This is a genomic window from Flavobacterium granuli (assembly GCF_031456055.1).
GTDB lineage: Bacteria > Bacteroidota > Bacteroidia > Flavobacteriales > Flavobacteriaceae > Flavobacterium > Flavobacterium granuli_A.
The window spans coordinates 807398-922740 of the sequence record NZ_JAVDTX010000001.1 but is presented as its reverse complement, the minus strand read 5'-3'; the positions used below and the strand labels follow the sequence as shown (position 1 = coordinate 922740).

Below are 115343 nucleotides of genomic sequence, written 5' to 3'. Positions count from 1 at the left end.
AGGGAATATTTTCGCGTTGATTGGGAATAGTTTAAAAATCCTTCTCTTCAACTTGGTATTTATTTTCTAAAATTTCGCTTAAAACCTTTGAATTAGTGTTTGTATAGAAAATTGGAGTGTTGTTTTTGGCAGTTGAGAAACCAACAGTGTCTCTAAGTACGTTTTGGGTTTGTTTAGCAACAGCTTCTCCAGAATCAATGATCTGAATGTGCTCCGGAAGAATCTTTTTTATTTGCGGTATTAAATAAGGATAGTGGCTGCAGCCCAATACTAGATAGTCGATATTGGCATTAATCATTGGTGTGAGATAGGAATAAAGTAATTGAGTCATTTCAAGAGAATTGATTTGGCCGTCTTCAATCAATTGAACCAGTCCATGGCCAATTTGCTCGATGATTTTGATGTCTTGGTATTTCTCAGTAGTCTTGTTGAAAAGTTCACTGTTTAAAGTCCCTTTTGTGGCTAAGATTCCTATTGTTTGAGTTTTGGAATGTGTTGCTGCAGGTTTTATGGCAGGTTCTATACCAATAAACGGAATAGTATATTTGGCTCTTAATTCCTGAATGGCATTGGTTGTTGCAGTATTACAAGCTACCACAATTATTTTGCATCCCATTTCAATCAATAAATCGGTGTTTTTCATGCTCAAAGCAATGATCTCAGCTTTTGATTTTTGTCCATAAGGAGCATTCTTGCTGTCGGCTAGGTATATTGTTTGCTCATTTGGTAGTAAATCATGAATGGCTTTCCAGATGGAGGTTCCTCCAATTCCAGAGTCAAAAACACCAATTGGTCTATCGTTTGTCATGTTGCAAATTTAAAAGCTGTAATTTAAATATACTAAATTTTTTGTAAAAAAAAACTGCTCAACCAATATTTTGGAAGAGCAGTTTGTAATTGATTTATTTTAGATTAAAAACCTAAATCTTTTTTTACGTCAACAGTGATGTTTGTTCCATCAGCAAGTAAAAGTGTAGATCCGTCAAGTACATATTGGAAACCTTTAGCTTTACCAACTTTTTGGATAGAAGCTCTTACTTTTTCCATGATTGGTTTAACGATTTCTTCTTGTTTTGTTTGTAATTCTTTTTGAGCATTGTCTCTAAAGTCAACAATTCTTTTTTGCATATCTTGAACTTCTTTAGAACGTTCTTGGTTTACGGCTTCAGTTACTGTTGCAGATTCAGCTTCGTACTTTTTTAATTTTGCTTGATATTCTTCAACCATTTTTTTGTAGTCTGCATCATAAGTACCACTCAATTTCTCTAATTGTTTTTGAGCATCAAGCATTGCAGGTAATTTAGACATGATTTCGTTTACATCAACGTGAGCTACTTTAGTTTGAGCATTTGAAATTTGAGTTGCACCTAAAAATAGTATCGCAGCAATTAGTAAAGTTTTGAATTGTTTCATTGTTTTAAAATATTTAATAATTAGAATTTGTTTAGTTTTTATTTTACTTCATTAGCCTTTTTCAAAGCTTCTTTCTCTTGAATTTCTTTTAATCTTTTTTCTTCAGCTGCTTTTTTGGTAGCTTCTCTTTCTTCAAGTATTTTTTTTCTTTTTTCTTCTAGAGCTTTTTTACGCTCTTCTTGTATGCTCGGCTTAACTTCTTCGGTTGTTGGCTTTGCAGTAGTTGTGTTTTCTGTTGTATTTGGGGTGAAAGTGTTTGCTCCTTCAGTTTTAGCTGGTGCAACAACTGTGCCATTTTTTTTGGCTTCTCTTTCAGCTAACAATTTTTTTCTTTTTTCTTCGTATTGTTTTTTAGTTTCTTCTTGAGCCGCTTTTTTGTCGGCAACTAATTTTTCCCTAGCTGCTTTTTTATCTAATAATGCTTTTTCTCTTTCGGCTAGAACAGGATTTTCGTCTAATTCGTCTTCTCTGTTTTCTTTAGCCTCTTCTTCTTTTTGCTGTTTTTTGGTTAATTGTTCTCTTTTTTCTGTTCGATTTAATACCCGAATCACTTGATCACTAATATCAAATCTTTTTGCTGCAAAAAGAATAGTTAAATGTGAAGATTTGTCAAATATAAAGTCATACTTTTTGGCTTCAGCTATATCTTGAACAGCTGTGAAAACTTGATCTTGAATAGGCTTAACTAATCCAGCTTTTTGTATTATTAAATCGCCATTTGGACCAAATCTTTTTTGCTGGTAATCTAATTTTTCAGATTCAAGAAATTTTATCTCCGTTTCTCTTTCTTCAATTAATTCGGCTGTCAATAATGGCTTTTCTGCTTTTAAAGCTTCTGTCAGTTTGTTAATTTCTAATTTTTTGGTTTCAATTTCTTGTTTCCATTTCTGTGCTTTTTGTTCTAATTGAGCTTTAGCTTCAATATAGTCTGGTACATTTTGTAATATGTATTCCATATCAATGTACCCTACTTTATTTCCTTTAGTTTGAGCTTTTACTGTCGTTACAACAATAAGGGATAAAATTATAAATAAAAATTCTTTTCTCATAATTTTTAATTTTAGAAATTTTAACCTGATACTTTTAAAATTGCTGACCTATGATAAAATGCGTTTGCCATCCACTTGGTTGTATTGCTCCAGGAACAGCATCAAATCCATAACCAAAATCAATACCCAATAAACCAAATGCAGGCATAAATACTCTTAAACCAACACCAGCTGAACGAGCCAAATTAAACGGTTGATAATCTGATAATGATTCATACGATTGTCCCGCCTCCGCAAAAGTTAAAGCATAAATAGATGCTGATGATTTTAACGTAATTGGATAACGTAATTCTAATGAAAATTTATTGTAAACAGTAGCTCCATATGCATCTCCAGTAGAACTTGAAGGTGTTAGAGATCCATTTTCATATCCTCTTAACTGAATGTTTTGTCTTCCATCAATCGAACTTCCAGCCATTCCATCTCCTCCTAAATAATATCTTTCAAAAGGAATAACTCCTCTGTCTTGATTGTATGCTCCCAAAAATCCAAATTGCATTAAAGTACGTAATACTAATTTTTTATACAAAGTAGTAAACCAGTCTCCTGTAACTTGTACTTTATAATACTCTAACCATTTGTATTTTTCTTGATCCACTTTGCCGGGATCTGCAACTGCGTCTTGATAATTGTCCACTTTATTAGGGACAGTACTTGAAGATCCTGGTAATTGGTCTAAATAATCTCCAGCATTTACCACTCGGTCATTATTATCTACATAGGAACTTCCAGAGTAAATATATTTATATTTTTGTTGATCTCCTAATGTCGCATAATCTATTCCATTAAATAGGGAATAAGGAAGTGTAAATTCACCAGTTATTCCAAATTCAGCACCATAGGTTGGGAATATAGGGTTGAATCCTTTACTGTTTCTTGTCAAACCAACAGAATAGGATAGATTTTTAGATGTTCCATTTGCAAATGTAAATAATCCGTAAAGATAGTTATGCAAGTCATACTGTTGGTAACTAATAGATTGTGAAAGAGTGAAAAAGTCATCAGGCACAGTCAATCTTTTTGCCATTCCAACAGACAAAGAGGTGATGTTTATGTATTTTGATTTGTCAACCTTTTGCATTTGGTAGTTCGAGCTGTATTGCTGGCTAAATGCAAATGAAGTGCTAAATTGTATCGGTTTTTTTCCTCCAAACCAAGGTTCAGAAAAAGATAAACTATAAGTTTTGTAATATGAACTTGCTTGAAGACGTAAAGCTACTTTTTGTCCGTCTCCCATAGGAAGTGGATGATATGCATCTTTGTTGAATAAATTTCTTGCCGAAAAGTTATTGAAAGATAGTCCTAAAGTTCCTACGAAACCACCTCCACCATATCCTCCTTGAAGTTCAATTTGGCTAGCTCCTTTTTCTATTACATGGTATTCGATATCTACAGTTCCTGCGCCCGCATCAACATTTTTGAATTGAGGATCAATTTTTTCAGGGTCAAAAAAGCCTAATTGACCAATCTCTCTGATGGTTCTAACTAATTCTCCTTTGTTGTATTTTTCTCCTGGTTTTGTTCTTAATTCACGATAGATAACTTCATCGTTTGTTTTGTCATTTCCAACAACCGTAATTTTGTTGAAATAGGCAATTGGACCTTCTGTAACACGGATTTCAAAATCAATTACGTTATCGGCTGTTCTTGTTTCTACAGCATTTATAGTTGAAAACAGGTACCCATTATTTTGGTATAAATTGGTAATGTCTTCACCATCTGGCTTTGATTTGTCTGCAATCCTTTCCTGAAGAAGTACTCCATTATACACGTCTCCAGTGCGGATGCCCAACATGCTACGTAGACCTTCGTCAGAGTAAACAGTGTTTCCGATAAATTTAATATTTCCAAAATAATATTTAAGACCTTCCTCAACTTTGATTTTTATATAGAGGGCATTTTCTTCTTTATTATATGAAACAGAATCTCCTAAAATACGGGCATCGCGATATCCGATTTTTTTATAATCATTAACTATGCTTTCTAAATCTTCTTGGTATTTGTCTTCAATGTATTTTGATCTTTTCAAAACGTGAAAGAAATTTTTTTCTTTTGTGTTTTTCATCGAGCCAAGTAGTTTACTACTTGCAACATCTTTATTGCCTTCAAAATCAATTTTGTAAATTTTGATTTTCTCGCCTATGTCAACTTTTACAAGCATGTTTACTTGATTCGAAGTTAGAGCGGTGTCTTTTGATGTAGTTATGTAAACTTTAGCATTGAAAAAACCATCTTTTTTGTATTTTTTTTCAATGTAGTTTTTTGTGGTAGTGATTAAGTTTTCGGTAACAATTTTACCATTGGTTAACCCATTGTCTTTAATGAAAGATTCTGTTTTGCTTTTGGATACACCAACAAACTTTACTTCATTGATTTTTGGTAATTCTTTGATGTTCAAGTCTAGGTAGATGCTGTCATTTTCTATTCTATTTACATAAAATGAAATTTCATCAAAAAGTCCAAGCTTTCCTAATTTTTTTATTGAACTACTGATTTGTTCTCCCGGAACAGTAATTTCTTGTCCTTTTTCCAAACCAGCAAAAGTAACTACAGTTTGAGGATTGAAACTTATATCTCCAACTACTTTTACATCTGCTAATATGTATTTTTTACCTTGGTCAAATGGTACTCTGTCTTGGGCTTTAATTTGAGTAAAGGTTCCTAAAATTAAAAAGGTAAGGACTAGTTTTATGCTTTTATGTAACACTAAAAAATTATTTAATTTGTTCACTTGTTTTTCCAAATCGACGTTCTCTTTTTTGATAACTAATGATAGCCTCATGTAAATCTTGTTCTTTAAAATCGGGCCATAAAACATCAGTAAAATACAATTCTGCATAGGCTATTTGCCACAGCAAAAAATTACTTATTCTGTGTTCTCCACTAGTTCTTATTAATAAATCAACATCCGGTAAATTATGCGTGTAAAGATGCTCATTTATAATTGAATCGTCAATACTGTCTATTGAAATTATATTATTTTTAACTTTATCGCTTATTATTTTCACAACATTTACTAATTCTTCCCTAGATCCGTAGCTTAAGGCAAGAGTTAATGTCATTTTCGTATTGTCTTTTGTTTTGTCGAGGACCTCGAATAGTTGCTTTTGGGCTTTGCTTGGTAATTTTTCTAAATTACCGATGGCGTTCATCTTGATGTTGCCTTCTTGCATTGTTTTGAGTTCTTTCTTTAATGAATTGATTAAAACTCTCATTAAAGTGTCTACTTCAAGCTTGGGTCTGTTCCAATTTTCTGTTGAAAAAGCATATAGAGTTAGGTATTCTACCCCTAAATCTAAACATTCTTGGATGATTTTTTTTACAGATTTTGAACCGCTCTCATGTCCAAGCGTTCTGATGAAACCTTTTTGTTTTGCCCAACGACCATTTCCGTCCATGATAATGGCGAGGTGTTTAGGAATATTGTCTGTGTTTATTTTGTCTTTTAACATCTTATTTTTAATCTGCGCAGTAACACGGCTTATCTCCAAAAGTATACGTAAATGTTACTCCAGAGAATACATACCAATCTATATTATTTATATTGCCGAATTTGGGCAGATTACTGTTACTTGGATTACTGCCGTCAATATTGTCAGTAAAAGTATATCGAGCTCCAACTTCTAAACCTAAAACGAAATCTCTTAATAAATTTGCTTTTACACCAAGAGTTATTGGTATTGCAACACTGCTTTTTGTGTTGTTTTTATGAGTAACCCCCGAAATTACATATAAATCATCGTAAAGGAAATAACTTAATCCTGAAAATACATAAGGAGTCCATTTTGGTTTTTCCTCATGTAAATTAAAATCAAAAAAATTAAATTCTAATCCAGCTGATAGCTCTTTTATGTTGTTTGCAAATTTATATCCTCTATTATATCTACCAGATTCTTTTGAATCATGGTCATTTCCGGAAATTTGTGACTGAGTATAGGAAAATCTATAAGCATGTCTTGGGCTTTTATTCCATCTGTATAAAATACCGAATGCAGGTTCATTTGGAGCTATGTAAGTTGTTGATCCTACATCGCCTATGTAATTACTGCCTCCAAGAAAAACTCCTATTTCATTGATTTGAGCATGAATAGAAGAAAAGGTAAAAAAGCATAAAAATGAAATAAAAATTTTACTCATAAATTATAAAATTGCCGCAAATATAATAATTATCAATAGGATTCAATACGTATCTTAGGAATACTCTCTTTTTTTAGACGAGTACTCTTTTTTTATAGACAAAGGATGTAATATTAACGATAAAAAAGTAATAATTCGTATAGGAGGTTTTAATTCCTTCTGTCCTCGCCCCAAAGCAATTTTGTTCTTAGGGTTTTTAAAAAAGTTTCTTCCGGAATCTCCACCATATTTATTTCAAAATTTGTTTTCTTAATTGTCAAAATCGAATCATTTGCTACACTTGTTATCCTAGAATCCAAGGATACTAAATACTGCTCTTCTCTTCCGGATACTTTTAAACGTATTTCTGTTGCGTCTGGAACCACAAGAGGTCTTGCATTTAGATTATGTGGTGCAATAGGTGTAATGACTAAACTCTTTACATCAGGTGTCAAAATAGGACCGCCACAACTCAAAGAATATCCTGTAGTTCCGGTTGGCGTTGCTATAATTAAACCATCTGCCCAGTATGAATTTAAAAACTCATCGTTCAGATACGTATCTATGGTGATCATCGAAGTAGTTTCTTTTCGACTCACCGATATTTCATTCATGGCAAAATTAAGGCCTTCTATAGCTTTGTTTTCAGGCAAACAACTAAGGCTTAAAAGAGTTCTTTTTGAAATTTTATATTTTTTATCAATAACAAACTGCATGAATGCTGCTATGTTTTCTTTTTGTACCGTTGCCAAAAATCCCAACCTTCCTGCATTTATTCCCAAAATAGGCACTCCAGAATTGCGGACCAATGTTACTGCTCTTAGAATTGTTCCATCACCGCCTATGCTAATCAACATATCGTAGCTGGAGTCCAGTTCATCGTGAGAGGAAAAGGTGTTGTATTCGTTTTCAATGATTTTTTTTTCATACAGCATCTTTAAGAAATTAGATTCAATAACCATTTCTACATTATTATTGTTGAAAAACACAAAAATGTCTTTTATGATAGGTTCTGTGCTAACTAAATAATATTGGCCGTAAATAGCTACTTTCATTTCTTTTGGTTTTGAAATTTTTGTTATTCGTTATTTTGGATTTTTAATGACTTAATCCAAATAATTACATGTTCAAATATTTATCTAAATAATCAGAGCGTTCTTTTAAACTTTTGATGTAATTGTCTTCGTTATGTTCCGAAATGATGTCGTAGTTATATCTTCTGAAAGTTTGAATGATCTCATTTAATGAGCCAACGCTAATTTTGATAGTGACTTCGATGGTATTTACATCCGAATTTGAAATGAAAAGGCCTAAAAGTTTAGCATTGTTACTCTCTACAATTTGTACAATTTGACTCATCGAGTAATCAATATTGTTTTTACTAACTATAATGATGGCTCCCGGTTCTTTTAAGAAAGGAGTCTCATGGAAGAATTTAATGACATCTTCAATTTCATAATATCCTACATACTTATTATTTTCGTCCAAAATGGGAACTAAGTTCGTATGGTTTTTAGCAAAAACTTCCAAAACATCCAGCCAAATCATATCTGTTCTGGCAAAAAAATGTTCGAGTACATATTTATATTCATTGATTTTTTTATCACTGTCAAAAGTTTCAATGTCATCAGCAGCGATACTTCCAATGAAAATTTCTTCTTCAATGACTGGGAAGTGAGAAAAGGTCAAATCACCAAAAAAATCTTGAACTGATCCAATGGTTTCTTGAGCGTCAATTGCTTTGTAGTCGTTTGTAATGTAGTCTTTTAAATCTGTCATAAATCTATCCTCAATAATCGACGCAAAATAATCAAAAATATACAAAATCTGCTAGGTTTTACTTTGTATTTTTGTGTTTTAAATATAATAACATACCTATTAATGACTGTTTCTATGACAAAACTTAGCGTAAATATAAATAAGATTGCCACTTTGCGTAATGCTCGTGGAGGAAATGTGCCTAATTTATTAAAAGTAGCTACTGATATTCAGCAGTTTGGTGGTCAGGGGATAACGATTCATCCACGCCCAGATGAACGTCATATTCGCTACCAAGATGCCAGAGATTTAAAGGCAATTGTATATACAGAATATAATATTGAAGGAAATCCTCAACATAATTTTATCGATTTGGTTTTAGAATGTAAGCCAGATCAAGTTACCTTGGTTCCTGATGCTGTTGGTGCAATTACCTCTTCTGCGGGTTGGGATACTGTAAAAAACCAATCGTATTTGTCTGAAGTGATTCAGGAATTTCAAAGAAACGGAATTAGAACTTCCATTTTTGTTGATCCAATTCTTGAAATGATTGAAGGAGCCAAAAAAACAGGTACTGACAGAATTGAATTATACACTGAAGCTTTCGCTCATCAATACGATTTGGGAAATAAGAACGGAATTGATCCATACGTGAAATCTGCAGTTTTGGCTAACGAACTAGGTTTAGGAATTAATGCAGGCCATGATTTAAGCTTGGATAATATTCAGTTTTTTAAACAAAATATCCCGGGATTATTGGAAGTGTCAATTGGTCACGCCCTTATTTCTGAAGCGATTTATCTTGGATTGGATAATGTAGTGAATATGTATTTGCAAAAATTAAAATAGTTTAAATTGATTAAGGATTCTGGGATGTAGAGTTTAAATTCTGCGATCTAAAATCTAAAATCTGCAATCTGAATAATTATGCTCTACTCAAAAATAGAAGGTTCTGGAAAACCGTTGCTTATAATTCACGGTTTTCTTGGTATGTCCGACAACTGGAAAACACTGGCAACTCAATTTGTCACCGATGGTTTTCAAGTTCATCTGCTGGATTTGCGCAATCACGGACGCAGTTTTCATTCGGACGAATTTAGTTATGAAATCATGGTTCAAGATGTTATTGACTATTGTCAAGCAAATAATCTTAAATCGATTGATGTAATAGGCCATTCGATGGGTGGAAAAACGGCAATGCTTTTGGCTACTTCCTATCCTAATTTAGTTAATAAATTATTGGTAGCGGATATTGGACCTAAGTTTTATGCTCCGCATCATCAAGATATATTAGCGGGATTGAATGCCGTTGATTTTTCAGTAAAACCAAGTAGAAATGAGGTTGAAGAAATAATGAAAAATTTTATACCCGATTTTGGGACACGACAATTTTTGATGAAAAGTTTATATTGGCAAGAACCAGGTCAATTGGCTTTCCGATTTAATTTAGATGTTTTCAATAGAAAAATTGATGAAATCGGTAAGGCATTGGCTCCTGATTTGATTTTTGAAAAGCCAACTCTTTTTATGCGTGGGGGAAGTTCTAATTATATACTTGATGAAGATTTTGATGAAATTAAAAGACATTTTCCTGCTTCAAGCATAGCAACAATTCCAAATGTAGGTCATTGGCTTCATGCTGAAAATCCTGCAATGTTTTATGAATTAGCAAGTGCTTTTTTAAAATAGTATAGTAAACTATCGAAAATTTATTATATTTATTAAAATTTTAAAAGACGACACAATGAATTTAATAATTAGAATAATTGTTACTGCAGGATTGGTTTTTGGAATTGCTCATTTTTTGCCAGGTGTACATGTGGCTGGTCCTTTTACAGCTATGGTTGTAGCTGTTGTTTTGGGATTGCTTAATATTTTTATTAAGCCTATTATGGTACTGCTGACTTTGCCTTTTACAATTGTAACTTTAGGTTTGTTTTTGTTGGTGGTAAATGGTTTGATGATTCTTTTGTGTTCCAAAATTGTGGGTGGCTTTACTGTCGATTCGATCTGGGTGGCTATATTTTTTAGTATTATATTGTCCTTTTCTCAGTCTATTGCTTATTCTATTATAGGGAATGATAAATAATCTAAGAATCAATTAAATTATTAATAATGAAAACACTAATTATAGTATTAACTGCATTCTTTGCTCTTGGATCTGCCGTATCAGCGCAAACAACAGCAACTGCTCCTAAAAAAGAAGTTCAAAAAACTACATACTCTTGCCCAATGCATCCCAAAGAAATAAGTGATAAAAAAGGGAAATGCAGTAAATGCGGAATGGATTTGGTAGTAAACAAAGAAACCGTACACAGTACCACTCAAAAAGAAAGTCAAACCACTACTGTAGCAAAAAGCAAATATGTTTGCACAATGGATGGTGCCACAGCTGACAAACCAGGAAAATGCCCGAAATGCGGTATGGCTTTGACTGAAAGAAAGAGTGATAAAAAATAAGTAAATCGCTAGATTGATTTTCTAACAGCCTTTTGATAAGGCTGTTTTTTTATATAACGAAGTGTTAAAAGTTGATTACGATAAAATAAAAACTACTTGTAATTATTGTTATTTGTAGATTTGAAAAAAAATAATTGTTATGTTGGAACTTTCAGAAATCTGGGTTTATCCTGTAAAATCGTTAGGCGGAATTTCATTGCAGGAAGCTTTAGTTACGGATCGTGGTTTGGAATTGGATAGACGTTGGTTGTTGGTTGATGATAGTGGGCGATTTTTGTCGCAACGGGAGCATCCAGCATTGGCTCTTTTTAGCCAAGAAATTGTTAGTGATTTTTTGAGAATTACCCACAGGGTAGATTTGGAATCTATCGACATTCCGCTTCGTCCAGTTTTTTCTGATACAGTATCTAAAATCGAAGTGACGGTTTGGGATGATACCATTGAAGCTTTTGAAGTGAGTCAAAAGGCGACTGAGTGGTTTACAAAACTACTGGGATTCTCAGCTCGATTAGTGTATATGCCAGAAGATAGCGAACGAAAATTAGATCCCGATTACGCCATTACGGGCGATGAAATTAATTCTTTTTCGGACGCGTATCCCTTTTTGATTATTGGACAAGCTTCGTTGGATGATTTGAATGGGAGATTGGAAGTTAAGCTTCCGATGAATCGTTTTCGACCAAATTTTGTTTTTACCAATGGCGATGCTTTTGAGGAAGATGCTTGGCGAGAATTCAAAATTGGTGACGTTTCTTTTCTTGGGGTGAAACCTTGCGACCGATGTGTGATGACAACAGTTGATCAAGAAAAGGGAGTGATTTCTGGAAAAGATCCATTAAAAACATTGGCGAAATATAGAAATTTCGGTAATAAAGTGTTGTTTGGACAGAATTTAATTGGACTGGGATTGGGGACAGTGAAGGTTGGGGATTCCGTTAGGGTTTTGAATTTTAAAAAATAACTTCACTCCAGACGTCTTGTTTTTGGTTGAAATTCTCTTTTACTATTCCAGTTTAATTTCATCTATTTTCTTCATTATTTTTTTGGTTTCTGATAACGCGAGTATTACTTTTTGATGATAAGTGTTAAGGTTGTCGGCTTTTTGGTTTTCCAGCGAATGTATTTGTTTGATTTGGGAACCAATTTCAGAGAGTGTCCAAAAAATTTCTGCATTTTTTGGGTATATAAAATTCATTTTTAAGTATTCTTTATCTCTAGAATGGAAGCTTGATGAATGCAAAACAGCATACACATAATTTAGAATGTCAATCGGATCGAAAGTTTGCCTGAATTCTGGACGAACCTCTTTATTGTTTGCCATGCAAACGTTGCCTTCGGAATCTTTTACAAGAATAAAGTTTAAACCTGTTTTGTGAGCTATTTGATTGATTATTTCTTCGGTTAGCTTTAGAATATTCCCATTATATAATTCCGGTGCAATACCTTGTTGGTATGTTGCACTTATGCTTGAAAGGTATTGATCTAGAGTCATTGTGCTTTGAATTAAAGCTTTAATCACTACAAAGATAATTTTATTTGGGTTTCTTAGGATGTTTTTTTTGATGAAAAGGCCTGCAGACGGTACAGGTTAGTGTAATTTTTTAACATAATAAATCGAAATAATGAATCGTACAACTGTAAAGAATGCCACAAAGTATGTTACTCTTTGTTTTCTTTGCGATTGTCTAAATTGTAAAGCTTTTCTACTTTGCTGAATTTCTGGCATTTGCGAGTGAAAAGTCCAAATCAATACGTTAAAAAGACAATTGAAAACCATAACTTTGCACAATAAATGGAAATAGTATTTCCATTTATTGTAAATTTTCTTGAATGGATTTTATTCTGTTCATTGAATCTGAAGTTTTTCGAAGATTAGCACTTTTTTTAAGTGCTTATTATCGCTCAGAATGTTTGCAAAAAAAACAGTTCAATTTCACTGCAAAAAGGAATATTCCCCCACAAAAAAAAACGTTTTAAATGAATGTTTTATCGACTAAATAGGTTGATTAAAAGATATTTGTTTTTTACGACATTTTCAAAAAAATTAGTGTAGTAGTCAGTCAAGGCAACCATTAAATAAATAATTCATGCAAATGAAATCAATTTCCAATCAAATGTCCGAAAAGGAATCGATCTTAACTTCGATAAGTGATAACTTGGCAGACGGGATGATTTATCGCCTTGTTACCAATGATAAAGGCGAACGAAAGTTTACCTATTTAAGTGGTTCGTTCCAAAAAATATATGGGCATACGCCTGAAGAAGGTATGGCTGATCCATCACTTATATTTGGCCGTGTCCTAGAGGAGGATGTTCAGTCTTTATTAGATGCTGAGGCTGAGTCCAAAAGAAATTTATCGACATATAGATGTGAAGTTAGAATGAAGAATCCCGATGGGACTATTCGTTTTTCCAAGTTTGTCTCGACGCCAAAAGTTATGGAAGGTGGTTCTATATGTTGGGATGGAATTGAACTTGATATTACAGATCTAAAAAAAGCACAAACCGATTTGCAGCAAAGTCAGTTCTTGTTGGAAACTATAGCCAACGGAACGCCAGACGGTATTTTTGCCAAGGATCTTGACGGGCGTTATCTGTTTGTCAATTCTGTAATGGCAAAGCATGCTAATAAGAGTCCAGAAGAGTTTTTGGGTAAAGATAATAGCGCTTTTTTCCCTGCTGATCAAGTAAAAAAAGCATGGACAAGGGATCTTGAGGTTTTGAAGTCAGGGGAGATACAAACTTTCGAAGAACAATACATTACCTCTTCAGGGGATGATATTATCTTTTTGACTACCAAGGGCCCCATTAAAGATGTTCATGGCGAAACTATTGGTTTATTTGGAATTGCCGTTGACATTACTGAACTAAAAAAAACGCAGGCAGATTTGAAGAGAAGCCAATTCTTGATGCAAAGTATAACCGATGGATTACCGGACAGTATTTTTGCAAAGGATCTTAATGGGAACTTTACGTTTGTAAATTCTGCATTAACAAAGCGTTTTAATAAAAGTGCTGAGGAACTTTTGGGTAATGATATTAACAGTGTTTTTTCTCCTGATGTGTCAAATCTAAGAAAGGCAATGGATGTTAAAATTATAAAAGACGGAAAGACGCGGACTTTTGAAGAACAGGAGACTACACCATCAGGGAGCGTTGTTTATTTGGCAACCAAAGGGGCAATTAAAGACGAGCAGGGCAATACTATTGGTTTGTTTGGAATTGACCGTGATATTACAGCTCTAAAAAACACACAAGAAGAATTGCAACAAAATCAGTTTTTGTTGAAAAGTGTTGCGGATGGATTGCCGGACAGTATTTTTGCTAAGGATCTTGATGGGCGTTATCTGTTCGTTAATTCTGCTGGGGCTAAACGTTCCAATATGAGTCCTGAAGATCTTTTGGGTAAAGATAATAGCGTTATTTTTCCTAAAGATGAAGCAAATAAAACAAGGGACATGGATTTTCAAATTATGAAATCTGGAAGAACCAAGACTTTTGAAGAACAATTGACTACATCATCAGGGGATGTTATCTATTTAACGACTAAAGGCCCGATTAAAAATACAGAAGGGAAAACGGTTGGTTTGTTTGGAATTGCGCGAGACATAACGGAACGCAAGAAATCTGAAGAAGCATTGAGAGTTTCGCAAGAAAAATTTGAGTTTGCGTTCAATTCCAGCCCCAATGCAATTTTAATACAAGATATACGAACTGGAAAATATACAGAAGCCAATGCTTCAACTGAAAAAATATTTGGGTATAGTCAAGAGGAAGTTGTAGGGAAAACTTCACTAGAATTAAATTTATATAAAGACATAGCGGTTCGTAAAAGAGCAATAGAAGTTTTTAATGATCAGGGGTATATTCGAAATATGGAAGTTGTTGGTTTGCATGCTTCGGGAACAGATTTACATTTATTGTTAACTGTACAACTTCATTATGTTGACAATAAGCCTTTCATGTATATAGATTTGCAGGATGTTACGGAACAGAAGAGAAGTGAAGAAGTATTGAGAATTTCGCAGAAAAAATTTGAGTTTGCTTTTAATTCGAGTCCCAATGCAATTTTAATACAGAATGAGCTTACTCGAAAGATTTTAGAGGTCAATGAATCAAACACAAGAATATTTGGGCATAGCCGAGAGGAAGCTTTGGCAAAGACACCTTTTGAATTAAATCTATACAAAGACCCAAGTTCTCGAGAAAAACTCTTTGAAATTTTGAAAAAGCAGGGGTATGTACAAAATATGGAAATTGTTGGGCTTCATAAATCTGGAGCTGATTTGTATTTGTTGGTAACCATAGAGCGCTATTATGTGGATAATGATCCTTATTTATATGTTAATATTCAGGATGTAACTGAGCAAAAGAAAAAGGAAGAGGCATTGAGAATTTCGCAGAAAAAATTTGAGTTTGCCTTTAATTCGAGTCCCGATGCAATTTCAATACAGGATGAGCAGACAGGAAAATTTATGGAAGTTAACGTTTCAACCTCAAAAGTATTTGGGTACAGTAAAGAGGAATTTTTTTCAAAAACTCCTTTAGAATTAAATTTGTATAAAGACGCAGCTTTTCGTGGAAAAGTACATGAAATTTTGGAAGCGCAAGGGACTGTTCGAAATATGGAAGTTCTTTGCCTTAACAAATATGGGGAGGATGTACCCATATTATTAACTGTAGAACGTCATTTTGTTGATAGTAAACCTGTTTTGTTTATCAACGGGCACGATATTAGAGAACGTAAACAAGTGGAACTGGAGCTTCAAAAGCTAAATCTCGATAAAGATCGTTTCATATCTATTCTTGGTCACGATTTGAGAGGTCCGGTAAACAGTATCGTTGGTTTGCTAGATCTTATGCATGAAAATATAGTCGATATGGATATGGAGGAAATAAAAGAAATCACAGATTTAGTTTATCTATCGGCAAAAAATACTTCAAAATTATTGGATGACGTACTGCTGTGGGCTACGGCAAAGTCAGGTAAAATGAAGTTCAATCCTCAAATCATAAATTTTAAAGAAGAATGCCAAGGTGTTGTTGAGTTACTTCAATTTGCAGCCACTGCTAAAAATATTGCAATTGAGACACATTGTGAGCTTTGTGAGGATTCATTGGAGATTTACGCTGATAAAAACATGCTGAATACTATGTTAAGGAATTTGATTTCTAATGCCTTGAAGTTTACTTATGAAGATGGTAAAATTACTATAAAGGCAGAAAAGACGACTGAGAAAACAGTAGTTTCCATTGCTGACAATGGTGTAGGTATTGATTCTAAAGATGTCAACAAGATATTTGACAAAGCACAATTGTTTACTTTAATTGGGACAAATGAGGAAAAGGGGACAGGTTTTGGTTTGAAACTTTGTCAGGAATTCGTTGAAAAACATGGAGGAGAAATTTGGGTAGAAAGCGAAGTCGGAAAAGGGACTACTTTTTATTTTTCGCTTCCTAATGCTATTTGAAATTAAGCTGTATAAATGTAATGTTGTTGCATAACTCTAAATTTCTCGTTTTACGCTCGCGAGAGGGATAGTAGCAAGCTACCAAAGTAGCGCGAATAGCCCGACCGTATTTTTGGGAAGGGCCGCATAAGTGCAAAGTAGATTTGGCCCTTGCCAAAAATGGGGTCTCGCCCAGATAATTTTGCTTTTATTTATTTCTCCTGTTAAAAAGGTATTTCAACTCTTATTTTCATTAAATAATTGTCTAAAATTCAAAATCTTAAAATACTTGTTTGGGTTGCAAAAATTTCATAATTTTGCGACCCAATTTTATAATGTAAATTAAAGAAGAAGATGGATATCAAAAGAGTAGCAATAGACGCTGTGAATGAAACAATTGTAATGACAGTTGTTCACATGGATTACAAAGGACAGGTAGCAAAAAGAATAAACGAAAAAATGCCTTTGGCGACTGTAAAAGGTTTTAGAAAAGGTGCTGTGCCTAAAGACCTTGTTGAAAAACAATATGGTAAGGCTATCAAACAAGAAGAAGTTAAGAAAGTTGTTGATTTGGCTTTGGAGCGTTTTGTGCAATCTGAAAGATTAAATCTTTTGGGAACTCCACTTCCTAAAGTAAACGAAGACTTCAACTGGGATGCTGAAGAATTGGTTTTTGAATACGAAATTGGTTTAGTGCCAAGTTTTGAATTAGATCTTGAAGCTAAAAATGATATCGTAAAATATATTGTTACTGCCGATGATAAATTAATTGACGGTCAAGTAGCACGTATCCAAAAACAATTTGGTACTCCAATTCCTCAAGATGTTGTTGTAGCTGACTCTGATATTACTGGAACTTTCTCTAACGAGGCTGAAGGAATCAACAATGCAACTACAATTGCTTTGGCAATTTTTAAAGATAAAGTGACTGCTGACAAATTCATCGGTAAAAAAGTTGGTGACGTAGTTACTGTAAATACTAAAGGTTTATTTGAAGATGACCACCAATTGATGGATTATTTGAAAGTAGGTCACGATAACGTTCACGGTTTGGCTGTAGATGTTGACTTCACAATCGAAGCTATCAACGGAGCTGAATTAGCTGAATTGAATCAAGAATTATTCGACAAACTTTTTGGTGCTGGAACTGTAGCTTCATTGGAAGACTTGAAAGCAAAAATCAAAGAAGATGCTGAATCTCAATTTGCTCAACAAGCTGACCAAAAATTATTGGCTGATGTTCAAGAATTTTTGATTGAAAATACAAAATTTGATTTGCCATCTGAATTTTTAATCAAATGGTTGCAAACTGTAGGAGAAAAACAATTGACTCCAGAAGAAGCAATCGTAGAATATGCAAGATCTGAAAGAGGTTTGCGTTTCCAATTGATTGAAGGAAAAGCAATGGCTACAAGCAATATCCAAATTACTTTTGAAGATTTGAAAGCGTTTACAACAAATGCAATCAAAGGACAAATGGCTCAATTTGGACAAACAAATCCAACTGACGAAGAAGTTCAAGGAATTGTGGCTAGAGTATTGTCTAACCAAGAAGAAGTGAAAAGACTTTCTGACCAAGTTGTTGCTGCTAAATTACTTGAATTATTCAAAGAAAAAGCGAATCCAACTACTAAAGAAGTGACTTACGAAGAATTTATTGCCGCTTCTTACGGAGAATAATTTATAAAAAAATAAGTATATTTGAGCGTCAAACATATTTGTTTTGGCGCTCTTTTGTTTGAATAGGTACTGATATAATGAAAAACGAGACAGTTTGTCACAAAAAACAAAAAGGAACAACCTTTGCTTTACCATTTGGACAGAAAAACATTAGAAAATATACCTTATAAACATATAAACTTTTTAAAATGGACTACGGAAAAGAATTCAAAAAATTTGCTATTAAGGGTCAAGGGGTAAATGCAATGTACTATGATAAAATAGTATCTGCAATGAATCCAAAAAACATGACTCCTTATATTATAGAAGAGCGTCAATTGAATATTTCGCAATTGGATGTTTTTTCGAGATTAATGATGGACAGAATTATTTTCCTTGGCACAGGAATTGATGATCAGATTGCAAATATCGTTCAGGCACAGTTATTGTTCTTGGAAAGTGCTGATGCTTCCAAAGACATTCAGATTTATTTGAATTCACCTGGAGGAAGTGTTTATGCAGGTTTGGGAATTTATGATACGATGCAATACATCAAGCCAGATGTAGCTACAATTTGTACAGGAATGGCCGCTTCTATGGGAGCAGTTCTTTTGTGTGCAGGAGCAGCTGGAAAGCGTTCGGCTTTGCCTCATTCACGTGTTATGATTCACCAACCATCAGGAGGAGCACAAGGTGTTGCTACAGATATGGAAATCAACTTGCGTGAAATGTTGAAATTAAAAGATGAGTTATACCAAATTATTTCACATCATTCAGGACAAACTTTTGAAAGAGTACACAAAGACAGTGAGCGCGATTATTGGATGATTGCTGACGAAGCCAAAGAATACGGAATGATTGATGAAGTGTTGAGAAGAAGTTAAATTAGATAACAGATTTTAGATTTTAGATAGCAGTTTGTTGCAATCTAAAATCTAAAATCTGAAATCTGCAATCTAAAAAGATGGCAAAACAAGTATTACAATGTTCTTTCTGCGGAAGGAAAAAACCGGAAACGAATTTATTGATTGCTGGAATCGATGCTCACATTTGTGATAAATGTATCGAACAAGCGCATGGAATTGTTCTAGAAGAATTAAAAACAAACAGAGGTTCGAAACTGGTTGGTGATTTAATTTTAAAGAAACCAAAAGAAATTAGAGCTTTCCTTGATCAATATGTAATTGGACAGGAACAAACCAAAAAAGTGATGTCTGTTGCGGTTTACAATCACTACAAACGTTTGATGCAACAGCAATTGGACGATGAGGTAGAGATTGAAAAAAGCAATATCATAATGGTGGGGCAAACTGGTACAGGAAAAACATTGGTTGCCAAAACGATTGCCAAAATGTTGGACGTGCCGCTTGCAATTGTTGATGCAACAGTACTTACCGAAGCCGGTTATGTGGGAGAAGATGTTGAAAGTATTTTGACTCGTCTTTTACAAGCTGCCGATTATGATGTAACCAAAGCTGAAAGAGGAATTGTTTTTATTGATGAAATTGATAAAATTGCCCGTAAAAGCGACAACCCTTCAATCACTCGTGATGTTTCTGGGGAAGGAGTACAGCAAGCCTTGTTGAAATTATTGGAAGGAACTGTTGTTAATGTACCGCCAAAAGGTGGGCGTAAGCATCCTGATCAAAAATTCGTTGAGGTAAATACTCAGAACATTTTGTTCATCGCCGGAGGTGCTTTTGATGGAGTGGAGCGTATTATTTCAAAACGTTTGAACCGTCAGGCAGTAGGTTATTCTACATCTAAAAATGTGGATAATATTGACAAAGACAATTTGTTACAATACATTATTCCAAAAGACATCAAAGATTTTGGTTTAATTCCTGAAATTATTGGTCGTTTGCCTGTTTTGACACACATGGATCCTTTGGATAGAGAAACATTACGTGCAATCTTGACACAGCCTAAAAATGCTTTAATAAAGCAATATCAAAAACTGTTTTTGATGGATGAGGTGGATTTCACTATTACAGATGAAGCTCTTGATTTTATTGTAGAAAAAGCATTGGAATATAAATTGGGTGCTCGTGGATTGCGTTCGCTATGCGAAGCCATTCTAACCGATGCGATGTATGAATTACCAAGCTCTGATGATAAGAAATTGGAAATTGATATGGAATACGCCAAAGAAACTTTGAATAAAAATTTATTGAAACGTTTGGAGATAGCTTCTTAAGGTTCAGTAACTTAATACAAACCTGCTCTGTTATAGAGCAGGTTTTTTTATGCCTTAAAATGAATTTAATTTGAGAATATTTGTAATTTTATAAAAAAAAGAGAAATACAAATTCAGGAAAAAATAATAATATGATAACAGTACAATCGAATATCAATGCACCAATAAAAACCGTTTGGGAGTGTTGGACGAGTCCGGAACATATTACCAAATGGAACAATGCCTCAGACGATTGGCATACACCCTATGCCGAAAATGATTTGCGTACTGGAGGGAGATTTAAATCCACTATGGCTGCAAAAGACGGCTCGATGAGTTTTGATTTTGAAGGTGAATACACATTGGTAGAACATAATAAAGCCATTAAATATGTAATGGCCGACGGAAGAAAGGTTGATGTGTATTTTACAGAAACTCAGACCGGCATTGAGGTAATCGAAAGTTTTGACCCAGAAACAGTAAATCCAGAGGAAATGCAAAGAGGTGGATGGCAAGCTATTTTGGATAATTTTAAAAAATATGTTGAGGATTTTTATATTTAAAAAAAACAAGAATGACATCATTGGGACGTTTTGCAATGGATTTTAATAAAATATCAAAATTGAACCAATGACAACCCTTGAATTCAAACTTTATATAGTCTTCTAAAATCTTAGTAACTTAGTTTCTGAGAATCTTAATAACTAAAAAAAAATCAAAATATTATGGCAACAATCAATCCGTATTTAATTTTTAATGGAAACTGCGAAGAAGCTTTTTTGTTTTATCAATCGGTTTTTGGTGGAGAATTCCCTTATGTAGGAAAGTTTAATGACATGCCCGCTGATGCTACAGGTGTAGAGACAATAACGGAAGAGGATAAAAACAAAATCATGCATATTTCCTTGCCGATAGGTAAAGATTCTATCTTGATGGGAAGTGACAGTAATGAAGCTAGTGGTGCGGTTGCTATTGGTTCGAATGTTTCAATTTCGATTAATACCGAAAGTAAGCAGGAAGCTGATAAACTTTTCAATGGACTATCCGCGGGAGGAAATCCTTTTATGCCTATGAGTCAAACTTTTTGGGGTGCCTATTTTGGAATGTTTGTAGATAAATTTGGAATTCACTGGATGGTTAATTTTGATGAAACTCCAAATAATTAACCTGATATTTTATGAAAATATTAAAATTTATAGGTTTAGGAATAGTTAGTCTAATAGCTTTATTGCTAATCATCGCGCTCTTTATCCCAAATGATTATTCGGTTTCGGTTTCAACAACTATTAACAAGCCAAAGCAAGTGGTTTTTGATTATGTGAAATTGATTGAAAATCAGGAGAATTATAGTATTTGGGTCATGCAAGATCCAAATATAAATATGGATTATCAAGGCGTTGATGGAACTGTAGGGTTCAAAGCTTCTTGGGACAGTAAAGATGATAATGTTGGGGCTGGTTCGCAAATTATTACGGCTATTTCCGAAGACAGAATCGATGTCGATTTGCATTTTGAACGTCCGATGAAAGGTGATAATAAAGCAAGCACGTTATTAGAATCAATCTCAGAAAATGAAACAAAAGTTACAGCTGAGTTTTATGGTCATGCATCTTATCCAATGAATTTGATGAACTTTATAGGAGAAAAATTCATTACTGATGCTCAGACCCAAAATTTGGCCAATCTGAAAAAGATATTGGAAAAATAGTGATTATCGAATAAAAGCAAAAGTCATTCAAAAATCTAATTTGAATGACTTTTGTTTTTATATAGAAAGAGGAACTGGTTTCTAGGTGTCAAGACCTTTATTGATATTTGTTTTAGAAGTAGTTTTGATGCATGTTTTTCCGCCACTACCGCCACAAATATGACTGGAGGAGCTACAAGAAGTAATCATTATAACAGTTAATAGGAGTAATGTTTTTTTCATAACAGATTAGTTTTGCATCTTTTTCAATTGTTCGAGATAATCTCTTTTGTTGGATAATCTTGGGATTTTGTGTTGTCCTCCCAGTTTGTCGCTTTCTTTGAGCCAATCATAAAACAATCGTTCTCTTGCCACGTTAATCACCAGTGGATTAAGAGTCATGTTGTTGTAGCGTTTGGCTTCGTAATCTGAATTTAGGGATTGGAGAGTTTCATCCAATGCTTTTTGGAAAGCGGCAATGTCTTTTGGTTTTTTCTTGAATTCAATCATCCATTCGTGGCCTCCTTTTTCCTTGTCTTTCATGAAAATTGGGGCAACTGTATAATCGACTACTTCGGTTTCAGTGATTTGACAAGCTTTGGCAATGGCCTGATCGGTATTTTCGACCATTAATTCTTCGCCAAAAACATTAATATGATGTTTGGTTCGTCCAGTCACTCGGATACGGTACGGATTTAAGGAAGTAAAACGAACGGTATCACCTATTAAGTATCTCCATAAACCACCATTAGTAGTAATCACCATTGCATAATTCTTGAACAATTGCACATCCGCTAATCGAACGGCTTTTTGTTCAGGAGTGCCAAAAGTATCCATCGGGATAAATTCGTAAAAGATTCCGTAATCCAACATTAGCAATAAATCACTGGAATTATTCAAATCCTGAATGGCAAAAAAACCTTCGGAGGCGTTATAAATTTCGTAGTATTTAAATTGGTTATGTGGTAGTATTTTTTGGTATTGTTCTCTGTAAGGATCAAAACTTACACCTCCATGGAAATACACTTCCAAGTTTGGCCACACTTCCATCAAGTTTGTTTTTCCTGTTTCTTCGAGAATCTTGTTCAATAAGACCAACATCCAAGAAGGAACACCAGCAAAGCTAGTTACATTTTCATTTTTGGTTTCATTGATGATGGCACCTATTTTGGTCTCCCATTCGCTCATCAAAGAAATTTTGCTGCTCGGCGTACTACTGAATTCTGCCCAAATAGGCATGTTCTCAATCAAAATCGCCGATAAGTCCCCAAAAAAAGTATTGTTGTTTTCATAAATTTGTGAACTTCCTCCCAAACGAAGACTCTTGCCCACAAACATTTCCGATTCCTCATTGTTGTTCAAATACAGGCACAATAAATCCTTGCTTCCTTTGTAATGACAATCTTCAAGGGCTTCGTTACTTACCGGTATAAATTTACTTTTGGCATTGGTCGTTCCGCTTGATTTGGCAAACCATTTTATTGGGGTTTCCCAAAGCACATTTTGTTCACCTTTTCGGGTGCGTTCTATAAAAGGTTCTAAATCTTCGTAAGTCGAAATCGGAATTCTTTCGCTAAAGGTTTGGTATGATTTTATGGATGCATAATCGTATTGTTTACCAAAAACCGTTTCTTCAGAAGAACGGATTAAATTCATCAATAATTCTTCCTGAACCTCATTAGGATACTTCAAGAAAAGTTCAATCTGGTGAATTCTTTGTTTTAAAAACCAAGAAGCGATAGAGTTGATAATTGATAAAGGCATTGGGTTGTGGTTTTAGGTTATGATTGCCAATTTAAGATTTGAAAATAGATTCACAAATACTAACTTTGCAATAGTACCAAAAATAGTGTTTTTTTATAAAAAACGATTGAATTTGGTCAAATATTCTAACATGTATAGTCTTGCTTCCTGCAATCTATAATCTAAAATCTGCAATCTAAAATGACATACCAAGGCGTACTTTCTAAAATGCAAACCGAATTTGGAGATCCAATTCAATATTATTTGGTTTTCGAAAACAGTTTTTTGAACATGAATCAAGTATTAAACAAAGAATTGGAAATCAAATTTGAGGGATACCAATGTTTGAATTGCGGTAAAAAGAAAAAAATATACCGTCAAGGATTTTGTTATGATTGTTTTTATTCAAGCCCTGCTGTGGGCGATTGGATTATGAAACCTGAGTTGAGCACAGCACATCTTGGTATAGCAGATCGTGATTTAGCATACGAAGAGCAAGTGCAGCTGCAGCCGCATGTCGTTTATTTGGCTTTGTCTAGCGAAGTCAAAGTAGGGGTGACCCGAAAAACGCAAGTGCCAACACGATGGATTGATCAAGGCGCGAGCCAGGCTATTTCCATTGTAGAAGTGCCAAATCGTTACTTGGCAGGAATCACCGAGGTTGCCCTCAAAAGCCATTTTACCGACAAAACCAATTGGCGTAAAATGGTTCAAAATGACATAGTTGATATTGATTTAATAGCCGAGAAATTAAAACTCGAAAAACTAATCCCGGCCGAAGTGCAAGAATTTTATCATTTGGAGAAAAATGATGTTTACCAAATGCATTTTCCGGTATTGAATTACCCCAAAAAAGTAAACAGCTTAAACCTTGACAAAGAACCCAATTTCAAAGGGAAACTTGTAGGTATAAAAGGGCAGTACCTCATTTTTGAAGATGGTACCGTTTTCAATGTTCGAAGTTTTGAGGGCTATGTAGTGCGTTTGGAAATTTAAAACCATTTACTTCGTCAGTTCGCTAAAGCTCGTGCGGGCGTGCCACCATAAAGTAATGGGGTCTACTTATCATACCGGTGAGTCGGCCCCATTACTTTATGCTGTCGGGCTATCCGCGCTACTTCGGTAGCTTGCTTCTATCCCTCACGCGGCATTACGGTGTATAATGGGATTTTTCAATATTAATGGTAATATCTTTTATAGATAAAATCTAATAAAAGTGAATAATGGTTTGCTGCTTAAACTATACAAATTGTTATAAACTGCCGTTAAATTTCTAATTTAGGTAAATCAAAGTCTTTACTGGCTTGAATTCGTATTTTAATCAAGTCTTTCTTTTTAATCGTGGCCACTTGCTTTTTTTTGCGATAACACTTGCCATTTCTGAGGTCTAATTTTAGACCACTTCCTAATTCGTGAGCGTGTGGATTGGACGGAAATGGGTCAGCGTCATATTTGTGAATTAACCAAATCAAACCTTTAGATTTAATTTGGGCTTTGGTTTTCATTAACAAATCCTGAGGAATAATATCTTTTTCAGATTCGACCTTGTGGAAAATTGTTTTGAAGTCGAAATTAATTAAGGTATTTTTTGCCTCATCATAGCTAATATCCAAATCCCAAAAGTCAAGAGGGTGTTCCCAATCAAATTTAATATTTAGACAAAGGTATAAGGTATCAAAAATATCCTCTCGTGTAATTGTCTCTGATTTTAATTCTGAATAATATCTCGATAGATCGTTTAAAATTTTATCAAGATTTTCTATTTTATTTAGGGATTTAGTTACTTCTTTATCTGAATTCATTTATTTCTATGCGTTATGATTTTGAATTGCTTACAACTCCTAAATATGCACTACAAATCTTCGTATATATGCCCAGTATCCGGTAGATTGGCGAAAGTTCGTTTCTTTTCGTCTTTTCCAAATATAGAAAATAATAGTCACAATCCTGCTAAGCGTAATTTTTGCTTGTTTTCTTTTGGATAATGACGAAAATGCAAAATGCCTCCTTTTAGTCCCGATAGTAGTGAAAATCCTCCCGATTTTTCTTCGGGAGATTGCAACGGATAGCGGGACTGATATTGCTAAAAACAACAAATTTTTCTGCTCCAAAATCAATTAATTGTACTCAGGTTAATAAAAAAGCCGCCTCACAATACAAAATTGGAGGCGGCTTTTAGTTTTGATTTAAACAATTTATGGTGTTGCAGGTGTTGTAGGTTCTGCTGGTTTTTTCTTTTTGAACAAACCGTTGATTAAACTGCTGGCTTTCTGTTTTATGTCTTCTTTTTGGGCACTGGTTTTAGTGGTGTCAGTGCCAGGTTTTGTGTTGGTATTTATGTATTTATCCAATACGGAACTTCCTTTTTTAAGTAATTTATCAGATTGCTGTTTGGCCAATTGCATAGTTAAGTTAGTCACAGCCGCTTTCATGTCGGATGAGATTTTAGGATTGCTGAATGTTCCGGTCATTAATGCAGTTACAGGAATGTTCTCAAATTTAGCCGCATCAGCAGGTGACATTTTCGAGATATAAGCATTAGCTTCTTTGCCAAGGTATTTGGCAGGAACATTAAACTTGATGTTGTAATCCATATTTTGGTCAAAACCATGAGAACCACCCACAACCGCTTTGATGTCTTGGTATTTAATCTCAAAAGGTTTTACGTTTACTTTTCCATCTTTGAAAGTAAGCGCAGCTTTGATATCATTAAGGTTTATTTTACTTAAATCAACAAATTTTAAATTAGAAGTCAACGCTGTTAACAATGTCGAATTGTTGGAGTTTATGGTAGTTGAAAGTAATTGCCCAATCAAGTCACCTGAAATCGTTTTTAAATCAGGAGTCATTTCGGTAGCGTCTAGGTTTCCGTTTAATTTGATAGTTGTGTTTACTTTTCCATTTACGATTCCTGCAATTGGAGCAATTTTTTTCAACATATCCAATTGAGTGAAACTTTGTTGAATATCAACTTGGTTCAAGTTAAGATTCATGTCAAATACTGGCGTTTTCCCTTTTGTGGAAACCGATCCGCTAGCACCAATATTTCCTCCAAAAATGGATGTTTTTACATTTTCCAAAGTTACTTTCTCGTCTTTGATAATCATTTTCCCCGAAACATCTTTCAGAGTTAAGTTGTCATATAAAACCGTATTGGCTTTTGCGGTAAGTGTACAATTTAAGAAAGCTGGAATTTTCAATGGTTCTGCTTTTTTTGTCTTTGCAGTTGTAGCCTCAGTTTCAGTTGCACCGGTAGCTGCTGGAGCAGTGCTGGTTGTCATGAAATCACTAACGGCAAGTTGGTTTGAAGACAAGTTGAAATTTCCTTTCAATTCTTGTTTTCTAAACATAAAACCATAAAAATTATCCAAAACTCCCGTTACGCTAAGGTCGCTTTTTCCTGTTTTGGCATTGAATTGTTTCAAATGAACTTGGCTTGGGTTGAATTGTACTAAGGCATTGCTGATGGTCATATTCTTGCCATTGGCGTCAGCATAATTAAATCCTGTTAAACCGATAGTTCCAGCATTGTTTATGTTTTGGTACTGACTTTTCTCTACCGAAGCCATATCGAATTTGGTTGTCACATCCGCTTTCAAAATTCCAGTAAGCGGTTTGTCCAGTTTGATAGGATATGCTTTGGAAAGATTCGCTAAGTTGATTGTTCCTTTCAAAGCGGCATCAACCAAAGCATTGGTGCTGATGTTTTTGATATTTGCTTTGGCATTAAAAACATCTTGATCGATTCGGAAAGAAAGTTTGTCTAGATTAACGTAAGTGTCATTCATTATTCCCGTTTCGTTCACAATTTTGGTATCGATAACAATACTTTGAACTGATTTCGGTAAGCTCGGGTATTGAAAAGAACCGTTGTTGGAAGCAATGGCGATGTTGAATTTTGGAATGGTAGTGTCCGTTAGCATTCCTTTAGCAAAACCATTAACCGTAAAATCTCCGGTTGTTTTTACACCTTCTAAACTGGAAGAGTAAGCAGCTGGAATCAACCCCAAGAAATTCTTGAATGAGGAAGTGGGAGTTTTGAATTTTAAATCATAGACTTGTCCTGCATCGACCATTTGAATAAAACCATCAAATTCTAAAGGTAATTGGTTGATCAAAGCTTTGTTTTTCTTAAAAGTATATTTGCTTTTCTCTAAATCAATCCCAAGAACTGCATCCAATGACAAGGCAACATTTTTCATGTAATTGATTTTGCCCATATCGAATGATACTTTAGCAGTTGACTTGGTGTCTAAATCCAATTTTGTGTCACTAAAATCACCTGTTCCTTCGTGGTTTAAACTGTCAATGACCATTCTCATTTGAGAAGATTCATCAAAGTATTGGAACTTGAAATTTTCGATTTGATATTTCTGAATTTTCAACGACATAGGTTCGCTTTTACCTTCCTCTTTAGGTTTATCGTCTTTTAAAGCAATATCAAAATTCCCAATTCCGTCTTTGTTGAAGATGATGTTGATGAAACCGTTTTTGGAACTGATGCCTTCAATTTGCATAGCTTCTTCCTTGCCCTTGAATAATTCTTTGATGGACATTTTAAGGTTCAATTCACCCAATGAAACCAAAGTATCTCCTTCAAAAGGAGCTTTGTTGATAATTAATAATTTATCCAAAGTAACTGTTGCTTTCGGGAAATTTTTGAATAAGCTCAGATCGGCATCCGAAAAGGAAACTTTGGCATCTACTTTTTCGTTGATGGCCTCAGTAATTTTGGCTTTAATTTGATCTTTAAAGAAATACGGAATAGCAAATAGGGACGCGGCTAGCACGACTAATACGATTCCAACGATTTTTAAAATTTTCTTTAACATATAGGTAGATAGGTTGGGTTATTTTTTTTACAAAAATAAGGGTTTATTAATTAGTTGTTCTGTTAAAATTTATAAAAAAGAACCCCTTTCAGTTTTAAACGGAAAGGGGTTGGGTTTTATTATTTTAAAAAACTAATGGATTGAAATTTCAAAAGGCATTCGAGCTTGTATTCCTTTTTGCATTTGTATTTTTTTAATTTGTTGCAAAATAAAATAATTTTCTTCTCCTATTTCTCCTTTGATTAGTGCTTCTTTTGATTTGGCAAATGGGAAATTTTCAAATAATTCGCTAAAATCTTTTTCGTAAATCGGGAAGTTTTGTGTGGAATAATTTTTGATTTTTGCCAATGATGCGGCTTCTTTTAGGGCATCATCTAAATTTCCGATTTTATCAACCAATCCAATTTCCTTGGCTTGAGAACCAGTCCAAACACGACCTTGAGCAATCGAATCTATTTGTGCAAATGTCATTTTTCGCCCTTCGGCAACGTGACTAACAAATGTTTTATAGACTCTCTCAACACTTTCGAGAGTTACTGCTTTGAATTTTTCATTCAAAGGTACAAACGGACTGTAATTTGCATTTTCATTGGTCATTACTTGTTCTGTGTTGACTCCTATTTTTGTAGATAGTTGGCTAAGGTTAGGTAAAACTCCAAAAACTCCAATTGATCCTGTAATAGTATTTTTTTCTGCAAAAATGGTGTTTGCATTACAAGCAATATAATACCCTCCGGAAGCGGCATAATTACCCATTGATACAACAACGGGTTTCACTTTTTTGGTCAATTCAATTTCTCTCCAAATTAAATCGGAGGTCAAGGCACTTCCACCTGGGCTGTCTATTCTAAGAACAATCGCTTTTATGTCTTTGTTTTTTCTGGCTTCTTGAAGCGAACGGCGCATAGAACCTTCTCCTATTACGTTGACATCACCTTCACCACTTTCAATTTCGCCTTGCGCATAAATTACAGCAATTTGATCATCTGAGTCTGAAATTATGGATGTTGTTGCTACTTTTTGTGCATAATCGGTTATCGATACTTTGTTGTAATCTTCATCAGTTGCGACTTTCAATGCTTTTTTGATTGCATCGTGATAAACATCTTCGTAGGCAACAATGTCAATAAGTTTATTTGCCTTTGCCATTTCTGGGGTACGAGCCAATAAGCCAGTCGCAATTTCATTCAATCGCGCTGTGGATATATTACGACTTTCCGAAATATCGGCAACAACAGAACTCCATACAGAGTTTAATAAAGCAGTAGTTTGCTCTCTATTGGCATCGCTCATTTTGTTTTCCAGGAATGGTTCAACAGCGCTTTTGTATTTTCCGTGACGAATGACTTCCATTTTAACTCCGGATTTTTCCTGTAAGTCTTTAAAGAACATTATTTCTGTAGATAGTCCTTTAAAATCAAGGTCTCCGGCAGGATTCAGATAAATAATGTTGGCAACGGAATTTAAGTAATAATCTCTTTGTGTATAATTATTGGCGTAGGCCATAACAAACTTTCCTGATTTTTTGAAATCATTCAGAGCTTCTCTAAGTTCTTTGCTTTGCGCCAATCCTAGTTCAGAATCTTGATTCAAAATAGATATTCCTTTAATATCACTGTCTGTTTTTGCAGTAGCTATAGCATTAATGATATCAGTAAGTCCAATATTTTTTTTCTCAGAAAAGACATCCATCCATGGATCTTTGTATTTTCCGGCATAGTCGTTGGAAATGTCCTTCATGTTCAATTCAATGACTGAATTGTTTTTGACTTCAATTCCTTCTGATTCTTCACCAAATAGTGTTCCTATGAGTACTATCCCGAAGAAAAACAACATAAAAAAAATAAAAATACCAATAATGGTAGCCATTACATTTCCTAAAAATCTCATATATTATATTTTTCTAATAAGTTGCAAAAAGTGCAGATTTGTTACAGTTAATGCTGAAAATAAATTAAAACACTCTGGACAAATATACTGTTATTCTAAAATTCTTTTGCTTAATTTGTGCCTAATATGGAATTACAGCATCAGGTTATTTTATCTCTAGGGAGCAATCAAGGCAATCGTTTGAATAACATTGAATTGTGTCTTGAATTGATTCATCAGGAAATCGGTACTATTATAAAAGTTTCAAAATTATACGAAACTCCTTCTTGGGGTTTTGAAAGTGAAGCATTTTATAATTGTGCCTTAGTTTTGCATACATCTTTTTCTGCTCAGAAAATCTTGGAGTTAGTTTTACAAATAGAAAAAAAGTTGGGTCGTATTCGTAATGAAAATGCGGGTTATCAATCCAGAATTATTGATATTGATTTGATTGCTTTTGCTAATGAAATCCTTGATTTGGATCATCTTCAAATTCCGCATCCGCTAATGCAAAATCGAAAGTTTGTTTTGTTGCCTTTTCAGGATTTGAATATAGATTGGACACATCCAGTTTTGAAAAAAACAATTTCGGAGTTGATTCAGATTACGCCTGATAATAGTGAGTGCAAAGTTGTCCAAAAATTAAAAAGCCCTTTGGATACAATAATATTAAACCAATATAATTACATTGCTATAGAAGGTAATATTGGTGCGGGAAAATCAACTTTGGCACTAAAAATGGCTGAAGATTTTAATGCTAAAACCGTTTTGGAGCGTTTTGCAGATAATCCATTTTTGCCTAAATTTTATGAAGACCAAAGCCGTTACGCGTTTTCACTTGAAATGTCTTTTTTGGCCGACAGATACCAACAGTTATCAGATGATTTGTCACAGTTTGACCTTTTTAAGGATTTTATTATCGCTGATTATCATATTTTTAAATCCTTGTTGTTTTCCAAAATTACGCTAGAAGATGACGAGTTTAGATTGTATCGAACATTATTTGATATTATTTATAAAGAAATGCCAAAGCCTGATTTGTATATTTATCTCTATCAAAATACAAATCGATTATTGCAAAATATAAAAAACCGAGGCAGAAGCTACGAGCAAGATATCACGGCGGAGTATTTGGAAAAAATAAACAAAGGCTACTTGGAATTCATCAAGACTCAAACCGATTTGAATGTTTTAATCATCGATGTTTCCGATCGTGATTTTGTAAATAATCAGGAAGATTATCTTTTTATTTTAAATTCTATCCAAGAGAAAAACAATCTGTAGCATTATCTTTTTAAAGAGAAATGACCTTTCACTTCTGGACTATTTGGGTCTAATTTTAATACATACCAATAATCGGTTGCAGGTAAAATGTTTTTGTTGATACTGCCGTCCCAACCACGATTCGAATCATTAAGTTGGGTGATCATTTTTCCATAACGGTCAAAAATTGTTATCTCAGCTAATGGATAATTGACCAATCCTTTTACTTCCCAAACATCATTAAACCCGTCATTGTTTGGAGTGAAGTATTTGGGTGCAATTAGCACAATAAAATTTTTTGAAACTGGATTTTCGCATGAATTTGTTTCTCTTACGTATGCAGTTTGGTATCCGCTTGTAACATTTGTAAACACATTGGAACTTTGATAATTGATTCCGTCTATTGAGTATTCAAAATAATTTTGTGGATTTTTCAAACGAATAGTTACTTGTGATTCATCTGCTTCAATTGGGTCAATAATTTCAGGAATTGGATGCTGAAAAACCGTAATTGTTTTTGTAACGGTACAGCTTTCAGGTTCAGGAGTTTTTATTCCTACTTTAAAAATTCCAGGTGCAGTCGGAATTATCGTTTTTGTATTTTCACCTGTTGACCATAAATATGAGATTCCGTTTAAAGTCGCATCCAATGTTATTTTATTTTTTGTGCACCAAAGAATTTCTTCGTCTTCAACTTTTGGTAAGTCATATACAATTACATTGATTTTTATTCGACTGCCATTAGTGCAACCATTGCTGACAGCTTCAACATAATAACTAGTGTTTGTAGAAAAATTTCGGATGAAACTTGTCCCGATTCCAACAAGGCTGTTATTTTTAGGCCCTTCGTACCAATAGGTTTCTCCTTCACTTGAAAGTACTGATAAAGTTGCTTCACCTGGTCCGCATGTTATAAATGTGGTTTGTGGTGTTGTAATGATTGGAATTGTATTAATAGTTGCTGTTATTGGTGTGCGTTCAGAGGTTTTTGTACAGGAGTTATAAAAGGTTTCTATGTAATAGATGGTTGTGTTTGGTAATTTTGGAGTTACGAATTGATTGCCAGAAAAAATTGGGGATCCACCAGTTTCATTTTCATACCATTTAATTTCACCTAAATTAGTTGTAGCTTCTAAAGGTACTTCTCCTATATCACATCTAGAGGCAGGTTTGGTATTTGTGATTTGAGGTATGGTTAAAGTCGTGCTTGTCGCAATTTGAAGTTCAGATTCCGAAGGCATTCCTCCATACTCTACGATATAACCTTTCGATTTCATTGAGCCTGTTGTTGTTCCATAATAGCTTAAGTCAATCCAAGAACCTTTTATTCCAAGATTTGCATCGTGGTCCAGAATGTGAGCATAGTGTTCTTGGCCTGCATTGTTATCGGGTTCGTTATTGGTGCCATTTTTTCTATTCCAATAAGCAAAATTTGGAGTATAACCTTGCCCAAAAATATTTGAATACTTGACACCACCAGGGCCTGTTTCGAGATTACTCCAGAACATGGTTCCGTTTTCTGGACCTGTTAACCATCTCCATTCTCCTTCTACTTTAAAATCAGATCCGCCAACCCAACCATTTCCAGGTAATTGTTCTCCAATTATTTGCTGTTCTTCAGCAGATAAAATTGTTGCTAAATATCCTTTTAAACCAAAATAAGTTTTTGTTTCAGCCGCTGTTTTTGCATCTCCCCAAGTAATTCCAGGTGCTTCAAAGTATTCGTAAAAATGATGATTGTTTGGTAAATAATTTGCTTTGTCAATACTTATTGAAAAGGTTCTGTTTCCAGTTGGTTTTTTAGACGAATTGGTATAGACAACATCTTTTATGGCAGCTATAAATTCAGTGTATGGTGTCAAAATTCCATTTGTGGGAGCCGATAGTTTTAACTTACCTAAATTAGAATCCCATTTTGATACAATCGAAGGATGTGTTCCCGTAAGAATTAATAGGTCTTGTTCATCATTATATCCTACAGAAATTTGAATGTAAATAGATTGAGTACTAGTATCATCAGGATCGGTAATGTTTATGTCGGTTACAATAGGAATACTAGTTTGTGGACAATAAATTTGATTTCCAGTAGCTTTTAGAATCGGAAGGATGTTGTCTAATATTGATTTTTTACTGGTATTGAAAGGGCTGTGTATGTTTTCTTTTTTTATAATACTGTCATTTTTTCTTGGACATATATTATTCGCATAGCTTGGTTTTGAAAAAACTATAAGCAATGATATTAGTATGAAAAAAGTATTTGTCCTTGTCATTTTATAAAAGTATTCATTTTTTTTAAAATAAATGAAAACTTGTTAAAAATGAATGATTGTCATTGATATAAAGTTAATTTTTATCTTTTTAAAGAAAAATGACCTTTCAATTCTGGACTATTCGGATCTAATTTTAGTATGTACCAATAATCAGATGCAGGTAAAGGATTTTTGTTAACAGTGCCATCCCAACTACGATTGGAATGATTGAGTCGTGTGATTAATTTTCCATAACGGTCGAAAAGAGTAACTTCTCCCAAAGGGTATTCTGCTAATCCTTTTACTTCCCAAATATCATTGAAACTGTCATTGTTTGGTGTGAAAAATTTAGGAACAATGATAACTATGAAAGGTTCGTTGTCAGTGCTACATTTATTGATGTCACGTACATAAGCAGATTGTAGTCCGCTGGGAGCATTGTTAAAAACATTGGAATTTTGGTAGTTAATTCCGTCGATTGAGAATTCAAAATAATCCTCGCTTTTTACAAGTTCTATAGCGACAGTTGCTTCATTAACTGCTACATTTTTTATTTCGGGTTTATTATCTTCTGATACTGTAATTGTTTTCCTGTTGGTACAACTTTCGGGTGCTTGACTAGTAACATCCACAGTATAAATTCCAGTTGTTGAAACGTCAATTGTTTGAGTAGTTTCATTTGTTGACCATAAATAACTGATATTAGGAATTGCTGCATCCAATGTAATTGTACTAGAGCTGCATTTTTTTACAGTTTCATTAATAACTACTGGTAGTGGGTAGACGCGTATATCAACTGGAACTTTGATGCTGTTTGTGCAGCCGTTGTTTGTGGCTTCGGCATAATAAGTTGTATTTGCACTAATGTGAGTTGTGATATATGATAATCCAGAACCTATTGCGCTTCCTCCAACTTGCGAGTACCAATTTACAGTACCAACAGAGGAGGTTGTTGCTGTCAAAGTAAATAATCCTGGGCCACAATTTGTCGCTGGCGAGTTTGTATTGATGATTGTAGGAATTATGTTTATTTTGGCTTCTATGGCAACTCTGCCACTAGCACAATTAGTAGTTGTGGTTTCTGCATAATAAGTGGTGTTTGTACTTAAAAAAGGTATGGTTAAACTTGAGCCAGTGCCTATATGATTGCCATCAGTTAATTCATTATACCAATTAATAGTTCCTGATGTTGCAGTAGCTTGTAGTGTAACAGTTCCTGGATCGCATCTGGATGCTGGTGTGGTACTGCTTATGGAAGCTATAGTTAAGGTTGTGAATGCCGAAAGTTGTAAAGCTGGATCTCCAGGCGCTCCATATTCTACAATGTATCCTTTGGATTGGTAATCGCCACTAGGATTTCCGGCAACCTGTAAATCATTCCAAGAACCAGGAATTCCAACACCTGGTTTAGTGATGTGGGCATAATTTTCTACTCCTGCTTGATTGGGTTCGTTGTTATTCCAAAAGGCAAAATTGGGAGTTGATCCATTTGAAAGCCCATTCCAAAAAACAGTACCCGCTTCTGGACCAGTTACCCATTTCCAGACACCTTCAGTTTCGGCGTCGCTACCACCAATCCATCCTGCTCCAGGCGCTTGTTCTCCTGCTAACTGCGCTTCGTCTGCAGCAGTAAGAGTTGCTAGATAGCCTTTTAATCCATAATAGGTTCTGATTTCTGCTGCATCTCTAGCGCTAGTCCAAGAAATTCCAGTGAAGGGCACATATTCGTAATAATGTCCATTTCTAGGTAAATAATTGGCTTGGCCTATGCTAATAGAAAAATTTCTAGTTCCATTAGGTGTTGTTGAGGAGTTGTTAAATTGAACATCTCTTATAGCATTTTCAAAATCTGCATAGCTCATTGGTGCTCCAGTTCCTTTTAATGTTAATTTCCCTTCATTTTGATTCCAATCGGCTATAACTTTTGGATGAGGAGTTGTGGTTGTATTAAGCGAAAGCTTATCTTTCCCTATAACATAACCTGATGAAATCTGGATGTAAATGGCATCAATAAGAGTCTCGACTGTGTCTGGATCTGAAATAGAAATGGAAGTTACAATGTTGACATTGGTTAAAGGGCAATAGACTTGATTCCCAGTTGCTGTTAGAACTGGAGCGTTATCAGCAAGGGAATGGGTTTTTGTTAATGAAGCTGTAACTCCTTTTTTGGGAGGATTAGGAATTGAATTTGCATGACCAAAATTATATATTGAAAATGCAAAAAGCAATAGTATGTTAATGTGAGGCTTAATTTTCATTTTATAAAAATAAACTTTTAAATCAAAATGCAAAAGTTTGTTTAGAAGTTTATTAGATAAAAAAAATAGGAATTACAAATTGACTTTTAATTGTTAAATTGTTTGAATAAATCCCAAACGACAATGCCAGCACTTACAGAAATATTCAAAGAATGTTTGGTCCCTAATTGTGGAATTTCAATGCATCCGTCGCATAAAGCTACAGCTTCCTGTGCTACACCATAGACTTCATTTCCAAAAATTAAAGCATATTTTTGGTTTTTATCTACTTTAAAATCTTGAAGAAAAACAGAGCTTTCCACTTGTTCAATGGAAAGAGTAATGATGTTTTCCTTTTTTAAATTTGAGATAACTTCCAGTACGTTTTCATGATGTTCCCAAGTTACGGTTTCGGTGGCACCAAGGGCAGTTTTGTGAATTTCCTTGTTTGGAGGAGTGGCAGTGATACCACACAAGATTATTTTTTCAATCAAAAAAGCATCGGCCGTTCTGAAAACTGATCCTATGTTGTGCAAACTGCGAATGTCGTCTAAAACTAAAATCAAAGGAGTTTTGTCAGATTTCTTAAAATCATCAATTGATTTTCTTTCTAGTTCGCTGTTTTCAAGTTTTCTCATTGTAGGATAATTGGTTTTATAAAAAAAGCTTCCCAAAAAAAATCAGGAAGCCTTTCTTTTATTTGATAAAAAAGTAATGTTAGCTTTTTGTTGTTGCAGGTGCAGCATCTGGTAAAACAGTTCCTTTTATAGTAAGTGTTTTTGAAGGCTGTCCAGCTGCATTTGAAGTTACAGTTACAGTTTTTGTAAATGGACCTACTCTGTCGGTAGCATATTTTACTCCAATAATACCTTTAGCTCCTGGAGCAATTGGCTCTTTTGGTGTAGTTGGTACAGTACATCCACAAGATCCTTGAGTATTTGTGATAATTAATGGTTTGTTACCATTGTTAGTAAAAACAAATTGACGGTTACCATCAGCGTTGTGAGCTACTGTACCGTAATCAATAGTTTCGTTTTCAAAAACCATTCCTGCTCCGTCTACTTTTGGTAATGTTGCAGTTGTATTTGCTTTTTTAGTTTTTTTAGAAGTCTCTTGTGCATTAGAAACAGTAGTTCCTAAGATAGTTAGCATAGCTAATAAAAGTAATTTTCTCATAGTTGTTCTAGATTTGAATGACAAATTTATACAAATTAACAAAATTGTATTGTAAATTTTTCTTAAAACTAATTTAATTTTTTTCGGCTTAGTTTTTTGTGGTATAAAATTATAAATTCGCTGAGTTTTTTATTCATTCAAATATAACAATTTTGGCAGCAAAAGATAAGATAGTTAAGGAGACTCCATTAATGAAGCAGTACAACGAAATCAAAAGGAAATATCCTGATGCTTGTTTGTTATTTCGTGTTGGGGATTTTTATGAGACTTTTGGAGAAGATGCCGTTCGGGCTTCAAAAATTTTAGGGATTACATTGACCAAAAGAGGAGCGGGATCTGAGACTGAGACTGCGTTGGCTGGTTTTCCGCATCATTCTATCAATACATATTTGCCTAAATTAGTCAAAGCTGGACTTCGAGTGGCCATTTGTGATCAATTGGAAGATCCAAAAATGACTAAAACTATTGTTAAACGAGGTGTTACGGAACTTGTGACACCTGGAGTTTCTATGAATGATGAAGTTTTGCATTCCAAAACGAATAATTTTTTGGCAGCTGTTTATTTTGCCAATAAAATGATTGGTGTTTCCTTTTTGGATGTTTCCACTGGCGAATTTCTAACCGCTCAAGGAAATGCCGAATACATAGATAAATTGCTTCAGAATTTCAACCCAAGTGAAGTTTTGGTTCCAAAAAATAATAAAAGCGAATTCCGTGAAACTTTCGGGGAGGATTTTCATAATTTCTATTTGGAAGATTGGATCTTCAAGGAGGATTATGCTCTTGAGACGCTAACCAAACATTTTCAAACCGTTTCTTTAAAAGGTTTTGGTATTGAGGAATTGAGAGAAGGAATTATTGCTTCAGGTGCTATTCTTTATTATTTGTCCGAAACTCAGCATAACAGGGTACAACACATTACGGCAATCCATCGAATTGCTGAGGATGCCTATGTTTGGATGGATCGATTCACGATTCGGAATCTGGAATTGTACCATAGTTATAATCCTAATGCCGTTACGTTATTAGATGTAATTGATAAAACGCTTTCGCCAATGGGAGGCCGTTTGTTAAAACGTTGGTTGGCATTACCATTAAAAGATGCTAATAAAATAAAAAGCCGTCATCAAGTGGTTTCTTATTTAAAAGAAAATCAAGATGTTTTAAAAAATATTCAAAATCAAATCAAACAGATTTCGGATCTGGAGCGTTTGATTTCCAAAATCGCGACTGGAAAAGTTTCGCCTCGTGAGGTGGTTTATTTAAAAGAGTCTTTGGATGCTATTATTCCGATTAAGACTTTGGCTTTGTCTAGTCCTCAAGAAGCTGTAAAAGTAATTGGAGACAGTTTGCATAGTTGTGATTTGTTACGTGAAAAAATACAAATTACCTTAAATCAGGATGCGCCAGTTGCTATTGCAAAAGGGAATGCTATTGCAAAAGGGATTAATGCCGAATTGGATGATTTACGTGCAATATCCACTTCTGGAAAACAGTTTTTGGAAGGAATCGAAAAAAGGGAATCGGAACGTACTGGAATTTCGTCATTGAAAATATCGTTCAATAATGTTTTTGGGTATTATATCGAAGTTAGAAATACGCATAAAGATAAAGTCCCTGCAGAATGGATCAGGAAACAAACTTTAGTAAGCGCTGAACGTTATATTACCGAGGAGCTTAAAGAATATGAAACTAAAATTCTGGGAGCGGAAGAGAAAATCCAAAAGATTGAAAGTGATTTATTCGAACAATTAGTGAGTTGGGTGGCTACGTACATCAAGCCGGTTCAGATGAATGCTAATTTGGTAGCGCAGTTGGATTGTTTGTGCTGTTTTGCCCAATTGGCGATAGAAAATAAATACGTTTGTCCTGAGATTGATGAAACATTCGAACTGGAAATTAAAGATGGAAGACATCCTGTAATTGAAAAGCAATTGCCTGTTGGTGTTCCTTATATAACAAATGATGTTTTCTTAGATAGGGAAATACAACAATTGATTATGATTACTGGTCCAAATATGTCGGGTAAGTCGGCTATATTGCGTCAAACGGCTTTGATTGTATTGCTTGCTCAAATGGGGAGTTTTGTGCCTGCAGAAAGTGTCAGAATGGGAATTGTAGACAAGATATTTACCAGAGTTGGTGCATCAGATAATATTTCGATGGGAGAATCCACTTTCATGGTCGAAATGAATGAAACTGCTTCAATTTTGAATAATATATCCGATCGAAGTTTGGTTTTGCTAGATGAAATTGGAAGAGGAACGAGTACTTATGACGGAATCTCAATCGCTTGGGCGATCGCTGAGTTTTTGCATGAGCATCCGTCCAAACCGAAAACGTTGTTTGCGACGCATTATCACGAATTGAATGAAATGAGTGAGACAATGCCTCGAATTCAGAATTACAATGTTTCTGTAAAAGAATTAAAGGACACAGTGCTTTTTATTAGAAAATTAGTGAAAGGAGGAAGTGCACACAGTTTTGGTATTCATGTGGCTAAAATGGCAGGAATGCCTCAATTGGTAATTTCAAGAGCACAAAAAATGTTGAAGAAGTTGGAGAAAAACCATTCGAGTGATGTGTTGAACGGTATAAAATCGGAAAAGGAAGAAATGCAGATGAGTTTCTTTAATCTGGATGATCCTTTGTTGGAAGAAATCAAAGAAGAGATCGTTAATTTGGATATTAATGCCATTACTCCTGTTGAGGCACTGATGAAACTCAATGAGATTAAAAGAATGTTATCAAGGAAGTAGTTTTTTGATTTAAAGTTATCGTTGTCAGAACATTAAATTTTATCTTTATTTTTTTTGAGAAAAAGGTTTGTGTAATTGAATAAAAGTTCTAAATTTGCAACCGCAATATGAAACAAGTATTGCGGTTCTTTTTAAGAATGAAATGCGAAAATAGCTCAGTTGGTAGAGCGCGACCTTGCCAAGGTCGAGGTCGCGGGTTCGAGCCCCGTTTTTCGCTCCAAATGCCATAATGCTCGGATGGTGAAATTGGTAGACACGCTGGACTTAAAATCCAGTGAACAGCAATGTTCGTGCGGGTTCAAGTCCCGCTCTGAGTACAAGAAAGCTTCAAACTATGTTTGGAGCTTTTTTTATTTGTAAAACTGTATGGTTAGTTGGTTTGAATGTATGTGGTGTAAAATCTAAAAATCAGCAATCTAAATTCTTAAATCTGAAATTAAATGGGGGCTTTTGTGATTAGTAAAAGATTTGATGATCAATATAAGTTTGTGTTTACTTCAAGGAAAGGGAAAGTCATTTTTACGAGTATGAAATATGAGCTTAAGTTTGAATGTGAGGAAGCGGTTGAGTATTTTAAAAGCAATATTAATTTAGCGACTTTTGATAAGCACAAATCGGCTGGGGGAAAGTATTTTTTTAGGCTTTTTTTGGATGGAGCTCCTTTTGCTTTGAGTAGAAAATATACGACCGAATTACGGGTTCAGAAAGGGATTGACGAAATCATGAAATATGCATCAGTTTCGGAAATTTTGGATTTCTCTGATAATGACTTGATATTTTTGGATTAATTTTTTTTAGATTTGATAAGGTTAAAAAAAAATACCATCACGATTTCGTGATGGTATTTTTTTTGGATCTCATTATAAGGGTGAAAAGATAAATTCACTGAGATATAGATATAAAAAAAGCTGCATTGAATGCAGCTTATTTTTTTCTAGCGTAATTTGAAATTACTTAGCTGGAGCAGCAGCAGGAGTTGCAGCAGGTGCAGCAGCAGCAGAATCAACAACTACAGCAGCAGTGTCAGCAACAACAGCAGCAGTATCAGCAACAACAGCAGTAGAATCTACAGCTACAGTTTCTTCAGCAGGAGCGTCAGCTTTTTTACATGATACAACAGTTAATACAGCAACAGCAGCTAAACTTAAAAATACTTTTTTCATCTTAATTTAATATAAAGGTTAATTATTAATTCGTGGCAAAGATATAAAATTTTTAATATGTAAAATATTTTTTCATTTATTTTTTAAAAATAATTTTCAATCAAGGTGTTAGCTTTTTCTTTTAGGGAATAAAAAATAGGTAAATAATTACAAAGTGTAAAATATTGTCCTGTTTTATGTGGATTTATGCTTCCTTTTTATTTGTCTAAAAACAGCTTTAGTTTTTTTATTTTGAGCTTTTTTAGTGAGTTATTTCTTTTAAAATTCGATTAGTGGCTCCTTTGTTTTTTTGTACAAAAGTACCGCAAATTTCTCCTTTTTGATGTCTTAGATCAGTGTTTTGAATTAAGGTTGAGAAGGCTATTTCGAGTTCTTTGGAATCGTTTATTGAAATGCAACCTCCAATTTTCACTAAATTGATAGCTTCTTCAAAATGAGAATAATTTGGACCAATTACTATTGGGATTGCAAAAGTTGCCGGTTCCAACAAATTGTGTACTCCTGGATTTCCAAAACCACCACCTACATAAGCAATGTCACCATAACTGTAGATTCTAGTCAATATGCCAATAGTGTCAACTATAAAAACTTCAAACTGGGATAAATCTTTGTTTTCTTTTTCTGAAAATAGTACCGTTTTTTTAGTAATGCTATTTTGTAGTTGTTTGATTTGTTCAAGTTTTATATTGTGAGGTGCAATAATGAATTTAACATCATTATTAGATGAATTGATGTATTCTGAAAGTATTGCTTCATCTTTAGGCCACGAACTTCCTATTACGATTGTTGTTTTGTTGTCTTTAAACTGAGCTATAAAGTCTAGGGTGTTGTCTTTTTCTAAGATGGTTACAACTCGGTCAAATCGGGTGTCGCCAGAAACGGTGACATTTGTTTTTCCAAGCGAGCTAATTAGTTTTCTTGAGTTTTCATTTTGAACAAAAAAATGGGTAAAAGTGTCTAATGCTTTTCTGTAAAAGCCACCATACCATTTGAAGAATAATTGCTTTTCTCTAAAAATCCCCGAAATTAAATAAGTGGAAATGTTTTGCTTTTGCAATTGGTCTAAATAATTAATCCAAAACTCATATTTGATAAAGAAAACAAGGTCTGGATGTACTAATTCTATAAATCGTTTGGAATTTTTTGGAGTGTCCAAAGGTAGATAAACTGTAGTGTCGGCAACAGTATTGTTTTTACGAACTTCATAGCCTGATGGCGAAAAAAAGGTAACTACAATTTTATGGGAAGGATATTTGTCTTTGATTTTTTCAATCACAGGGAGTCCTTGTTCATATTCACCTAAAGAAGCCGCATGAAACCAAATGGTTTGGTCTTTAGCGGATATTTTTTGTTCTAAAATCGTGAAAACATCTTTTCTTCCATCAACGAAAAGTTTCATTTTAGGACTGAAAAGTGCAACGATTTTTAATAAAAACTGGGTGAATAGAGTGGTTAAATTATAAAGAAAATGCATCGATAATTTTTTTTGTAAAAATACATTTTCTTTGTGTTATTTTCTTCCTTAATAAATGTTTAAATTATGGTTGTCAGGAACCCACTTTTTATTTCAGCGGAAAAATATTTTTTATTGTAGGTTTCATTGGTTTAAACTCTTTAAATAACTATTTTTGTTGTGCTTATTTCGGATGGTTAAATTGAGTGTAATTTGATCTTAAAAACAAGTTTACTTCTATTAATTGTTCCTGTGAAAGGCATAGGATGCTAAAAAAGAATACATGAAAAAAATACAAATGGTTGACTTAAAAAGTCAATACGATAAGATTTCAGCGACTGTAAATGCTTCGATTCAAGAAGTTTTGGATACCAATACTTATATTAATGGACCCCAGGTTCATGCGTTTCAAAAATCATTAGAAGAATATTTAGATGTTAAGCATGTTATTCCTTGTGCGAACGGAACCGATGCTTTGCAAATCGCGATGATGGGACTAGGTTTGAAGCCTGGAGACGAAGTTATTACTGCCGATTTTACTTTTGCTGCTACAGTTGAGGTAATAGCTTTATTGCAGTTGACGCCTGTTTTAGTTGATGTTGATTTGGTTAATATGAATATTTCTATTGAGGCTATCAAAAAAGCGATTACTCCAAAAACAAAAGCAATTGTACCAGTTCATTTGTTTGGGCGAGCTGCCAATATGGAAGCAATTATGGCTATCGCCAAAGAACATAATTTGTACGTAATCGAAGATAATGCACAAGCCATTGGAGCTAATTGTACATTTTCGGATGGGACAAAAAAGAAAGCCGGGACTATTGGACATGTGTCTTCTACTTCTTTCTTTCCATCAAAAAACTTAGGTTGTTATGGAGATGGTGGAGCTATTTTTACCAATGATGATGCTTTGGCGCATATAATTCGAGGTGTTGTAAATCACGGAATGTACGAACGTTACCATCATGATGTTGTGGGAGTGAATTCTCGTTTGGACAGTCTTCAAGCAGCTGTGCTTAATGCTAAATTACCTTTGTTGAACTCATACAATAATGCACGTCGTGAGGCAGCTCAGAAATATAATGCGGCTTTATCTGGGCACTCTAATATTGTGATTCCAGAGTTCGATTCAAATGGAGATGATCATGTTTTTCACCAATATACTTTGCGAATTGTCAATGCAAATCGTGATGGATTGATGCAACATTTGTTGGATAAAGGAATTCCATGTGCAATTTATTATCCAATTCCATTGCATTTACAAAAAGCTTATTTGGATGTTCGTTACAAAGAAGAAGATTTTCCAGTAACGAACCAATTGGTAAAAGAAGTAATTTCATTACCAATGCATACAGAACTTGATGATGAACAAATTAAATTTATAACGGATTCAGTTCTGGAATATTTAAAATAATTTCAACAGAGACGCTATTTATAGCGTCTTTTTTATAAAAGCAAGCATGAAAATACTAGTAACAGGAGGTTTAGGTTTTATTGGTTCTCATACCGTAGTTGAATTACAAAATGAGGGTTTTGAAGTGGTTATAGTAGATAATCTTTCGAATTCTTCGGAGGAAGTTTTAAAAGGAATTGTTGCCATTACAGGAAAAATGCCAATATTCGAAAAGTTGGATTTACGTGAGAAAAAAAGCGTGCAAGATTTTTTCAAAAAGCATAATGATGTTAATGGAGTTATTCATTTTGCTGCTTCCAAAGCTGTAGGCGAAAGTGTTGAAAATCCGTTGTTGTATTATGAAAACAACTTAGGAACGTTGGTTTATATTTTGCAGGAATTAGAAAAAAAGCCAGAAGCTAATTTTATTTTTAGTTCATCCTGTACTGTTTATGGTCAAGCGGAAATAATGCCAATAACTGAAAACGCACCTGTACAAACTGCCATGTCTCCTTATGGAAACAGCAAACAAATAGGCGAAGAAATCATAGTCGATGTAGCCAAAGTAACAAGTATCAATGCAATTTTGTTGCGCTATTTCAACCCGATTGGCTCACATCCTTCTGCTGAGATTGGGGAATTACCATTAGGTGTGCCACAAAATTTAGTGCCTTTTATTACCCAAACTGGGTTTGGTTTGCGTCAGGAATTATCTGTTTTTGGAGATGATTATCCTACGCCAGACGGAACTTGTATTAGGGATTACATACACGTAGTCGATTTGGCTAAAGCCCATGTTATTGCATTACAGCGTTTGCTGAATAAAAAGAATCTTGACAAAGTAGAAACATTCAATTTAGGAACTGGAACAGGAAGTTCAGTTTTGGAAGTGATTCGTAGTTTCGAAAAAGTAAGTGGTAAAAAACTTCCTTTTAAAATTGTTCCCCGCAGAGATGGTGATATTGCCGAAGCTTATGCTAATACTGACAAAGCCAATAATGTGTTGGGATGGAAAGCAGAATCAACTTTAGATGAAGCCATGGCCAGCGCCTGGAAATGGGAGCAGAAGATTAGAAGTTAGATTTCAGAAAACAGATTAGAAAAAACGGAATCCCAAACTATCGAAGATAATTTGGGATTTTTGTCTTTATTCTGAAATCTAAAAACTGCAATCTGGAGTCTAAGATTTAAGCATTCGCTGTAGCAGCTTCTTTGTCAATTTTTCCAATCAAACCAGCCAATACTTTTCCTGGACCTACTTCTGTAAACAAAGTTGCACCATCGGCAATCATTTGTTGAACCGATTGTGTCCAACGTACTGGAGCAGTCAATTGAATAATTAAGTTTTTCTTGATTTCGTTTGCATCAGATACTGCGCTTGCCGTCACGTTTTGGTATACTGGGCAAATAGGAGTAGAGAATGTAGTCGCTTCAATTGCAGCAGCAAGTTCCTCTCTTGCAGGTTCCATCATTGGTGAGTGAAATGCTCCTCCAACAGGTAATAATAATGCACGTTTTGCACCAGCTGCTTTCATTGCTTCACAGGCTTTTTCTACTGCAGAAAATTCTCCTGAGATCACTAATTGTCCAGGACAATTGTAATTAGCTGCCACTACGACACCATCAATAGATGCACAAACTTCTTCAACGATATTGTCTGCCAATCCTAAAACGGCAGCCATTGTTGACGGAGTGATTTCGCAAGCTTTTTGCATTGCTAAGGCACGTTGTGAAACTAATTTTAATCCGTCTTCAAAAGACAAAGCGCCATTGGCAACCAATGCTGAGAATTCTCCCAAAGAGTGTCCTGCTACCATTTCTGGTTTGAAATCTTCCAATGTTTTGGCCAAAATAACCGAGTGTAAAAAAACTGCCGGTTGTGTTACTTTGGTTTCTTTCAATTCCTCAGCCGTTCCTTCAAACATAATGTCAGTGATGCGGAAGCCTAAGATTTCATTTGCTTTTTCGAATAATTCTTTTGCTAATGGTGAGTTTTCATATAAGTCTTTGCCCATTCCCGTGAACTGTGCTCCTTGACCTGGAAATACGTATGCCTTCATATTTTTTGTTTTTTTGTTTAAAAGTTTCAGTTTTTTAAAAGTGAAATCAAAAAACCGACTGCAAAAGTACTACTTTTTTTAGGAGCAGCAATTTTTTGCTTATTAAGAACAATTCTCCTGCTGTTATTCCAATCCGCGCCCAAAAGCGCGGGATTTTCCCTTCCATCAGGACTAATAAAGATTGTTTTGTTTTTTATAAGAATATTGAAGTAAAAAATACTGTTTGTAATTGATTTGAAATCAATTTAATAAGTCCTTTATTTCGTATATTTGAGTGAGTTTTTGGATGGAAAATCAATATTTTTTTGTATTCTTTAGTATTTAGCTTTTCAAAAAGTACGTTCAAAATTGAGGAAATCTGTTTGATTTTAAATGGATGAAAATAGAATATATTTCTGTAATTTAATCAGGATGTTTTTTATAAAAAAGCATTTACTTATTGTACTTTAATTAAAAAAATAAATTTATGAAAGTCTCCGTTATTCGAAAGAATGTAAAATTTTTACCTGATTCTAGTAGAGTTGTCGCTCGATATTTTATGAGTGGAGAAGATAGAACCAAAGAATTGATTAATCGTATATTGGTTATGGACGATCAACAGGTTAATCATACTTTGGAACAGATACACAGAGAATTTGCAAGACGGCACCGGAATATTTCGTCTTTATTTTATAAACATTGCGGTAACGTTAGGCCCATAATTGAAGAAATGCAAATAAATTATGAGGAACTTTCAGAAGAAAGAAAAATGCTTATTGGCTCGTATCTTACAATGGAATATTCCATTGAATCTGCTGCGTTTTTTAATCCTTCAATAGTAGAAGATTTTGATCAATCGAGTTTAGAAAAGGGAGAGAAACGTGTAATTCTTTCGTTTCGGGCTACAGGTGAGGGACATGTTTCTTCCATCGTATTTAGAAGAGGAATTATTGATAAAGACAATAATCTAAGGATGATGAGAATTGGAGATAGTATTGAAAAGGCAGAGGTTTCGCATAAAATGATGTTCAATAAAAAGAGAGTTTTGTCCAAATTAGCAGAAATGCATACACTGGATATTTATTCTTCCATAATGTGTGATTTGCCAGATGTCTTTGAGTATTCTGTTTTCAAAGATTTGCTGAAAATAGAATTAACGGATCCAAATATTAGTAAAGAAAAGCGAGAAGCTTATGAAGAAGTGATTTGGTTGTTGGATTCGTTTTATGACATACAATTCAAGCATGATTCCGATATTTCTGAGCGTGTTATTTTTCCAGTATCTGATGTTGAGAGTCGCGGGATTGAAGATGCTCGTTTTGTTCGTTTTGTTGATGATGATGGTTCTGAAAGTTTAATGGGAACTTATACTGCCTATAATGGACATTCCATCCTTTCAAAATTGATTACCACAGAAGATTTTTATACGTTTCGAGTGATGCCTTTGCATGGTGAAGGGTCGCAGAGCAAAGGGATGGCGTTGTTTCCTAAGAAAATAAATGGTAAATATGCTATGCTGGGTAGAATAGATGGAGTCAATAATTATCTGATGTATTCGGCACGTCCCAACGAATGGAAAGATCCACAAATTATTCAGAGACCCGAATATCCATGGGAATATACTCAAATTGGGAATTGTGGTTCTCCTTTATGGACACAAGAAGGATGGTTGGTGATTACACATGGAGTAGGGGCAATGAGACGTTATTGTATAGGTGTGTCATTGTTTGATTTGAATGACCCTTCAAAGGAAATTGGCAGATTGCCTGAGCCTTTGTTAACTCCTTTGGAAGATGAACGTGAAGGATACGTGCCCAATGTTGTTTATTCTTGTGGTTCGATAATTCATAATAACAGCTTAATTTTGCCTTATGCAGTTTCTGATTATTCTTCTACTTATGCCGTGGTGGATATGGTGGAATTAATGGTTGCTTTGAAAAATAGTAAAAAGTAGTTACTGCGAAATCAGTTTAATTTAAATTGGGTTATAAATATTGATTACAATAGAATTTTATATAAAATGACGGAAAAAGAAAAAATGCTTTTGGGCGAAATTTATTTTGCCAATGATAAACAGCTTAGTGAAGAGCGTACCAGAGCAAAAAAACTATTGCATAAATTGAATGTCACTGAATATTTGATGAACGGGAGATCACGTGCGATTCTTAGGGAGTTAATGCCGAATTCACATAAACGATTGTATATAGAACCACCGTTTCACTGTGATTATGGATACAATATTCATTCGGGGGAGAATGTGTATTTCAATGTCAATTGTGTGGTTTTGGACACGATGAAAGTGACTATTGGAAATAATGTTTTCTTTGCACCGGGAGTTCATATTTATACAGCAACACATCCGCTGAATGCTATTGAAAGAAGAACTGTAGAAAGTTCAAAACCCGTATCCATTGGTGATGATTGTTGGATAGGAGGGAACTCCGTTATTTGTCCGGGTGTTACTATTGGAGCAGGTTGTGTAATTGGTGCGGGGTCTGTAGTAACCAAGGATATTCCCGAAAATTCGTTGGCAGTGGGTAATCCAGCTAAAGTGATTCGGAAACTGAACGTGGATTAATCCTTTTTATTCATGTAAAAGCTCAATGCTCCTGAAGGACATTTGTTGATAGTTTCAATAATTTTTTCTGTAGTTGAACTTTCGGGTGTAATCCAAGGTTGCTCTTTTGGTTTAAAAACGTCTGGGTTATTGTGTACGCAATTTGCAGAATGAATGCATTTCCCTGATTGCCAGACAATGGTTACTTCACCATTGGTATATTCTTTTTTGATGTCTTTTGGATCCATGACTAAATTGAGGTATTAATGATTGTTTTTCCTTTAAGTAATTTTGAAATCGGACATTTATCAGCAATGACTAGCAATCGTTCTTTTTGCTCGGGAGTAACTTCTCCCGAAAAAGTAATGTTTCTTCTTATTGTTGTTGTCAATTCGCCTGCTATTGTTTCCTGATACAAATTTAGTGCAATATTTATTTCGGGGATAATCCATTCTTTTCTGTCAATGTACATTCTTAGAGTCGAAAGTGTACAGCCTGCCAAAGAAGCTATTAAGGTTGAAAATGGATCCATTCCTAAATCTTTTCCGCCAACACTTTCAGGTTCGTCCATAAGGAATTGCCCGTTTCTCCAAGTGATGTTGCATAAGTACTTTTGAGTGCCGATGCGACCAAGTATATCATTTTCTAAAAGATCTTCCATTACAATACATCGTTAAATTGCGGATTTCTGTCAAAAGTTTTTTTGGCAAAAGGACATAACGGAACAATTTTCCATTTTTTTTCTCGTGCTACTTCAACCGCTTTTTCTACTAATTTTTTACCCAATCCTTTTCCGTTGAATACTGGAGATACTTCGGTGTGATCAATGATGATTTTATCTGGTCCGGCAAATACAAAAGTCATCAAAGCTACTTTCCTGCCTTCGGAAGTAATGTTGAAATTACCGTTTTTCTCATTGAATTCTAAATTTACTGTGTCAGTCATTTTTTAAAGTTGCTAAGTTACTAAGAGGCTAAGGCTCTAAGTTTGATTAATAGTGTTTGTTTTATGATAGCTAAAAAGTAAAATTTCTTCCTTTAGCCCCGATTGCAGTGAAAATCCTTATAAGCCGGGGTTCGGCTTATAAGATTGTAAAGGAAAGCGGGACTATATTTCCAAAAATGCCTAATGTTTCTGCTCCAAATGATAATCTAACACATCTCAGAAACTTAGTTTCTTAGATACTCAGTATTTATTTTTAGTAAGTCATCGGAATCTCCATTAACAGAAATTTCGCGTCAGTTGTTGCTTTGATATCCAAAGTTTTGAAATCTGTTACACCAAAACCGTCACGAGTTTCCAATTCCTGACCGTCAACAGTTATTGTTCCAGATATTACAAAAATATACATACCGTTTCCTTCTTTTTTAAGCTCATAGTTTTTAGAAAAGCCAGCTTCAAAATCGGCTAAATGAAACCAAGCATCTTGATGAATCCATACTCCGGCATCATCAGGGTTTGGAGATAATATTTGTGCAAAATTATTTTTCTGTTCTGTAGTGTCTAAAGTGATTTGTTGGTAACGAGGTTCTACATTTCTGGTTTTTGGGAATAACCAAATTTGGAAAAGTTTGGTGCGTTGATCAGCATTTGGATTGAATTCACTGTGTTGAACTCCAGTCCCGGCACTCATTACTTGTATGTCACCTGTTTTTATTACTTCAGTATTTCCTAAACTGTCTTTGTGAGCCAAATCTCCTTCCAACGGAATAGTGATAATTTCCATATTGTCGTGCGGGTGTGTGCCAAAACCCATTCCACCGTCAATAGTGTCGTCGTTTAAAACACGTAAAGCGCCAAATTGAACTTTATCCGCATTGTACCAACTTGCAAAGCTAAAACTGTGATAAGCATTTAACCATCCGTGATCTGCGTGTCCTCTTGTGTCGGCTTTGTGTAAAACTGTATTTTTCATGATGTATAAATTTAGTGATTTTTGTTATACAAATTTATATCCTATGGAAGCGAAGGACACTTAACCTAGATTAAGAAGTTTTTTCTAGTGTTGAGAAGAGAGTATAATTTGCAGATAGCAGATAACAGTTTGCAATCGATAGGATTGAGTACTGCCAACTATTTTCTAAGTAATCTCGATTTCATTTTGCTGTAAAACTCGGGGGTAACTCCTAAATAAGAAGCAATTTGTTTTTGGGCAATTTTTTGAATGAGAGTGGGATACTTTTTGTTGAATTTTTCAAAACGTTCCTCGGCGGTTAGGCTGAGGTTGTCCATTAAACGTTCTTGGTTTGCGACTAATGAATTTTCGGTAAGTATTCTGAAGAAACGTTCTAGCTTTGGGATTTCCCGATAGAGTATTTCTTGATTTTCTTTGGATAATAAAACTACTTCGGCATCTTCCAAAACTTCGATGAACAGATTGCCTGGCTTTTGCGAAAGCAAACTATACAGGTCGCCTATCCACCAACCTTCGCAGGCAAAAGTCAACACATGTTCTACAATATTATCATTAATGTTGAAACTGCGCAAAATACCCGAATTTACAAAATAGGAATGTTTGCAAATCGCACCACTATTCAATAAAATGGTTTTAGCCTTATAAGTCTGTATTTCTGTTTTGGACAGGAAAAGCTCTTTTTCTTGAACTGTGAGCGTTACATGTTGCTCAATATTTTTGAGTATTAAAGTCATTTATTTTTGCTCTGGTAGTAAAGTAAAGGAGGAAACTTGGAAACGATTGTTTACTATTTTTCCTGTAACCTCCGCTTTTCTAACGGCTTCGCAAAAACCATCTTTGGCATGCGCGTCTCCATGTTCGTCAATTTTGGTTCCATCCACAAAATAGGCTTTGCCATCGATTCGAACGGCCAAATCACAGCCTTTTCCTTTCAAACCAAATTGGCATTCACCACAGGAAACTTCAACTATTTGAGGTTTTAATGTCTCTTTTTTTTCTTGAGCACTTGATATTAATGCTGTAAATAATAATACGATTGAGAATAGATTTTTCATATAGAAGGAATTTGAAAGCCCTAAGTTAAGGATTTTACTTTGTCTCTAATTCTAAATGGAATAGTTTTTAAACATATAAATCCATAACAATCTTGAAAGACGAATATTGAAAGAAGCCATTGACACTATAACAAAAGCAATAATGGCAATGATTCTTAAGTCGAACCTTTCTGTGAAAAATTGTTGAGCAATTAAATAAGTTGCAATTCCCTGCGCTACGGTTAAGCCATAGTTTACATACATAGCTCCAAAGAAATAGCCTGGTTCTTTCTCGAATTTAAAGTGACAATGGGGACAATATTGATTCATTTTTGGAAAACCAATATTTAGGAAGATGTTCTTTTCGTTAAATACTTTTCCTTCGTGACAATGAGGGCATTCGTTATTTAGGATGTGGACAATTGTGTGTGACATTTTTTTATTTTTTTCAAAGGTATTTTTTATTGGTGTCGCAGATGTTTTCTATATTCGCTAATTATAGCACAATAAAGACATTTAAGCATCATGAGCAAATATCCAATTTATTCTATTCAGCGATTCAATTGTAATGATGTCAATAGTGATTTCTATATAAACACCTTCAAAAATCACTTAGTTGATCACAGTTTTGTTGAAGAACCTCATAGACATAATTCGTATGTACTGGTTATTTTTACCAAAGGATCAGGAACGCATGACATCGATTTTGATACTTTTAAAATTCAGCCTGGGAGTATGTTTTTTATGCAACCCGGACAAATACACCATTGGAGTTTGTCTGACGATATTGATGGGTTTGTTGTTTTTTATTCCCAAGAGATGTACAATCTTTATTTTAGGCAAAAAGCAATAGAGGTTTATCCTTTTTATTCTTCAATGGGAAATTCGCCCGAAATGATATTTGATGCCAAAGAATTAAAGGAAATAGAAACTTATTTTTATAATATGCTTGAGGAATATCAAGGGAATAAAATCATGAAGCAAGATAAAATCATGAATTTATTGGACAGTATTCATATTGAAATTGCAAGAAAGTATAATGAAAGCAATATTCTGGAAACACATTCCTATAATGTAAAAATCAAAGATTTTGATGCGCTTTTGGAAAAGTATTTTTTGACAGAAAAAGCACCTTCGTTTTATGCTTCCCAACTCCACATTACGCTGAAGCATTTGAATAGAGTTTGCAATGAAATCTTAAAAAAGACCACAACTCAGGTTATTACGGACAGGATCATTCTAGAAGCCAAAAGAATGCTAATGGATAAAAAAAGAACAGTCAACGAAATCGCAACAGCGTTGGGTTTCGATGACTATTCCTATTTTGTGCGTTTGTTCAAGAAGCATACCGCAATGACGCCGACGACTTTTCGCGTTTCTAAAAAGTAATTAAGAATGTACTTTGATTAATTTAGCTGCTTCTTTAGCTTTTTCTACTACTTCTTCAATTACTGTGTCTAGAGTATCATTGACTAAAGCCACACCCATTCTGCGATAAGGTCTTGAAGTAGGTTTGCCAAATATTCTAAAATCGGTTTTGGGTAAAGCAGCGATTTTTTCTATTCCTGTAAAAGTAGGGTTTGTTGAATTTTCGGATGCTAAGATTACGGCACTTGCTCCTGATTTTTCTAATGTAATTTCGAAAATTGGAAGGCTCAAAATGGCTCGTAAATGCAACTCGAATTCATTAAAATTTTGCGTTCCCGCCAAAGTAACCATTCCGGTGTCGTGGGGTCTCGGTGATAATTCGGAGAAATATACTCCGTCATCAGCAAGGAAAAATTCAACGCCGAATAATCCTGCTCCGCCCAAAGCTTCGGTTACTTTTTCGGCCATATCTTGTGCTTCGTATAAATCCTTATCGGATACTTTGGCTGGTTGCCAGCTTTCTTGATAATCGCCACGTTCTTGTCTGTGACCGATTGGTGCACAAAACAAAGTAGGATTACTTCGTCCGTTCGCTGTCGCTCGGGTGTTGTTTTGAACTACGGTTAATAAGGTAATTTCCGAATTGAACTTCACAAAAGCTTCTACGATAACTTCGACTACATCGCCACGGGAACCTTCTACGGCATATTGCCAGGCTTTGTCAATATCAGCTGTAGTTTTTATAGTCGATTGCCCTTTTCCAGAGGAAGACATTAATGGTTTTACGACACAAGGCATTCCAACGGCTTTAACACCTTTGTGTAATTCTTCGGCTGAAGTGGCATAGCGGTAATTGGCGGTGCGTAATCCCAGTTCTTTGGCAGCTAAATCCCGGATGGCTTTTCGGTTCATGGTAAAGTTGGCCGCTTTTGCAGAGGGAACAACTGTGATTCCTTGTTTTTCGTAATCATAGAAACGCTCAGTTCTGATGGCTTCTATTTCGGGAACGATGAAATCGGGTTGGTGTTTAGCTACGATTTTGTCCAATGCGTCTCCATCGAGCATATTGATGACTTCAAAACCGTGTGCTACTTGCATCGCTGGGGCGTTTTCATAACTGTCAACGGCAATTATGGTTTGACCGATGCGTTGTGCAGCGATTGTAAATTCTTTTCCTAATTCGCCAGAGCCTAGAAGTAGTATTTTCATTGAAAGAAGTTTAGTAAGATTATGAGGTTTATGAGTTTAGTCTGTTTTGTGTAATTATAACAAAAATACGTTTTTTGTATTGAATTTTTTATAGGAATGGTTGCTGTGTTTTACTAATTTCTTTCGAAAATATCAAATGGCTTATTTAGCAGTTTTCCGCGTGAGGGATAGGAGCAAGCTACCGAAGTAGCGCGGATAGCTCGACAGCATAAAGAAAAGAGGCCGACTCACCGGTGTGATGAGTTGGCCTCTTTTCTTTATGGTGGCACGCCCAAATAATGGATAATGATATTGCTTAAAAACTATAACCGACTTTTACACCACAGCGGAAAACAAAATTATCGGAGTATATGTTGTCGATGTCGCCTTTACCTTTTACTTCCCATTTCCAATTATATCCAATTGAAGGATCGATGCTGAGATTCTTGCCGACCCTGATTTTGTATCCAAGGTCATTATTGATTGCACTCCAGTAGGAATAGGTGCCGTGAAAATTGCCTAATGGGGTACTTTCGTCAAAATTGGTGTTGGAATAGCCCAAAAGCCATTGTATATAAACCCCGGACTTGCGTCCCGATTTTCTGTAAAATCGGCGGCCAATTTCTACAGCAAAACCGTTTCCTTTTACCTTTACTAGATTATTGTCATATTCCATCTGAGTAGCAGAAACATTTAATATGGTTGTGGTGTAATGCCTGAAGATAACCATGTAGTTGTTGCTAAATTCAGCACTTATACCAAATAAGGAAGGATCGGAATAACCATAGTTTGCCGAAATTGTAGTGCTATTGATGTCTAATTTTTGTTGCTGGGCAAATGTTTTTGCCGTGAATAACAGTATCCCGATTAGTAGAATTTTCTTCTTCATTTTCCTAAGGATTTAGTGTTATGAAGTTACGAAATTTTTGGTAATAAAATTAGTTTGTCTCTGTGTAGAAATTTTAGAAACTAGTTTGGATTTTGGGTGTAAAAAAACAGTTTAAAGAATAAAGTGATGAAACTTTAAGCCTTAAACTGTTTAATAATTGAAATAAATTCTATTTATGCTAGAACTTCAGTTAGCGAAACAGCTTCTTTGATTCTGCGTAATGCTTCTTTTAATAATTCTTCACTAGTTGCGTAAGAGAAACGGATGCAATTTGGGTTTCCAAAAGCGTCACCTGTTACAGTCGCTACACAAGCTTCGGCCAAAAGATACATTGAGAAGTCATTTGCATCTTTAATTAATGTTCCTTTTAATGTTTTTCCGAAGAAAGAAGAAACGTCTGGGAATACATAGAAAGCTCCTTCTGGAACGTTGATTTTTACACCTGGGATTTCTTTTAATAATCCAACTACTAAATCTCTACGGCTTTGGAAAGCGTCAACCATGTGTTTCAATACAGATGGGTCAGCATCTACAGCAGTAATAGTAGCGCGTTGTGCAATACTGTTTGCTCCACTAGTTACTTGACCTTGAATTTTGATACAAGCTTTAGCAATGAATTCTGGTGCTCCAATGTATCCAATTCTCCATCCTGTCATAGCAAATGCTTTGGCAACTCCATTTACAGTTATTGTTTTTTCTAACATTCCTGGAATAGAAGCGATGCTACAGAAAGTCCCTGAGAAATTAATGTGCTCATAGATTTCGTCGGCAACTACATATACGTGTGGGTGTTTTTCTAAAACTTTTGCAAGAGCAGTCAATTCTTCTCTGTTGTAAACTGATCCACTTGGGTTACAAGGAGAACTGAACCACATCATTTTTGTTTTTGGTGTAATTGCTGCTTCCAGTTGTTCTGGTGTGATTTTGAAATCAGTTTCTACAGAAGTTGGAACTTCTACAGGAACTCCTCCTGATAATTTTACAATTTCGAAATAAGAAACCCAGTACGGTGCTGGCAAAATAACCTCGTCACCGTCGTTAAGCATTACTTGTGCAATGTTATATAAAGATTGTTTGGCTCCTGTTGAAACCACAATTTGTGATGGTTTGTAATCTAAATTATTGTCTCTTTTAAATTTTCTGCAAATTGCTTCTTTCAATTCTGCGTAACCTTCTACTGGAGAATATGTGCTGTAGTTTTCATCGATAGCGCGTTTTGCAGCTTCTTTGATAAAATCTGGAGTATTGAAATCTGGTTCTCCTAAACTTAAACTGATAATGTCTTTTCCTTGTGCTTTTAATTCTCTAGCCAATGCAGCCATTGCTAATGTTTGCGATGTGGCTAAATTGTTAATTCTGTCTGAAAGTGGATTGCTCATTAAATTGTAATTTTTTGGTTTATTCTTTTTTTAGATAATTATTATACTGCGGGTTCTAGTCCCAATGTTTTTAAATGTTTGAAATGGGCAATAACAGCAGCTGTCATTGTTTTGTATTCGTAGTAAGGTAATTGGCACTCTTTTGCCGTTTCTTTTACAATTTTTGCAATTTTACCATAGTGTACATGGCTGATGTGCGGGAAAATATGGTGCTCAATTTGGTGATTTAATCCTCCAGTATACCAGTTTACAATTTTGTTTTTTGGAGCAAAATTAACTGTGGTAAATAATTGGTGAATAGCCCAAGTGTTTTCCATTTCACCTACTTCATTTGGTTGTGGATTGGCAGCTTCGTCAACTACGTGTGCCAATTGGAATACAATACTCAAGATCAATCCAGCAGTGTAATGCATGATAAAAAATCCTAGTAAAACTTTCCACCAAGTGATTCCGATAACAATTGGTAAAACAATCCAAATAGCTATGTAAATTACTTTTGTGATGATTAGTGTTGTCCAAAGTACTTTTGGGCTTTTTGGTTCACCATAAGATAATTTTCTTTTTAGATAATTACGCATTTGCTTAAAATCGGTAGTTATGGCCCAATTGAAAGTCAATAATCCATATAAAAACACAGCGTAATATTGTTGGAATTTGTGGAATTTATGCCATTCTGCTTCTTTAGAGAAACGCATGATTCTTCCAGCTTCTAAGTCTTCGTCATGACCTATGATGTTCGTATAAGTGTGGTGTAAAACGTTGTGTTGTACTTGCCAGTTGTGTACGTTTCCTGCTAATACATATATGGTTCCTCCCATGAATTTATTAACCCAGCTTTTGGTTGAATAAGATCCGTGGTTGGCATCGTGCATTACGTTCATTCCAATTCCGGCCATTCCAATTCCCATAACAATGGTTAATAAAAGGTGTACCCAAAAAGGCATATCTAATGTAAGTATCAAAAAATAGGGAACAAGAAAGACAGTAAAAAGAATTACAGTTTTTAAATGGATCTTCCAGTTTCCAGTTTTTTCGATATTATTTTCTTTGAAATAGCTGTTAACTCGAGAATTAAGAGTTCTGAAAAACTTTAAATTATCTTGTTTTGCAAATGTAGGTGCGGTATTGTTCATATGATTTTTTGAATATTTGCAAAGGTAACCAATATAAATTTTCAACATGCAATATTGAGTTAAATATTTCTAAGCGAAAAGCAGTACTTTTGTTAAAAATTTTTAAGATGGACGAGATTCTAAAGTATTTTCCTAACCTGTCTGATAATCAGATAGAACAGTTTCAAAAATTGGATTTTTTATACCACGATTGGAATGAAAAAATCAACGTTATTTCCCGTAAAGATATTGATTCGTTGTATACTAAACATATATTGCATTCATTGGCAATTGCCAAAGTAAATAAGTTTGAGCCCGGAACTTATGTATTGGATGTGGGAACAGGAGGGGGATTTCCAGGGATTCCATTGGCTATTCTTTTCCCGGAAACGCGTTTTTATTTGATTGATGTTATTGCCAAGAAAATAAAAGTTGTTCAGGCTGTTGCCGAAGCATTAGAACTAAAAAATGTCAAAGCAGAACAACTTCGTGCTGAAAATGTAAAAGGAGATTTTGATTTCATTGTGAGCCGAGCGGTGACCAATATGCCTGATTTTGTTTCTTGGATAAAAACCAAAATTAAGAAGCAAAATAAACACGAATTGAAAAACGGTATTCTTTATCTGAAGGGTGGTGATTTAACCGAAGAACTAAAAGATTTTCCGAAGGCGACAGAATACAATATTTCCGATTTCTTCGAAGATGAGTTTTTCGAAACAAAAAAAGTGGTTCACTTGCCGTTGAAGTTTGTGGTGTAAATTTGTTGGAAATAGTATTATCAAGTTTAAAATAAATTAAATGTTTAAGAGAATAAAATTAGTGTGCTTTTTGTTTGTGTTTTTTATTGCTGCCAATGGGAATGCACAAGATTCAGAAATAGGGAATTGGTTTCTGTATTTCGGGAATCAGAAAATAAATAATCGATGGAATTGGCACAATGAAGTACAATATCGTAATTATAATTTCGCAGGAGATTTAGAGCAATTGATTTTAAGAACTGGAATTGGATATAATCTATCCGAAAACAATAACAATATATTGTTGGGATATGCTTTCATCCATTCAGAACCTTACATCGCTGGAACAGATGATAAATTTAAAACGGATGAACATCGAATCTTTGAGCAATTCATTAGTAAACAACAATTTGGAAGAGTAAATATTCAACATAGGTATCGTTTTGAACAGCGAATTATTGATGAAAATTTCAAAATGCGGTTACGTTATTTTCTGTCTTTGAATGTTCCAATTAATAAAAAAGTGATGGATAAAAATGCCATTTATGCTTCTGCATATAATGAAATTTTCATCAATACTGAAGCCAATTATTTTGACAGAGATCGTATTTATGGAGGTGTTGGCTATTGTTTTAATAAAAGTTTAAAAATGGAAGTGGGTGTGATGTCACAAATATTGTCTAACTCAAGTAGAACCCAATTTCAAATTATGTTTTTTAATAGTTTGCCTTTTTAGGTTTCTTTGGAAATTAGAAAGTTCAGTTTTTAATTTTGATGTTATATCACCCTTCTAAATAGTTTTAATATGAAAAAACAACTTCACAAAATTATTTTAGTACTGTCGCTAATTCTTTTAAATACATCTTGTCAGAATAAGGAAATTAAAGTGACAGAATCCGTTTTGGAGATAAAGCAAATTCCATTAAAAGAAAAAGTTTTAACTGCTGAAGAGCAAAAAACATTAACTCCAGATTTAGTTATTCAGCGGCTAAAAGAAGGGAATAAACGTTTCATGAGTAATAATTTGACTCTTAGAGATCATTCCGCTTTAGTTCGTGATGCAACACAAGGGCAGTATCCAAAAGCAGTTATTTTATCGTGTTTAGACAGTAGAATTCCTGTTGAAGATGTTTTTGATAAAGGAATTGGTGATTTATTCGTAGCAAGAATAGCTGGGAATTTTGTCAATGAAGATTTATTAGGCAGTATGGAGTTTGGCTGTAAAGTATCTGGAGCAAAACTTATTTTGGTTTTGGGACATGAATCTTGCGGAGCTGTAAAATCTGCAATTGATGATGTGAAGCTCGGAAATATAACGGCAATGCTTTCTAAAATAAAACCTGCTATAGCAAAGTCACAAGATTTTGAAGGAGAAAAAAAATCTAAAAACCCTGATTTTGTAGAATATGTTGCCAAAAACAATGTGCTTCAAACAATCGAAACGATAAGAGCTAAAAGTCCGATTTTAAAAGAAATGGAAGAGAAGGGCGAAATCAAAATTATTGGTGGCTATTATGATCTTCATACAGGAGAAATTACTTTTTTATAAAATTTTATTCTAAAAAATAAAAGCCGAATCTTAATTTAAGATTCGGCTTTTTATATTTACAAAGAGTCTTTAAGACTTTCGAATTTTAACTTTAAGACTAAAAATCTATTCTCCCAAGAAAGGATATCTGTAATCTACTGGAGTTACAAACGTCTCTTTGATAGTTCTTGGAGAAGCCCAACGCAATAAGTTCAATGCAGAACCTGCTTTGTCGTTAGTCCCAGAAGCTCTTGCTCCACCAAATGGTTGCATTCCTACGATAGCTCCAGTTGGTTTGTCATTGATGTAGAAGTTTCCGGCAGCGTTTTGTAAAGCTGTAGTTGCTTCTTCAATAGCGTAACGATCTTGACTGAAAACAGCTCCAGTTAAAGCATATTCAGATGTAGAATCTACCAATTTCAATGTTTCAGACCATTTAGCGTCTTCATAAACATAAATTGTCATAACAGGTCCGAATAATTCGGTTTCCATTGTTGTGTAATGTGGGTTTGTTGTTACGATTATTGTTGGTTCAACAAAGTAACCAACAGATTTGTCGTAATTTCCACCAACTATAATTTCTGCATCAGCATCTTTTTTGGCTTGATCAATGAAGCTAGCCAATTTATCAAAAGATCCTTCATGGATAACAGCAGTAATAAAGTTGCTGAAATCTTCTGGAGAACCCATTTTCATTGATTTTGTATCAGTAATCAATTGTTCTTTAATTGCTGGCCATAAGCTTTGTGGTACATAAGCTCTTGAAGCTGCAGAACATTTTTGTCCTTGAAATTCAAATGCTCCACGAACAATTCCTGTCGCAACTTGTTTTGGATTAGCACTTGGGTGAGCAATGATAAAATCTTTACCACCTGTTTCTCCAACAATTCTTGGGTATGTTTTGTAATGGTGAACGTTTGTTCCAATTTTTGCCCAGATATCTTTGAATACATGAGTAGAACCAGTAAAGTGGATTCCAGCAAAATCACGACTTGCCAAAACTGTATCGGTAATCATCAAAGCATCTCCAAAAACAACGTTAATCACACCGTCAGGAACTCCAGCTTCTTTGAATACGTCGATAATAACTTTGGCAGAGAATACTTGGCTGTCACTTGGTTTCCAAATCACAACATTACCCATCATAGCTGCACTTGCAGGCAAATTTGCAGCAATAGCAGTAAAGTTGAATGGAGTTATTGCATATACAAAACCTTCAAGAGGTCTGTATTCTAAACGGTTCCACATATCTGAAGCTGATTTTGGTTGATCAGCATAAATTTGTGTCATGAATTCTACGTTGAAACGTAAAAAATCAATCAATTCACAGGCAGCGTCAATTTCTGCTTGGTGAATATTTTTGGATTGCCCAATCATTGTTGCGGCATTAATTTTTGCTCTGTAAGGACCGGCAATCAATTCAGCTGCTTTTAGGAAAATTGCTGCTCTTTGTTCCCAAGCCATATTTGCCCATGCTGTTCTGGATTCCAGAGCATTTGCAATAGCGCTTTCTACGTGTGATTTTTCGGCCAAATGGTAAGTTCCAACTACATGTTTATGATCGTGCGGAGCGGTCATGTTTTTGGTGTTTCCTGTTCTAATTTCTTCGCTACCAATGTACAATGGAACGTCGATTTTAGTATTCCACATTTCTTTATAGGCTGATAAAACAGCTGCTTTTTCAGGGGAATTAGGTGCGTATCCTTTTACGGGTTCGTTTACCGCTTTAGGTACATTGAAAAATCCTTTTAGCATATCTTTATTATTAAATATTAAACGATTAAATAATTTGATGCAAAAGTACAAAGGAAAGATTTAAATTATGCTAAGAATGTCATAATAAAAGTCAAATTAATTCAATGCAAAAGGAGCGCAAAGTCTAAAAGTAGGTACTATAACTCTAAAAGATTTGGTTGAGGTAAAGTTAATCATATTGAAATAACCTTTCATGGCTCCGTAAGGAGATGATAATAAACATCCTGAACTGTAGGTATGCTGTTCTCCCGGTTTCAAAACTGGTTTTTTTCCAATAACACCTTCTCCATCTACAAATTCTAAATCATTTAAAGAATCGAAGATTTCCCAATGGCGTGAAGTCAATTGGACAGAGTCTTTACTATGGTTTTCGATTGTAATCTCATAACTAAAGGCAAAATGAATCTTATAGTTTTTGAAGTACGTTCCTTCAAAACTAGTCAATACCGAAATTTTAATGCCTCTTGTTATTTGTGAAACCATGTTAATGAGCTAATTAAGTGCTGTATGGCAACAAATCTACGAAAAAAATGAATATTTTATTTAAAAAATTTCAAAGTTTTCTAATTTGTTATGTTTAATGAATTGGCGGTTCCACGCCCGATGACTTTTTCGTATCGATCGCTGCTTCCTTTGTAATAAACCAAAACGGTATATTCATTTTCAGTTTGATAAAAATTCCCATCGATTGCATGCTCTTGATCGATAATTCCTTTGTTGTTTACAGTTAGATATTGGTAGTTTGTGAATCCTTGTTTGATTAAAATCGCTTTTTCATAAAGACCATTTTTGGAATTAAAATCCATTTTATATTCCGGGGCTAGGCTGTAATTATTAAACATCCCAACAATATAGATTGAAGAACTTGGATTGGCTAAAGGAGCCGATAAACTGAAGTAAACCCAAGAATAATCCGCTTCAATAGTGTTGTTTTCACCGTCTAGTTTTCGGATGGAAAAGTTTCCGTTAAGGTCTGAGTAATTTGTGTATGGAAAATTAGTTTTATCATTATTGGTATATAAATGCGTATTATAAATATCATTGTCTGAGTTGACGAAACTCACGTAGTTATTGGCGTTTTTGAGGTCTTTGGAATCAAAATTCAAAAATTCATTTCCAGCCCAAAACTGTGTTTCCTGGTCATATTTGTAAACAAAATTATTACTGACAGTGTATTGTGGAGGAACATTTTTTATGGCAGTATTGAATTTACCGTTTTGAAGCAAAAGCACTTTAAGATTCTGCATTGGATTTTGAAACAATATTTGATCTCCAGTTTTGATTTCAAAATCTAAATTATGTTTGGTATAAATATTTTTGACAGTTCTAGCTTTTCTGATTTTTAGAGGAACTGACACAAAATTCTCATGTAAAATAAAATATCTTTTGAGGACCACTTCTTTGTCCGAATTTAGGATAGTAAGAACATAATTGCCGCTTAATAGTATTTTAGTGTAATTATTGGGGATTGATAATCTGTAATGGGTAAAAATCTGTAACGTATTGAAAGAGTTAACATATTCTTGAATTTTTTGGCTGTCAAAACCAGAAAGGTACTCGCTTTTTGGAATGTCTGTAGGAACCCAATTATAGTCACAATGGGTGATTTCATAGTAGTAGTCAGCTTCATTGCCAAATAAATCATCAAACTGAAATTCAAATTGTTCTCCTAGTCTAAAAATTGGAGCTACGTTTTGATTGTTCTGAACAAAAGAAGCCGTTTTAATGTTATAAGGTGGGGCTATTTCAGTCTGTACTTGGGCAGCAAGAGTTAGGCAAAAGAAAGAAATAAGTAAAACGGCTATTGATTTCATTATTGGTTATTGTTCATGAGTTGTAAATATACAAATTAACGGAAATTATGATGATATATTTGAAAGGACTAACAAACTGAATTATTTGTTTATTCTAATATAAAATCTAAATTATCTTCAATCTCAGTACTAATATAATTTTCGTCCAAAAGTGAATCAGCTAATAGTTTTTTACTTTCCTGCAAACGGATGATTTTTTCTTCGACAGTGTTTTTGGCGATAAACCGAATCACATTTACCTTATTCATCTGGCCAATTCGATGCGCGCGACCAATTCCCTGTTTTTCCGAAAAAGGATTCCACCAAGGATCTAAGAAAACTACAAAGGAAGCTTTTGTAATATTTAGTCCGACACCACCTGCTTTCAAAGAGATGAAAAATAATAAAGGTTTTTCCTGTACCTGAAAACGATTGACTTGATATTCCCTTTCTTTCAAAGGAGTTTCTCCTGTGAGTTCACAAAAATCGATTTTGTTTTCCTTGCACCAAGTTTTGTAAAAATCCAGATTAGAAACAAACGAACTGAAAATAATCGTTTTTTGGTTGGATTGCACCAAAGTTTCCAAATATCGGGTCACGGCAATATATTTCCCCGAATCCATTTCCGATTTAGAATCAATCATTTTTGGGTGATTGCTCAATTGTCTTAAACGCATCAAGGTATTTATGATATTGATTTTATCAACTCCAGAACCATCAGTTTTTAATAACGAGTTTCGGGCTTTGGATTTTTCTTCTTCGTACAACTTCTCTTGTTCAGGTTCCATTTCACAATAGAAAATCTGCTCGGAAAGTTCCGGTAAATCTTTTAAAACCTGTTCTTTGGTACGGCGTAAAATAAAAGGGCTGATGAGATTTTTTAGTTCTAATAAACTGCTTTCATCCAGCTTTTTCTCAATTGGGAATTTATAATTTTCTGCAAAAAAGGAATAACTCCCCAATATATTCGGATTGATAAATTGCATTTGCGACCATAAATCATCTAGAGAGTTTTCTATCGGAGTTCCGCTCAACGATATTTTATGATTGGCTTTTACTTGGTTGATAGCCTTAAAAATTTTGGAGTTTTTGTTTTTGATGTATTGACTTTCGTCCAAAATCAAATACCTGAAATTGTATTTCTCTAAAATTGAAATATCTCTCGAAACGATCGCGTAACTGGTAAAAATAACGTCGTATTTTTCCAGTTTTTTAGAAAGCAATTTTCGGTTGTTGCCAACATATTGAACTCTTCGAAAATGCGGAGTGAATTTCCGGGCTTCGTTATACCAATTAAAAACCAATGAAGAAGGCAAAACAATTAATGCTTTTAGGTATTCTTTTGGAACAGGAATTTCGTTTCCAAATAAATCGAGTTGAACGTTTTCGGCTTTTTCATAATCCAACTGTTCTTGTACTGCAACCAATGTAGTCAAGGTTTGCAAAGTTTTTCCCAATCCCATATCATCGGCCAAGCAAGCGCCTAAACCGTTGTTGTAATGTTCCAAAAGCCATTTGACTCCTTCAATTTGATAAGGCCTCAAAGTTGCTTTCACCAAAGGTGAAGGTTGGTATTCTATATCACTTTTTAAATTTATTGAACTTTTTAACTCTGGGATGTCTTCCAATACGGCAAAATTACTTTTCAGTAAAGTAAGATTTCCGTTTTGGACTTTTGCCAATTTTGCCATTGGACCATAAAGCGTCATCCATTCAATCGGGATCAAAAAGTAGTTGCCGTTTGGCAAAAGAAAGAGTCGGTTTCGGTTTTTTATGTTCTCAATAATTTCACTGAAACTAAATTCAAAGGCTTCACAAACTACTATCATTTTGATGTCAAACCAATCGCTTTTGATTTCATTTGAGAATTGAATATTCACTTTGTGAGCGTCAATTTTCTTGCTGTCAATTTTTAAATCTTTAACCGAAAAACCGTAAGATTCGAGAATTTCCTGATTTTCTATTGCCCATTGAACGGTAGCAAATGAATCTTGTTTTTCTCCCTTTTGCGAAAGCTCAAACAAGTTATTTTCAGTTTTCGATAAGCCGATTTCCAGTAATTTGTTTTCAAATGATGCTTCTTCGGAAGTTCTTTTATATTGAATCACTTTGATTTCATCCAAATTACGAATGTCAATTTCGGAATGGATTTTCTTAGCTTTGCTATTGTCAAAACTAAAACCGTCATAGTCGAATAAAAGGTTTAGAAAATAAGTGTTCTTGAAAAAGTCGTGCGCCAGCTGGAGCGAACAAGAAGTGATTTTGTCCTTTAGTTCAACAGCAAATCCGGTGGCTTTTATATCTGCTTTTTTTGCAATATCCTTGATGAATTTCTCAAAATAGTCGGGAACCAATTTTGACGGAATTTCAACAGATTTTTTTGTCAAAAAAGGAGTGATTTTTTTAGTGTTTATGTCTTTTAGTCGGTACAATTTATGATAGGCAACTAACCATCCCGGTTCGTCTAAAAGAAGAGTGATCGTGGTATTTGAAGGGTAGAATTCCGTAGTCTCATCCTTTAAAAGTAATGTGTAGGAAATTCCGTTTTCGTGTTTGTCAAATTCAAGACTGGTTTCTAATGCTGGGTTTTTAGAGACAATTCGGCTAATGCGAAAATCTTTTTCTTTTCCCAGATTCAGTGAAATCGGAAAATCGTCTTTAGAAACCAAAGAGTAAAATTGGTCTAAATTGGTTTGTATGAATTGTCGAATACCAAATTCCAGTTTACTGTCTTTAAGTAAATCCTCAATGTTTTTGGACGATTTACTGTTTTTGCTGAATTTCTTGAAAATCACTTCAGGCTTAAGCGCTTCACAAAGAGATAAAACCTTTTTAGTGTTTGCGTCTAAATTTTCAACAACAACTCCAAAACTTTGAAGTACCTCAGGACTCGCTTTTTTCTCTAGATAAGTTATAGGTTCAGAATGTCCAACAATATAAGCAGTCGGAATATAGGTGTTTAGCCTTTTTTCAAAACTAATATCAAAGCAGAATTGGAAGGGATTTTCAGTTTCCAAAAGCAAAAGGGTATTTGGTTGTTGTTAGATTCTTTAAAAGACAAATTCCACAAATTTGCACATATTGATTTGTGTAAATTTGTGGAATTTATATGGTTTTTAACTTATTGTGAAATAATTATTTAAAACAAACAGGAATGATTTCACCTTTTGCCAAACAATATTTTTCTACCAATTCGGGTGCTATTTTATTTGTGTAATCTTCCTCAACTACAGTAAATCCAATGCTTCTAAGTTTGTCAAAATAATCACGGCCATAAATGCGTACGTGATCGTATTGTCCAAATATTTTGGCGCGTTCTTTTTGGTCGGTAATCGTATCGTCAGCAAAGGTTACGTCTCTTTTCAAATCTTGCGGGATTTGTAAAATAGCCATTCCGCCTGGTTTCAAAACACGATATAACTCTTGCATTGCTTTGGTGTCATCTGGGATGTGTTCCAATACGTGATTGCAAAGAATAATATCATATTGATTGTCTTCAAAAGGCAAATTGCAAATGTCTGCCTTAACATCCGCCAAAGGCGAAAACAAATCGGTTGTGGTGTAATCCAGGTTTTTTTGCTTGCGGAACATTTTATAAAAAGCCTGTTCAGGTGCAAAATGTAATACTTTCTTTGGAGCAGTAAAAAAATCAGTTTGCTCGTTTAGATATAACCAAAGCAAACGGTGTCTCTCCAATGAAAGGGTACTTGGTGAAAGTACATTATTACGTTGTGTTTCGTACCCATAAGGTAAGAACGATTTGAAACTTTTTCCATCAATTGGATCGGTATAAGTGTCTCCTTTTAATGAAAAAGCGATAAAAGGGCGTGCGACATAACTTAGCCTAATTAATAAAGGACGAGGAATGGTATTCAGTATAAGTTTAAAGGCTTTTTTCATTATAGAACTAATGGGATTTTTCTAAATTCATCTTCTTCATTACTCACGATTCCCAGTTCTTTGTAGATATAGGCAAACGTCGATAAAATCTCAGGTTTCCCGTCAATAATGGCTACGTCGTGTTCAAAATGTGCAGATGGTTTTCCGTCAGCAGTGGTGATTGTCCAGCCGTCTTTGTGCTGTTTGATATTTTTGGTTCCCATATTAATCATCGGTTCAATGGCAACAACCATTCCTTCGATAAAAAGTTTACCGCGACCTCTTTTTCCGTAGTTTGGCATCTCTGGATCTTCGTGCATTTTTTGTCCTACACCGTGACCAACTAATTCACGAACCACACCATAACCGTGCGCTTCGGTATATTTTTGGATAGCGTTTCCAACATCTTCTACACGGTTTCCAATTCGTAATTCACGTATTCCAACGTATAATGATTCTTTGGTAACTTGAAGTAATTTTTTTGTTTCTGGAGCAACATCGCCAATTTCAAAAGAGTAGGCGTGGTCTCCGTGGTATCCGTTTTTGAAAGCACCACAGTCAACCGAAATCACATCACCACTTTCCAATGGTTTGTTATTTGGAATTCCATGTACCACTTGTGAATTTGGACTCATGCATAAAGAATTTGGGAATCCATAAAGTCCAAGGAAACTTGGTACTGCACCATGATCCTTGATAAATTCTTCGGCTCTTTTGTCTAGATATAATGTTGTAACTCCTTCTTTTATTTCAGAAGCTATCATTCCTAACGTTTTTGATACGATTAACGCACTTTCGCGCATCAATTCTATTTCCTCACGGGTCTTTTGAATAATCATATTTTCAAATTTTCAGTTTGCAAAAGTACAATTTTAAAATTATTTTTTTTGAGTTGGGTTTGTTTTAATTTTTTGGTTTAACTGCAAAGTTCGCAAAGTAGGCGCAATGACCGCAAAGCTTAGTAAACTTAACGATATTCTTTGTGAACTTTGTAGTTAAATTTTAAAGGATAGTCGTAAATTAGCAATAAATCAATTAGTTATATCATGAATGCGTCTTTAGATCAGGAAAACAGTAAGAAAGAAAAGGATTTGGATAGGATGAAAAGAAATGCACTTATCCTTTTAGGATTTGCTGTTGTTCTTTTTATGATTGCCAATGTTTATAATGTTGATTGGTTGAAAGCTTTTAGTGAAGCGGCGATGGTCGGAGGTATTGCGGATTGGTTTGCTGTTGTGGCCTTGTTCAGGCATCCGCTTGGAATTCCTATTCCGCATACTGCTTTGATTCCTAGTAACAAAGATAAAATTGGGGAGAATCTGGGGGATTTTGTTTCGGACGAGTTTTTGACAAGAGAAAAATTGGAAATCAAGATTGAACAATTTAATGTGGCAAAGAAAGCTTCGGACTGGTTGATTGATGAGAAAAATGCTAATCTGGTTGCTGGTTTAATTGTTGATAATGTAATTCCAGGCGTTTTGAAAACGATTGATGATGAGGAAGTGAAACATTTTATACATAATCAATTTAGTGATAAACTAAGTAAAGTGAATTTTGGTGAATGGATTGCTTTGGGTTTGGAGTCATTGGCTAAAAGCGAAAAGCAAGAAGTTTTAGTGACTAATGTCCTTAAAACACTGATTGTTGAATTACACAACCACAAACATCTGATTGAAGAAAAAGTAAAAAGCTCGACTCCATTTTTGTCTTTTGGCTTGGCCGACAAAAAAATAACTGAAGGTATTTTTAATGGATTATACGATTTTCTGGAGCAAGCGAGTCATCAAGATAGCGCTATTCGCAAAAGGATAAATGATTATGTGATGAATTTTATAACCGAGTTAAGGGATTCTGCTGAAATGCAACAGAAAGTTAATGATTTGGTTCTTGGCTTTGCTAAAAAAGAAGAAGTACAGGATTATATCAGCGGGATTTGGTTGGAAATCAAAACGGCGATTGCAAATGATTTGTCTCTTAAAGAAGAATCAAGTATCAAAAAAAGCATAGCTAATTTGATTCAGAGTTTTGGTAAAGGAATACAAAACGATCAGTCGATGATGGATAAGATTAATAATTTTATCAAGAATGATGTTTTGTCTGTGCTTATTAATAATAAAAAAATGATTGGTGATTTGATATCTTCCACAGTAAAAAGTTGGGATACGGATGAGGTTTCCAAAAAGTTAGAACTGGAAATAGGAAGCGATCTTCAGTATATAAGGATTAATGGGACTCTTGTGGGAGGTTTAGTGGGGCTCTTGATTTATGCAGTCGAATGTGTGCTACAGAATTTTGTAATGTAAAATTTTAGAATAAAAAAAAACCTCAAATTTTCATTTGAGGTTTTGGAGCGAAAGACGAGGCTCGAACTCGCGACAACCAGCTTGGAAGGCTGGAGCTCTACCAACTGAGCTACTTTCGCATTAATCATTAAAATTACCCTTTACAATCAAAATGAATTTGATTTTAGAGCGAAAGACGAGGCTCGAACTCGCGACAACCAGCTTGGAAGGCTGGAGCTCTACCAACTGAGCTACTTTCGCATTACTGAGGTGCAAAGATAAATAATAAAAACAGTTAATTGCAAATTTTTTTTTGAAAAATAAATCGACATTTCTCATTCTGGATTACAACCGTTTTAAAATTAAAATGTTATACTTTTATTTTTTTTAAATGACCATGCAAAACATCGAAAAAATAACCGATTTAGAGACCTATTCTGTAAGGCATGCTGTTCTTAGAAAAGGAAAACCAATCGAAACTTGTCAATTTGAAGGTGATGATTTGGCTTCTACTCATCATTTTGGGTATTTTGTAAATAGTAATTTTGTAGGAATTATATCTGTTTTTAAAAACAACAATCGCATCTTTACGACTAATAAGCAATATCAAATTCGAGGAATGGCTGTTTTGGAATCTCATCAAAAAAAAGGAATCGGAGAATTATTGGTTAAACATTGCGAAGCATACTGTAAAAAACTCGAAACAGATTTAATTTGGTTTAATGCCAGAACAGCTGCTGTGGGCTTTTATGAGAAATTAGGCTACGCCAAAGTTGGAACGGCTTTTGAAATCAAAGATGTTGGCGAGCATTATTTAATGTCAAAAAGCATAAGTAATGAATAAGTTTTATTTGTTTATTGTCTTTGCAGTTTTAATAAGTTGCAAAAAAGAGCCTATTCTAAATTTGGACTCTTTTAAAATGTCAGATCCTACAGATAAAGAGGGAGATGTTGTTGAAATTGATACTCTATTGATAACTCCCTTTAAAAGTAAATCACTCATGGATTTTTACAGATCCAGAGAGAATGAAACGGTATGGCAATCTGAAAAAAATAGACAAATTATTCTTGAAACTATAAAGAGATGCGAAATTGAAGGATTGAATCCATCAGATTATAATATTTCAAAACTAGTAAATCTCGAAAAAAGCTTCAATGATTTAGACGAAGACGAACAGGTGAACTATGATTTGCTACTTACTTATAATTTTGAAAAATACCTAACTCATCTTCATAGCGGAAAACTTAATCCAAGAAAATTATATGGAAATTGGGACTTACCTATTGATGAACTGGATACCAAATCTATTCTGAATGACGCTTTGGAAAAAGATTCTCTTATTTGTATAACAGAAAAATGTCAGCCGAAAGCTTTGACTTATATCAAATTGATAAAAGCTTTGGAGCTTATTAATGAATTACCCGAAGATAAAACACGACCTATAGACACCACAACTGTAATAAGACATAGCCATGTTAATCGGGAGATAATCAATATCAAAAAGAAATTACTCTACTGGAAAGATTTAGATAGTAAAGACAGTATTGTTAGTTATTATGATGATGAAACATTTGAAGCTGTCAAAAAATTTCAAGTTAGACACGGCTTAACTCCGGATGGCGTAATTGGCAAAAGCACTATAAAAGCATTGAATTTCACTAAAGAAGAAAGAAAGCGTCAAATTATTGTCAATTTGGAACGTTGGAGATGGTTTGCCAAATCATTTGCTCGAAATTATGTCCTGATTAATATTCCTAATTACAGTCTAAATGTAGTCGAAGATCAGAGTGTTACTATGACTAAGCGTATCGTTGTAGGGAAAAATAAAAGAAGAACACCAGTGTTAACTTCTGTCTTGCAAACGGTTGTTTTTAATCCAACTTGGACAGTTCCGCCAACCATATTAAAGGAGGATATGATTCCTGGGTTAATCAAAGATAGAAACTTCCTGAAAAATAAAGGCATTGGAATCTATGACTCTGATAGTAACGAAGTCGATCCTAAAAAATGGGATGAAAATCGACCTAGGGGATATCGCTATGTGCAAAAACCGGGTTATAATAATGCTTTAGGAGTTGTCAAAATCAATTTTCCAAATAGATATAGTGTTTATATGCACGATACCGATCATCGCGATTTGTTTGAACGTAATTTCCGGTCGTTAAGTTCGGGATGTGTGCGCATTGAAGAGCCTTTAGAATTGGTTGAGCTTTTATTGGATAATCCAAAGAAATTTTCAAGGGAAAAAATGGATTCTATTATTGCAACCCAAAAGACACTTTTTATAGGAATAACAAAACGTTATGCTGTTTACCAATGGTATTGGACAGCGTGGAGTGAAAATAATGAATTGATTTTTAGAGATGATATCTACAATCTCGATGTTGATTTATATACTCAATTACGAAACTAGTTTGTATTGTTTTAAATTATTTATGGAAGGGTGATAGATGTACAAGCAAGATTGTCCTTTTATCATCGAAATAATTTCAGAAGCAAATTCTTGAGGAACTGCAGGACATCCTTGACTTCTTCCTAATCGTTTGTGGTTTTTTATAAAGGATTCTGAAACATAATTGGCACCATGCATTACGACTGCTCTTTTTCGTGCGAAATCATTTATCCCTTTTTCTAAACCGTCAAGTTTTAGAGAAAGGCCATGTTTTCCATTATAAACTTCTCCTGTGGCGTATAGACCTAAGCTACTTTTGAAAGATTCTGGTCTGTTGGAAAAATTATTTGCAAATTCCTCGCCTGTATTTCTTCCGTGGGCAACTAACGATTGAAGTAGTACTTCATTGGTTGATAAATCAATAATCCAAAGACGTTTGGCATTAGATGATAAGCTAAAATCAATCAAGGTTAATATGTCTCTTTTGATCAGCCCTTTTTCTTTTAATTCATAAAACCCTTTCAATGCTTCGGCAAAACATTCTTCTTTGGGTAATTGAAATTGATTGCTATGTAAGGAGCTATAAACTAATTGAATTTTGCTATCGATGTTTGATAATACATTAGAAACGGCAGCTTTTTTTGTAACTGTCTTGGTTGTGTTTGTTGTATTTCCTGTGAAGGACAATAATACAAACGTAAATAATGTAGGGATAAGTATTTTATAAAACATTGTTTTTCATTTGGTTGTAGAATAATTCGGGGATTGCAAATATACAAACAATTAGAAATCAGCAAAATAAAAATGCAATTTAACGATAATTTTTAACTTTTAAACGATGTTTTTTTGAAAAAAAATAACTTATGTCAGTATTTTATTAGTTTATTTGTGTTAGTTTTGTTGCAAATCAGTAGTTTTTTATGATCTTAATTAAAAATAGTATCGTTTTTTTAGCAATTCTTTGCACAAGTCTATTGTATGGTCAAAAAAAGACGCTTAATACGAAGTCTATTACAACTAAGATTTCTATTGATGGTAGAATAACGGAAGATGCATGGAATTCTGCCGAAATTGCCTCTGATTTTGTCATGTATCAGCCAGATAACGGTAAGGCTATAAATGAAAATAAAAAAACAGAAGTCAAGGTAGTTTATGATAATGACGCAGTTTACATTGCTGCAATATTATATGATGAAGACCCGAATAAAATAAAAAAAGAAATCACCAATAGAGATAGTTTTGGGGTAACCGATTATTTTTCAATTTTCATTAATGGGTTTAATGATGGACAACAGGATTTCAGATTTTATGTAACCGCGGCTGGGGTACAGTTAGATTGTATCGCTACCGAAGATTATAACGATTTTTCGTGGGATGCTATTTGGGATAGTAAAACAGTTATAACCGATAAAGGGTGGGTGGTAGAAATGAAAATTCCTTATGCTGCAATACGTTTTCCAAATTCAAACAAGCAAACTTGGGGTATAAATTTCCTTAGAAATATTGAGAGAGATGTACAAGTGTATTCTTGGAACCGAATTGATACCAAAATTGGAGCTGAGCTTACACAAAACGGATTATTGGAAGGAATTGAAAATATTAAGACTCCAACTCGATTATTCTTTATTCCTTACGCATCATTTTACAATCAAAAGGATGAAAATCAGTCGGATAATACATTTAAGGGAGGACTCGATATCAAATACGGAATCAATGATGCATTTACTTTAGATGCGATTTTAGTACCTGATTTTGGACAAACTAAATTTGATAATGCGATTTTAAATCTCGAGCCATTCGAACAAAAATTGGATGAAAATAGACCGTTTTTTACCGAAGGAACCGAGTTGTTTTCTAAAGGAAATCTTTTTTATTCCAGAAGAATTGGAGGATACCCGAGTTCAGATCCAACAGTGGCAGAAAATGAAGAAATTACAGATTATCCAAGTACAGTCGATTTGCTAAATGCAATCAAGATTTCGGGTCGTACCAAAAAAGGTTTAGGAATAGGTTTTTTGAATGCAATTACTGAAAAAACATTTGCAACAATAAAAGACACTATAAGTTCGACATCAAGAAAAGAAGTCATTGAACCACTTGCCAATTATAATATAGTTGTTTTGGATCAGCGGTTTAATCAAAATTCATCTGTAACTTTTATCAATACAAATACTATTCGGAATGGTAGTTTTAGGGACGCTAATGTTTCGGGGCTTTTATTCGATTTGAATACCAAGAAAAACAACTATAGTCTAAATGGGGATTTTAAATACAGTACAGTTAATACTTTCGAAGATTATGACGGCTATAAAACAGCCTTGAATTTTGAAAAAACAAGCGGAAAAATTCGATATGAAGTTTCTGGAAAATACATTTCTGAAGATTACGACGTTAATGATCTTGGACTGATATATTACACAAATTATCACGGTGGTTATGCCAATGCAAGTTATAGAATATTGAATCCAACTTCTGTTTTCAATACTTTCAAAATTCTTCAAGAAGCTAGTTTGGAAATTCAAAATACAACAGGTAAAATACAAGATGACTATTTGAAAACTACTATAACGGCATCTTCTTTAAAGAACAATTATTATGAATTTTCGTTGCTTTATACACCGAAAGAAACTTTTGATTTTTATGAACCTAGGGATTATGGTCGCTATGTTTATGTTCCAAAAAAAGTAATTTCTCTTTTAGCTTTTGAATTAAATAGGAATCATGCTTTTACGGTCGACATAGCATCTTCTTTTGCTAAATATGACGAAGAGGACAGACTAAATTACGGTGTTTTTATTAATCCAAAATACCGATTCAATAATCAATTTTCATTAGAATACGCCTTAGATTATACCGCCAAAAGAAGTGACAGAGGTCGTGTGGGCTACGACGATTCGGGTATTGTATTTGCCGAAAGGAATAGAGAAATACTGCAAAATACTCTTGTCGGAAAATTTGCAATCACCAATAGAATGGCTCTAAATCTGGATGTCCGTTACTATTGGTCTTATGCTGATAATCATGAATTCTTTACGCTACAAGATGATGGTTATTTAACTCCAAATCCTAATTATAATCTTAACAAAAATCGAAATTTTAATTCTTGGAATTTTGATCTCTCGTACTCTTGGTGGTTTGCTCTCGGAAGTGAAATGATTCTGCTGTATCGAAATTATGCTTTGGAGGAAACGAATCAAGTTGAAAAAGACCTTTCAACGAACTTGTCAGATATTTTTAATAGTAATTTAACTAATATTTTTTCAATTAGCGTTCGTTATTACATTGATTATAATGTAGTAAAAAACAAATTCTAATCTTTTTTCAAAAAACTGTAACATTAGCAGTAATCAATAGTCTATTGGTGCAGCAACTTGTTAAACTCAAATTTTAGTTCTCGATCTAGAATTTGATTTAATATTTTTGCGCTATCTAAAATTATTGTTTTCATGAAAAAGTATTATGTTTTTTGTTTTCTTTTATTTTCAACTTTGATCTATTGTCAGAAGAAATCTCTGCAAACAAAATTCACTACTGAAAAAATAATCTTAGATGGGAAATTAGAAGAAGCGGTTTGGCAGTCAGTTCCTATTGCCACTGATTTTGTCATGTTTCAACCTGACAATGGCAAAGCTATTCCTGAAAATAAAAAAACCGAAGTTCGAGTTCTGTATGATAATGAAGCCATTTATATTGGTGCTTTGATGTATGATGATGAACCAAGCAAAATATTAAAGGAGTTAAATAAAAGAGACGATTTTGGTGCTGCCGATTTTTTCGGTGTGTTCATCAATGGATATAATGATGGACAGCAAAATTTTCAATTCTTTGTAAATGCAGCAGATGGTCAAGCCGATTGTTTAGCAACTGATAGTAATGGAGAAGATTATTCTTGGGATGCCGTTTGGGACAGTAAAGCACTTATTACTTCTTTCGGGTGGGTTGTCGAAATGCGAATTCCTTATTCTGCTTTGCGATTTTCTAGCGAAAGCAAACAAACTTGGGGTGTTAACTTTTTTAGGGAAATACGTAGAGATCGACAAAAATATTCATGGAATTTGATTGATAATAAAATAGGGACATTTACCCAACAAAATGGGATTGTGGATGGCATTGAAAATATAAAAACACCTACCAGACTTTTCTTTTTGCCATATGCTTCTTTTTATACGTATGCGAATGGCAGCCAAAAAACGTATGGTGAATTAAAAGGAGGTTTGGATATTAAGTATGGAATAAATGATGCCTTCACTCTTGATGCGATGCTAATTCCTGATTTTGGGCAAACAAAATATGATGATCGAATTCTAAATTTGACACCTTTCGAACAACAATTTAATGAAAATCGTGCCTTTTTTACTGAAGGGACGGATTTGTTCAGTAAAGGGAATCTGTTCTATTCCAGAAGGATTGGTGGGCCGCCTTCGTATACTCCAGAGACAAATATTAATGAAGAAATAATAGAAAATCCAACGACTGTAGATCTTTATAATGCTACCAAAATATCTGGTCGAACAAAAGGAGGACTAGGGATTGGATACTTGAATGCGGTTACCCAAAAAACATATGCTACTATTAAAGATACCATTACACAGGAAACACGTCGAGTTGTAGTGGAACCCTTGACTAATTACAATGTTCTGGTTTTTGATCAGCGTTTTCACAAAAATTCTTCTGCAACTTTCATAAATACGAATGTTACCAGAGATGGCTCTTTTAGGGATGGGAATGTATCAGCATTGGTTTGGGATTTAAATACGGCCAAAAACACCTATAATTTAAATGGAAACTTTGAATATAGTTATGTGAATGATATTGAAAGTAAAAAAGACGGAATCAACACTACTTTGAATTTTGCAGAGACTAGTGGTAAGTATCGCTATAATTTTGGTGGAAACTTGGTTACAAAAGACTTCGACAACAATGATCTGGGGATTATTTTTGAAACTAATTATTACAGTTTTAATGGATTTACGAGCTACAGAATTCTTAGTCCAACCAAATTATTCAATTCGTTTAACACCAATATTAATGCTTATACTCAATTTCAGAAAGAAACTGGAAAAGTACAGAATGATCAAATCAATTTCAACTTAAATTCTACTACCAAAAAAAATCATTATATTGGTTTTGGAATGAATTATAGCCCTGTCGAAACTTATAATTATTATGAGCCAAGGACTGAGGGACGTTACAGTATTGATCCTACTCGTTATGGAGGATGGTTTTCAATATCGACAGATTATAATAATAAATTTGCCTTTGATTTTGAACCTTCTTTCACCATATTAAATGAGTCTCAAAGAAGGTCGTATGGTATTTATTTAGGTCCAAGATACCGTTTCAATGACCGTTTTGCATTAAACTATGAATTTAACTTTTCCCGCAAAAATAATAATAAGGGATATGTTGACAGTGGTTCTCAAAACGATGCGTTGGATCCTAATACCATCATTTATGCAAACCGAAATGTAGTCACATACACTAACAATATTAACGGAAAATATTCATTGAACAGCAAAATGAATTTTGATCTTTCTGCCCGTTATTACTGGTCATATACTGAGAATAAAGACTTTTATAACTTAGAGGATAACGGAAGAGTGGCTCCATATGCTGGCTATAAAGATAATAAAGATCAAAATCTGATTACTTGGAATTTGGATTTGTCGTACAATTGGTGGTTTGCTCCCGGAAGTCAATTGGTTGTTTTGTATCGAAGCAATGCTGCAAAATATGACAATTTAATCAATAAAGATTTTGGGAACAATTATACTAGCATGCTTAATAATGAAGATTTAAGTCATGTGGTTTCCATTAGCGTAAAATATTTTATTGACTATAATCAGGTTAAAAATATTTTCTAGAAAGTCTTTATTTAAAATAAATTTTCTAGACAAAAGAAATATCTTTTTACAAGACAAAATTATCCTCAAAATTCTCGTTTTTCAGACTGGATTTTTGAGGATTTTTTTTGCGTTTTTTTTATAAAAAGGCACTTTTTACAACACAATTTTAAGTATTTGTTGTACTTCTCTTTTTTATGTACAATAGTAGTTTTGACGAACTTATATTTTTTTGGAAAGCTTTATCTTTGCAAAAAATTTCATACCATGAACAAAAAAGTAATTTTAATGATTTTAGACGGTTGGGGAAAATCTCCTGACCCGAAAGTTTCTGCAATTGATAATGCAAATGTTCCGTTTATAAATAGTCTCTATACAAAATACCCTAGCGCTCAACTTAGAACAGATGGGTTAAATGTTGGTTTGCCCGAAGGACAAATGGGAAACAGTGAAGTAGGACATATGAATCTTGGGGCAGGTAGAATTGTGTACCAAGATTTAGCCAAAATTAATCTAGCTGTAGCTCATAAAACTTTTGCCAAAGAACAAGTTTTAATTGATGCTTTCACTTATGCTAAAGAAAACAATAAAAAAGTACATTTTTTAGGGTTAGTTTCAGACGGTGGTGTTCACTCACATACTTCTCACTTGCGTGGATTAATTGATGCTTCTCAAGAATATGGATTGAGTAAAGTTTACATTCATGCATTTACTGATGGTCGTGATGTTGATCCAAAATCTGGGAAAGGGTATATTCAAGATTTACAAAATTACATCCAAAATACTCCTGTAAAAATAGCGTCTATTATTGGTCGATATTATGCAATGGATCGTGATAAGCGTTGGGAACGTGTTAAACTTGCTTATGATTTACTAGTAAACGGAACAGGAGCCAAAGCTTTAGACCCAGTTGCTGCTGTTAATGCAAGTTATCAAGCAGATGTTACAGATGAATTTATTGCACCTGTAGCAATAGTGGACAGTAATAATGAACCAATTGCGACTATTCAAGAAGATGATGTTGTTATTTTCTTCAACTTCAGAACGGACAGAGGACGTGAATTGACCGAAGCATTATCACAACAAGATTTCCACGAGCAAAACATGCATAAATTGGATTTGTATTATGTGACACTTACTAATTATGATGAAACATACAAAAATGTAAAAGTGGTTTATAACAAAGACAACATCACCGAAACATTGGGTGAAGTTTTGGAAAAAGCCAACAAAAAACAAATTCGTATCGCTGAAACAGAGAAATATCCTCACGTAACATTCTTCTTTTCTGGAGGAAGAGAATTACCTTTTGAAGGAGAAACTCGACTTTTAAGAAACTCTCCAAAGGTTGCCACTTATGATTTACAGCCAGAGATGAGCGCCTTTGAATTAAAAGATGCTTTGGTTCCTGAATTAAATAAAGGGGAAGTTGATTTTGTATGTTTAAATTTTGCAAATGGAGACATGGTTGGACATACAGGAGTTATGAGTGCCGCCATAAAAGCTTGTGAAGCTGTTGATGCTTGCGTAAAAGAAGTTATAGAAGCAGCTCTTGCTAATGATTATACAACGATTGTTATTGCTGACCACGGTAACTGCGAAACAATGATTAATCCTGATGGTTCTCCAAATACAGCGCACACTACAAACCCGGTGCCGATTATTCTTGTGGATAAAGATTTAAAAAACATTCAAGATGGAGTTTTAGGGGATATTGCACCTACGATTCTTGCTTTGATGGGAATCGAGCAGCCGGCAGCTATGACTTGTCATTCGTTGTTGTAAAAAACATTAAATGTTGATATATAAAAAGAGACCTAATTTTTAAAAATTGGTCTCTTTTTTGTTTTTTAGAAAATGGAAAATTAATATCATTCGAAAGTTTTATTAAGATCTAATTTAGAAAACTCAAATCACTTCCGCTGGCTAATTCTTCAGGTAATTGATTTTGTCTAAAAAGACGAGCTTGTAAATTTCCTTTTAGGGTAATTTTTGCTCCCTTTACATCCAGCCAACTTCCTTCTCTTAATCCTAAAACTGGTAAAGTGTTGAATGCATGAAATTCTTTGATTCTTGTTTCTCTTGTTTCACCCATATGTTTGGATTGGTCGTCTGGATCTAAATAATGAGGATTCAAATTGAAAGGGATCAATCCTAAAGTTTGAAAACTAGGAGGATAAATAATAGGCATATCGTTTGTCGTTTGCATCGTTAATCCACAAATGTTACTTCCCGCACTGGTTCCTAAATATGGAATTCCATTTTTAACAGTATCCGCAAGAATATTCATGAGGTCGTTTTTGTACAATTGGGTAACAAGCAAGAATGTGTTTCCTCCGCCTGTAAAAACACCTTCGGCTTTTTGTATGGCTTCTTTTGGATTCTCAAATTCATGAACACCTTTTACGACTATGTTTATTTTGGCGAAAGCTGTAGCGACTTTAGAAGTGTATTCATCATGTGATATACCGCTTGGTCTTGCAAATGGGATAAATAGAATTGTTTTACAACCCTTGAAATGCGATTGTAACTCTGGTAATAAGTACTCTAGATATTCTCCTTCGTGCAATGTTGAAGTGCTGGCAATAATGCAGTTTTTCATTTTATATGCTGTGTAAAAGTTTGGTGTAAAGGTATAAAATGATTGTTTTTTAAAGTACTGAAGACAGCTTTTAATTAACAAACTTTTACCAACTTATTAGTAATTAATTTGGATAGGATTAAGATACTTTTACATTTCGCAAATGAAGTTTTTTTCAGTCCAAAAAAATAAAACCAGTTTTATGTGTCAAAATTGGAATGTTTTCAATACTTAGTTTCTGAGATTAATTAGTTTTTTTAAATCAATTCTCAAATTGCTCGTGAAGAATAATTTTACTTTTTTACTTATTTTCTTTTTTTTAACACATTTTGCCGTCGCACAAGAAGGTGTCGAAAAATGGATAAAAGGGCAAGTAAGCTCGGATGGAATTCCGTTGGAAGGAATCAATATTACCAATGCAACTACCAAAGTAATGGTTGTATCGGATTCCTATGGTGCTTTTACGATTCTGGTAAAAGTGGGGGATATCTTGAATTTTTCAGCTGTTAATTATGAAGATTTAAGGAAGTATATAAATATCCAAGAATTTAAAATGGGCAATATTGTTGTCGATTTAACTCCCAAAAGTATCGAATTGAAAGAGGTAATTATTAATGAACATTCAGAAATAAGTGCCGAAAATCTTGGAATAATTCCTCGTGATCAGGTCAAACTAACATCTCAAGAAAGAAAACTTCAAACAGCAGGTGATTTCAAACCAGTGCATTTATTGGGATTGTTAGGTGGAATGTTGGCCGTTGACCCTATTTTGAATGCAATAAACGGCAGGACTGCAATGCTCAAAAAAACAGTAACTGTAGAGAAAAAAGAGTTTTTGATGGCCAAAATGGAGGTGTTATTTGAAGATAAATATTATATAGAGACCCTAAAAATACCTGAAGAATACATCAAGGGATTTCAATATTATTGTATAGAAGACCAAGATTTCGCGAGGTCTTTAAAGGATAAAAATAAGACCATGAGCATGTTTTTAATTGTTGGTTTGGCTTCCAGCTTTAATAAGAATAGACAAAGTGATGTCGAGAACCATTAGCCATAAATTTTAATTTTATTTATTTCCTGTGAAGAATAGTTTAATAGTATTGTTTGTTTTGTTAGGTCAAAATCAGTTATTGACCGCGCAAACGAATGTGGAAAAAATCATAATAGGAACAGTTGCATCCAATACTAAAAACTTGGAAGGGATTAGTGTTATCAATTGTATGAATAAAATGATGGCAGTAACCGATAAAGAGGGTTGTTTTTCTATACAGGCAAAAGAAGGAGATATTTTGAATTTCTCAGGAATTGATTATAAATATTTGAAAAAATACGTAAACAAATATGAATATAAGTCAGGGATAATGGAGATTGACATGGTTTTTAATGCTGTTGAATTGGATGAGGTGATCATTAATAAAGATGCCAACATATCGGCTGAAAATTTAAGGATAATTCCTCGTGGACAAGTCAAATTCACACCACAAGAGCGAAGATTGTATTCTAATTCTGGAGGTATTCAGGGTTTGTTTAGTGCTATTTCAGGAGAAAAAGAAATGCTTAAAATGAATGTTGAAATTGAAAAGAAAGAATTGTTGTTGAAAAAACTTGACTATCTTTTTGGAAATAAATATTATACTAAAACTTTAAAGATACCTGAAGAACTCATTAGGGGATTTCAGTATTATTGTGTTGAGGATAAACGATTCGTTGAATCCTTAAGTCTTAAAGATAAAACGATGAGTATGTTTCTAATGACAAATCTCGCTATTGGATATAATCAAAAAAGGGTAAGTAAAGAATAATTGATTGTTGAATTGTTGTGTTTTTAATGATGGCAATGTTTATTAGTGCCGATTCAAGAATCTTATTTTTAAATAAAATTGATAACCAAAATCTAAATATTCTTTAGGAAGAAATTATAAAAAAAATAACAACTGTTGATATCATTAAGATTAAAATAAAGTTGTAATTTTAATAGGCGTAAAGGTTTCATTTTGAGACTGAAACTGCTTTTTTGAGTTGCTAATCTTTATTTAATTGCTAAATGAAAACAATAGTAGGAATCTTGATTTTGTTTTTGAGTTGTCAGCTTAGTTTTGGACAAGTATTGACACGAAAAACAGTGCATGGGAAAGTGGTAAACGATTCTATTGTAATAGAAAGTGGCTTGGTTTTCAATTTAAATGCAAAAACGGGAGCTGTTATTGATAACAAAGGGTTTTTTAGTGTTTTGGCCAAAGTAAATGATACTTTGGTTTTCTCCAGTTTAGGATTTAAAAGTAAAAAAGTAGTGCTTACCCAAACAGATATCAATTCTTCCTTTTTTAGAATAAAATTGAATGCTATTGCCAATCAATTGTTGGCGGTTGTCGTATATGCCAAGAATGGACCGCATCCCGAATTTGGAAATACCCAAAAAATTGTGGACACACAATATTACGATGATAAGCAATCTTCACCCGACAATATTTTGATGATGCCTACTGGAACAGGAGATCCAAACGCTATGGATTGTATTCGTGTCTATAATATGATTTTCAAAAACTTATTTAAAAACAATCCGGAAAAAACTGATTTGATTTCGGATGTAGAGTTTAGAACGGTTGCCATGCAAAGTGTTAATTATTCTTTTTTTACTGATAAATTAAAATTGAAAGATGATCAGGTAGGTTTGTTTTTGTTGTTTTGTGAAAATGACCCTAAGTCTAAAACTTTTGTCAATACTACAAGCCAGGAATTTGAAATCATGGATTTTTTGGTTACAAAAAACAGTGAATTCAAAAATATTGCTACTTTTGAAAAATGAAAAAAGGAATAGTTCTTGGTCTTTTATTATTTTTAGCATTTTCGATAAGCAGTTTTGGTGTCCATAAATTTTACATGGCCATTTACCAAATCAATTACGCACCCGAAAAGAAAATGCTTCAAGTTACTTCTCGCATATTTGTTGATGATCTTGATAGAGCCTTGGAGAAAAAACACAACAAAAAGTTTTTTTTGGGAACTGATAAGGAAACTGTCGAATCAATAGATCTTTTAAAAAAATACCTAAACGAAAACTTCACAATCAAAATCAACGGACAATCCAAAAGTATAAATTTTTTGAGCAAAGAAATGGATGGTGACGTGTTGGTTTGCTATTCAAATGTTAAAGACATTTCGAAAATAAATACTATCGAAATTTATAATTCGATTTTGATTGATTGTTTTGCTGAACAACAAAATATAATTCACGTGACTGCATTTGATACTAAGAAAAGTTTTCTTTTTACCGAGAGTTCTACAAAACAAGTGTTAAAATATTAATGGATTACGGCAATTATATTTAAAATTGTTATTTTCACCACCTAAAACAAATTAAAAGCTAGTTCATGAGAAAATTTTCACTTTTATTTATTCTCCCAACAATTTTATTGGCTCAGGAAAAAGCAGTGACACCAACTGTGAAGCAACCGGGCAAATATGACACCAATAAATTCAGTCAAATGTATGATTTGTTGGCAACTCCAAATATGTTTCGTACTGCAGCAGGAGCGCCAGGTCCAGCTTATTATCAACAGCAGGCCGATTATAAAATTGATGTCGAACTAGATGATAAAAATGCTAAATTAAGTGGTTCTGAAACGATTACTTATTATAATAATTCACCAGATAATTTAGAATATCTGTGGGTGCAAATGGATCAAAACCAAGCTGCAAAAAACTCCCAGTCTCCATTAGTTGAAAATGAAAAAGTAGAGGCTGTTTTGCCTGTAAATAAATTTGCCAACGAATATTTGAAAGAAGGATTGGATCGTGGTTTTAACATTGAATATGTAAAAGACGCTAAAGGAAATCCATTATCTTATACGGTTAATCAAACAATGATGCGTATTAACTTGGTTACACCAATGAAGCCAGGAACCAGCATGACTTTTTCAATAAAATGGTGGTATAACATCAATAATTATCAGCAAGATGGAGGTCGTTCAGGTTATGAACTTTTCGAAAAAGAAGGTAATAGATTATATGTAATAGCGCAATTTTATCCAAGAATGGCGGTTTACAATGATGTTGAAGGATGGCAAAATATGCAATTTTGGGGAGGTGGAGAATTTGCTTTGCCATTTGGAAATTTTGATGTAAGTATTACGGTTCCTGCGGATCATGTTGTTGATGCAACGGGGGAATTAACGAACAGAAGCGAAGTGTTTACACCAGAACAAGTAAAAAGATATCAATTGGCTCAAAAATCATTTGATAAACCAGTTGTTATTGTAACTCAAGCTGAAGCCGAAGCTGCTGAAAAAGGATTTTCTGATAAAAAGAAAACATGGAAATTCAGTGCCAAAAACGTTAGAGATTTTGGAATAGCTACTTCAAGAAAATTTATTTATGATGCGATGGCTGTTCAATTGAGCGGTAAAGTTGTTATGGCCGAATCTCTTTATCCAAAAGAAGCCAATCCGCTTTGGGGAGAAACATCAACAATGATGGTTGCACATACCTTAAAAAGCTATTCTTCTCATACTTTTGATTATCCTTATCCTAAGGCAGTGTCAGTTTCTGCAGAAGATCAAGGGATGGAATATCCTATGATTTGTTGGAATTTTGGTCGTCCAGATGCAAATGGCGTGACTAGTGAACAAATTAAAAACGGAATGATAGGAGTGGTGATTCACGAAGTGGGTCATAATTTTTTTCCTATGATTGTCAATTCTGATGAGCGTCAATGGACTTGGATGGATGAAGGATTAAACTCTTTTATGGAATTTATGGCAGAACAAGAATTAGGAACCAATTTTCCATCAAGACGTGGACCGGCCAAGAATATAGTTCCTTACATGAGTGGTGATCAAAAAATGTTGGAGCCTATTATGTCAAATTCCGAAAGTATCATTCAGTTTGGAAACAATGCTTACGGGAAACCAGCAACAGGTCTTAATATACTTAGAGAGACAATCATGGGACGCGAGTTGTTTGATTATGCATTCAAAGTATATGCAAACAGATGGAAATTTAAACACCCAACTCCAGAAGATTTTTTCAGAACGATGGAAGATGCTTCTGCTGTTGATTTGGATTGGTTTTTTAGAGGTTGGTTTTATTCTACAGATTTCGTGGACATAGGAATCAACGATGTAAAACAATATTATGTAACTGAAACTCCAACTGTGGCTTTGAAAGACGCAAAAGTTAGAAAAGGACGTAGCGGAATTGATAAAGGACCATTTGTGTACTTAATTGCAGGAGATAACCCAGAATTGAACCCAGCTTCAAAGAAGCCTTTGCAAATTGATGAAGTAAGTACTCTTTCAGAATACGTAAATCAAAAACTTACTGCTGAAGAAAAAGCAACTTTGAAAAATCCAAAATATTTCTATGAAGTAGAGTTCAATAAGCCAGGAGGAATGCCAATGCCAATTATTGTTCAAATTACTTATGAAGACGGAACAATGGATAATTACAAATATCCAGCTCAAATTTGGAGAAAAAGTAATGAAACAGCCAAGAAAGTGTACGCCACAAACAAAGCCATCAAACAAATACTAATCGATCCAAAATTAGAAACTGCCGATATTGATGTGACTAACAATTCATGGCCGAAAGTGGAAACAAAATCAAAATTTGATTAAAAAAGAATAAGAAACTAAGTTACTAAGATGCTAAGTTGGTAAGATTTTTAAAAGCGGAATAAAGCTTTATAGTCTTAGGAACTTAGCATCTTTTTTATGACAATTTTAAAACACAAAGTTTTAAATTTTAATATCTTTGCTCATTAAATACAAAAATTATGTTTGGAATAGGAGGAGGCGAATTAGTTTTTATCATGTTTATCGTATTGATGCTTTTTGGATCCGATAAAGTGCCTGAGATGGCTAGAACGATGGGAAAAGCAATGGCACAGCTTAAAAACGCAACTAACGATATCAAAAGTGAAATTCAAAAAGGTGCAGAAGCTAATGGTTTTGACCAAAATACCTTTAACGATTTAACAGGTGGTATCAATTCTGAAATCAATAAAGTCAAAACAAATCTTTTGGGAGATACATCCAATACTTTAAATGGTATTACCGATACATTCAGCACTGAAGTTAACAAGACAAAAGACAGTGTGCTAAGTGGTGCTACAAATCCTGATGGAACAACCGTTTTAGATGATCTGACTGGACCTATAAAACGACAAATGTAATGCTTGAAAAAATACTCGCCCTAGATACCCAATTATTAATTTATCTCAATGGTTTAGGCTCCGAGACTTATGATGGGCTTTGGCTTATTATAACCAAACAAGTCAATTGGATTCCCTTTTTTTTGCTGTTATTTTATCTCATTTATAAAAAATTAGGAATAAAACAAACAGGGTTTTTATTGCTTTTTGTAGTTTTTTTGGTGTTGACTACAGACCAAATTACCAATTTCTTCAAATATACGTTTCAAAGGCCAAGACCTTGCAATAATCTTGAAATTAATACGATTATTCGAGTTGTTCAAGTTCGTAAATCTTTTAGTTTTTTCTCGGGACATGCTGCCAATACTATGGCTGTCGCAACCTTTTTATATTTTATTTTCAAGAAAGAATTCAAGTATTTCGGATTACTTTTTTTATGGCCGTTAATCTTTGCGTACAGTCGTATTTATTTAGGACTGCATTATCCGTTAGATATTCTTTCAGGTTATTTATGTGGACTAATAACTGGTTATTTGATGTATAAAGTATACCAATGGGGGATTAAGAGAATGGAGATTTAAGATTTCAGAAGGCAGGAAGTAGAAAGCTGAAAAAAAAGTACAGTTAGCATAAAAAAACCATTCGTTTACGAATGGTTTTTTTATGAATCTGCAATCTATAATTAAATCACTCTGCTCACGGTCAATCCATCGCGAATAGGTAATAAAACCGTTTCTACCCTTGGATCGTCTTTAAGCAATTGATTGTATTCTACTAGTATTTTGGTGCTGATGTCATTTGGATGTATTGGTTCCAGAACTTTACCGCTCCACAACACATTATCGGATAAAATGATGCCGCCTTTATTCATTTTTGGAAGTATCATTTCAAAATAATTTAAGTAATTTTCCTTATCGGCATCAATGAAAACCAAATCAAATTTCAAATCCAGATTTGGGATAATATCAACGGCCTCACCCAAATGTTGTACAATTTGCCCACCCCAAGGCGATTTGTCAAAATGTTTGCGTTGGAAATCAACCAATTCTTCCTTGATGTCAATCGTGTGTAGTTGCCCGTTTTTCTGCATGCCTTCACACAAACACAAAGCTGAATAACCTGTATAAGTACCAATTTCAAGAATGTTTACAGGTCTGATTAATTTGGAAAGCATACTTAAAACACGTCCTTGAAAATGACCGCTCAGCATTCGTGGCAATAGTATTTTTTGATAGGTCTCCTTATTTAGTGCTGCCAGTAATTCCGGTTCTTTTTCAGAATGTTGCTCAATATAATCTTCTAAATCTTTGGAAATGAAATGCATTTTGTGAGTTATTGAAATTTGGCGTAAAGTTATTCATTTAAGATTTATAAAGTAGGAGTTGTATTTGATTTTCTGAATTTATTGGTGAATTAGATTTGAATTAAAAGAATTTGAAAAGCATTTTAAGAAACTACTATAAAAATTAAAATCCTAATGTTCTATTAGGATTTGGGGTTTAAAGTAAGCACTGAAATTATAATTTATGTAAGTTAAAATGAATTACGAATTCATCTTTTACTTTTATAATACCTCCCATTTTAGTTGGTGGTTCAAGTGCAATGTCTGAAAATTTTACTGCAACAGTTCCTTCAAGTGACTCTTTGGTATTTTTTAAAGCTAAGTTTTGGTACGAAAGGGTTTTGTCTGTTATGCGAAAATTCAAATTGCATTTGTAATTGGTTCCAGAAGACTTTATGTTGGTAATGGTGACCGTACTTTTGGGAAATTTGGTTGCCTTAACAGTGGTTTTAAGATCTTTGTTCATAATTCTGTTACCGCACTCAAAATTCCCCATAGGAATTTCTGATTTTAAACCGTTTTTAGTATTTGAGCTTAAAAAAATGGTATCCCTAAAAGAAAGTGAACTGGCACAATTGTATTTTCCAACGGTTGAATTCCCTAAGATTTCTAGTTCCAGTTTGTTGATGATTATGATGTTTGGGTCTGTGTCAAATAAAGGAATGGGTTTAGCATTTCCTAATAAAAAGAAAAGTGCCAAACCCATAACTATAATTGCTATTTTTTGTTTCATATTAGAAAGAAATGGCTGCTTCAAACATAATTCCTTCAAAACTACCTCCATATAAGTCGTTTAAACTGTTGCCACTAGTTTGGGAGTAGTCCGAATAATTTTGATTTGTGTAGGCTAATTTAGCAACAATATTTTTAGTCATAAACCAGCCAGCTGAAGCTTCGAATCTATCAACGTTAACTTTTTGAGTTTGACTGGCTAGTTCTCCTGATACTATATTATATCTTGCCCCTACAAAGAATTTTTCAGCATCACCAAATCTATAAATTAAATCAGCTGCATATTGATCTACGCTACGGGATTCATCAGTTCCTTTTTTATCTCCGCCACTAGTGAATTCCAAAGTTCCAAAGAACTCCAATCCTCTGTATTTGACAAACGGATTAATCATGAATGCTGTGTACCAGTTTGCATACCCAGGACTGAATCTACCAGTAGAAGCATTGGCAGTAGGGTCAAAGTTGTTTGCAACAGGAGTAGCATTATATGTGTAAGCTTGGTGAGACATAACACCAAAATAACGGCTACCGGCTCTGTCTGAACCCCATGGGTTTGCACTCATATTGGCGTTGTGGTTGTAAGACCCGGTGATTCTTATTCTCAGATCTTCATTCAATTGCTTGTCATAACCCAATTTGGCTAAAATGGTTGGGCTTACAGTGGTGTTTGGATCTGGAGCAGATGTAGTTGGATCGGATGCGACAAATTCTGCTACACCTTGGTTTAATTTACCATTAGTGATTCCAATCATACTAACCAATCCTTCTCTATTGTAGTAGATTTCCATTCCCATTTCAGTTTCGAAAGAATCCATAATATTGGCTTCAATGAAAGGATTTAGAAGTGCATTTCCATTGTCTGTTCTTCTAAAGTGGGAATCACCGTAGTTGTTTTCCATCTGACCCACTTTAATGGTGGTATATTTCATGATGCCAGCCAAGAAATCTTTTTTGATGAAATCAAGCTTGTCAATTTGTAAATAACCACCTTTAACCCAAGTTTCATTATGGTGTCTTGAAGAAAGATAAATATCCAAATTCACGCGTACTCCATCTGCCAACTGGGCACCAAAAACTAAATTGGCTGCTGGTAAATTGAAGTTGTTCTGTAGATTGTTTAGTCTGTAACCTCCAGTACCCGCATTTCCAGAAATTAGAGCTCCGTTCGGAGCGGTATATGTACCTTCTCTTTGATCATTGAATGAATTTAATCCTTGGAATTGCAATGCCAGAGCACCACCTAAATCTACACTTATACCTTCATAGGGAACGTCATTTTTCTGAACATCAAATACATTTAATCCTTCTTTGCTTCGCGGGATTTGGTTTTGTATTTTTCCGAAGGATACTTGAGCGTCAACTGCGGCAAATGATAATATGCCTACTATTGTTAATACAGTTTTTTTCATGGGTTAGTTATTTAAAGTTAAGATTAAATTTTATTGTTAAATCTTCTCCGGTTTTTATTGTGCCAAGCATAGCAGTCGGTGATTTCATGCCAAACTCTTTGAATGTTATTTTATCTGATCCTTGTAGATTAACAATACCATTGGTAACTGATATTTTAGCTTGGGTTTTGTGTTCTTTGCTTACCCCAGCTATAGTGTAAGTTCCTGTAAGATTCCAAGTGGTTTCGTTTACTTTTTCTGCAGATTTTAAAACATATAAAATATTTTTGTGTTTGTCTGTTTTTAAAGTTTCGTAAGCAATTTTATCCATTTTAGTTTTCTCGCTTTTGAGAGTTTCAGCCATAAGCGTGATTTTAATACTGGTGATATCTGTCAATTTATTGTCGGTTACTGTTAAGTTTGCAGTTCCAATCTTCGAGCCAGATTTCATTTCCCAATCGTGCATTGTTGAGGTGCCAAATACTGCAAAATTTGTTTTGACGTCCAACGTATAGTTTTTTTGGGCATTTGCAGATAATGCAATTGCAAAGAATGCAAATGTTGCGGTAATTTTTTTAAGAAGTGTTTTCATGACTTTTTTATAGATTAGTTAGTAATTATGCTTGAAAAAAAATAGTTTTTTAATCGATTTGTCTTTAAAATTCAATTTAACTTGAATGAAATATATGAGTCAACATTAAATTAAGGATGTAATCTTGTTAATGAAAATACAGAAACAAATGTTTTTAGATGTTTTTATATTCTTAGAATAACGACTGTTTCCTTTTTTTGAAAATAAAACCTTTTGTTTTCTTTAAAAGAATAAAAAAAGTTAGATACTGTTTTTAAATTATTTGTTTGTTTAAAATGCGATTATGCTGAATCTTTTGGGGCGATTTAACGTATTTCTTTGTTCTTCTGTGTTTTGTAAAATTTACCAAAATTCCTTTTTGGTCAGAGTTTCATTTTAATTAATTAAAAAAGTATGCTTTTTGTTTTTGGGTTAAGACAAATTTAATAAAACAAAAGTTATAAAAAAAGATATGATTCTAAATTAATCACTTATTTTCCAATGTTTTAACAGTTTTTCGTTCTTTTTTATTGGCCTGAATAATTGGGTTTATCTTCCTGTTCCTTGAATTCATAAGGCTTTATGCCACTTTAAAAGACTTTTGAATTCATTGACTGATTTGAAAAAATATTCTGATTTTTTGATTGTTTTTGAAATATTTTTTAAAAACTGACTAGAAACACAAATTTGTGGGCTTATAGTTCTTAGAAATACAGTTTCAGTTTGCTACTATTAAAAGTGAATTTTATAGCAAATACTGGAAATTGTTTGCCCCTCAGTTTTATAAAAAAAAACAGGTAATTTGGAATGTTTAGGTACTGTTTTAAAATAAAAAAGTCCTAATAAAACGAATGTTTTGATTAGGAGCTTGGTAATGAAACAAGAAGTGAAATTATAATTTATGCAAGTTGAAATGAATCATAAATTCATCTTTGACTTTTATGATACCTCCCATTTTGGTTGGTGGTTCAAGGGCAATGTCCGAAAAAGTTACGGCCATGCTTCCCTCAAGAGATTCTTTGGTGTTTCGTAAAATTAAGTTTTGGTAAGAAAGAGTTTTGTCAGTTATGCGAAAATTCAAACTGCATTTGTAATTGGTTCCAAAAGGTTTTATGTTGGTAATAATGACAGTGCTTTTTGGGAATTTGTTAGCTTTAACAGTGGTTTTAAGGTCTTTGTTCATAATTCTGTTGCCACATTCGAAATTGCCCATTGAAATTTCAGACTTTAAACTGTTTTTAATGTTTGAGTTTAAATAAATGGTGTCTCTGTAAGAAAGTGAGTTGGAGCAAGTGTATTTTCCAACTGTGGAATTTCCCAGAATTTCTATTTCCAACCCGTCGATGATGATGGTGTTAGGTTCAATCAATAAAGAAATGGGTTTAGCACTTCCTAATAAAAAGAGAAGTACTAAACCCAAAACTGTAATTGATATTCTTTGAATCATATTAGAATGAAATCGTTGCTTCAAATACTAGACCATTAAATTTACCACCGTAAAAGTTGTTTAAATTTGCTCCAGTAAATTGTGCGTGATCTTCATAGTTTTGGCTAACATAATTTAATTTAGTTAAGATGTTTTTAGTCATAAACCAACCAGCACTTGCTTCAAATTTATTGACAGTATCTTTTCCATCTAAATCAGCATTTGATTGTTTTCCAGATACAGTATTGTATTTCCCTCCAACATAGAATTGCTCTGATTGTCCAAATCTGTAGATAACTTCTGCAGCATATTGGTCAGCAGTACGTTTGTCACGTGAAGCGGCGCTATCTCCTCCTGAAGCTAATTCGATAGTTCCAAAGAATTCAAGACCTTTGTATTTTACGAATGGGTTAAACATGTAAGAAGTAGCCCAGCCTTTGAAACCAGGGTTGAATGTTCCTTCTGGTGTAGAAGCTGCATTGAAACTTGCAGGAACAGTAGCAGTACCATTTTGATAAGCATTATTGTTCAATACGTTCCAATAACCGAATCCTGATCTAGAACTAGAGTATAAGTTTGCGTTACCTAAGTTGGCACTATGGTAGTAAGAGCCTGTAAGTCTTACTCTCAAATCTTTGTTAAGTTGTTTGTCATAACCAAATTTAGCTAAGATTGAAGGGCTAACTGCTTTAGTCACCTCTGCATTACTTTGATTTAAATTTCCATTTGTAGCACCTATCATACTTACCCATCCGTTTCTTTGGTAGTAAACTTCCATTCCCATTTCAGTACCGAATGAATTCATAATGTTATTTCCAACAAACGCATTTCTAATAGTGTTACCATTATCAGAACTTCTAAAGTGAGCATCACCGAAGTTGTTCTCCATTTGTCCGATTTTAATAGTAGTGTATTTCATAACATCAGCAAGGAAGTCTTTTTTGATGAAGTCTAACTTGTCAATTTGTAAATATCCACCTTTTACATAAGTATTAGAGTGGTGTCTTGAAGCTAAATAAATATCTAGATTTACTCTTACACCGTCAAATAATTGTGCTGTAATAGTCATGTCTGCAGAAGGAAGTGAGAAATTGTTTTCGGCATTATTTAGTCTATATCCAGAAATACTTCCAATATTTGCAGGTTGGTCATTGAACGAGTTTGTCATGTGGTAATCCATATTGAAAGCACCACCTAGGCCAACGCTGATTCCATTGAATTCCTTGTCATTCTTTTGTACATCAAAAACGTTAATTCCGTCTTTACCTCTTGAAATTTCGTTTTGCATTTGCCCAAATGATACTTGAGCGTTTGCTGCAGCCATTGATAATAATCCTGCAACTAAGAAATATATTTTTCTCATGATTAATAGTATTTAATTAAAATTTAAATTGAATTTTATTGTTAATTCTTCACCAGTTTTTATTGCTCCAAACATGGCAGTTGGAGATTTCATGCCAAATTCTGTAAATGTAATTTTGTTAGAACCTTGGATGTTAACCACTCCATTTACTACAGAGGTTTTTACTTGAGTTTTAAGCACTTTTGAAACTCCTGCAATAGTATATGTACCGGTAAGATTCCAAGTGGTTTCGTTTACTTTTTCTGCAGATTTTAAAACATATTTCATGTTTTTGAATTTGTCAGTTTTTAAAGTTTCGTAAGCTACTTTATCCATGCTCTTTTTATCGCTTTTAATGTTTTCGGCAGGAAGAGTGATATCGATACTATTAATGTCAGCTAATTTTGAATCGGTAACCGTAAGATTGGCTGTTCCAGTTTTTGAAGGTGATTTCATTTCCCAATCATGCATTGTTGAGGTTCCAAATACTGAAAAACTTGTTTTTGCATCTAAATTGTAACCTTTTTGAGCGTTTGTAGCTATACTAACAGCGAACAAAGCCATTGAGATGATAATTGTTTTGATTTTTGATTTCATAAACTTTTTTTTAATAATTAATTGTATTCAAGAATTAGAAAAGCTGTTAAGATTTTACTTTATGGAAGTTTTAATCTTGTTATTTGCTTTATCTGATACAAAAGTAGAGTGGAATTCGAAGTATGGATATGATATAAATCATGTTAATAAAAATATAAAATTTGTATATTTTTTAAAAAATCATGGCAGTTATTAACTATATCGTTGTTTTTTTAATTTTTGACAAAATTGTTGTTCAATAAAAAACGACTTTAATATCTCATTGTCTGTAGTTTAAGTGTGATTAATTAGAATCCTTATAAAAGACGATTCTGTCTCTTTTTTACTGTTTTATTTTTTATTTTTTTTATCATTTTAGATCAAAATCATGTTGTATTTCTTGTTATTATTTTTGGTTTCCAAAAAAAAGAGTTTTAAAAAGTGTTAAATAATTTTAGAAATTCTGCTTTTTAGTTAAATCAGATAAGATTCAAAATAATTGAATAGAGTTTTTTTGATTGGATCGCGAATGGATAAAAATTATTGTCTGAATAATGGAGCTATTTGTTAGATTTGAAAGTTGTTTTAAAGTCATAAATATTTAAAATTGTTCTATCAAAACAACATTTACACAAATTGTCACTAAATTTGCGCCATGCAAATTGAGAAAAAAGACATACGGGCATTGTCCAAAGACCAACTGAGAGATTTTTTTGTAACCAATGGAGATAAAGCTTTCAGAGGCAATCAAGTCTATGAATGGTTGTGGAGTAAAGGAGCTCATAGTTTTGATGATATGACCAATGTGGCCAAAAGTACCCGTGCTATGCTGGAAGATAATTTTGTTATCAATCACATAAAAGTGGATACAATGCAGCGCAGTGAAGACGGTACAGTTAAAAATGCCGTTCGTCTGCATGACGGATTGGTGGTGGAAAGTGTTTTGATTCCAACGCAAACCAGAACGACTGCTTGTGTATCGAGTCAGGTGGGTTGCAGTTTGGATTGTAATTTTTGTGCTACTGCACGATTGAAACGTATGCGTAACCTAGAGCCTGCCGAAATTTACGATCAAGTAATAGCGATTGATAGAGAAAGCAGATTGTATCACAATCATCCGTTGTCGAATATAGTTTTTATGGGAATGGGTGAGCCACTTATGAACTATAATAATGTTTTGAAAGCGATTGAAATGATAACCTCTCCTGAAGGATTAGGGATGTCTCCAAAAAGAATTATGGTTTCGACTTCTGGGATTCCTAAAATGATAAAAAAATTAGCCGATGATGATGTGAAATTCAAATTGGCGGTTTCGTTACACTCCGCTATTGATGAAATTCGATCACGAATAATGCCGTTTAGTGAAAATTTTCCTTTGGCAGATCTGCGTGAAGCCTTAGAATATTGGTACCGAAAAACAAAGTGCAAAGTGTCCTATGAATATGTAGTTTGGAAAGGAATCAATGATGATAAAGCTTCGATTGACGCATTGGTGAAGTTCTGTAAATACGTTCCTTGTAAAGTGAATCTTATTGAATACAATCCAATAGACGACGGAGAATTTCAACAAGCTTCAGAAGAATCTATAAATGCCTATATAAAAGCATTGGAAAACACCGGAATTGTTGTAAAAGTAAGAAGAAGCCGAGGTAAGGATATTGATGCAGCTTGTGGGCAATTAGCCAATAAAGAAGCTTAAATATAAAACTATGAGAAATAAAAAAAGCATTAAAAACAACCGTTAAGTTTGTTTTTAATGCTTTTTTATTTCTATGAAAGTTGTTGTTTTATTTTTTTAATTCTATCGAAGTAGTTACGCCATCAACAGTTACTGAGGCAAGATTGTCGCATTCGCCAGTTCCATAATCGACCAATGTTTCTACGCCATTTTTAACTTTTGAAACAATACCGGAAACAGGGAATGGTTTTTTGCAGGCCATTTCATAACGTAATGGTGTTGTAATTGTACTTGAGCTTGTATCACCATTTGGCCAGGCTGTGGTTTCGCTTCCTGTTACCAAGAATACATTATCGCTCCAGTCGCCTTTTGTGTCATAACCTTCTACCATTTCTTTTACTCTGTTTCCTGTTCTAGTATAAACTGATCCATCTTCAAAAGTTATTGTCATGTCAACAGTATGAGTGAATACAGGATGCACAGCGGCAAGTAATTCGGTGCTTTTAAGAGTTCTTATAATGGTTTTGCTGCCTTGAATTTTGTTTCCGTTGTGGAAAAATTGATCAAAAGAATAAGTAATCGTTTGCTCTGGAGTCATAAAATTTCCTGAAAAAGAAAGAGTAATTTTTCCTTTTAGAACATTTCCGTTTTCAAGAGTACAGCCTTCAGTTCCAAAATCAATTGTACCTGTAAATGTTCCGTCTACAAATGTCCATGTTGTAACAGCACATGATGGTAAAAAACTTTTTACAGTTTCTGATTTACCAGTGGCACTACTTTGTTTCATAGAAAATTGATCTTCCGCTATATTTGAAATGTCTTCAATGGAAGCATCAATTTTAGAATCGGTAGCGACTTGACTGGTTGGAGAAGTAGGATTCATGTTATCCGCACCATCACTGTTGTCTGAATTGTCACAACTAATAAATAAGGCTATTGCTATGAATGAAGCAATGAAAAAAATCTTTGTTTTCATAATTAATAGATTTAAGGTTTATTATAAAATGTTTAATTTTCAAAAAAAAGTTAAGCCTAAAGACTTTATTTTTTTTTGAAAATAATAATAGAACAATTCCTTTTAGGGGGAATCAATATTTTTTAGGTTTTTTTTGAGTAGAATTATTTGTGTTTCAGTAATGGAGTATACTATAAAACACTATTTTTATAAAGTTATAATCATACTTAAAATCGTTTTGCAAGAATAAAAGGATCAATGAATATAATTACTAGTATAAAATTACAAAATAATTAATTACACTTAACATATTATGATTAACGTTTTTTTATTTAAAATAGTATATTTGACATCTAAATGAATATTACTACACAAATAAAGCAGCCAATAGTTTATGAAATGGAACTTTTTGAAAAAAAGTTCTACGAATCGATGACCTCTAAAGTGGCGCTTTTAAATCGTATCACATATTATATTGTCAACAGAAAAGGAAAGCAAATGAGACCTATGTTTGTTTTCTTGATGGCCAAAATGGTATCCAAAGGCGAGGTGAACGAGAGAACGTATAGAGGAGCTTGTGTAATTGAGTTAATTCATACTGCAACATTGGTACACGACGATGTGGTGGATGATAGTAATAGACGTAGAGGTTTTTTCTCCATTAATGCACTTTGGAAAAATAAAATTGCCGTTTTGGTGGGAGATTATTTGTTATCCAAGGGATTGTTGCTTTCTATCGATAATGGTGATTTTGATTTATTAAAAATCATTTCTGTTGCTGTTCGAGAAATGAGCGAAGGTGAGTTACTTCAAATAGAAAAGGCCAGAAGACTCGATATTACCGAAGCAGTTTATTACGAAATTATTCGAAAAAAGACTGCTACACTTATTGCGGCCTGCTGTGCTCTTGGTGCTAGATCGGTTGTTGAGAATGAGATTCAGGTAGAGAACATGAGAAAGTTTGGAGAACTTATCGGAATGGCTTTCCAAATTAAAGATGATTTATTCGATTATTCTGAAGAAGCTATTGGGAAACCAACAGGAATCGATATCAAAGAACAAAAAATGACTTTACCATTAATTCACGTTCTTAATAATTGTACACCAAAAGAAAAAAGTTGGCTTATCAACTCGATTAAAAACCACAATAAGGATAAAAAAAGAGTTAAAGAAGTGATTGCTTTTGTAAAAGATAATCATGGTTTGACTTATGCCGAAAATAAAATGGTGGAATTTCAGCAGGAAGCACTACAACTGCTGAACGAATATCCTCAATCTGATTATAAAGATGCACTCATTCTAATGGTAAACTACGTTATCGAAAGAAAGAAGTAACTTTTAAGTTTAAAAAAATCAGTTTTTTGCAATTTTAAATATTTGATAAATAGCTATTTGGGATATTTGTCTAAATAAATTGTACTTTTATTTTGACTTTTTTAAAATTCCATACAACCTTTTTGCATTAATTCTCGTCTATACTTATAGAACCACTTTTTAAACCACTTTGAAAGTAATTAATTTACATCAGGATGAAAATGAAATAATTGCATTGGCTGTCAAAAACAATCGACAAGCTCAACAATGCATTTATTCCAAATATTCTCCAAAGATGCTAAGTGTTTGTCGGCAATACATTAAAGATTTGCAATTGGCAGAAGATGTCATGATTACAGCTTTCATGAAAGTCTTTGTCAATTTAGATCGATTTGAAAATAAAGGGAGCTTTGAAGGTTGGATTAGGAGAACGATAATTAATGAATGCATTTCATTTATTAGGGTTCAAAAAAAGGTACATTTTATAGAAGACTCTGTAGGTTTTGAAGAAATTGACAGTGAAGCCGATATTCAGTTTTCTATAGAAGATATTCAAAGTTTAATAGATAGTTTGCCGGATGGTTATAAAATCGTCTTTAATTTATTCGTTATAGAAGGTTATAAGCACAAAGAAATTGCAAGTATGTTGGGTATTAATGAAGGTACTTCCAAATCACAATTTGCTCATGCCCGAAGAATTTTGAAGAATCAAATAAGTATTTTGAAGAATAAGGAGAAGTATTCTTGAGTAAAAAATAATATGATGAAAAAGAGTGTTATAGAAAATCAATTTAAAGAAAAGATTAGCGCAAGGGAGATTACCCCTTCCAAAGCTTCTTGGGATCGATTGGATGCTATGCTTACTGTTGCCGAAAAACCAAAACGCAACTTTAAGTGGATGTATATTGCAGCGAGTTTTTTTGGGTTTTTGTTGATAGGAACTTTGTATTTTAATCAAAATAAAAAGGAAACTATAATTACGAATGATGATGCAATTGTAGTTAATGAACCTAAAATTATACCTGAATTAAAAGTAACGCCTGCAAAAATAAATTTGACAAAAAAAGAAGAAGAAATAAAAGCCAAGGAAGTTCAATTAGCATCAATAGAAACAAAACCTAAGGTTAATCCAGATAGTGTTTTGTTTAATGAAATAGAAAATAAAGTTGCAGAAAAAGAAATTGTTCAAGAACAACAAATACCAATAATCAATCAAAAAGCGGAACAGAAAATAGTTCCAACTAAACCAAAGTATGTTAATGCTGACGAGCTATTAGCATCGGTGGATAATGCTTCTCTAAAAAAGAGCTCTGCAGTAGCCAAGACCAATGTCAAAGTTAATTCGAATGAATTGCTTACTCAAGTTGACGGTGAATTAGATCTTACTTTTAGAGAAAAAGCTATTAAAACTGTAAATCAAAATTTTAAAGCAGCCAAATTAGCTTTGAGCAACCGCAATTCAGAATAAATCATCAATCACATTTAAAAACAAACAAACATGAGGAATTTTAAAATTTACTTAGTAGTATTTATATGCCTTTTCGGAAGCAAAATACGAGCTCAAGAATCATTTGAAGGAAAGGCAAAAGACATCGCTTCAAAGATTGAAACCATTGTAAAAGAAGAAAAAGAAGAATTGAAAGTCGAAGTTGAAGCTGTAAATGAGGAACTAGCTCAAGGCAAATTAACGAATGATGAGGCTGATCAGAAAAAGAAAGCTTTGTCAGAAGCCCGTGCAAAAATAATTGAGGAGAAAGTAGCAAAAGCAGAAGAAGAACTGCATGTGTTAGTTCAGGATAAAGTAGATGGAAAGATTAAAAACGTAGATACTTCAAAAACAATAACTGTTCATATTGATAAAGATTTTTTTTCTTATAAGAGGTGTTCGAATGGTGAAAAAAGAACGACTTCTCAGTTTGTATTCGCATTTGGGGCGAATAATTTAGTAACGAATCAACAAGTTGCCCATTCGGATTTTAAATATTGGAAATCTCACTTTTATGAGTGGGGATTGACCTACAATACAAGGATTCTAAAAGAAGATAATCTGCTACATTTTAAATATGGAGTGTCTTTGATGTATAACAATCTGCGAGCAACCGATGATCGTTATTTTGTGAAAAACGGGGCGCAAACTGATTTGGTCACTAGTATAGTTCATTTAGACGAATCCCGATTTAGAAACGTATATATCATGATGCCACTGCATTTAGAGTTTGATTTCACTAAGAAAGAAATACGTGATGATGTTAATTATTTTAGAACACATAAAAGTGCAAGAATTGGAATAGGTGGATATGCTGGGTTTAGAGTGAAGTCAAAACAAATTCTTTGCTTTGATGATGCTAGCGGAAATGATGTGGAACAAAAAACGAAAGGCAACTATAACGTAAATGATTTCAATTATGGATTAAGTACGTATGTTGGATATAAATCAACGAGTATATATTTGAAATATGATTTACAGCCTTTATTTGAAGATAACTCTGTTGACCAAAATAATATTTCGTTAGGACTTCGTTTCGATTTTAATTAATTAGTTAAGTTGTTTAGAGTGAAAAAGTGTTTCAGAGATGGAGCACTTTTTTTATTTTGAATTATAAAGTTTGATTTGTGTATTTTTGTAACTGTTCGAATTTTCGAAAGGATTACTATTAAATATTCTTATAAGTTTTGATATCACAAGCAACCATAGATACTGTTTTTGAAACCGCTCGAGTAGAGGAGGTTATTGGCGATTTTGTACAATTAAAAAGAGCAGGAAGTAATTTCAAAGGGCTGAGTCCATTTTCGGATGAACGTTCCCCTTCCTTTATGGTTTCGCCTGCAAAAGGAATTTGGAAAGATTTTAGTTCTGGGAAGGGAGGAAATTCAGTTGCTTTCCTGATGGAGCATTCGCATTTCACTTATCCGGAAGCCATTCGTTATTTGGCCAAAAAATACAATATAGAGATTGAAGAGACAGAACAATCTGAAGAGGAGAAATTAAATACAGATGTTCGTGAAAGTATGTATTTGGTTTCTGAATTTGCCAAAACTTATTTTCATACTACACTTTTAAACTCAGAAGAGGGAAAAGCCATTGGACTTTCCTATTTTAAAGAGCGTGGTTTTACCAATGAAACTATCAAGAAATTTGCTTTGGGATATTCGCCAGAAACCTGGGATGCTTTTACCAAAGAAGCGCTAGGAAAAGGATATAAAATGGAGTTTCTTGAAAGTACAGGACTGACTATAGCCAGAGAAGATCGCCCTTTTGATCGATTCAAAGGTAGAGTGATGTTTCCTATCCAAAGTATGTCTGGAAGGGTTCTTGGTTTTGGAGGTCGAATTTTGACTAATGATAAAAAAGCAGCCAAATATTTAAATTCCCCAGAGAGTGATCTTTACCATAAAAGTAAAGTGCTGTATGGTATTTTTCAAGCGAAACAATCAATAGCGAAACTAAATAATTGTTTTTTGGTAGAAGGTTACACTGATGTTATACAGTTCAATCAAGCGGGTATTGAAAATGTTGTTGCCTCTTCGGGAACTGCTCTTACACCGGATCAAATACGATTAATCAATAGATTGACCAAAAACATTACCGTTCTGTTTGATGGTGATGCTGCAGGACTCCGTGCTTCTGTTCGTGGAATCGATTTAATTCTCGAAGAAGGAATGAACGTAAAAGTTTGCGCGTTTCCTGATGGGGAAGATCCTGATAGTTTTGCCAGAAAAACTTCATATGAAGATCTAGTTGCCTATTTAGAGAATAATGCCAAGGATTTTATTCAGTTCAAAGCATCTCTTTTGATGAATGATGCCAAAAATGATCCCGTTAAGAAAGCCGATTTGATTCGGGATATGGTTAGCAGTATTTCTAAAATTCCTGACAGGATTCAACGTGAAATTTACATACAGGAATGTTCTAGAATTATGGATATTTCCGAGCAGGTTTTGACAAGTACTTTGGCACAATTGGTTCAAAAAGATGTTACCGAAGTAGGGAAAAAAGCAAAACAGGAGCAAAAGGCTTTTGAAATTGTAAAAAATGAAAATCCTGTTCAAGCTGCAAAAGTTGATGTGCTGTATCGTTTAGAGCGTAAAATAATTGAGATTCTTTTGTTGTATGGAAATAAAACAGAAGAGTTTGAGGATGTTTATTTGAGGACAAATGAATCGGGTGAAATCGAAAATGTAACCGAAAAGAAAGAATATAAAGTTTATCAAAGGATTTATTTGAGTTTGCAAGAAGATGAGGTGGAATTAGCCAATCCTTTATTTCGTGATATTTTTAATGACTTAATTCAATATTTTCTGCAGAATGAAAATTTAGAATTTGAAAAGTATTTGATGCATTTAAATTCCGACTTTGCCCAAGAAGTAACTGATATTTTGATGGAAGATGAGCGATTGGTATTGCATAATTGGGAAGGACAAAACATCATTCCTAAAACGAAAAATGAAACTATCAGTCAATATGTGTCTGAAACTATCTTGACGATGCGCTGGTATTTGGTAGACAAAATTATAGAGGAATTAAAAAACTCTGTATCAAATGAACCGGGTTCAGATAATACAGAGTCTATGTCTATGGCGATGGACTACTATAAACTAATTAATTCTTTTTCGAAAAAATTAGGAAGAGTCATGTCACGATACAGTTAAACGATCTCTAAAGTTTTAGCTTTGTTTACTAAATCTACTAGATTTGTAACGTTTAATTTAGTTAATAATCGTAATTTGTAAGTACTGATTGTTTTTTCATTAAGGGATAAAATCTCAGCGATTTCGTGGTTTTTCTTACCGTCACTTAAATAACGCAATACTTCAACTTCACGATTAGAAAGTTTTCTGTATAAACGCTCGCTTTTGCTTTGTTTTGCAATCAAAGCAATGTTTTTCATCACTGTTTCATTCATGATGATTTTTCCTTGGTTCACTTTGATGATCGATTGACCTAAAGTTTCCAGTTTTTCAGTTTTGTGGACAAATCCAGAAACTCCTGCTTTAATAGCATTTGGAGCATAGATTTGCTCTGAAAGTCCGCTGTAAAAGACAATTTTAGTTTTTGGGAAATTTTTCAAAACCGATTTGATTTCGAAAATACTCGATAACCCTTCAAGTTCTAGGTCCAATACAAGAACATCTATTTCTTTGGTAAGAAGGATGTCTTTTACCATTGCAAAATTACCAACGTTGGCTACGATAGAAATGTCTGAATGGTCTTTGAAGTACGACTTTATTCCAAAATGTACTACAGGATAGTTATCTGCTAAACAAACTTTAATCATGGTATTTAGTTTTAGGATTGTTTTTGAAGATATAAAATTATAAAAAAATATTTATATAAGTATAATTTTTCGGACAAATTATTTTTTTTTAACAGTTTATAGTGCAAACTGGAATTGGATTCATCTTGTGTTGGTTGCTCTGATTAAGCTTTGTATAAATTCGTAGAACTTCTTTTTCGCGTTCTGTAATTGTTTCTGCGTTTGCTTCAGATTCGGTTAAGAGCATTGCCCATTCCAATTCATCATAACTGGCTCCTAATTGATCCTCGTCTGATCGATCATCTCCAAATAAACCATCGGTTGGAGCGGCTGTTAAAATAGAGTTTGGGATTTTTAGATAGGTTCCCAATTGATATACTTCAGACTTCATTAAATCGGCAATTGGACTCAAATCTACTCCACCATCACCATATTTAGTATAAAATCCTACTCCAAAATCTTCTACTTTATTTCCAGTCCCCGCGACTAATAAACCATGTATTCCTGCAAAATAGTATAAAGTTGTCATGCGTAAACGTGCGCGAGTATTGGCAAGTGACAAATTTACGACACTTTCATTATCAGTTGTAGGAACTGCATTTTTGAATGTTTCAAAAACTGAAGTTAAGTCGGCTACAGCATTGGTTACATTAGGGAATCTACTTTTTAATTGCTCAATATGTTCCTTGGCTCTTGAAACCTGACTTGGTGCTTGGTGGATTGGCATTTCAACACATAATACTTTCAAACCTGTTTGAGCACAAAGTGTTGAGGTTACTGCTGAATCTACTCCGCCAGATATTCCAATTACAAATCCATTAACTTTCGAATTTTCAGCATAGCTTTTTAGCCATTCAACAATATGTGTATTAACTTTTTCGATTTGGAGGGTTCTTTTTTTAGTCATAATAGTTTAAGTTTTAAAAAGCAGGGATGTATATTTGCAAAAAAAATAAGTGTATTGTTTTTCGGAATTCCTTTTGAAACAAATTTAAATAAAATAATGCAATTGGATAGAGGATGTTTGGTTTAGGTTGAAAAAGCCTATGAAGATTTGAGGATTATTGTTTAAACCTGTCGAGAAACTGATAAAAAATTAAAATAACATGAAATTATTTCTCTTAACGATAGTTAGTAGTTTGCTTTTATTGTCTTGTGGTCAAAAAAGTAAAGTTGAAAAAGCTATCGAAGAAACACCTGTAGAAGCTATTAAGGTTGAACGGTTTGATAAACAGTTCTTTGAAACTGCTCCAGGAGATTTGTCAAAATTGAAAAAACAATATCCTTATTTCTTCTCTCCCCAGATTAATGATACCGTTTGGACAAATAAAATGACGGCTCCTATTTGGAGAGAAGTATATGCCGAAGTTGAAAAAAAGTATCCTACATCGGAAGGGATTCAAAATGAGGTAGAAGCTTTAGTTCAGCATATGAAATATTATTTCCCTAAGACAAAAACTCCTAAAGTAATTACGTTGATTTCAGATATGGATTATACGAATAAAGCGATTTACGCAGATTCTTTAGTTATAATTTCATTAGAATTGTATTTGGGTAAGGATCATAAGTTTTATACTTTTCCAAAATATATTAAACAAAATTTTGAAGAAAGACAAATGATGCCTGATGTAGTGAAGAGTTTTTCATTAGGAAAAATTGCTCCTCCAATGGATAAAAACTTGTTGTCCCAAATGATTTATTTTGGAAAACAGCTCTATTTAAAAGATCTTTTGTTGCCAGAATACAGTGATGCCGAAAAAATGGGATATACTCCAGAGCAAATTGTCTGGTGCCAAGAAAATGAAAGTTATATATGGCGCTATTTTATTGAAAGAGAAATGCTTTTTAGCGATGAGCAAAAGTTGACTTCTCGTTTTATTGATCCAGCTCCTTTTTCAAAATTTTATTTAGAAATTGATAATGATTCTCCAGGACAAATAGGTTCATGGATTGGCTGGCAAATTGTTAAGTCTTATATGGTAAATAATGATGTTACGGTAGATCAGTTGTTAAAAACGGATGCCAAAGAAATTTTCGAAAAATCAAAATACAAACCCAAGAAATAATGTCAAATAAAAATACCTCAGAAATTAAATTTTTAGTCGAATTGGATGAAAACCGCGTTCCAGAAAAGCTTTTTTGGACTGCAAAAGATGGAGGAGTGGAGCTATCGGAATCAAAAGCAATTATGCTTAATGTGTGGGATAGCAAAGCCAAGGAAAGCATGCGCATCGATTTGTGGACTAAAGAAATGCCTGTAGATGAAATGAAAATTTTCTTCCATCAAACCTTAGTGGCTATGGCTGATACTTTCAAAAGAGCGACTAATGATGAGAAAATGTCGGATACGATGTTGGACTTTTGTGATTATTTTGCAGAGAAACTAGAATTGAAGAAATAGTTTTTTGTCAAATAATTAGGAATTATAAAAAATCCCAAAACTATCAGGAAAATATAGTTTTGGGATTTTTTTATATGTTATAAAGTCTTTTTAGAATTCTGAATTATTTTTAAAGACTTCTTGATTTACGTCGTCTATATAACTTAATAGTTCTTCTTTTCCAGTTGATTCTGTCGCTGAAGTAACAAAGTATTGTGGCATTTCGGCCCAGTTGTTGGCAAACATTTGTTTTTTGTAAGCTGCAATGTGGGAATCGATTTTTACTTTACTGATTTTATCAGCTTTGGTGAAAATAATGCAAAAAGGAATTTCACTTTCTCCCATGTACGACATGAATTCAATGTCGATTGTCTGTGCTTCATGACGAATGTCAATCAAAACAAAAGCGCAAACCAACTGCTCTCTTGTCTCAAAATAATCGGTGATGAATTCTTGAAATATGGATTTTGTTTTTTTGGAAACTTTAGCATAGCCATAACCAGGTAAATCAACAAGAAACCAATTGTTATTGATCAAAAAGTGATTGATTAGTTGCGTTTTTCCGGGTCTTCCAGATGTTTTTGCCAATTTTTTTTGATTGGTCAACATATTAATTAATGATGACTTCCCAACATTGGAACGACCAATAAAAGCATATTCTGGCAAAAAGTCCTTTGGACATTTGCTCACATCTGAGTTACTTATTACGAATTCGGCAGTATTAATTTTCATGTTTTTGGGTGTAAAATTCTCCTTTTCGATTAGTGTTCAGATAAGTGAGTGTGGGTAAGCCAGTCCTCAAGGTGTTTGTTGAATTCCTCTGGTTGCTCCATCATGGCGGCGTGGCCACATTTGTCAATCCAGTATAAAGTGGAATTAGGTAGTAATCTATGGAATTCATCTGCTACATCTGGAGGGGTAACTTGATCGTTTTTCCCCCAAATAATACAGGTTTGCACGTGCATTTTTGGTAAATCTTTAGCCATATTGTGACGAATTGCACTTTTGGCAATAGTCAAAGTCTTGATTAATTTTATGCGGTCATTTACTGTAGCATATACTTCGTCAATAAGTTCTGGTGTCGCTATTTTTGGGTCGTAAAATACATCTTCGGCTTTTTTCTTGATGTATTCGTAGTCGCCTCTTTTTGGGTAACTATCTCCCATGGCGCTTTCGTATAATCCTGAACTTCCAGTAATTACAAGTCCGGATACTTTTTCAGGAAACATTTTGGTATGGTATAATGCAATATGTCCTCCAAGAGAATTTCCTAAAAGAATGACTCTGTCTAATTTTTTGTAAGTAATGAAGTTTTTTACATAGACTGCAAAACTCTTCACATTCGTTTTTAATATGTTTTGAGTGTAAATAGGCAAATCGGGGATGATGATTCTGTATCCTTTATTAGAAAAGTAACTAGCCACAGCGTCAAAATTGCTAAGTCCCCCCATTAAACCATGTAAGATGACAATCGGAATTCCTTCGCCTGCTTCGTAATATCCGTATTTGCCTTCTTTTTTATAGTATTTTTCCATGTTTTAAATGACAATTTTCAATTTTTCACAAATATAGGGTTTATAAAATTAAAAAGAATTTTAGCAGCTATTTTTTAACCTTTTATTGTCTCAATTAAAAATAAAGAATTTTAGAGGGTGTTTTGCTAGTTTTTTAACGAATGAATAGCAGAATTTTTAGGCTTTTAAGAGTGTGTTTTAATAATCAAAAATGAAGGCTTTTTAACAAAACACAATCTTTCTTACAAATAATGGATGTGTAAGCTAATGTTCTGATTGTCTATAAACTAAGCGTTTTTGGTTGAAAGTGGTTAAACTTATTAACAAAGTGGTATATTGTGGTAAAATGTGGTAAAATTTTATATATTTTTGCTTTATACAATAAACACTATTTACTTGGACGCAATTATAGGGACATATGAGTGTAAAGTCGATGCAAAAGGACGGGTTTTATTACCTGCTCCTTTAAAAAAGCAACTGGCTTCCTCGCTTCAAAACGGTTTTGTTTTGAAGCGTTCTGTATTTCAGCCTTGTTTGGAATTGTATCCTATGGAAGAGTGGGATTTGATGATGAAAAAAATCAACAAACTTAACCGATTTGTAAAAAAGAACAATGACTTTATTCGTCGTTTCACTGCTGGAGTAAAAGTAGTAGAGATTGATGCATTGGGTAGGTTATTGGTTCCTAAGGATTTAGTGGTTTTTGCGAGTATTGATAAAGATGTGGTTTTTTCTTCTGCAGTTAATATTGTGGAAATTTGGGATAAGGATTTGTATGAGAAATCGATAGACGGTGCAGATGTTGATTTTGCGGATTTAGCCGAAGAAGTAATGGGTAATTTAAATGACGACGACAATGGAATATCATAATCCAGTATTGCTACATCCTACGGTAGATGGCTTGAATATTAATCCAGACGGAGTTTATGTGGATGTAACTTTTGGCGGCGGCGGTCATTCAAAGGAAATATTGAGTAGGCTGGGGCCAAATGGTAAATTGTTTGCCTTTGACCAAGATGAGGATGCTTTAGCGAATGCTTTGCCTGATGAAAGATTTACTCTTATTAATGAAAATTTTAGATTCATAAAAAGATTTTTGCGTTTTTATGGTATAAAAGAAGTTGATGGTATTTTGGGTGATTTGGGAGTTTCTTCCCATCAGTTTGATGTAGCTGAAAGAGGCTTTTCAACTCGATTTGATGCTGAACTGGATATGAGAATGAGTCAGAAAAATGATTTGAATGCATATCGAGTTGTGAATGAATATGATGATGTTAATTTGAGAAGAGTTTTCTTGGATTATGGAGAATTGAAAAATGCACCAGCTTTGGCAAGAACAATTGTAGAGGCTAGAGAGCATCAATTAATCAAAACCACAGATGAATTAAAAGAAGTCTTGGCTAAATATTTGCCTGAAAGAGTTCGAAATAAAATATTGGCTCAAATCTATCAGGCGATTCGTATTGAAGTGAATCAGGAAATGGATGTTTTGAAAGAGTTTTTGGAACAGTCCCTTGAAATCTTGAAACCAGGTGGGAGATTGAGTGTGATTTCTTATCATTCATTAGAAGATAGATTAGTAAAAAGATTCATAAAAAATGGAATGTTCGAAGGGGAACCAGAACGAGATTTTTATGGAAATTTTTCGGTTCCTTTTAAGACTATCGGAAAATTAATTGTTCCTGATAACGAAGAAATCAAAATAAACAACAGAGCTAGAAGTGCTAAATTGAGAATTGCTGAGAAAAAGTAATAAAATGAAAGGTGGAATTTATAACATATTAAAAGCACAGTTTCTTATAGACGATAATGCAGTCAAAAATTGGCGTTTTATTGTCTTTGTGATTTTACTTGCTATAATAATGATTGCAAATACACAACGTTACGAACAAAAAGTATTTAAGATTGTTGAGTTGACCAATAAAGTAAAAGAGTTGCGTTCTGAATTTGTAGACAGACGTTCTGAGCTGATGAAACTCAAAATGGAATCCACGGTTTCGGCAAAAATGGAAGAAAAACAAATTTTTCCATCAACCGTTCCTCCAGTTAAAATAGAAGTTAAAAAACCCGAAGAGAAAAATTTCTTAGAAAGAATATGGCAGTAGAAGATAAATATATATCCTATAGAACCTACTTGGTTGCCTTTTTCATCTTTTTGATGGCAATAGCTATTGCTGTGAAGTTAACTAATATTCAATGGGTGGATGGAGATCATTACAGAGAATTAGCCAAAGAAAGAACGGTGAAAAATTTTGTTATTCCTGCCAATAAAGGGAATATCTATTCTGCTGATGGAAGTCTTTTGGCAACTTCAATTCCTAATTATGCAATTCGTTTTGATGCTGTAGCTCCGAAAACAGAAACTTTTGAAAAAAATGTAAAATTGCTTTCTGATTCATTGGGTTTGATACTCAAAAAATCTAGTAGTACTATCCAAAATGAACTTAGGAGAGCAAGAGCACATAAAAACAGATATTTTTTAGTAGCTCAAGGTTTGAGTTTTACCGAATATATGAAAATCAAAGGATTTCCATTATTTAATTTGGGAGCTTATAAAGGCGGAATTATAATTGAGCAAAAAACAGTTAGGGAGCATCCAATTGGACTAATAGCTCAACGTAGTATAGGTTATGAAAGAAAAATGCCTGAAGGGTATTCTGATGGTAAAGGAATCGAGTGGGCATATCGTCAATACCTTAACGGGAAAGATGGTAAAATATTAAAACAAAAAATTGCTAAAGGGCAGTGGAAACCTATTCGTGATGTAAACGAAGTGGAACCTCAAGATGGTTATGATGTTATCTCAACAATAGATGTTTACATTCAGGATATTGCACATCATGCTTTATTGAAACAATTGGAAGAATATGAAGCAGATCATGGTTGTGTAGTTGTTATGGAAACTAAGACAGGTCATGTAAAAGCGATTTCAAATCTAGGAAGAGCAACTGATGGTAGTTATTATGAAACTACAAATTATGCGTATGCAGAATCCCATGAGCCAGGATCTACTTTCAAATTGGTTGATTTGATGGCAATACTGGATGATAAAGTGGCTGATACCAGTACTGTTTATGATAGTCATGGAGGTGTAGTTATTTATTCAGGACGCAAGGTAAGAGATTCTCATGAAGGGGGTTACGGTAAAATATCGTTAGCCCGTGGTTTTGAAGTTTCATCTAATACGGTAATGGTTCAAGCGGTGTATGATAATTACAAAAACAATCCTACGAAGTTTGTGAATCATATAAACTCTTATGGATTAAATAAGAAATTGGGATTGGCTTTTCAGGGTGAAGGAAAACCTTTCATTCCACAACCAAGTGATAAAAATTGGTCTAACGTTTCACTTCCATGGATGGCTTATGGATATGGAGTTTCGGTTACACCACTGCAAACACTGACATTATATAATGCTGTTGCTAATAATGGGGTGATGGTGAAACCGATGGTGGTTTCAGAAATTAAAGCATGGAATAAAAGCATTAAAAAATACGATACAGAGGTAATGAATCCAAGGATTTGTTCGCCAGAGACATTAAGAAAAGTTAAGGCAGTTTTGGCTAATGTGGTAAAAAAAGGAACGGCTTCCAAATTATATTCTAAAGATTTTTCCATGGCTGGTAAAACAGGAACCGCGGCAATGAATTATGCCAAGAATGGAGGGATAGATAAGTATTACGCATCTTCATTTGTAGGTTATTTTCCAGCGGATAAGCCTAAATATTCTTGTATAGTGGTGGTTCACAAACCTAATACTGCCAAAAATAATTATTATGGAGCCGATGTTGCTGGGCCAGTTTTTAAAAGAATTGCCCAAAAAATATTTACCGATACTCCTTCTACTAATGTGATTAAAAAATTAGATAATCCTAATCCAAAGCAAGACAGCAATTATAACACTTATTATGTTAAAATGCAAAAAAAGCAAAATTCTATTCCTAATGTAAAAGGAATGTCAGGAATGGATGCGGTTGCTTTATTGGAGAATTTGGGTTTAAAGGTTAAAGCTGTTGGAGTTGGAAAAGTGAAAAAACAATCTATACAAGCAGGGCAGAGTATTGTAAAAAATTCATCAATTCTATTGGAATTATCATGAGTATACTAAAAGACATATTATATAAAGTAGCGATAGAATCTGTAACCGGTTCTACTGAAATTGCTATAAATCAATTGAATTTTGATTCTAGAAAAGTCGAAAAAAATGATGTATTTATAGCGATTCGTGGGACTATTTCAGATGGACATGATTTTATCGAAAAAGCAATTGGACTTGGAGCTGCAGCGGTTATTTGTGATACACTTCCAACGAGCTTAATAAATGGTGTGACTTATGTATGCGTGAAAGATACCAATGCAGCTTTGGCTTTTATGGCTGCTAATTTTTATGGAAATCCATCACAAAAATTACAATTGGTTGGTATTACAGGGACTAATGGCAAAACAACTATAGCTTCTTTGTTGTGTCAACTGTTTAAGAAAGCTGGTTTTAAAGTTGGTTTGCTTTCAACGGTTAAGATTTTAGTGGATGATATTGAATATAAAGCAACCCACACAACTCCGGATTCGATAACCATAAATCATTATCTAAATGAGATGGTTGATGCAGGTGTTGAATACTGTTTTATGGAAGTTAGTTCGCATGGGATTCATCAAAAGCGGACCGAAGCTTTGCATTTTAGAGGTGGAATTTTTACTAATTTATCTCATGATCATTTGGATTACCATCCTACGTTTGCAGAATATAGAGATGTAAAAAAATCTTTTTTTGATCATTTGCCAAGTGGTGCTTTTGCCCTTACTAATATTGACGATAAAAACGGGCAGGTAATGCTTCAAAACACCTCTGCCAAAAAACTTTCTTACGCTTTAAAAACCTATTCTGATTACAAAGCTCAAATTCTGGAAAATCAATTATCTGGATTACTATTAAAAATAAACGGCAATGAAGTTTGGGTCAAATTAATTGGAACTTTTAATGCTTACAATCTGTTGGCAATATATGGAACGGCAGTAGAATTAGGGTTAGACAGTTTGGAAGTACTTCGATTGATGTCTGAATTGGAAAGCGTTTCTGGGCGATTCCAATATATTGTTTCTAATACGAATATAACGGCTATAGTTGATTATGCTCATACGCCAGATGCACTCGAAAATGTTTTGAGTACCATAAACGATGTGCGAACCAATAACGAACAATTAATAACAGTTGTGGGTTGTGGTGGAAATAGAGATACTGCAAAACGACCTGTTATGGCCAATATTGCTTCAGAATTGAGTGATAAAGTAATTTTGACTTCCGATAATCCTAGAAACGAGGAACCAGAAGCCATTATTCAAGAAATGGAAAAAGGGATTCAAGCTCAAAATTTCAAAAAAGTTTTGTCGATTACAGATAGATTGCAAGCGATTAAAACAGCTTGTCAATTGGCACAGCCAAATGATATTATATTGATTGCTGGTAAAGGACACGAAACCTATCAGGAAATCAAAGGGGTACGTCATGATTTTGATGATATGAAAAATGTAAAAGAGATTTTAGATCAATTAGGAAAATAATAGTTTAATCGGTTATTTGTTTATTCGTTTAACCGGATATTAAAAGACCTAACGATTACACAAATTAACGATTAACCAAATAAACAAAGAGATATGCTATACTACTTATTTCAATATTTAGACAAAGTAATGGATGTTCCTGGTACAGGGGTTTTTCAATACATCACCTTTAGATCATCCTTAGCATTGATGTTGTCATTGTTATTGTCTACCATTTATGGAAAACGCATAATTGGTTTTTTAAGTAGACAGCAAGTAGGGGAAACAGTTCGTGAATTAGGATTGGCTGGTCAAAATGAAAAAGCGGGTACGCCAACAATGGGAGGTATCATTATCATATTTGCAACTTTAGTTCCTGTGGTGCTTTTTGCAAAATTACATAATATCTATATTGTTTTATTGATTGTTACCACCTTGTGGATGGGAACAATTGGTTTTATTGATGATTATATTAAGATTTTCAAAAAAGACAAACAAGGACTTAAAGGGATCTTTAAAGTATTTGGTCAAGTTGGATTAGGAGTTATCGTAGGGTCAGTTTTGTATTTCAGTCCTGCTGTTACTGTTAGAACCGATACTGGAAAGGTTGATATTTTTAAACAAACGACAGAAACCGTAGTTCAACCAGTTTCATTAGAAGAAAAATCAACTGCAACTACAATTCCTTTTTTTAAAAATAATGAATTTGATTACGCTGAGCTTTTAGCTTGGACAGGTGAAGGGTACGAAAAATGGGCTTGGTTGGTATTTATTCCTATAGTGATTTTTATTATTACTGCCGTTTCAAACGGAGCCAATCTAACTGATGGTATTGACGGTTTGGCTGCAGGTACTTCAGCCGTTTCAGTTTTTGCGTTAGCTATTTTCACGTTCGTTTCGGGGAATATTATTTTCTCAAACTATCTGAATATAATGTATATACCTCATTCAGGAGAGATGACCGTTTTTATAGCTTCATTTCTGGGAGCTTTGATTGGTTTTCTTTGGTACAACTCATATCCAGCTTCCGTTTTTATGGGAGATACAGGAAGTTTAACTATTGGGGGAATTATTGCGGTACTGGCAATTGCTGTTCGAAAAGAAATGCTTATTCCTTTACTGTGTGGAATATTTTTGGTAGAAAATTTCTCTGTTGTTTTACAAGTAAGCTATTTTAAATATACCAAAAAACGCTTTGGCGAAGGACGAAGGATTTTTCTAATGTCGCCGTTACATCATCACTATCAAAAGAAAGGATATCATGAAAGTAAAATAGTGACGCGGTTTTGGGTAGTAGCTATAATGCTGGCCATTTTGTCAATTGTTACACTGAAATTGAGATAATATGAGGCTAGTGATTTTAGGCGGAGGAGAAAGTGGTGTAGGTACTGCTATTCTCGGTAAGAAAAAAGGATATGATGTTTTTGTATCTGATTTCGGAAAGATAAAAGATAGTTATAAAGAGGTGTTAATTATAAATGGCATCGCTTGGGAAGAGGGAAAACATACTGAGGATTTAGTTTTGAATGCAGATTTGGTTATGAAAAGCCCCGGTATTCCTGATAAATCACCAATTGTTAAGCAATTAAAAACTAAAGGCATTGCTGTAATCTCCGAGATTGAATTTGCAGCTCCTTTTACAAAGGCTCTTACGGTCGGGATAACAGGTAGTAACGGGAAAACAACTACTACAATGCTTACTCATCATTTGTTAAAAACAGCAGGTTTGAATGTAGGATTGGCTGGAAATGTTGGTAAAAGTTTCGCTTGGCAGGTCGCAGATAATAATTATGATTTTTATGTGATAGAGTTGAGTAGTTTTCAGTTGGATGGAATTGTGGATTATAGACCGGACATAGCAATAATAACGAATATTAGTCCTGATCATTTAGATCGATATGATTACAAATATCAAAATTATATAGAGTCTAAGTTTCGTATCACGATGAATCAAACAGAGGAAGATTTCCTTATTTATGATGCAAATGATGAAGCCATTTTAGAATGGTTGAGTAAAAATAAAGTTAAAGCCCAATTAATTCCTTTTTCGTTAACCGACGAATTTACTGAAGGAGCTTATATAAAAAACAACAAAATGGAAGTAAAGATCAATCACGAAGAGTTTACAATGGACACAGAGCACATTGCATTAGAAGGGAAACATAATTTAAAAAATGCTATGGCGGCGACTTCTGTTGCAAAAATTTTGCAAATAAGAAAAGAAACGATTCGTGAAAGTTTGTCTAATTTTCAAGGTGTTGAACATCGTTTGGAAAAAGTATTGAAGATCCAAAATGTTCAATATATCAATGATTCAAAAGCTACCAATGTAAATTCAGTATTTTTCGCTTTAGATAGTATGAACACACCTACTGTTTGGATTGTTGGGGGAGTTGATAAAGGAAATGATTATCATGAATTAATGTCTTTAGTTCGTGAAAAAGTAAAAGCAATTGTTTGTTTAGGAGTTGATAATAAAAAAATCATTGATGCCTTTGGTAACGTGGTTGATATAATGGTTGAAGTAACGAGTATGAATGAAGCTGTTCGTATGGCTCAACGTTTATCTGAAAAAGGTGATACAGTGTTACTATCACCAGCGTGTGCTAGTTTTGATTTGTTTGAAAGCTATGAAGACAGAGGAAAACAATTCAAACAAGCAGTTAAAAATCTATAAATTGAAGTTTTTAGAAAATTGATTTCAATTGAAATTAAATGTAAAATCTTAATTCTAAAATTTAAAAATGAAAGAACTAATTAACAAGCTAAAAGGAGATAAAGGCATTTGGTCATTCGTGGCCTTATTGGGCCTGTTTTCTTTTATGCCAGTTTTTAGTGCAAGTAGTAATTTGGCTTATTTGGGTCATGGTACTGGGAATACATTAGGTTATTTGGTAAAACATTTTGCCCATATCTGCATTGGTTTTTTAATTATTTATTGGGTTCATAAAATTCCGTATCATTATTTTAGAGCCATTTCCAAAGCTGGATTGCCTATAGT

The 115343-nt window shown here is 33.9% G+C and carries 104 protein-coding genes and 4 tRNA genes (1 of these 108 cut by a window edge); 55 read left to right on the top strand and 53 right to left on the bottom strand.

Going from position 1 to position 115343, the window contains the following annotated elements; translation table 11 throughout:
• Window positions 1-31 precede the first annotated feature (31 nt).
• From murI to J2W95_RS03975, 8 genes are all read right to left on the bottom strand, one after another.
• Window positions 32-808 (bottom strand): glutamate racemase, encoded by a 777-nt coding sequence (gene murI / locus J2W95_RS04010; protein WP_310004181.1) that lies wholly within the window; start codon window positions 806-808, stop codon window positions 32-34.
• A 104-nt stretch (window positions 809-912) separates the two neighbouring features.
• The gene (locus J2W95_RS04005; protein WP_310004179.1) at window positions 913-1413 is read right to left on the bottom strand and encodes an OmpH/Skp family outer membrane protein; all 501 of its coding nucleotides are present in this window, start codon (window positions 1411-1413) and stop codon (window positions 913-915) included.
• Between the two features lie 38 nt (window positions 1414-1451).
• Window positions 1452-2462 (bottom strand): OmpH/Skp family outer membrane protein, encoded by a 1011-nt coding sequence (locus J2W95_RS04000; protein ID WP_310004176.1) that lies wholly within the window; start codon window positions 2460-2462, stop codon window positions 1452-1454.
• A 34-nt stretch (window positions 2463-2496) separates the two neighbouring features.
• Complete coding sequence (locus J2W95_RS03995) at window positions 2497-5244, bottom strand: BamA/OMP85 family outer membrane protein (RefSeq protein WP_310004175.1); 2748 nt, start codon at window positions 5242-5244, stop codon at window positions 2497-2499.
• Window positions 5177-5914 carry an isoprenyl transferase gene (locus tag J2W95_RS03990; RefSeq protein WP_310004173.1) on the bottom strand — a complete coding sequence of 246 codons (738 nt, stop codon included), beginning with the start codon at window positions 5912-5914 and terminating at the stop codon, window positions 5177-5179. Before J2W95_RS03990 ends, J2W95_RS03995 begins: the two co-directional genes overlap by 68 nt.
• Window positions 5915-5921: 7 nt before the next feature.
• Complete coding sequence (porG, locus tag J2W95_RS03985; protein ID WP_310004171.1) at window positions 5922-6599, bottom strand: type IX secretion system protein PorG; 678 nt, start codon at window positions 6597-6599, stop codon at window positions 5922-5924.
• Window positions 6600-6748: 149 nt separating this feature from the next.
• A complete protein-coding gene (locus J2W95_RS03980) occupies window positions 6749-7633 on the bottom strand; it encodes an NAD kinase (protein WP_310004169.1) in 885 nt (294 codons plus the stop codon).
• Window positions 7634-7697: 64 nt separating this feature from the next.
• Complete coding sequence (locus J2W95_RS03975; protein WP_310004167.1) at window positions 7698-8357, bottom strand: CBS domain-containing protein; 660 nt, start codon at window positions 8355-8357, stop codon at window positions 7698-7700.
• Window positions 8358-8471: 114 nt separating this feature from the next.
• Here J2W95_RS03975 and J2W95_RS03970 point away from each other — a divergent pair, with 114 nt between their 5' ends.
• The 5 genes from J2W95_RS03970 (at window position 8472) to J2W95_RS03950 (ending at window position 11757) form a co-directional block, all read left to right on the top strand.
• Window positions 8472-9185, top strand: a complete 714-nt coding sequence (locus tag J2W95_RS03970; protein ID WP_310004165.1) for a pyridoxine 5'-phosphate synthase — start codon at window positions 8472-8474, stop codon at window positions 9183-9185.
• A gap of 78 nt (window positions 9186-9263) precedes the next feature.
• The gene (locus J2W95_RS03965) at window positions 9264-10025 is read left to right on the top strand and encodes an alpha/beta fold hydrolase (RefSeq protein WP_310004164.1); all 762 of its coding nucleotides are present in this window, start codon (window positions 9264-9266) and stop codon (window positions 10023-10025) included.
• 55 nt (window positions 10026-10080) lie between these two features.
• The gene (locus J2W95_RS03960) at window positions 10081-10425 is read left to right on the top strand and encodes a phage holin family protein (protein WP_310004162.1); all 345 of its coding nucleotides are present in this window, start codon (window positions 10081-10083) and stop codon (window positions 10423-10425) included.
• Window positions 10426-10451: 26 nt separating this feature from the next.
• Window positions 10452-10796, top strand: coding sequence for a heavy metal-binding domain-containing protein (locus J2W95_RS03955; protein ID WP_310004159.1), 345 nt, complete (start codon window positions 10452-10454; stop codon window positions 10794-10796).
• Between the two features lie 139 nt (window positions 10797-10935).
• A complete protein-coding gene (locus tag J2W95_RS03950) occupies window positions 10936-11757 on the top strand; it encodes an MOSC domain-containing protein (RefSeq protein ID WP_310004158.1) in 822 nt (273 codons plus the stop codon).
• A gap of 42 nt (window positions 11758-11799) precedes the next feature.
• Here J2W95_RS03950 and J2W95_RS03945 read toward each other — a convergent pair whose 3' ends face one another.
• Window positions 11800-12288 (bottom strand): type ISP restriction/modification enzyme, encoded by a 489-nt coding sequence (locus J2W95_RS03945; RefSeq protein ID WP_310004156.1) that lies wholly within the window; start codon window positions 12286-12288, stop codon window positions 11800-11802.
• Window positions 12289-12889: 601 nt separating this feature from the next.
• Between J2W95_RS03945 and J2W95_RS03940 the strand changes: the two genes are divergently transcribed.
• From J2W95_RS03940 to J2W95_RS03910, 7 genes are all read left to right on the top strand, one after another.
• Window positions 12890-16267 carry a PAS domain S-box protein gene (locus tag J2W95_RS03940; RefSeq protein ID WP_310004154.1) on the top strand — a complete coding sequence of 1126 codons (3378 nt, stop codon included), beginning with the start codon at window positions 12890-12892 and terminating at the stop codon, window positions 16265-16267.
• Window positions 16268-16600: 333 nt separating this feature from the next.
• Window positions 16601-17926, top strand: a complete 1326-nt coding sequence (locus J2W95_RS03935; protein ID WP_310004152.1) for a trigger factor — start codon at window positions 16601-16603, stop codon at window positions 17924-17926.
• A 188-nt stretch (window positions 17927-18114) separates the two neighbouring features.
• Window positions 18115-18789: an ATP-dependent Clp endopeptidase proteolytic subunit ClpP gene (gene clpP / locus J2W95_RS03930; protein WP_310004150.1), complete on the top strand. Its 675-nt coding sequence runs from the start codon at window positions 18115-18117 to the stop codon at window positions 18787-18789.
• Window positions 18790-18869: 80 nt separating this feature from the next.
• Window positions 18870-20102 carry an ATP-dependent Clp protease ATP-binding subunit ClpX gene (clpX, locus tag J2W95_RS03925; protein ID WP_194641850.1) on the top strand — a complete coding sequence of 411 codons (1233 nt, stop codon included), beginning with the start codon at window positions 18870-18872 and terminating at the stop codon, window positions 20100-20102.
• A 131-nt stretch (window positions 20103-20233) separates the two neighbouring features.
• Window positions 20234-20644: an SRPBCC family protein gene (locus J2W95_RS03920; RefSeq protein WP_310004148.1), complete on the top strand. Its 411-nt coding sequence runs from the start codon at window positions 20234-20236 to the stop codon at window positions 20642-20644.
• A 162-nt stretch (window positions 20645-20806) separates the two neighbouring features.
• On the top strand, window positions 20807-21247 hold the full coding sequence (locus J2W95_RS03915) for a VOC family protein (protein WP_310004146.1): 441 nt from the start codon (window positions 20807-20809) through the stop codon (window positions 21245-21247).
• Between the two features lie 11 nt (window positions 21248-21258).
• The gene (locus J2W95_RS03910; protein WP_310004144.1) at window positions 21259-21789 is read left to right on the top strand and encodes an SRPBCC family protein; all 531 of its coding nucleotides are present in this window, start codon (window positions 21259-21261) and stop codon (window positions 21787-21789) included.
• A gap of 228 nt (window positions 21790-22017) precedes the next feature.
• On the opposite strand, the gene J2W95_RS03905 is transcribed toward J2W95_RS03910, so the two are convergent.
• Window positions 22018-23532, bottom strand: a complete 1515-nt coding sequence (locus J2W95_RS03905; protein WP_310004142.1) for a GH3 auxin-responsive promoter family protein — start codon at window positions 23530-23532, stop codon at window positions 22018-22020.
• A 180-nt stretch (window positions 23533-23712) separates the two neighbouring features.
• Here J2W95_RS03905 and J2W95_RS03900 point away from each other — a divergent pair, with 180 nt between their 5' ends.
• Window positions 23713-24507, top strand: a complete 795-nt coding sequence (locus J2W95_RS03900; protein ID WP_310004140.1) for a DUF2797 domain-containing protein — start codon at window positions 23713-23715, stop codon at window positions 24505-24507.
• Window positions 24508-24776: 269 nt separating this feature from the next.
• On the opposite strand, the gene J2W95_RS03895 is transcribed toward J2W95_RS03900, so the two are convergent.
• The 3 genes from J2W95_RS03895 to sppA form a co-directional block, all read right to left on the bottom strand.
• Window positions 24777-25313, bottom strand: coding sequence for a hypothetical protein (locus J2W95_RS03895; RefSeq protein WP_310004138.1), 537 nt, complete (start codon window positions 25311-25313; stop codon window positions 24777-24779).
• Between the two features lie 393 nt (window positions 25314-25706).
• The gene (locus J2W95_RS03890; protein WP_310004136.1) at window positions 25707-28343 is read right to left on the bottom strand and encodes an AsmA family protein; all 2637 of its coding nucleotides are present in this window, start codon (window positions 28341-28343) and stop codon (window positions 25707-25709) included.
• A gap of 132 nt (window positions 28344-28475) precedes the next feature.
• The gene (gene sppA, locus J2W95_RS03885; protein WP_310004134.1) at window positions 28476-30233 is read right to left on the bottom strand and encodes a signal peptide peptidase SppA; all 1758 of its coding nucleotides are present in this window, start codon (window positions 30231-30233) and stop codon (window positions 28476-28478) included.
• A 126-nt stretch (window positions 30234-30359) separates the two neighbouring features.
• On the opposite strand from sppA, the gene folK reads away from it, so the two are divergent.
• Window positions 30360-31496 carry a 2-amino-4-hydroxy-6-hydroxymethyldihydropteridine diphosphokinase gene (gene folK / locus J2W95_RS03880; protein WP_310004132.1) on the top strand — a complete coding sequence of 379 codons (1137 nt, stop codon included), beginning with the start codon at window positions 30360-30362 and terminating at the stop codon, window positions 31494-31496.
• A 2-nt stretch (window positions 31497-31498) separates the two neighbouring features.
• Here the strand turns inward: folK and J2W95_RS03875 are convergent, their stop codons facing one another.
• The 4 genes from J2W95_RS03875 to J2W95_RS03860 all read right to left on the bottom strand — a co-directional run bounded on the left by J2W95_RS03875 (window position 31499) and on the right by J2W95_RS03860 (window position 37137).
• Entirely contained in the window at window positions 31499-33745 is a 2247-nt protein-coding gene (locus J2W95_RS03875; RefSeq protein WP_310004130.1) for a T9SS type B sorting domain-containing protein, read from the bottom strand.
• Between the two features lie 80 nt (window positions 33746-33825).
• Complete coding sequence (locus J2W95_RS03870) at window positions 33826-35982, bottom strand: T9SS type B sorting domain-containing protein (protein ID WP_310004128.1); 2157 nt, start codon at window positions 35980-35982, stop codon at window positions 33826-33828.
• An 86-nt stretch (window positions 35983-36068) separates the two neighbouring features.
• Window positions 36069-36599: an RNA methyltransferase gene (locus J2W95_RS03865; protein ID WP_310004126.1), complete on the bottom strand. Its 531-nt coding sequence runs from the start codon at window positions 36597-36599 to the stop codon at window positions 36069-36071.
• A gap of 79 nt (window positions 36600-36678) precedes the next feature.
• On the bottom strand, window positions 36679-37137 hold the full coding sequence (locus J2W95_RS03860) for a DUF1573 domain-containing protein (RefSeq protein WP_310004124.1): 459 nt from the start codon (window positions 37135-37137) through the stop codon (window positions 36679-36681).
• Window positions 37138-37289: 152 nt separating this feature from the next.
• Between J2W95_RS03860 and mutS the strand changes: the two genes are divergently transcribed.
• From mutS to J2W95_RS03840, 4 genes are all read left to right on the top strand, one after another.
• Window positions 37290-39896, top strand: a complete 2607-nt coding sequence (gene mutS / locus J2W95_RS03855) for a DNA mismatch repair protein MutS (protein WP_310004122.1) — start codon at window positions 37290-37292, stop codon at window positions 39894-39896.
• A 144-nt stretch (window positions 39897-40040) separates the two neighbouring features.
• Window positions 40041-40116 (top strand) — tRNA-Gly (locus J2W95_RS03850).
• Window positions 40117-40127: 11 nt separating this feature from the next.
• Window positions 40128-40213 (top strand) — tRNA-Leu (locus J2W95_RS03845).
• Between the two features lie 123 nt (window positions 40214-40336).
• Window positions 40337-40684, top strand: coding sequence for a YegP family protein (locus J2W95_RS03840; protein ID WP_310004120.1), 348 nt, complete (start codon window positions 40337-40339; stop codon window positions 40682-40684).
• Window positions 40685-40846: 162 nt separating this feature from the next.
• Here the strand turns inward: J2W95_RS03840 and J2W95_RS03835 are convergent, their stop codons facing one another.
• Window positions 40847-41059 (bottom strand): hypothetical protein, encoded by a 213-nt coding sequence (locus J2W95_RS03835; protein ID WP_310004118.1) that lies wholly within the window; start codon window positions 41057-41059, stop codon window positions 40847-40849.
• A 241-nt stretch (window positions 41060-41300) separates the two neighbouring features.
• Window positions 41301-42533 carry a 3-deoxy-D-manno-octulosonic acid transferase gene (locus J2W95_RS03830; RefSeq protein ID WP_310004116.1) on the bottom strand — a complete coding sequence of 411 codons (1233 nt, stop codon included), beginning with the start codon at window positions 42531-42533 and terminating at the stop codon, window positions 41301-41303.
• A gap of 262 nt (window positions 42534-42795) precedes the next feature.
• Between J2W95_RS03830 and J2W95_RS03825 the strand changes: the two genes are divergently transcribed.
• Window positions 42796-43926 carry a DegT/DnrJ/EryC1/StrS family aminotransferase gene (locus J2W95_RS03825; protein WP_310004114.1) on the top strand — a complete coding sequence of 377 codons (1131 nt, stop codon included), beginning with the start codon at window positions 42796-42798 and terminating at the stop codon, window positions 43924-43926.
• A 46-nt stretch (window positions 43927-43972) separates the two neighbouring features.
• Window positions 43973-44986, top strand: a complete 1014-nt coding sequence (gene galE, locus J2W95_RS03820) for a UDP-glucose 4-epimerase GalE (protein ID WP_310004112.1) — start codon at window positions 43973-43975, stop codon at window positions 44984-44986.
• A gap of 106 nt (window positions 44987-45092) precedes the next feature.
• Here the strand turns inward: galE and fabD are convergent, their stop codons facing one another.
• Window positions 45093-45965 (bottom strand): ACP S-malonyltransferase, encoded by an 873-nt coding sequence (fabD, locus tag J2W95_RS03815; protein WP_310004110.1) that lies wholly within the window; start codon window positions 45963-45965, stop codon window positions 45093-45095.
• A 466-nt stretch (window positions 45966-46431) separates the two neighbouring features.
• Here fabD and J2W95_RS03810 point away from each other — a divergent pair, with 466 nt between their 5' ends.
• Window positions 46432-47898 carry a glycoside hydrolase family 130 protein gene (locus J2W95_RS03810; RefSeq protein ID WP_310004108.1) on the top strand — a complete coding sequence of 489 codons (1467 nt, stop codon included), beginning with the start codon at window positions 46432-46434 and terminating at the stop codon, window positions 47896-47898.
• A gap of 66 nt (window positions 47899-47964) precedes the next feature.
• Window positions 47965-48522, top strand: coding sequence for a sugar O-acetyltransferase (locus tag J2W95_RS03805; protein ID WP_310004106.1), 558 nt, complete (start codon window positions 47965-47967; stop codon window positions 48520-48522).
• Here J2W95_RS03805 and J2W95_RS03800 read toward each other — a convergent pair.
• From J2W95_RS03800 to J2W95_RS03770, 7 genes are all read right to left on the bottom strand, one after another.
• Window positions 48519-48749: a (4Fe-4S)-binding protein gene (locus J2W95_RS03800; protein WP_310004104.1), complete on the bottom strand. Its 231-nt coding sequence runs from the start codon at window positions 48747-48749 to the stop codon at window positions 48519-48521. The two genes, J2W95_RS03805 and J2W95_RS03800, sit on opposite strands and share 4 nt — an antisense overlap.
• 2 nt (window positions 48750-48751) lie before the next feature.
• Window positions 48752-49162, bottom strand: a complete 411-nt coding sequence (locus tag J2W95_RS03795) for an OsmC family protein (RefSeq protein WP_310004102.1) — start codon at window positions 49160-49162, stop codon at window positions 48752-48754.
• Window positions 49162-49446: a GNAT family N-acetyltransferase gene (locus J2W95_RS03790; RefSeq protein ID WP_310004099.1), complete on the bottom strand. Its 285-nt coding sequence runs from the start codon at window positions 49444-49446 to the stop codon at window positions 49162-49164. The genes J2W95_RS03795 and J2W95_RS03790 overlap by 1 nt, the downstream gene beginning before the upstream one ends.
• Before the next feature lie 253 nt (window positions 49447-49699).
• Window positions 49700-50416 (bottom strand): pirin family protein, encoded by a 717-nt coding sequence (locus J2W95_RS03785; protein ID WP_310004097.1) that lies wholly within the window; start codon window positions 50414-50416, stop codon window positions 49700-49702.
• A gap of 158 nt (window positions 50417-50574) precedes the next feature.
• The gene (locus J2W95_RS03780; RefSeq protein ID WP_310004096.1) at window positions 50575-51150 is read right to left on the bottom strand and encodes a Crp/Fnr family transcriptional regulator; all 576 of its coding nucleotides are present in this window, start codon (window positions 51148-51150) and stop codon (window positions 50575-50577) included.
• Window positions 51151-51471 (bottom strand): DUF6370 family protein, encoded by a 321-nt coding sequence (locus J2W95_RS03775; RefSeq protein WP_310004094.1) that lies wholly within the window; start codon window positions 51469-51471, stop codon window positions 51151-51153.
• 51 nt (window positions 51472-51522) lie between these two features.
• On the bottom strand, window positions 51523-51885 hold the full coding sequence (locus J2W95_RS03770; RefSeq protein ID WP_310004092.1) for a DUF983 domain-containing protein: 363 nt from the start codon (window positions 51883-51885) through the stop codon (window positions 51523-51525).
• Between the two features lie 90 nt (window positions 51886-51975).
• On the opposite strand from J2W95_RS03770, the gene J2W95_RS03765 reads away from it, so the two are divergent.
• Window positions 51976-52839 (top strand): AraC family transcriptional regulator, encoded by an 864-nt coding sequence (locus J2W95_RS03765; RefSeq protein WP_310004090.1) that lies wholly within the window; start codon window positions 51976-51978, stop codon window positions 52837-52839.
• Here the strand turns inward: J2W95_RS03765 and purT are convergent, their stop codons facing one another.
• From purT to J2W95_RS03745, 4 genes are all read right to left on the bottom strand, one after another.
• Window positions 52840-54027 carry a formate-dependent phosphoribosylglycinamide formyltransferase gene (purT, locus tag J2W95_RS03760; protein WP_310004088.1) on the bottom strand — a complete coding sequence of 396 codons (1188 nt, stop codon included), beginning with the start codon at window positions 54025-54027 and terminating at the stop codon, window positions 52840-52842. It lies immediately after the preceding gene.
• A gap of 295 nt (window positions 54028-54322) precedes the next feature.
• Window positions 54323-54895 (bottom strand): hypothetical protein, encoded by a 573-nt coding sequence (locus J2W95_RS03755; protein WP_310004087.1) that lies wholly within the window; start codon window positions 54893-54895, stop codon window positions 54323-54325.
• 173 nt (window positions 54896-55068) lie between these two features.
• Window positions 55069-56274 (bottom strand): pyridoxal phosphate-dependent aminotransferase, encoded by a 1206-nt coding sequence (locus J2W95_RS03750; RefSeq protein ID WP_310004085.1) that lies wholly within the window; start codon window positions 56272-56274, stop codon window positions 55069-55071.
• 41 nt (window positions 56275-56315) lie between these two features.
• The gene (locus J2W95_RS03745) at window positions 56316-57407 is read right to left on the bottom strand and encodes a fatty acid desaturase family protein (protein ID WP_310004083.1); all 1092 of its coding nucleotides are present in this window, start codon (window positions 57405-57407) and stop codon (window positions 56316-56318) included.
• 107 nt (window positions 57408-57514) lie between these two features.
• Here J2W95_RS03745 and rsmG point away from each other — a divergent pair, with 107 nt between their 5' ends.
• From rsmG to J2W95_RS03730, 3 genes are all read left to right on the top strand, one after another.
• Window positions 57515-58144, top strand: a complete 630-nt coding sequence (gene rsmG, locus J2W95_RS03740) for a 16S rRNA (guanine(527)-N(7))-methyltransferase RsmG (protein WP_310004081.1) — start codon at window positions 57515-57517, stop codon at window positions 58142-58144.
• A 40-nt stretch (window positions 58145-58184) separates the two neighbouring features.
• Window positions 58185-58859 carry a DUF2490 domain-containing protein gene (locus J2W95_RS03735; protein ID WP_310004079.1) on the top strand — a complete coding sequence of 225 codons (675 nt, stop codon included), beginning with the start codon at window positions 58185-58187 and terminating at the stop codon, window positions 58857-58859.
• A gap of 69 nt (window positions 58860-58928) precedes the next feature.
• Entirely contained in the window at window positions 58929-59672 is a 744-nt protein-coding gene (locus tag J2W95_RS03730; protein ID WP_310004077.1) for a carbonic anhydrase family protein, read from the top strand.
• 105 nt (window positions 59673-59777) lie between these two features.
• On the opposite strand, the gene pruA is transcribed toward J2W95_RS03730, so the two are convergent.
• From pruA to map, 6 genes are all read right to left on the bottom strand, one after another.
• Window positions 59778-61406 (bottom strand): L-glutamate gamma-semialdehyde dehydrogenase, encoded by a 1629-nt coding sequence (gene pruA / locus J2W95_RS03725; RefSeq protein ID WP_310004074.1) that lies wholly within the window; start codon window positions 61404-61406, stop codon window positions 59778-59780.
• Window positions 61407-61502: 96 nt separating this feature from the next.
• Complete coding sequence (gene apaG, locus J2W95_RS03720) at window positions 61503-61889, bottom strand: Co2+/Mg2+ efflux protein ApaG (RefSeq protein WP_116796107.1); 387 nt, start codon at window positions 61887-61889, stop codon at window positions 61503-61505.
• A gap of 80 nt (window positions 61890-61969) precedes the next feature.
• On the bottom strand, window positions 61970-63220 hold the full coding sequence (locus J2W95_RS03715; RefSeq protein ID WP_310004072.1) for a type IX secretion system plug protein: 1251 nt from the start codon (window positions 63218-63220) through the stop codon (window positions 61970-61972).
• Between the two features lie 89 nt (window positions 63221-63309).
• Window positions 63310-66216 (bottom strand): DEAD/DEAH box helicase, encoded by a 2907-nt coding sequence (locus J2W95_RS03710; RefSeq protein WP_310004070.1) that lies wholly within the window; start codon window positions 66214-66216, stop codon window positions 63310-63312.
• Between the two features lie 118 nt (window positions 66217-66334).
• On the bottom strand, window positions 66335-67099 hold the full coding sequence (locus tag J2W95_RS03705) for a class I SAM-dependent methyltransferase (RefSeq protein ID WP_310004068.1): 765 nt from the start codon (window positions 67097-67099) through the stop codon (window positions 66335-66337).
• Window positions 67099-67917 carry a type I methionyl aminopeptidase gene (gene map, locus J2W95_RS03700; protein ID WP_310004067.1) on the bottom strand — a complete coding sequence of 273 codons (819 nt, stop codon included), beginning with the start codon at window positions 67915-67917 and terminating at the stop codon, window positions 67099-67101. Before map ends, J2W95_RS03705 begins: the two co-directional genes overlap by 1 nt.
• Before the next feature lie 207 nt (window positions 67918-68124).
• Here map and J2W95_RS03695 point away from each other — a divergent pair, with 207 nt between their 5' ends.
• Window positions 68125-69381, top strand: coding sequence for a DUF445 domain-containing protein (locus J2W95_RS03695; RefSeq protein ID WP_310004065.1), 1257 nt, complete (start codon window positions 68125-68127; stop codon window positions 69379-69381).
• A gap of 43 nt (window positions 69382-69424) precedes the next feature.
• On the opposite strand, the gene J2W95_RS03690 is transcribed toward J2W95_RS03695, so the two are convergent.
• Window positions 69425-69500: transfer RNA gene (locus tag J2W95_RS03690), tRNA-Gly, on the bottom strand.
• 48 nt (window positions 69501-69548) lie between these two features.
• A tRNA-Gly gene (locus tag J2W95_RS03685) sits at window positions 69549-69621 on the bottom strand.
• A 136-nt stretch (window positions 69622-69757) separates the two neighbouring features.
• On the opposite strand from J2W95_RS03685, the gene J2W95_RS03680 reads away from it, so the two are divergent.
• Entirely contained in the window at window positions 69758-70204 is a 447-nt protein-coding gene (locus J2W95_RS03680; protein ID WP_310004063.1) for a GNAT family N-acetyltransferase, read from the top strand.
• 76 nt (window positions 70205-70280) lie between these two features.
• On the top strand, window positions 70281-71774 hold the full coding sequence (locus J2W95_RS03675) for a L,D-transpeptidase family protein (protein WP_310004061.1): 1494 nt from the start codon (window positions 70281-70283) through the stop codon (window positions 71772-71774).
• On the opposite strand, the gene J2W95_RS03670 is transcribed toward J2W95_RS03675, so the two are convergent.
• Entirely contained in the window at window positions 71763-72485 is a 723-nt protein-coding gene (locus tag J2W95_RS03670; protein ID WP_310004059.1) for a murein L,D-transpeptidase catalytic domain family protein, read from the bottom strand. The two genes, J2W95_RS03675 and J2W95_RS03670, sit on opposite strands and share 12 nt — an antisense overlap.
• A 188-nt stretch (window positions 72486-72673) precedes the next feature.
• Between J2W95_RS03670 and J2W95_RS03665 the strand changes: the two genes are divergently transcribed.
• From J2W95_RS03665 to gpmI, 3 genes are all read left to right on the top strand, one after another.
• The gene (locus tag J2W95_RS03665) at window positions 72674-75067 is read left to right on the top strand and encodes a DUF5916 domain-containing protein (protein ID WP_310004057.1); all 2394 of its coding nucleotides are present in this window, start codon (window positions 72674-72676) and stop codon (window positions 75065-75067) included.
• Window positions 75068-75199: 132 nt separating this feature from the next.
• Window positions 75200-77617: a DUF5916 domain-containing protein gene (locus J2W95_RS03660; protein ID WP_310004055.1), complete on the top strand. Its 2418-nt coding sequence runs from the start codon at window positions 75200-75202 to the stop codon at window positions 77615-77617.
• A gap of 246 nt (window positions 77618-77863) precedes the next feature.
• Window positions 77864-79381 (top strand): 2,3-bisphosphoglycerate-independent phosphoglycerate mutase, encoded by a 1518-nt coding sequence (gene gpmI / locus J2W95_RS03655; protein ID WP_310004053.1) that lies wholly within the window; start codon window positions 77864-77866, stop codon window positions 79379-79381.
• A 109-nt stretch (window positions 79382-79490) separates the two neighbouring features.
• Here the strand turns inward: gpmI and pepE are convergent, their stop codons facing one another.
• Window positions 79491-80198: a dipeptidase PepE gene (pepE, locus tag J2W95_RS03650; RefSeq protein WP_310004051.1), complete on the bottom strand. Its 708-nt coding sequence runs from the start codon at window positions 80196-80198 to the stop codon at window positions 79491-79493.
• Between the two features lie 259 nt (window positions 80199-80457).
• Here pepE and J2W95_RS03645 point away from each other — a divergent pair, with 259 nt between their 5' ends.
• From J2W95_RS03645 to J2W95_RS03615, 7 genes are all read left to right on the top strand, one after another.
• On the top strand, window positions 80458-81231 hold the full coding sequence (locus tag J2W95_RS03645) for a carboxypeptidase-like regulatory domain-containing protein (protein ID WP_310004049.1): 774 nt from the start codon (window positions 80458-80460) through the stop codon (window positions 81229-81231).
• A 28-nt stretch (window positions 81232-81259) separates the two neighbouring features.
• On the top strand, window positions 81260-81982 hold the full coding sequence (locus J2W95_RS03640; RefSeq protein WP_310004047.1) for a hypothetical protein: 723 nt from the start codon (window positions 81260-81262) through the stop codon (window positions 81980-81982).
• 242 nt (window positions 81983-82224) lie between these two features.
• Window positions 82225-82986, top strand: coding sequence for a BamP family beta-barrel-assembly machinery protein (locus J2W95_RS03635; protein WP_310004045.1), 762 nt, complete (start codon window positions 82225-82227; stop codon window positions 82984-82986).
• Window positions 82983-83486 carry a DUF6702 family protein gene (locus J2W95_RS03630; protein ID WP_310004043.1) on the top strand — a complete coding sequence of 168 codons (504 nt, stop codon included), beginning with the start codon at window positions 82983-82985 and terminating at the stop codon, window positions 83484-83486. Before J2W95_RS03635 ends, J2W95_RS03630 begins: the two co-directional genes overlap by 4 nt.
• Window positions 83487-83551: 65 nt before the next feature.
• Complete coding sequence (locus J2W95_RS03625; RefSeq protein WP_310004041.1) at window positions 83552-85795, top strand: M1 family metallopeptidase; 2244 nt, start codon at window positions 83552-83554, stop codon at window positions 85793-85795.
• A 158-nt stretch (window positions 85796-85953) separates the two neighbouring features.
• Entirely contained in the window at window positions 85954-86352 is a 399-nt protein-coding gene (locus J2W95_RS03620) for a twin-arginine translocase TatA/TatE family subunit (RefSeq protein WP_310004039.1), read from the top strand.
• Window positions 86352-86912 carry a phosphatase PAP2 family protein gene (locus J2W95_RS03615; protein ID WP_310004037.1) on the top strand — a complete coding sequence of 187 codons (561 nt, stop codon included), beginning with the start codon at window positions 86352-86354 and terminating at the stop codon, window positions 86910-86912. Before J2W95_RS03620 ends, J2W95_RS03615 begins: the two co-directional genes overlap by 1 nt.
• 101 nt (window positions 86913-87013) lie before the next feature.
• Here J2W95_RS03615 and J2W95_RS03610 read toward each other — a convergent pair whose 3' ends face one another.
• The 7 genes from J2W95_RS03610 to J2W95_RS03580 form a co-directional block, all read right to left on the bottom strand.
• The gene (locus J2W95_RS03610) at window positions 87014-87655 is read right to left on the bottom strand and encodes an O-methyltransferase (RefSeq protein WP_310004035.1); all 642 of its coding nucleotides are present in this window, start codon (window positions 87653-87655) and stop codon (window positions 87014-87016) included.
• 193 nt (window positions 87656-87848) lie between these two features.
• Window positions 87849-88406, bottom strand: a complete 558-nt coding sequence (locus J2W95_RS03605; protein ID WP_310004033.1) for a hypothetical protein — start codon at window positions 88404-88406, stop codon at window positions 87849-87851.
• Between the two features lies 1 nt (window position 88407).
• Window positions 88408-89814 (bottom strand): hypothetical protein, encoded by a 1407-nt coding sequence (locus tag J2W95_RS03600; protein WP_310004031.1) that lies wholly within the window; start codon window positions 89812-89814, stop codon window positions 88408-88410.
• Between the two features lie 7 nt (window positions 89815-89821).
• Complete coding sequence (locus J2W95_RS03595) at window positions 89822-90385, bottom strand: YceI family protein (RefSeq protein ID WP_310004029.1); 564 nt, start codon at window positions 90383-90385, stop codon at window positions 89822-89824.
• Window positions 90386-91256: 871 nt separating this feature from the next.
• Entirely contained in the window at window positions 91257-91811 is a 555-nt protein-coding gene (locus tag J2W95_RS03590) for a hypothetical protein (protein WP_310004026.1), read from the bottom strand.
• 1 nt (window position 91812) lies between these two features.
• On the bottom strand, window positions 91813-93153 hold the full coding sequence (locus J2W95_RS03585; protein WP_310004024.1) for a hypothetical protein: 1341 nt from the start codon (window positions 93151-93153) through the stop codon (window positions 91813-91815).
• Between the two features lie 12 nt (window positions 93154-93165).
• A complete protein-coding gene (locus J2W95_RS03580; protein WP_310004022.1) occupies window positions 93166-93729 on the bottom strand; it encodes a YceI family protein in 564 nt (187 codons plus the stop codon).
• A 634-nt stretch (window positions 93730-94363) separates the two neighbouring features.
• Here J2W95_RS03580 and rlmN point away from each other — a divergent pair.
• Window positions 94364-95407 (top strand): dual-specificity RNA methyltransferase RlmN, encoded by a 1044-nt coding sequence (gene rlmN / locus J2W95_RS03575; RefSeq protein ID WP_310004020.1) that lies wholly within the window; start codon window positions 94364-94366, stop codon window positions 95405-95407.
• Between the two features lie 88 nt (window positions 95408-95495).
• Here the strand turns inward: rlmN and J2W95_RS03570 are convergent, their stop codons facing one another.
• A complete protein-coding gene (locus J2W95_RS03570) occupies window positions 95496-96362 on the bottom strand; it encodes a hypothetical protein (protein WP_310004018.1) in 867 nt (288 codons plus the stop codon).
• A gap of 336 nt (window positions 96363-96698) precedes the next feature.
• Between J2W95_RS03570 and J2W95_RS03565 the strand changes: the two genes are divergently transcribed.
• From J2W95_RS03565 to dnaG, 5 genes are all read left to right on the top strand, one after another.
• The gene (locus tag J2W95_RS03565; protein WP_310004017.1) at window positions 96699-97676 is read left to right on the top strand and encodes a polyprenyl synthetase family protein; all 978 of its coding nucleotides are present in this window, start codon (window positions 96699-96701) and stop codon (window positions 97674-97676) included.
• 169 nt (window positions 97677-97845) lie between these two features.
• On the top strand, window positions 97846-98403 hold the full coding sequence (locus tag J2W95_RS03560) for an RNA polymerase sigma factor (protein ID WP_310004015.1): 558 nt from the start codon (window positions 97846-97848) through the stop codon (window positions 98401-98403).
• Window positions 98404-98418: 15 nt separating this feature from the next.
• Entirely contained in the window at window positions 98419-99123 is a 705-nt protein-coding gene (locus J2W95_RS03555) for a hypothetical protein (RefSeq protein ID WP_310004013.1), read from the top strand.
• Between the two features lie 30 nt (window positions 99124-99153).
• Window positions 99154-100191: a hypothetical protein gene (locus J2W95_RS03550; protein ID WP_310004011.1), complete on the top strand. Its 1038-nt coding sequence runs from the start codon at window positions 99154-99156 to the stop codon at window positions 100189-100191.
• Window positions 100192-100328: 137 nt separating this feature from the next.
• Window positions 100329-102305, top strand: coding sequence for a DNA primase (dnaG, locus tag J2W95_RS03545; RefSeq protein ID WP_310004008.1), 1977 nt, complete (start codon window positions 100329-100331; stop codon window positions 102303-102305).
• Here the strand turns inward: dnaG and J2W95_RS03540 are convergent.
• Both J2W95_RS03540 and nadE read right to left on the bottom strand, forming a co-directional pair.
• Window positions 102302-102931: a response regulator transcription factor gene (locus J2W95_RS03540; RefSeq protein ID WP_035636740.1), complete on the bottom strand. Its 630-nt coding sequence runs from the start codon at window positions 102929-102931 to the stop codon at window positions 102302-102304. The genes dnaG and J2W95_RS03540 overlap by 4 nt on opposite strands.
• Before the next feature lie 88 nt (window positions 102932-103019).
• Window positions 103020-103817, bottom strand: coding sequence for an NAD(+) synthase (gene nadE / locus J2W95_RS03535; protein WP_310004006.1), 798 nt, complete (start codon window positions 103815-103817; stop codon window positions 103020-103022).
• Between the two features lie 199 nt (window positions 103818-104016).
• Here nadE and gldB point away from each other — a divergent pair, with 199 nt between their 5' ends.
• Entirely contained in the window at window positions 104017-104976 is a 960-nt protein-coding gene (gene gldB, locus J2W95_RS03530; RefSeq protein ID WP_310004004.1) for a gliding motility lipoprotein GldB, read from the top strand.
• Window positions 104976-105311: a gliding motility protein GldC gene (gene gldC, locus J2W95_RS03525; RefSeq protein ID WP_111409904.1), complete on the top strand. Its 336-nt coding sequence runs from the start codon at window positions 104976-104978 to the stop codon at window positions 105309-105311. Before gldB ends, gldC begins: the two co-directional genes overlap by 1 nt.
• Window positions 105312-105401: 90 nt before the next feature.
• Here gldC and yihA read toward each other — a convergent pair whose 3' ends face one another.
• On the bottom strand, window positions 105402-106022 hold the full coding sequence (yihA, locus tag J2W95_RS03520) for a ribosome biogenesis GTP-binding protein YihA/YsxC (RefSeq protein WP_310003999.1): 621 nt from the start codon (window positions 106020-106022) through the stop codon (window positions 105402-105404).
• A gap of 29 nt (window positions 106023-106051) precedes the next feature.
• Window positions 106052-106825 (bottom strand): alpha/beta fold hydrolase, encoded by a 774-nt coding sequence (locus J2W95_RS03515; RefSeq protein WP_310003998.1) that lies wholly within the window; start codon window positions 106823-106825, stop codon window positions 106052-106054.
• Between the two features lie 375 nt (window positions 106826-107200).
• Here J2W95_RS03515 and mraZ point away from each other — a divergent pair, with 375 nt between their 5' ends.
• The 8 genes from mraZ to J2W95_RS03475 form a co-directional block, all read left to right on the top strand.
• Window positions 107201-107674 carry a division/cell wall cluster transcriptional repressor MraZ gene (mraZ, locus tag J2W95_RS03510; RefSeq protein WP_310003996.1) on the top strand — a complete coding sequence of 158 codons (474 nt, stop codon included), beginning with the start codon at window positions 107201-107203 and terminating at the stop codon, window positions 107672-107674.
• Window positions 107649-108557, top strand: a complete 909-nt coding sequence (gene rsmH / locus J2W95_RS03505) for a 16S rRNA (cytosine(1402)-N(4))-methyltransferase RsmH (protein ID WP_310003994.1) — start codon at window positions 107649-107651, stop codon at window positions 108555-108557. The genes mraZ and rsmH overlap by 26 nt, the downstream gene beginning before the upstream one ends.
• 4 nt (window positions 108558-108561) lie before the next feature.
• Window positions 108562-108909 carry an FtsL-like putative cell division protein gene (locus J2W95_RS03500; protein WP_310003992.1) on the top strand — a complete coding sequence of 116 codons (348 nt, stop codon included), beginning with the start codon at window positions 108562-108564 and terminating at the stop codon, window positions 108907-108909.
• Window positions 108900-110903 (top strand): penicillin-binding protein, encoded by a 2004-nt coding sequence (locus tag J2W95_RS03495; RefSeq protein WP_310003990.1) that lies wholly within the window; start codon window positions 108900-108902, stop codon window positions 110901-110903. The genes J2W95_RS03500 and J2W95_RS03495 overlap by 10 nt, the downstream gene beginning before the upstream one ends.
• Window positions 110900-112363, top strand: a complete 1464-nt coding sequence (locus J2W95_RS03490; RefSeq protein ID WP_310003988.1) for a UDP-N-acetylmuramoyl-L-alanyl-D-glutamate--2,6-diaminopimelate ligase — start codon at window positions 110900-110902, stop codon at window positions 112361-112363. The genes J2W95_RS03495 and J2W95_RS03490 overlap by 4 nt, the downstream gene beginning before the upstream one ends.
• A 93-nt stretch (window positions 112364-112456) precedes the next feature.
• Window positions 112457-113686: a phospho-N-acetylmuramoyl-pentapeptide-transferase gene (gene mraY / locus J2W95_RS03485; RefSeq protein ID WP_310003985.1), complete on the top strand. Its 1230-nt coding sequence runs from the start codon at window positions 112457-112459 to the stop codon at window positions 113684-113686.
• A gap of 1 nt (window position 113687) precedes the next feature.
• A complete protein-coding gene (gene murD, locus J2W95_RS03480; RefSeq protein WP_310003983.1) occupies window positions 113688-115019 on the top strand; it encodes a UDP-N-acetylmuramoyl-L-alanine--D-glutamate ligase in 1332 nt (443 codons plus the stop codon).
• A 67-nt stretch (window positions 115020-115086) separates the two neighbouring features.
• On the top strand, window positions 115087-115343 hold the 5' portion of the coding sequence (locus J2W95_RS03475; protein WP_310003981.1) for an FtsW/RodA/SpoVE family cell cycle protein. It continues 1063 nt past the right edge of the window; only the first 257 of its 1320 coding nucleotides appear in the window; the start codon lies at window positions 115087-115089; its stop codon lies beyond the right edge, outside the window.

Excerpts from the sequence above, each read along its gene's own strand:
- J2W95_RS03920 (WP_310004148.1), top strand. The coding sequence starts at position 20,234 with ATGATAACAGTACAATCGAATATCAATGCACCAATAAAAACCGTTTGG.
- J2W95_RS03665 (WP_310004057.1), top strand. The coding sequence starts at position 72,674 with ATGATCTTAATTAAAAATAGTATCGTTTTTTTAGCAATTCTTTGCACA.
- J2W95_RS03955 (WP_310004159.1), top strand. The coding sequence starts at position 10,452 with ATGAAAACACTAATTATAGTATTAACTGCATTCTTTGCTCTTGGATCT.
- J2W95_RS03810 (WP_310004108.1), top strand. The coding sequence starts at position 46,432 with ATGAAAGTCTCCGTTATTCGAAAGAATGTAAAATTTTTACCTGATTCT.
- J2W95_RS03635 (WP_310004045.1), top strand. The coding sequence starts at position 82,225 with ATGAAAACAATAGTAGGAATCTTGATTTTGTTTTTGAGTTGTCAGCTT.
- J2W95_RS03975 (WP_310004167.1), bottom strand. The coding sequence starts at position 8,357 with ATGACAGATTTAAAAGACTACATTACAAACGACTACAAAGCAATTGAC.
- clpP (WP_310004150.1), top strand. The coding sequence starts at position 18,115 with ATGGACTACGGAAAAGAATTCAAAAAATTTGCTATTAAGGGTCAAGGG.
- nadE (WP_310004006.1), bottom strand. The coding sequence starts at position 103,817 with ATGACTAAAAAAAGAACCCTCCAAATCGAAAAAGTTAATACACATATT.
- J2W95_RS03835 (WP_310004118.1), bottom strand. The coding sequence starts at position 41,059 with ATGAAAAAAGTATTTTTAAGTTTAGCTGCTGTTGCTGTATTAACTGTT.
- J2W95_RS03870 (WP_310004128.1), bottom strand. The coding sequence starts at position 35,982 with ATGAAAATTAAGCCTCACATTAACATACTATTGCTTTTTGCATTTTCA.
- murI (WP_310004181.1), bottom strand. The coding sequence starts at position 808 with ATGACAAACGATAGACCAATTGGTGTTTTTGACTCTGGAATTGGAGGA.
- J2W95_RS03840 (WP_310004120.1), top strand. The coding sequence starts at position 40,337 with ATGGGGGCTTTTGTGATTAGTAAAAGATTTGATGATCAATATAAGTTT.
- J2W95_RS03795 (WP_310004102.1), bottom strand. The coding sequence starts at position 49,162 with ATGGAAGATCTTTTAGAAAATGATATACTTGGTCGCATCGGCACTCAA.
- J2W95_RS03715 (WP_310004072.1), bottom strand. The coding sequence starts at position 63,220 with ATGAAATCAATAGCCGTTTTACTTATTTCTTTCTTTTGCCTAACTCTT.
- J2W95_RS03780 (WP_310004096.1), bottom strand. The coding sequence starts at position 51,150 with ATGACTTTAATACTCAAAAATATTGAGCAACATGTAACGCTCACAGTT.
- J2W95_RS03770 (WP_310004092.1), bottom strand. The coding sequence starts at position 51,885 with ATGTCACACACAATTGTCCACATCCTAAATAACGAATGCCCTCATTGT.
- J2W95_RS03950 (WP_310004158.1), top strand. The coding sequence starts at position 10,936 with ATGTTGGAACTTTCAGAAATCTGGGTTTATCCTGTAAAATCGTTAGGC.
- pruA (WP_310004074.1), bottom strand. The coding sequence starts at position 61,406 with ATGCTAAAAGGATTTTTCAATGTACCTAAAGCGGTAAACGAACCCGTA.
- J2W95_RS03540 (WP_035636740.1), bottom strand. The coding sequence starts at position 102,931 with ATGATTAAAGTTTGTTTAGCAGATAACTATCCTGTAGTACATTTTGGA.
- clpX (WP_194641850.1), top strand. The coding sequence starts at position 18,870 with ATGGCAAAACAAGTATTACAATGTTCTTTCTGCGGAAGGAAAAAACCG.
- J2W95_RS03730 (WP_310004077.1), top strand. The coding sequence starts at position 58,929 with ATGAAAAAACAACTTCACAAAATTATTTTAGTACTGTCGCTAATTCTT.
- J2W95_RS04005 (WP_310004179.1), bottom strand. The coding sequence starts at position 1,413 with ATGAAACAATTCAAAACTTTACTAATTGCTGCGATACTATTTTTAGGT.
- J2W95_RS03890 (WP_310004136.1), bottom strand. The coding sequence starts at position 28,343 with ATGTTAAAGAAAATTTTAAAAATCGTTGGAATCGTATTAGTCGTGCTA.
- J2W95_RS03745 (WP_310004083.1), bottom strand. The coding sequence starts at position 57,407 with ATGAACAATACCGCACCTACATTTGCAAAACAAGATAATTTAAAGTTT.
- J2W95_RS03875 (WP_310004130.1), bottom strand. The coding sequence starts at position 33,745 with ATGACAAGGACAAATACTTTTTTCATACTAATATCATTGCTTATAGTT.
- J2W95_RS03600 (WP_310004031.1), bottom strand. The coding sequence starts at position 89,814 with ATGAAAAAAACTGTATTAACAATAGTAGGCATATTATCATTTGCCGCA.
- J2W95_RS03980 (WP_310004169.1), bottom strand. The coding sequence starts at position 7,633 with ATGAAAGTAGCTATTTACGGCCAATATTATTTAGTTAGCACAGAACCT.
- gldB (WP_310004004.1), top strand. The coding sequence starts at position 104,017 with ATGAAATTATTTCTCTTAACGATAGTTAGTAGTTTGCTTTTATTGTCT.
- J2W95_RS03500 (WP_310003992.1), top strand. The coding sequence starts at position 108,562 with ATGAAAGGTGGAATTTATAACATATTAAAAGCACAGTTTCTTATAGAC.
- yihA (WP_310003999.1), bottom strand. The coding sequence starts at position 106,022 with ATGAAAATTAATACTGCCGAATTCGTAATAAGTAACTCAGATGTGAGC.
- gldC (WP_111409904.1), top strand. The coding sequence starts at position 104,976 with ATGTCAAATAAAAATACCTCAGAAATTAAATTTTTAGTCGAATTGGAT.
- J2W95_RS03610 (WP_310004035.1), bottom strand. The coding sequence starts at position 87,655 with ATGCATTTCATTTCCAAAGATTTAGAAGATTATATTGAGCAACATTCT.
- J2W95_RS03910 (WP_310004144.1), top strand. The coding sequence starts at position 21,259 with ATGAAAATATTAAAATTTATAGGTTTAGGAATAGTTAGTCTAATAGCT.
- J2W95_RS03860 (WP_310004124.1), bottom strand. The coding sequence starts at position 37,137 with ATGAGAAAATTACTTTTATTAGCTATGCTAACTATCTTAGGAACTACT.
- J2W95_RS03965 (WP_310004164.1), top strand. The coding sequence starts at position 9,264 with ATGCTCTACTCAAAAATAGAAGGTTCTGGAAAACCGTTGCTTATAATT.
- J2W95_RS03490 (WP_310003988.1), top strand. The coding sequence starts at position 110,900 with ATGAGTATACTAAAAGACATATTATATAAAGTAGCGATAGAATCTGTA.
- J2W95_RS03895 (WP_310004138.1), bottom strand. The coding sequence starts at position 25,313 with ATGAATTCAGATAAAGAAGTAACTAAATCCCTAAATAAAATAGAAAAT.
- map (WP_310004067.1), bottom strand. The coding sequence starts at position 67,917 with ATGATTATTCAAAAGACCCGTGAGGAAATAGAATTGATGCGCGAAAGT.
- J2W95_RS03570 (WP_310004018.1), bottom strand. The coding sequence starts at position 96,362 with ATGAAAACAAAGATTTTTTTCATTGCTTCATTCATAGCAATAGCCTTA.
- J2W95_RS03680 (WP_310004063.1), top strand. The coding sequence starts at position 69,758 with ATGCAAAACATCGAAAAAATAACCGATTTAGAGACCTATTCTGTAAGG.
- J2W95_RS03660 (WP_310004055.1), top strand. The coding sequence starts at position 75,200 with ATGAAAAAGTATTATGTTTTTTGTTTTCTTTTATTTTCAACTTTGATC.
- J2W95_RS03935 (WP_310004152.1), top strand. The coding sequence starts at position 16,601 with ATGGATATCAAAAGAGTAGCAATAGACGCTGTGAATGAAACAATTGTA.
- J2W95_RS03960 (WP_310004162.1), top strand. The coding sequence starts at position 10,081 with ATGAATTTAATAATTAGAATAATTGTTACTGCAGGATTGGTTTTTGGA.
- J2W95_RS03940 (WP_310004154.1), top strand. The coding sequence starts at position 12,890 with ATGAAATCAATTTCCAATCAAATGTCCGAAAAGGAATCGATCTTAACT.
- folK (WP_310004132.1), top strand. The coding sequence starts at position 30,360 with ATGGAATTACAGCATCAGGTTATTTTATCTCTAGGGAGCAATCAAGGC.
- J2W95_RS03565 (WP_310004017.1), top strand. The coding sequence starts at position 96,699 with ATGAATATTACTACACAAATAAAGCAGCCAATAGTTTATGAAATGGAA.
- J2W95_RS03800 (WP_310004104.1), bottom strand. The coding sequence starts at position 48,749 with ATGGATCCAAAAGACATCAAAAAAGAATATACCAATGGTGAAGTAACC.
- murD (WP_310003983.1), top strand. The coding sequence starts at position 113,688 with ATGAGGCTAGTGATTTTAGGCGGAGGAGAAAGTGGTGTAGGTACTGCT.
- J2W95_RS03830 (WP_310004116.1), bottom strand. The coding sequence starts at position 42,533 with ATGCATTTTCTTTATAATTTAACCACTCTATTCACCCAGTTTTTATTA.
- J2W95_RS03785 (WP_310004097.1), bottom strand. The coding sequence starts at position 50,416 with ATGAAAAATACAGTTTTACACAAAGCCGACACAAGAGGACACGCAGAT.
- J2W95_RS03675 (WP_310004061.1), top strand. The coding sequence starts at position 70,281 with ATGTCAGATCCTACAGATAAAGAGGGAGATGTTGTTGAAATTGATACT.
- J2W95_RS03590 (WP_310004026.1), bottom strand. The coding sequence starts at position 91,811 with ATGATTCAAAGAATATCAATTACAGTTTTGGGTTTAGTACTTCTCTTT.
- J2W95_RS03865 (WP_310004126.1), bottom strand. The coding sequence starts at position 36,599 with ATGAGAAAACTTGAAAACAGCGAACTAGAAAGAAAATCAATTGATGAT.
- J2W95_RS03595 (WP_310004029.1), bottom strand. The coding sequence starts at position 90,385 with ATGAAAACACTTCTTAAAAAAATTACCGCAACATTTGCATTCTTTGCA.
- J2W95_RS03915 (WP_310004146.1), top strand. The coding sequence starts at position 20,807 with ATGGCAACAATCAATCCGTATTTAATTTTTAATGGAAACTGCGAAGAA.
- J2W95_RS03900 (WP_310004140.1), top strand. The coding sequence starts at position 23,713 with ATGACATACCAAGGCGTACTTTCTAAAATGCAAACCGAATTTGGAGAT.
- fabD (WP_310004110.1), bottom strand. The coding sequence starts at position 45,965 with ATGAAGGCATACGTATTTCCAGGTCAAGGAGCACAGTTCACGGGAATG.
- porG (WP_310004171.1), bottom strand. The coding sequence starts at position 6,599 with ATGAGTAAAATTTTTATTTCATTTTTATGCTTTTTTACCTTTTCTTCT.
- J2W95_RS04000 (WP_310004176.1), bottom strand. The coding sequence starts at position 2,462 with ATGAGAAAAGAATTTTTATTTATAATTTTATCCCTTATTGTTGTAACG.
- J2W95_RS03755 (WP_310004087.1), bottom strand. The coding sequence starts at position 54,895 with ATGAAGAAGAAAATTCTACTAATCGGGATACTGTTATTCACGGCAAAA.
- J2W95_RS03705 (WP_310004068.1), bottom strand. The coding sequence starts at position 67,099 with ATGAAAAAAGCCTTTAAACTTATACTGAATACCATTCCTCGTCCTTTA.
- J2W95_RS03775 (WP_310004094.1), bottom strand. The coding sequence starts at position 51,471 with ATGAAAAATCTATTCTCAATCGTATTATTATTTACAGCATTAATATCA.
- J2W95_RS03750 (WP_310004085.1), bottom strand. The coding sequence starts at position 56,274 with ATGAGCAATCCACTTTCAGACAGAATTAACAATTTAGCCACATCGCAA.
- J2W95_RS03805 (WP_310004106.1), top strand. The coding sequence starts at position 47,965 with ATGACGGAAAAAGAAAAAATGCTTTTGGGCGAAATTTATTTTGCCAAT.
- J2W95_RS03995 (WP_310004175.1), bottom strand. The coding sequence starts at position 5,244 with ATGAGGCTATCATTAGTTATCAAAAAAGAGAACGTCGATTTGGAAAAA.
- J2W95_RS03945 (WP_310004156.1), bottom strand. The coding sequence starts at position 12,288 with ATGACTCTAGATCAATACCTTTCAAGCATAAGTGCAACATACCAACAA.
- J2W95_RS03620 (WP_310004039.1), top strand. The coding sequence starts at position 85,954 with ATGTTTGGAATAGGAGGAGGCGAATTAGTTTTTATCATGTTTATCGTA.
- gpmI (WP_310004053.1), top strand. The coding sequence starts at position 77,864 with ATGAACAAAAAAGTAATTTTAATGATTTTAGACGGTTGGGGAAAATCT.
- apaG (WP_116796107.1), bottom strand. The coding sequence starts at position 61,889 with ATGGTTTCACAAATAACAAGAGGCATTAAAATTTCGGTATTGACTAGT.
- J2W95_RS03580 (WP_310004022.1), bottom strand. The coding sequence starts at position 93,729 with ATGAAATCAAAAATCAAAACAATTATCATCTCAATGGCTTTGTTCGCT.
- purT (WP_310004088.1), bottom strand. The coding sequence starts at position 54,027 with ATGAAAATACTACTTCTAGGCTCTGGCGAATTAGGAAAAGAATTTACA.
- J2W95_RS03670 (WP_310004059.1), bottom strand. The coding sequence starts at position 72,485 with ATGTTTTATAAAATACTTATCCCTACATTATTTACGTTTGTATTATTG.
- J2W95_RS03625 (WP_310004041.1), top strand. The coding sequence starts at position 83,552 with ATGAGAAAATTTTCACTTTTATTTATTCTCCCAACAATTTTATTGGCT.
- mraY (WP_310003985.1), top strand. The coding sequence starts at position 112,457 with ATGCTATACTACTTATTTCAATATTTAGACAAAGTAATGGATGTTCCT.
- J2W95_RS03790 (WP_310004099.1), bottom strand. The coding sequence starts at position 49,446 with ATGACTGACACAGTAAATTTAGAATTCAATGAGAAAAACGGTAATTTC.
- J2W95_RS03970 (WP_310004165.1), top strand. The coding sequence starts at position 8,472 with ATGACAAAACTTAGCGTAAATATAAATAAGATTGCCACTTTGCGTAAT.
- rlmN (WP_310004020.1), top strand. The coding sequence starts at position 94,364 with ATGCAAATTGAGAAAAAAGACATACGGGCATTGTCCAAAGACCAACTG.
- J2W95_RS03615 (WP_310004037.1), top strand. The coding sequence starts at position 86,352 with ATGCTTGAAAAAATACTCGCCCTAGATACCCAATTATTAATTTATCTC.
- J2W95_RS03990 (WP_310004173.1), bottom strand. The coding sequence starts at position 5,914 with ATGTTAAAAGACAAAATAAACACAGACAATATTCCTAAACACCTCGCC.
- J2W95_RS03905 (WP_310004142.1), bottom strand. The coding sequence starts at position 23,532 with ATGCCTTTATCAATTATCAACTCTATCGCTTCTTGGTTTTTAAAACAA.
- J2W95_RS03735 (WP_310004079.1), top strand. The coding sequence starts at position 58,185 with ATGTTTAAGAGAATAAAATTAGTGTGCTTTTTGTTTGTGTTTTTTATT.
- J2W95_RS03550 (WP_310004011.1), top strand. The coding sequence starts at position 99,154 with ATGAGGAATTTTAAAATTTACTTAGTAGTATTTATATGCCTTTTCGGA.
- sppA (WP_310004134.1), bottom strand. The coding sequence starts at position 30,233 with ATGAGATTTTTAGGAAATGTAATGGCTACCATTATTGGTATTTTTATT.
- J2W95_RS03825 (WP_310004114.1), top strand. The coding sequence starts at position 42,796 with ATGAAAAAAATACAAATGGTTGACTTAAAAAGTCAATACGATAAGATT.
- J2W95_RS03515 (WP_310003998.1), bottom strand. The coding sequence starts at position 106,825 with ATGGAAAAATACTATAAAAAAGAAGGCAAATACGGATATTACGAAGCA.
- rsmH (WP_310003994.1), top strand. The coding sequence starts at position 107,649 with ATGACGACGACAATGGAATATCATAATCCAGTATTGCTACATCCTACG.
- pepE (WP_310004051.1), bottom strand. The coding sequence starts at position 80,198 with ATGAAAAACTGCATTATTGCCAGCACTTCAACATTGCACGAAGGAGAA.
- J2W95_RS03695 (WP_310004065.1), top strand. The coding sequence starts at position 68,125 with ATGAATGCGTCTTTAGATCAGGAAAACAGTAAGAAAGAAAAGGATTTG.
- J2W95_RS03555 (WP_310004013.1), top strand. The coding sequence starts at position 98,419 with ATGAAAAAGAGTGTTATAGAAAATCAATTTAAAGAAAAGATTAGCGCA.
- J2W95_RS03630 (WP_310004043.1), top strand. The coding sequence starts at position 82,983 with ATGAAAAAAGGAATAGTTCTTGGTCTTTTATTATTTTTAGCATTTTCG.
- J2W95_RS03765 (WP_310004090.1), top strand. The coding sequence starts at position 51,976 with ATGAGCAAATATCCAATTTATTCTATTCAGCGATTCAATTGTAATGAT.
- J2W95_RS03605 (WP_310004033.1), bottom strand. The coding sequence starts at position 88,406 with ATGAAACAAAAAATAGCAATTATAGTTATGGGTTTGGCACTTTTCTTT.
- J2W95_RS03495 (WP_310003990.1), top strand. The coding sequence starts at position 108,900 with ATGGCAGTAGAAGATAAATATATATCCTATAGAACCTACTTGGTTGCC.
- rsmG (WP_310004081.1), top strand. The coding sequence starts at position 57,515 with ATGGACGAGATTCTAAAGTATTTTCCTAACCTGTCTGATAATCAGATA.
- J2W95_RS03585 (WP_310004024.1), bottom strand. The coding sequence starts at position 93,153 with ATGAGAAAAATATATTTCTTAGTTGCAGGATTATTATCAATGGCTGCA.
- galE (WP_310004112.1), top strand. The coding sequence starts at position 43,973 with ATGAAAATACTAGTAACAGGAGGTTTAGGTTTTATTGGTTCTCATACC.